This is a genomic window from Sulfitobacter sp. M13 (genome assembly GCF_053474885.1).
On record NZ_CM130281.1, the window covers coordinates 666,325 to 776,315 of the forward strand.

114 protein-coding genes, 1 tRNA gene and 2 pseudogenes (2 of these 117 only partly in view) are annotated in these 109,991 nt (G+C 60.4%); 63 read left to right on the forward strand and 54 right to left on the reverse strand.

Annotation, left to right across the window (positions count from 1 at the left end; translation table 11 throughout):
- The 4 genes in view from ACVBAU_RS03085 to ACVBAU_RS03100 are tightly spaced (at most 12 nt apart) and all read left to right on the forward strand, a layout consistent with a single transcriptional unit that may run on beyond the window.
- A protein-coding gene (locus tag ACVBAU_RS03085; RefSeq protein WP_448327837.1) for a competence/damage-inducible protein A crosses the window boundary here: on the forward strand, window positions 1-674 show its 3' portion. It extends 46 nt beyond the left edge of the window; 674 of the gene's 720 nt are visible here — the last part of the coding sequence; its start codon lies off the left edge, out of view; the stop codon is at window positions 672-674.
- A complete protein-coding gene (locus ACVBAU_RS03090; protein ID WP_335744897.1) occupies window positions 671-1,381 on the forward strand; it encodes a GNAT family N-acetyltransferase in 711 nt (236 codons plus the stop codon). Before ACVBAU_RS03085 ends, ACVBAU_RS03090 begins: the two co-directional genes overlap by 4 nt.
- A gap of 12 nt (window positions 1,382-1,393) precedes the next feature.
- Window positions 1,394-1,963 (forward strand): peroxidase-related enzyme, encoded by a 570-nt coding sequence (locus ACVBAU_RS03095; RefSeq protein ID WP_448327839.1) that lies wholly within the window; start codon window positions 1,394-1,396, stop codon window positions 1,961-1,963.
- Window positions 1,960-2,913: an OmpA family protein gene (locus ACVBAU_RS03100; RefSeq protein ID WP_448327841.1), complete on the forward strand. Its 954-nt coding sequence runs from the start codon at window positions 1,960-1,962 to the stop codon at window positions 2,911-2,913. Before ACVBAU_RS03095 ends, ACVBAU_RS03100 begins: the two co-directional genes overlap by 4 nt.
- A gap of 94 nt (window positions 2,914-3,007) precedes the next feature.
- Here the strand turns inward: ACVBAU_RS03100 and ACVBAU_RS03105 are convergent, their stop codons facing one another.
- The 3 genes from ACVBAU_RS03105 to ACVBAU_RS03115 all read right to left on the reverse strand — a co-directional run bounded on the left by ACVBAU_RS03105 (window position 3,008) and on the right by ACVBAU_RS03115 (window position 7,144).
- Window positions 3,008-3,913, reverse strand: a complete 906-nt coding sequence (locus ACVBAU_RS03105; RefSeq protein WP_093731537.1) for a LysR family transcriptional regulator — start codon at window positions 3,911-3,913, stop codon at window positions 3,008-3,010.
- 126 nt (window positions 3,914-4,039) lie between these two features.
- Entirely contained in the window at window positions 4,040-4,981 is a 942-nt protein-coding gene (locus ACVBAU_RS03110; protein WP_448327843.1) for a zinc transporter ZntB, read from the reverse strand.
- Window positions 4,982-5,116: 135 nt separating this feature from the next.
- Window positions 5,117-7,144 carry an oxidoreductase gene (locus ACVBAU_RS03115; RefSeq protein WP_448327845.1) on the reverse strand — a complete coding sequence of 676 codons (2,028 nt, stop codon included), beginning with the start codon at window positions 7,142-7,144 and terminating at the stop codon, window positions 5,117-5,119.
- A gap of 167 nt (window positions 7,145-7,311) precedes the next feature.
- Here ACVBAU_RS03115 and ACVBAU_RS03120 point away from each other — a divergent pair, with 167 nt between their 5' ends.
- Window positions 7,312-7,803: an RNA pyrophosphohydrolase gene (locus tag ACVBAU_RS03120; protein ID WP_138924484.1), complete on the forward strand. Its 492-nt coding sequence runs from the start codon at window positions 7,312-7,314 to the stop codon at window positions 7,801-7,803.
- 210 nt (window positions 7,804-8,013) lie between these two features.
- Window positions 8,014-8,898, forward strand: coding sequence for a formyltetrahydrofolate deformylase (gene purU / locus ACVBAU_RS03125; RefSeq protein WP_138924483.1), 885 nt, complete (start codon window positions 8,014-8,016; stop codon window positions 8,896-8,898).
- Between the two features lie 15 nt (window positions 8,899-8,913).
- On the opposite strand, the gene ACVBAU_RS03130 is transcribed toward purU, so the two are convergent.
- Genes ACVBAU_RS03130 through nth form a run of 3 tightly spaced genes read right to left on the reverse strand, consistent with a single transcriptional unit; the run spans window position 8,914 to window position 11,134 of the window.
- Window positions 8,914-9,504, reverse strand: a complete 591-nt coding sequence (locus ACVBAU_RS03130) for a GNAT family N-acetyltransferase (RefSeq protein ID WP_448327848.1) — start codon at window positions 9,502-9,504, stop codon at window positions 8,914-8,916.
- Entirely contained in the window at window positions 9,504-10,493 is a 990-nt protein-coding gene (locus ACVBAU_RS03135) for an adenosine kinase (RefSeq protein WP_335744893.1), read from the reverse strand. The genes ACVBAU_RS03130 and ACVBAU_RS03135 overlap by 1 nt, the downstream gene beginning before the upstream one ends.
- Entirely contained in the window at window positions 10,490-11,134 is a 645-nt protein-coding gene (gene nth / locus ACVBAU_RS03140) for an endonuclease III (RefSeq protein ID WP_448327850.1), read from the reverse strand. Before nth ends, ACVBAU_RS03135 begins: the two co-directional genes overlap by 4 nt.
- Before the next feature lie 139 nt (window positions 11,135-11,273).
- On the opposite strand from nth, the gene ACVBAU_RS03145 reads away from it, so the two are divergent.
- Both ACVBAU_RS03145 and ACVBAU_RS03150 read left to right on the forward strand, forming a co-directional pair.
- Window positions 11,274-12,167 (forward strand): methylated-DNA--[protein]-cysteine S-methyltransferase, encoded by an 894-nt coding sequence (locus ACVBAU_RS03145; RefSeq protein ID WP_138924479.1) that lies wholly within the window; start codon window positions 11,274-11,276, stop codon window positions 12,165-12,167.
- A 128-nt stretch (window positions 12,168-12,295) separates the two neighbouring features.
- Window positions 12,296-12,964 (forward strand): OmpA family protein, encoded by a 669-nt coding sequence (locus tag ACVBAU_RS03150; RefSeq protein WP_138924478.1) that lies wholly within the window; start codon window positions 12,296-12,298, stop codon window positions 12,962-12,964.
- A gap of 94 nt (window positions 12,965-13,058) precedes the next feature.
- Here the strand turns inward: ACVBAU_RS03150 and ACVBAU_RS03155 are convergent, their stop codons facing one another.
- Window positions 13,059-14,090: an NAD(P)/FAD-dependent oxidoreductase gene (locus ACVBAU_RS03155; protein ID WP_448327853.1), complete on the reverse strand. Its 1,032-nt coding sequence runs from the start codon at window positions 14,088-14,090 to the stop codon at window positions 13,059-13,061.
- Window positions 14,091-14,149: 59 nt separating this feature from the next.
- On the opposite strand from ACVBAU_RS03155, the gene mnmD reads away from it, so the two are divergent.
- Window positions 14,150-14,821 carry a tRNA (5-methylaminomethyl-2-thiouridine)(34)-methyltransferase MnmD gene (mnmD, locus tag ACVBAU_RS03160; RefSeq protein WP_448327855.1) on the forward strand — a complete coding sequence of 224 codons (672 nt, stop codon included), beginning with the start codon at window positions 14,150-14,152 and terminating at the stop codon, window positions 14,819-14,821.
- Window positions 14,818-15,726, forward strand: coding sequence for a DMT family transporter (locus ACVBAU_RS03165; RefSeq protein WP_138924475.1), 909 nt, complete (start codon window positions 14,818-14,820; stop codon window positions 15,724-15,726). Before mnmD ends, ACVBAU_RS03165 begins: the two co-directional genes overlap by 4 nt.
- Here the strand turns inward: ACVBAU_RS03165 and ACVBAU_RS03170 are convergent.
- The gene (locus ACVBAU_RS03170) at window positions 15,682-17,646 is read right to left on the reverse strand and encodes a lytic transglycosylase domain-containing protein (RefSeq protein WP_448327857.1); all 1,965 of its coding nucleotides are present in this window, start codon (window positions 17,644-17,646) and stop codon (window positions 15,682-15,684) included. The two genes, ACVBAU_RS03165 and ACVBAU_RS03170, sit on opposite strands and share 45 nt — an antisense overlap.
- Before the next feature lie 128 nt (window positions 17,647-17,774).
- Between ACVBAU_RS03170 and dapA the strand changes: the two genes are divergently transcribed.
- Window positions 17,775-18,650 (forward strand): 4-hydroxy-tetrahydrodipicolinate synthase, encoded by an 876-nt coding sequence (gene dapA, locus ACVBAU_RS03175; protein WP_138924473.1) that lies wholly within the window; start codon window positions 17,775-17,777, stop codon window positions 18,648-18,650.
- Between the two features lie 161 nt (window positions 18,651-18,811).
- Here the strand turns inward: dapA and ACVBAU_RS03180 are convergent, their stop codons facing one another.
- The 17 genes from ACVBAU_RS03180 to ACVBAU_RS03260 all read right to left on the reverse strand — a co-directional run bounded on the left by ACVBAU_RS03180 (window position 18,812) and on the right by ACVBAU_RS03260 (window position 34,968).
- Window positions 18,812-19,069 (reverse strand): glycine zipper 2TM domain-containing protein, encoded by a 258-nt coding sequence (locus tag ACVBAU_RS03180; RefSeq protein WP_171048944.1) that lies wholly within the window; start codon window positions 19,067-19,069, stop codon window positions 18,812-18,814.
- A gap of 96 nt (window positions 19,070-19,165) precedes the next feature.
- On the reverse strand, window positions 19,166-20,563 hold the full coding sequence (locus ACVBAU_RS03185; RefSeq protein ID WP_138924472.1) for an aminotransferase family protein: 1,398 nt from the start codon (window positions 20,561-20,563) through the stop codon (window positions 19,166-19,168).
- A 270-nt stretch (window positions 20,564-20,833) separates the two neighbouring features.
- Entirely contained in the window at window positions 20,834-23,008 is a 2,175-nt protein-coding gene (locus ACVBAU_RS03190) for a DEAD/DEAH box helicase (RefSeq protein ID WP_448327861.1), read from the reverse strand.
- A gap of 164 nt (window positions 23,009-23,172) precedes the next feature.
- Entirely contained in the window at window positions 23,173-24,741 is a 1,569-nt protein-coding gene (locus ACVBAU_RS03195; protein ID WP_448327863.1) for a gamma-glutamyltransferase, read from the reverse strand.
- Window positions 24,742-24,826: 85 nt separating this feature from the next.
- Window positions 24,827-25,447: a CHAP domain-containing protein gene (locus ACVBAU_RS03200; protein WP_093731520.1), complete on the reverse strand. Its 621-nt coding sequence runs from the start codon at window positions 25,445-25,447 to the stop codon at window positions 24,827-24,829.
- Between the two features lie 132 nt (window positions 25,448-25,579).
- On the reverse strand, window positions 25,580-26,209 hold the full coding sequence (gene ureG / locus ACVBAU_RS03205) for an urease accessory protein UreG (protein WP_138924469.1): 630 nt from the start codon (window positions 26,207-26,209) through the stop codon (window positions 25,580-25,582).
- A complete protein-coding gene (locus ACVBAU_RS03210) occupies window positions 26,206-26,841 on the reverse strand; it encodes an urease accessory protein UreF (RefSeq protein WP_448328899.1) in 636 nt (211 codons plus the stop codon). The genes ureG and ACVBAU_RS03210 overlap by 4 nt, the downstream gene beginning before the upstream one ends.
- Window positions 26,842-26,853: 12 nt before the next feature.
- Entirely contained in the window at window positions 26,854-27,306 is a 453-nt protein-coding gene (locus ACVBAU_RS03215; RefSeq protein WP_323803310.1) for an urease accessory protein UreE, read from the reverse strand.
- Between the two features lie 9 nt (window positions 27,307-27,315).
- Window positions 27,316-29,025 carry an urease subunit alpha gene (ureC, locus tag ACVBAU_RS03220; protein WP_448327866.1) on the reverse strand — a complete coding sequence of 570 codons (1,710 nt, stop codon included), beginning with the start codon at window positions 29,023-29,025 and terminating at the stop codon, window positions 27,316-27,318.
- 24 nt (window positions 29,026-29,049) lie between these two features.
- A complete protein-coding gene (locus tag ACVBAU_RS03225) occupies window positions 29,050-29,355 on the reverse strand; it encodes an urease subunit beta (RefSeq protein ID WP_335744884.1) in 306 nt (101 codons plus the stop codon).
- Entirely contained in the window at window positions 29,352-29,537 is a 186-nt protein-coding gene (locus tag ACVBAU_RS03230; protein WP_138924464.1) for a DUF6732 family protein, read from the reverse strand. Before ACVBAU_RS03230 ends, ACVBAU_RS03225 begins: the two co-directional genes overlap by 4 nt.
- 27 nt (window positions 29,538-29,564) lie before the next feature.
- Window positions 29,565-29,867, reverse strand: coding sequence for an urease subunit gamma (locus tag ACVBAU_RS03235; protein WP_005851167.1), 303 nt, complete (start codon window positions 29,865-29,867; stop codon window positions 29,565-29,567).
- A 1-nt stretch (window position 29,868) separates the two neighbouring features.
- The gene (locus ACVBAU_RS03240) at window positions 29,869-30,741 is read right to left on the reverse strand and encodes an urease accessory protein UreD (protein WP_448327869.1); all 873 of its coding nucleotides are present in this window, start codon (window positions 30,739-30,741) and stop codon (window positions 29,869-29,871) included.
- 154 nt (window positions 30,742-30,895) lie between these two features.
- Entirely contained in the window at window positions 30,896-32,209 is a 1,314-nt protein-coding gene (locus ACVBAU_RS03245; protein WP_138924462.1) for a TRAP transporter large permease, read from the reverse strand.
- Window positions 32,206-32,772 carry a TRAP transporter small permease subunit gene (locus ACVBAU_RS03250; RefSeq protein WP_138924461.1) on the reverse strand — a complete coding sequence of 189 codons (567 nt, stop codon included), beginning with the start codon at window positions 32,770-32,772 and terminating at the stop codon, window positions 32,206-32,208. Before ACVBAU_RS03250 ends, ACVBAU_RS03245 begins: the two co-directional genes overlap by 4 nt.
- 112 nt (window positions 32,773-32,884) lie before the next feature.
- Window positions 32,885-33,922 carry a TRAP transporter substrate-binding protein gene (locus ACVBAU_RS03255; protein ID WP_138924460.1) on the reverse strand — a complete coding sequence of 346 codons (1,038 nt, stop codon included), beginning with the start codon at window positions 33,920-33,922 and terminating at the stop codon, window positions 32,885-32,887.
- Window positions 33,923-34,116: 194 nt separating this feature from the next.
- Window positions 34,117-34,968 (reverse strand): helix-turn-helix domain-containing protein, encoded by an 852-nt coding sequence (locus tag ACVBAU_RS03260; protein WP_448327872.1) that lies wholly within the window; start codon window positions 34,966-34,968, stop codon window positions 34,117-34,119.
- Window positions 34,969-35,061: 93 nt separating this feature from the next.
- Between ACVBAU_RS03260 and pobA the strand changes: the two genes are divergently transcribed.
- Window positions 35,062-36,231 (forward strand): 4-hydroxybenzoate 3-monooxygenase, encoded by a 1,170-nt coding sequence (pobA, locus tag ACVBAU_RS03265; RefSeq protein WP_448327874.1) that lies wholly within the window; start codon window positions 35,062-35,064, stop codon window positions 36,229-36,231.
- A gap of 98 nt (window positions 36,232-36,329) precedes the next feature.
- On the opposite strand, the gene ACVBAU_RS03270 is transcribed toward pobA, so the two are convergent.
- The 4 genes from ACVBAU_RS03270 to ACVBAU_RS03285 form a co-directional block, all read right to left on the reverse strand.
- Window positions 36,330-37,310, reverse strand: a complete 981-nt coding sequence (locus ACVBAU_RS03270) for a zinc-binding dehydrogenase (RefSeq protein WP_138924457.1) — start codon at window positions 37,308-37,310, stop codon at window positions 36,330-36,332.
- A gap of 21 nt (window positions 37,311-37,331) precedes the next feature.
- On the reverse strand, window positions 37,332-37,925 hold the full coding sequence (locus ACVBAU_RS03275; protein ID WP_448327876.1) for a TetR/AcrR family transcriptional regulator: 594 nt from the start codon (window positions 37,923-37,925) through the stop codon (window positions 37,332-37,334).
- A gap of 167 nt (window positions 37,926-38,092) precedes the next feature.
- Window positions 38,093-38,168, reverse strand: a tRNA-Ala gene (locus ACVBAU_RS03280).
- A gap of 116 nt (window positions 38,169-38,284) precedes the next feature.
- Window positions 38,285-38,611, reverse strand: a complete 327-nt coding sequence (locus ACVBAU_RS03285; protein WP_138924444.1) for a TIGR02300 family protein — start codon at window positions 38,609-38,611, stop codon at window positions 38,285-38,287.
- Window positions 38,612-38,723: 112 nt separating this feature from the next.
- Between ACVBAU_RS03285 and ACVBAU_RS03290 the strand changes: the two genes are divergently transcribed.
- A complete protein-coding gene (locus ACVBAU_RS03290) occupies window positions 38,724-39,416 on the forward strand; it encodes a M48 family metallopeptidase (RefSeq protein WP_448327878.1) in 693 nt (230 codons plus the stop codon).
- A 61-nt stretch (window positions 39,417-39,477) separates the two neighbouring features.
- The gene (locus ACVBAU_RS03295) at window positions 39,478-40,128 is read left to right on the forward strand and encodes a GntR family transcriptional regulator (RefSeq protein ID WP_138924442.1); all 651 of its coding nucleotides are present in this window, start codon (window positions 39,478-39,480) and stop codon (window positions 40,126-40,128) included.
- Window positions 40,129-40,150: 22 nt separating this feature from the next.
- Here the strand turns inward: ACVBAU_RS03295 and ACVBAU_RS03300 are convergent, their stop codons facing one another.
- The 3 genes from ACVBAU_RS03300 to ACVBAU_RS03310 all read right to left on the reverse strand — a co-directional run bounded on the left by ACVBAU_RS03300 (window position 40,151) and on the right by ACVBAU_RS03310 (window position 42,842).
- Window positions 40,151-41,113 carry an acetyl-CoA carboxylase carboxyltransferase subunit alpha gene (locus ACVBAU_RS03300; RefSeq protein ID WP_448327880.1) on the reverse strand — a complete coding sequence of 321 codons (963 nt, stop codon included), beginning with the start codon at window positions 41,111-41,113 and terminating at the stop codon, window positions 40,151-40,153.
- A 64-nt stretch (window positions 41,114-41,177) separates the two neighbouring features.
- On the reverse strand, window positions 41,178-41,777 hold the full coding sequence (locus tag ACVBAU_RS03305; RefSeq protein WP_448327882.1) for a LysE family translocator: 600 nt from the start codon (window positions 41,775-41,777) through the stop codon (window positions 41,178-41,180).
- A gap of 105 nt (window positions 41,778-41,882) precedes the next feature.
- Window positions 41,883-42,842, reverse strand: coding sequence for an L-malyl-CoA/beta-methylmalyl-CoA lyase (locus tag ACVBAU_RS03310; RefSeq protein ID WP_448327883.1), 960 nt, complete (start codon window positions 42,840-42,842; stop codon window positions 41,883-41,885).
- A gap of 249 nt (window positions 42,843-43,091) precedes the next feature.
- On the opposite strand from ACVBAU_RS03310, the gene dgcN reads away from it, so the two are divergent.
- The 3 genes from dgcN to ACVBAU_RS03325 are packed head-to-tail and all read left to right on the forward strand — an operon-like array spanning window position 43,092 to window position 45,968.
- Entirely contained in the window at window positions 43,092-44,093 is a 1,002-nt protein-coding gene (gene dgcN, locus ACVBAU_RS03315) for an N-acetyltransferase DgcN (protein ID WP_335744874.1), read from the forward strand.
- 45 nt (window positions 44,094-44,138) lie between these two features.
- The gene (dgcA, locus tag ACVBAU_RS03320) at window positions 44,139-45,104 is read left to right on the forward strand and encodes an N-acetyl-D-Glu racemase DgcA (RefSeq protein WP_448327885.1); all 966 of its coding nucleotides are present in this window, start codon (window positions 44,139-44,141) and stop codon (window positions 45,102-45,104) included.
- Between the two features lie 3 nt (window positions 45,105-45,107).
- The gene (locus ACVBAU_RS03325) at window positions 45,108-45,968 is read left to right on the forward strand and encodes a D-amino-acid transaminase (protein ID WP_448327887.1); all 861 of its coding nucleotides are present in this window, start codon (window positions 45,108-45,110) and stop codon (window positions 45,966-45,968) included.
- Between the two features lie 31 nt (window positions 45,969-45,999).
- Here ACVBAU_RS03325 and ACVBAU_RS03330 read toward each other — a convergent pair whose 3' ends face one another.
- On the reverse strand, window positions 46,000-46,311 hold the full coding sequence (locus ACVBAU_RS03330; protein WP_448327888.1) for a DUF1244 domain-containing protein: 312 nt from the start codon (window positions 46,309-46,311) through the stop codon (window positions 46,000-46,002).
- A 263-nt stretch (window positions 46,312-46,574) separates the two neighbouring features.
- On the opposite strand from ACVBAU_RS03330, the pseudogene pyk reads away from it, so the two are divergent.
- The 4 genes and pseudogenes from pyk (at window position 46,575) to rplT (ending at window position 49,004) form a co-directional block, all read left to right on the forward strand.
- Window positions 46,575-48,019 (forward strand): annotated as a pseudogene (gene pyk, locus ACVBAU_RS03335) (pyruvate kinase).
- Between the two features lie 44 nt (window positions 48,020-48,063).
- On the forward strand, window positions 48,064-48,291 hold the full coding sequence (locus ACVBAU_RS03340; RefSeq protein ID WP_138924433.1) for a hypothetical protein: 228 nt from the start codon (window positions 48,064-48,066) through the stop codon (window positions 48,289-48,291).
- Window positions 48,292-48,422: 131 nt separating this feature from the next.
- The gene (gene rpmI / locus ACVBAU_RS03345) at window positions 48,423-48,623 is read left to right on the forward strand and encodes a 50S ribosomal protein L35 (RefSeq protein WP_093731493.1); all 201 of its coding nucleotides are present in this window, start codon (window positions 48,423-48,425) and stop codon (window positions 48,621-48,623) included.
- Between the two features lie 15 nt (window positions 48,624-48,638).
- Window positions 48,639-49,004 (forward strand): 50S ribosomal protein L20, encoded by a 366-nt coding sequence (rplT, locus tag ACVBAU_RS03350; protein WP_093731492.1) that lies wholly within the window; start codon window positions 48,639-48,641, stop codon window positions 49,002-49,004.
- A gap of 61 nt (window positions 49,005-49,065) precedes the next feature.
- Here rplT and ACVBAU_RS03355 read toward each other — a convergent pair whose 3' ends face one another.
- Window positions 49,066-50,289: a YbfB/YjiJ family MFS transporter gene (locus tag ACVBAU_RS03355; RefSeq protein WP_138924432.1), complete on the reverse strand. Its 1,224-nt coding sequence runs from the start codon at window positions 50,287-50,289 to the stop codon at window positions 49,066-49,068.
- 138 nt (window positions 50,290-50,427) lie between these two features.
- On the opposite strand from ACVBAU_RS03355, the pseudogene pheS reads away from it, so the two are divergent.
- The 6 genes and pseudogenes from pheS (at window position 50,428) to mscL (ending at window position 56,565) form a co-directional block, all read left to right on the forward strand.
- Window positions 50,428-51,500, forward strand: a pseudogene (pheS, locus tag ACVBAU_RS03360) (phenylalanine--tRNA ligase subunit alpha).
- Window positions 51,501-52,034: a hypothetical protein gene (locus ACVBAU_RS03365; RefSeq protein WP_448327891.1), complete on the forward strand. Its 534-nt coding sequence runs from the start codon at window positions 51,501-51,503 to the stop codon at window positions 52,032-52,034.
- 187 nt (window positions 52,035-52,221) lie between these two features.
- Window positions 52,222-53,025 (forward strand): alpha/beta hydrolase family esterase, encoded by an 804-nt coding sequence (locus ACVBAU_RS03370; protein ID WP_448327893.1) that lies wholly within the window; start codon window positions 52,222-52,224, stop codon window positions 53,023-53,025.
- An 83-nt stretch (window positions 53,026-53,108) separates the two neighbouring features.
- Window positions 53,109-55,508: a phenylalanine--tRNA ligase subunit beta gene (gene pheT / locus ACVBAU_RS03375; protein ID WP_138924428.1), complete on the forward strand. Its 2,400-nt coding sequence runs from the start codon at window positions 53,109-53,111 to the stop codon at window positions 55,506-55,508.
- A gap of 16 nt (window positions 55,509-55,524) precedes the next feature.
- The gene (locus ACVBAU_RS03380) at window positions 55,525-55,974 is read left to right on the forward strand and encodes a YtoQ family protein (RefSeq protein ID WP_138924427.1); all 450 of its coding nucleotides are present in this window, start codon (window positions 55,525-55,527) and stop codon (window positions 55,972-55,974) included.
- A gap of 159 nt (window positions 55,975-56,133) precedes the next feature.
- Window positions 56,134-56,565, forward strand: coding sequence for a large conductance mechanosensitive channel protein MscL (gene mscL / locus ACVBAU_RS03385; protein WP_138924426.1), 432 nt, complete (start codon window positions 56,134-56,136; stop codon window positions 56,563-56,565).
- 71 nt (window positions 56,566-56,636) lie between these two features.
- Here the strand turns inward: mscL and ald are convergent, their stop codons facing one another.
- Window positions 56,637-57,755, reverse strand: coding sequence for an alanine dehydrogenase (gene ald / locus ACVBAU_RS03390; RefSeq protein ID WP_448327896.1), 1,119 nt, complete (start codon window positions 57,753-57,755; stop codon window positions 56,637-56,639).
- Between the two features lie 144 nt (window positions 57,756-57,899).
- On the opposite strand from ald, the gene ACVBAU_RS03395 reads away from it, so the two are divergent.
- Complete coding sequence (locus ACVBAU_RS03395) at window positions 57,900-58,361, forward strand: Lrp/AsnC family transcriptional regulator (protein WP_448327897.1); 462 nt, start codon at window positions 57,900-57,902, stop codon at window positions 58,359-58,361.
- Here the strand turns inward: ACVBAU_RS03395 and trhA are convergent.
- Window positions 58,358-59,008: a PAQR family membrane homeostasis protein TrhA gene (gene trhA, locus ACVBAU_RS03400; RefSeq protein ID WP_138924423.1), complete on the reverse strand. Its 651-nt coding sequence runs from the start codon at window positions 59,006-59,008 to the stop codon at window positions 58,358-58,360. The genes ACVBAU_RS03395 and trhA overlap by 4 nt on opposite strands.
- A gap of 156 nt (window positions 59,009-59,164) precedes the next feature.
- Window positions 59,165-59,371 carry a 30S ribosomal protein S21 gene (gene rpsU / locus ACVBAU_RS03405; RefSeq protein ID WP_005851231.1) on the reverse strand — a complete coding sequence of 69 codons (207 nt, stop codon included), beginning with the start codon at window positions 59,369-59,371 and terminating at the stop codon, window positions 59,165-59,167.
- Between the two features lie 113 nt (window positions 59,372-59,484).
- Between rpsU and ACVBAU_RS03410 the strand changes: the two genes are divergently transcribed.
- From ACVBAU_RS03410 to ACVBAU_RS03425, 4 genes are all read left to right on the forward strand, one after another.
- Complete coding sequence (locus tag ACVBAU_RS03410) at window positions 59,485-60,183, forward strand: COQ9 family protein (protein ID WP_448327901.1); 699 nt, start codon at window positions 59,485-59,487, stop codon at window positions 60,181-60,183.
- Window positions 60,184-60,266: 83 nt separating this feature from the next.
- Complete coding sequence (locus ACVBAU_RS03415) at window positions 60,267-60,992, forward strand: energy-coupling factor ABC transporter ATP-binding protein (protein ID WP_335744865.1); 726 nt, start codon at window positions 60,267-60,269, stop codon at window positions 60,990-60,992.
- A complete protein-coding gene (locus ACVBAU_RS03420; protein ID WP_448327903.1) occupies window positions 60,967-61,563 on the forward strand; it encodes a CbiQ family ECF transporter T component in 597 nt (198 codons plus the stop codon). The genes ACVBAU_RS03415 and ACVBAU_RS03420 overlap by 26 nt, the downstream gene beginning before the upstream one ends.
- 102 nt (window positions 61,564-61,665) lie before the next feature.
- The gene (locus ACVBAU_RS03425; protein ID WP_448327905.1) at window positions 61,666-62,658 is read left to right on the forward strand and encodes an NAD(P)H-quinone oxidoreductase; all 993 of its coding nucleotides are present in this window, start codon (window positions 61,666-61,668) and stop codon (window positions 62,656-62,658) included.
- Between the two features lie 67 nt (window positions 62,659-62,725).
- On the opposite strand, the gene ACVBAU_RS03430 is transcribed toward ACVBAU_RS03425, so the two are convergent.
- Window positions 62,726-65,275 (reverse strand): ATP-binding protein, encoded by a 2,550-nt coding sequence (locus ACVBAU_RS03430; RefSeq protein WP_448327907.1) that lies wholly within the window; start codon window positions 65,273-65,275, stop codon window positions 62,726-62,728.
- An 18-nt stretch (window positions 65,276-65,293) separates the two neighbouring features.
- On the reverse strand, window positions 65,294-65,773 hold the full coding sequence (locus ACVBAU_RS03435) for a molybdopterin-dependent oxidoreductase (protein ID WP_448327909.1): 480 nt from the start codon (window positions 65,771-65,773) through the stop codon (window positions 65,294-65,296).
- Between the two features lie 213 nt (window positions 65,774-65,986).
- On the opposite strand from ACVBAU_RS03435, the gene ACVBAU_RS03440 reads away from it, so the two are divergent.
- The gene (locus ACVBAU_RS03440) at window positions 65,987-66,607 is read left to right on the forward strand and encodes a response regulator transcription factor (protein WP_138924416.1); all 621 of its coding nucleotides are present in this window, start codon (window positions 65,987-65,989) and stop codon (window positions 66,605-66,607) included.
- Here ACVBAU_RS03440 and ACVBAU_RS03445 read toward each other — a convergent pair.
- On the reverse strand, window positions 66,600-67,244 hold the full coding sequence (locus ACVBAU_RS03445; protein ID WP_335744862.1) for a ribonuclease T2: 645 nt from the start codon (window positions 67,242-67,244) through the stop codon (window positions 66,600-66,602). The two genes, ACVBAU_RS03440 and ACVBAU_RS03445, sit on opposite strands and share 8 nt — an antisense overlap.
- 127 nt (window positions 67,245-67,371) lie before the next feature.
- Here ACVBAU_RS03445 and ACVBAU_RS03450 point away from each other — a divergent pair, with 127 nt between their 5' ends.
- From ACVBAU_RS03450 to aspS, 4 genes are all read left to right on the forward strand, one after another.
- A complete protein-coding gene (locus tag ACVBAU_RS03450; protein ID WP_138924414.1) occupies window positions 67,372-68,133 on the forward strand; it encodes a DUF1013 domain-containing protein in 762 nt (253 codons plus the stop codon).
- Between the two features lie 109 nt (window positions 68,134-68,242).
- Complete coding sequence (locus tag ACVBAU_RS03455; RefSeq protein ID WP_138924413.1) at window positions 68,243-69,346, forward strand: endonuclease/exonuclease/phosphatase family protein; 1,104 nt, start codon at window positions 68,243-68,245, stop codon at window positions 69,344-69,346.
- Window positions 69,347-69,592: 246 nt separating this feature from the next.
- Complete coding sequence (locus tag ACVBAU_RS03460) at window positions 69,593-70,771, forward strand: type III PLP-dependent enzyme (RefSeq protein WP_335744860.1); 1,179 nt, start codon at window positions 69,593-69,595, stop codon at window positions 70,769-70,771.
- A 194-nt stretch (window positions 70,772-70,965) separates the two neighbouring features.
- Entirely contained in the window at window positions 70,966-72,816 is a 1,851-nt protein-coding gene (gene aspS / locus ACVBAU_RS03465; RefSeq protein ID WP_138924411.1) for an aspartate--tRNA ligase, read from the forward strand.
- Window positions 72,817-72,890: 74 nt separating this feature from the next.
- On the opposite strand, the gene ACVBAU_RS03470 is transcribed toward aspS, so the two are convergent.
- Both ACVBAU_RS03470 and ACVBAU_RS03475 read right to left on the reverse strand, forming a co-directional pair.
- Entirely contained in the window at window positions 72,891-73,367 is a 477-nt protein-coding gene (locus ACVBAU_RS03470; protein WP_138924410.1) for a hemerythrin domain-containing protein, read from the reverse strand.
- 78 nt (window positions 73,368-73,445) lie between these two features.
- Window positions 73,446-73,607 carry a hypothetical protein gene (locus tag ACVBAU_RS03475; RefSeq protein WP_448327913.1) on the reverse strand — a complete coding sequence of 54 codons (162 nt, stop codon included), beginning with the start codon at window positions 73,605-73,607 and terminating at the stop codon, window positions 73,446-73,448.
- Window positions 73,608-73,772: 165 nt separating this feature from the next.
- On the opposite strand from ACVBAU_RS03475, the gene ACVBAU_RS03480 reads away from it, so the two are divergent.
- Entirely contained in the window at window positions 73,773-74,498 is a 726-nt protein-coding gene (locus ACVBAU_RS03480) for a GNAT family N-acetyltransferase (RefSeq protein WP_448327915.1), read from the forward strand.
- A 10-nt stretch (window positions 74,499-74,508) separates the two neighbouring features.
- On the opposite strand, the gene ACVBAU_RS03485 is transcribed toward ACVBAU_RS03480, so the two are convergent.
- Window positions 74,509-75,228: a response regulator gene (locus tag ACVBAU_RS03485; RefSeq protein WP_138924408.1), complete on the reverse strand. Its 720-nt coding sequence runs from the start codon at window positions 75,226-75,228 to the stop codon at window positions 74,509-74,511.
- Between the two features lie 135 nt (window positions 75,229-75,363).
- On the opposite strand from ACVBAU_RS03485, the gene mce reads away from it, so the two are divergent.
- A complete protein-coding gene (gene mce / locus ACVBAU_RS03490; protein ID WP_138925195.1) occupies window positions 75,364-75,768 on the forward strand; it encodes a methylmalonyl-CoA epimerase in 405 nt (134 codons plus the stop codon).
- 2 nt (window positions 75,769-75,770) lie between these two features.
- A complete protein-coding gene (locus tag ACVBAU_RS03495) occupies window positions 75,771-76,064 on the forward strand; it encodes a DUF1467 family protein (RefSeq protein WP_138924407.1) in 294 nt (97 codons plus the stop codon).
- On the opposite strand, the gene ACVBAU_RS03500 is transcribed toward ACVBAU_RS03495, so the two are convergent.
- The 4 genes from ACVBAU_RS03500 to trpS all read right to left on the reverse strand — a co-directional run bounded on the left by ACVBAU_RS03500 (window position 75,997) and on the right by trpS (window position 79,617).
- Complete coding sequence (locus tag ACVBAU_RS03500) at window positions 75,997-76,731, reverse strand: EI24 domain-containing protein (protein ID WP_138924406.1); 735 nt, start codon at window positions 76,729-76,731, stop codon at window positions 75,997-75,999. The two genes, ACVBAU_RS03495 and ACVBAU_RS03500, sit on opposite strands and share 68 nt — an antisense overlap.
- Window positions 76,722-77,294: a nitroreductase family protein gene (locus ACVBAU_RS03505; protein ID WP_448327918.1), complete on the reverse strand. Its 573-nt coding sequence runs from the start codon at window positions 77,292-77,294 to the stop codon at window positions 76,722-76,724. Before ACVBAU_RS03505 ends, ACVBAU_RS03500 begins: the two co-directional genes overlap by 10 nt.
- Window positions 77,295-77,305: 11 nt before the next feature.
- Window positions 77,306-78,412 (reverse strand): class II histone deacetylase, encoded by a 1,107-nt coding sequence (locus ACVBAU_RS03510; protein WP_448327920.1) that lies wholly within the window; start codon window positions 78,410-78,412, stop codon window positions 77,306-77,308.
- Between the two features lie 188 nt (window positions 78,413-78,600).
- On the reverse strand, window positions 78,601-79,617 hold the full coding sequence (gene trpS, locus ACVBAU_RS03515) for a tryptophan--tRNA ligase (RefSeq protein ID WP_138924403.1): 1,017 nt from the start codon (window positions 79,615-79,617) through the stop codon (window positions 78,601-78,603).
- Between the two features lie 75 nt (window positions 79,618-79,692).
- Between trpS and ACVBAU_RS03520 the strand changes: the two genes are divergently transcribed.
- The gene (locus tag ACVBAU_RS03520; RefSeq protein ID WP_448327922.1) at window positions 79,693-80,379 is read left to right on the forward strand and encodes a rhomboid family intramembrane serine protease; all 687 of its coding nucleotides are present in this window, start codon (window positions 79,693-79,695) and stop codon (window positions 80,377-80,379) included.
- 74 nt (window positions 80,380-80,453) lie between these two features.
- On the opposite strand, the gene murJ is transcribed toward ACVBAU_RS03520, so the two are convergent.
- The 3 genes from murJ to ACVBAU_RS03535 form a co-directional block, all read right to left on the reverse strand.
- On the reverse strand, window positions 80,454-82,046 hold the full coding sequence (murJ, locus tag ACVBAU_RS03525) for a murein biosynthesis integral membrane protein MurJ (protein WP_448327924.1): 1,593 nt from the start codon (window positions 82,044-82,046) through the stop codon (window positions 80,454-80,456).
- A gap of 107 nt (window positions 82,047-82,153) precedes the next feature.
- Window positions 82,154-84,937: a [protein-PII] uridylyltransferase gene (locus ACVBAU_RS03530; protein WP_448327925.1), complete on the reverse strand. Its 2,784-nt coding sequence runs from the start codon at window positions 84,935-84,937 to the stop codon at window positions 82,154-82,156.
- A 13-nt stretch (window positions 84,938-84,950) separates the two neighbouring features.
- The gene (locus ACVBAU_RS03535; protein ID WP_138924399.1) at window positions 84,951-86,135 is read right to left on the reverse strand and encodes a penicillin-binding protein activator; all 1,185 of its coding nucleotides are present in this window, start codon (window positions 86,133-86,135) and stop codon (window positions 84,951-84,953) included.
- An 89-nt stretch (window positions 86,136-86,224) separates the two neighbouring features.
- Between ACVBAU_RS03535 and rsmI the strand changes: the two genes are divergently transcribed.
- Genes rsmI through ACVBAU_RS03555 form a run of 4 tightly spaced genes read left to right on the forward strand, consistent with a single transcriptional unit; the run spans window position 86,225 to window position 89,384 of the window.
- The gene (rsmI, locus tag ACVBAU_RS03540) at window positions 86,225-87,085 is read left to right on the forward strand and encodes a 16S rRNA (cytidine(1402)-2'-O)-methyltransferase (protein WP_335744851.1); all 861 of its coding nucleotides are present in this window, start codon (window positions 86,225-86,227) and stop codon (window positions 87,083-87,085) included.
- A gap of 1 nt (window position 87,086) precedes the next feature.
- Window positions 87,087-87,476, forward strand: a complete 390-nt coding sequence (locus ACVBAU_RS03545) for a YraN family protein (protein WP_138924397.1) — start codon at window positions 87,087-87,089, stop codon at window positions 87,474-87,476.
- 58 nt (window positions 87,477-87,534) lie between these two features.
- Window positions 87,535-88,470: a glutathione synthase gene (gene gshB, locus ACVBAU_RS03550; RefSeq protein WP_138924396.1), complete on the forward strand. Its 936-nt coding sequence runs from the start codon at window positions 87,535-87,537 to the stop codon at window positions 88,468-88,470.
- A complete protein-coding gene (locus ACVBAU_RS03555; protein WP_448327928.1) occupies window positions 88,467-89,384 on the forward strand; it encodes an alpha/beta hydrolase in 918 nt (305 codons plus the stop codon). Before gshB ends, ACVBAU_RS03555 begins: the two co-directional genes overlap by 4 nt.
- Here ACVBAU_RS03555 and ACVBAU_RS03560 read toward each other — a convergent pair.
- Window positions 89,350-90,864 carry a YifB family Mg chelatase-like AAA ATPase gene (locus ACVBAU_RS03560; protein ID WP_448327930.1) on the reverse strand — a complete coding sequence of 505 codons (1,515 nt, stop codon included), beginning with the start codon at window positions 90,862-90,864 and terminating at the stop codon, window positions 89,350-89,352. The two genes, ACVBAU_RS03555 and ACVBAU_RS03560, sit on opposite strands and share 35 nt — an antisense overlap.
- A 123-nt stretch (window positions 90,865-90,987) precedes the next feature.
- Window positions 90,988-91,569, reverse strand: a complete 582-nt coding sequence (locus tag ACVBAU_RS03565; protein WP_138924393.1) for a histidine phosphatase family protein — start codon at window positions 91,567-91,569, stop codon at window positions 90,988-90,990.
- Between the two features lie 171 nt (window positions 91,570-91,740).
- Between ACVBAU_RS03565 and ACVBAU_RS03570 the strand changes: the two genes are divergently transcribed.
- The 8 genes from ACVBAU_RS03570 (at window position 91,741) to ACVBAU_RS03605 (ending at window position 99,219) form a co-directional block, all read left to right on the forward strand.
- Complete coding sequence (locus ACVBAU_RS03570) at window positions 91,741-92,628, forward strand: RNA polymerase factor sigma-32 (RefSeq protein WP_410468930.1); 888 nt, start codon at window positions 91,741-91,743, stop codon at window positions 92,626-92,628.
- Between the two features lie 119 nt (window positions 92,629-92,747).
- Entirely contained in the window at window positions 92,748-93,941 is a 1,194-nt protein-coding gene (coaBC, locus tag ACVBAU_RS03575) for a bifunctional phosphopantothenoylcysteine decarboxylase/phosphopantothenate--cysteine ligase CoaBC (RefSeq protein WP_448327932.1), read from the forward strand.
- A gap of 70 nt (window positions 93,942-94,011) precedes the next feature.
- Window positions 94,012-94,461 carry a dUTP diphosphatase gene (dut, locus tag ACVBAU_RS03580; protein WP_171048942.1) on the forward strand — a complete coding sequence of 150 codons (450 nt, stop codon included), beginning with the start codon at window positions 94,012-94,014 and terminating at the stop codon, window positions 94,459-94,461.
- Between the two features lie 99 nt (window positions 94,462-94,560).
- Window positions 94,561-95,370, forward strand: coding sequence for a phosphonate ABC transporter ATP-binding protein (phnC, locus tag ACVBAU_RS03585; RefSeq protein WP_323803260.1), 810 nt, complete (start codon window positions 94,561-94,563; stop codon window positions 95,368-95,370).
- A gap of 72 nt (window positions 95,371-95,442) precedes the next feature.
- A complete protein-coding gene (gene phnD, locus ACVBAU_RS03590) occupies window positions 95,443-96,354 on the forward strand; it encodes a phosphonate ABC transporter substrate-binding protein (protein WP_138924390.1) in 912 nt (303 codons plus the stop codon).
- Between the two features lie 71 nt (window positions 96,355-96,425).
- Complete coding sequence (gene phnE / locus ACVBAU_RS03595) at window positions 96,426-97,310, forward strand: phosphonate ABC transporter, permease protein PhnE (RefSeq protein ID WP_138924389.1); 885 nt, start codon at window positions 96,426-96,428, stop codon at window positions 97,308-97,310.
- Window positions 97,307-98,605 (forward strand): phosphonate ABC transporter, permease protein PhnE, encoded by a 1,299-nt coding sequence (phnE, locus tag ACVBAU_RS03600; RefSeq protein ID WP_448327936.1) that lies wholly within the window; start codon window positions 97,307-97,309, stop codon window positions 98,603-98,605. The genes phnE (ACVBAU_RS03595) and phnE (ACVBAU_RS03600) overlap by 4 nt, the downstream gene beginning before the upstream one ends.
- The gene (locus ACVBAU_RS03605; protein ID WP_448327937.1) at window positions 98,605-99,219 is read left to right on the forward strand and encodes a chloramphenicol acetyltransferase; all 615 of its coding nucleotides are present in this window, start codon (window positions 98,605-98,607) and stop codon (window positions 99,217-99,219) included. The genes phnE (ACVBAU_RS03600) and ACVBAU_RS03605 overlap by 1 nt, the downstream gene beginning before the upstream one ends.
- 11 nt (window positions 99,220-99,230) lie before the next feature.
- On the opposite strand, the gene phnF is transcribed toward ACVBAU_RS03605, so the two are convergent.
- Window positions 99,231-99,944 (reverse strand): phosphonate metabolism transcriptional regulator PhnF, encoded by a 714-nt coding sequence (gene phnF / locus ACVBAU_RS03610; protein ID WP_138924386.1) that lies wholly within the window; start codon window positions 99,942-99,944, stop codon window positions 99,231-99,233.
- A 102-nt stretch (window positions 99,945-100,046) separates the two neighbouring features.
- On the opposite strand from phnF, the gene phnG reads away from it, so the two are divergent.
- The 10 genes from phnG (at window position 100,047) to ACVBAU_RS03660 (ending at window position 109,578) form a co-directional block, all read left to right on the forward strand.
- On the forward strand, window positions 100,047-100,502 hold the full coding sequence (gene phnG / locus ACVBAU_RS03615) for a phosphonate C-P lyase system protein PhnG (RefSeq protein WP_441351447.1): 456 nt from the start codon (window positions 100,047-100,049) through the stop codon (window positions 100,500-100,502).
- Window positions 100,502-101,062, forward strand: coding sequence for a phosphonate C-P lyase system protein PhnH (gene phnH, locus ACVBAU_RS03620; protein WP_448327939.1), 561 nt, complete (start codon window positions 100,502-100,504; stop codon window positions 101,060-101,062). Before phnG ends, phnH begins: the two co-directional genes overlap by 1 nt.
- On the forward strand, window positions 101,062-102,210 hold the full coding sequence (locus ACVBAU_RS03625; protein WP_448327941.1) for a carbon-phosphorus lyase complex subunit PhnI: 1,149 nt from the start codon (window positions 101,062-101,064) through the stop codon (window positions 102,208-102,210). The genes phnH and ACVBAU_RS03625 overlap by 1 nt, the downstream gene beginning before the upstream one ends.
- Window positions 102,207-103,076: an alpha-D-ribose 1-methylphosphonate 5-phosphate C-P-lyase PhnJ gene (locus ACVBAU_RS03630; protein WP_138924382.1), complete on the forward strand. Its 870-nt coding sequence runs from the start codon at window positions 102,207-102,209 to the stop codon at window positions 103,074-103,076. The genes ACVBAU_RS03625 and ACVBAU_RS03630 overlap by 4 nt, the downstream gene beginning before the upstream one ends.
- Window positions 103,073-103,843 (forward strand): phosphonate C-P lyase system protein PhnK, encoded by a 771-nt coding sequence (phnK, locus tag ACVBAU_RS03635; protein WP_093731442.1) that lies wholly within the window; start codon window positions 103,073-103,075, stop codon window positions 103,841-103,843. The genes ACVBAU_RS03630 and phnK overlap by 4 nt, the downstream gene beginning before the upstream one ends.
- 5 nt (window positions 103,844-103,848) lie before the next feature.
- Window positions 103,849-104,532, forward strand: coding sequence for a phosphonate C-P lyase system protein PhnL (phnL, locus tag ACVBAU_RS03640; RefSeq protein ID WP_448327943.1), 684 nt, complete (start codon window positions 103,849-103,851; stop codon window positions 104,530-104,532).
- Window positions 104,529-105,104, forward strand: coding sequence for a phosphonate metabolism protein/1,5-bisphosphokinase (PRPP-forming) PhnN (gene phnN, locus ACVBAU_RS03645; RefSeq protein ID WP_448327944.1), 576 nt, complete (start codon window positions 104,529-104,531; stop codon window positions 105,102-105,104). Before phnL ends, phnN begins: the two co-directional genes overlap by 4 nt.
- Window positions 105,101-106,243, forward strand: a complete 1,143-nt coding sequence (locus ACVBAU_RS03650; protein WP_448327946.1) for an alpha-D-ribose 1-methylphosphonate 5-triphosphate diphosphatase — start codon at window positions 105,101-105,103, stop codon at window positions 106,241-106,243. The genes phnN and ACVBAU_RS03650 overlap by 4 nt, the downstream gene beginning before the upstream one ends.
- A 182-nt stretch (window positions 106,244-106,425) precedes the next feature.
- Window positions 106,426-107,475 (forward strand): HesA/MoeB/ThiF family protein, encoded by a 1,050-nt coding sequence (locus ACVBAU_RS03655; protein WP_448327948.1) that lies wholly within the window; start codon window positions 106,426-106,428, stop codon window positions 107,473-107,475.
- 87 nt (window positions 107,476-107,562) lie between these two features.
- Entirely contained in the window at window positions 107,563-109,578 is a 2,016-nt protein-coding gene (locus ACVBAU_RS03660; protein ID WP_448327950.1) for a M3 family metallopeptidase, read from the forward strand.
- A gap of 113 nt (window positions 109,579-109,691) precedes the next feature.
- Here ACVBAU_RS03660 and ACVBAU_RS03665 read toward each other — a convergent pair whose 3' ends face one another.
- On the reverse strand, window positions 109,692-109,991 hold the end of the coding sequence (locus ACVBAU_RS03665; RefSeq protein WP_448327952.1) for a 2-hydroxyacid dehydrogenase. Its footprint extends 633 nt past the window's final position; the window shows 300 of its 933 coding nt (coding positions 634-933); the start codon falls outside the window, past its right edge; the stop codon is at window positions 109,692-109,694.

Here is a 109,991-nt window from a genome sequence, read left to right on the forward strand (position 1 = left end):
TGTCGGGGCGCACCCGCGATTCAAACATGCACCATCTGGCGGGGCAACTGACCAGCGTCGGGATCGACCTAAAGGAAGTCCGCGTGGTGGGCGACGAGAACGGCACCATCATCGCCGCGGTGCAGGAACTGTCGCGGGTCTATGACAGCGTGTTCACCAGTGGCGGCATCGGGCCGACCCATGATGACATCACCGCCGATTGCATTGCCGCTGCGTTCAACAAGAATATCGATGTGCGCGAGGATGCCCGCGCTATTCTGGCCGAACACTATGCCAAAAGCGCAACCGAGCTGAACACCGCCCGCCTGCGCATGGCGCGGATCCCTGATGATGCCACGCTGATCGATAACCCTGTGTCCGCCGCGCCGGGGTTCAAGCTGGAGAACGTCTATGTCATGGCTGGTGTGCCCGCGGTGTTCGAAGCGATGGTTGTCAGCGTTTTACCGACGCTGACCGGTGGTGCGCCGCTGATCAGCGCCACCCATCGGATCGAACGGGGCGAGGGCGATATTGCTGGCCCATTGGGGGAACTGGCAACGGCCTATCCGACCCTCGCCATCGGGTCCTATCCGTTCCAGAAAGACGGCAAATACGGCGCGCATATCGTGATCCGTGGCAATGATCAGGCCGAGATCGACGCGGCCATTGCCGAACTTGCAAAGGTGTTCCCATGACCGATCTGGCGCAGCTCTATCACGTCATCGACCACACGTGGCCCGCTGCAAAAATCTGGACTGAAACAGGCTGGACCCTGCGTGACGGGCAGGGCGGCGGCAAGCGCGTCTCAGCCGCTACGATGGCCGGGCCCAATGCCGATGTCGGTCAGGCCGAGGCCGCGATGCGGGCGATGGACCAGCGGCCCATTTTCATGATCCGCGACGGCGACGATACGCTGGACGCAGAGCTTGCCGCGCGTAGGTATGACATTGTCGATCCGGTCAACCTCTATGTGGCACCTGTGGGCAAGCTGACCGATGTGCCAATGCCGCGTGTGACCGCCTTCCAGATATGGGAACCGCTGGCCATCATGACCGAGATTTGGGCCAAGGGCGGCGTCGGTCCCGAACGGATCAACGTGATGCACCGCGCCGCGACCAAAACCGCAATCCTGACCCGCTGGAACGAGATGCCCGGTGGCGTGGCCTTTGCCGCGCTGCATGACGGGGTGTGCATGGTCCATGCGGTCGAGGTGCTGGAACACCAGCGCGGGCAGGGCGTCGCCAAATGGCTGATGCGCAGCGCCGGTTTCTGGGCACAGGCGCAGGGGGCGACGCAGATGGCGGTTCTTTGCACACAGACGAACGCGGGCGCGAACCGCCTGTATCAGGGTCTGGGCTTTGATCTGGTGGGGCACTATCATTACCGTCAATTCCCTGACTAAAGGAGCCGCCCCATGGCGCATGATACCCCCACTGCCCTGAACCTGCCGATGGTTGATCCGCTGCCCGAGGACACGCAGAAATACTTTGATGTCTGTCAGGAAAAGCTGGGGATGGTGCCGAATGTGCTGCAGGCCTATGCCTTTGACATGGACAAGCTGAACGCGTTTACCGCGATGTATAACGACCTGATGCTGGGCGCGTCGAACCTGTCTAAGCTCGAGCGCGAGATGATCGCGGTCGTCGTGTCGTCGGTGAACAAATGCTACTATTGTCTGACGGCCCATGGCGCGGCCGTGCGGCAGTTGTCGGGCAACCCGATCCTTGGCGAACAGATGGTGATGAACTGGCGCGTCGCTGATCTGGACGCACGCCAAACCGCGATGCTGGCGTTCGCCGAACATCTGACCGTTGCCAGCGCCAAAACAACCGAGGCGGACCGTCAGGCGCTGCGGGATGTGGGCTTTTCGGACCGCGACATCTTTGACATCGCATCGGTCACGGGGTTCTTCAACATGACCAACCGCGTCGCCAGCGCCACCGAGATGAAGCCGAACGACGGCTATCACGCGCAATTCAGATGATCAGCTGGCGTGCCGGGCTGATCTGGCTTTTGCTGGCGGGCGGGGCAAATGCGTTGGAATTGTCCTTGCCCGCAGCGGCGCGGCAAACCGTGGCACGCGATACCGGTCCCGACAGCTACCTTGCGCCGACCTCTGCCTATGAGGACGGCGGCTTTGCCAGCGTCACAATCGAAGGGGCCATCGCGCGATCGGCTTGGCGGCTGGAAGCGCCCGGCCTGACCCCCTTGCAGGTCATGCGGCCCTTGCGCACGCAGCTTGAAGCCGCGGACTACAGGATCGTGCTCGATTGCAGTGCTGCGGTTTGCGGGGGCTTTGATTTCCGCTTTGCGATTGAAACACTGCCCGCGCCGAACATGTATGTCGACCTGCGTCAGTACCAGTTTGTCACCGCCGTCAAAGGATCGCTGCAAGCGCCAGACGCGGTTGTGACGCTGTTGATCAGCACCACCGATACCTCTGCCTATCTTCAAATCGTGCAAGCCGATACCCAAGGGGGCGCAGCCGGTCCTGTGGCCTCGATTGTGACCCAAGATCCCCAACCCGCAGCCCCCAACGCTCCGGCGCAAAGCCCGTCCAAGATGGCATCTGCGTTGGAGAAATTCGGCCATGTCGTGCTCGCGGCGCTGGATTTCGATACCGGCACTGCGGCCTTGGGACAGGGGGAGTTCGACGCGCTGGTCAATCTTGCGGCGGTGCTGAAGGATCAACCCGATCTGCGGATTGCTCTGGTGGGGCACACGGACAGCGTAGGGGGGCTACAGGGCAATATCACGCTGTCGAAAAACCGCGCGGCAGCGGTCCGGCAGCGGTTGATCGCAGCGCATGGAATCGCGGCCGACCGGATCGACGCGCAGGGCATGGGGTATCTGTCGCCGATTGCATCTAATCAAACGGAAGCGGGGCGGGATGCCAACCGCCGTGTCGAAGCCGTCCTGTTGCCCGCCAGCTGAATACCGCACACAGAAAAATCCCCGCTGCCCTGAAAAGGGAGCGGGGTCGGCCACATGCGGGCCAAGTTCACCGAGGGCAGTTGGTGATCTCGTGTTACCAGTCCGTAGGACCTTTTTCGGCAAAGGTATGGGCTAGAAAATCAATGAAAGCGCGCACCTTGGGCTGGGTGAACCGACCCGGAGGATAGACGGCATAGATGCCTTGGGTTTCGGGCGGCAGATCGGGGATCGCATCTTCGACCAGCCCTTTTTCCATCGCGTCAGCGTAAAGAAAGCTGGGCAGATAGGCTATGCCAAGACCCGAGATGGCGGCATTCAGCAGCGATTGCCCATCATTGACCGATAGCCAGCCCGCCGTGCGCACCTGACGCTTTTCGCCCGAGGGGGAGGTCAGCTTCCACATATTGCCGCTGGATTGGTTCGAATAATGCAGCAGCTTGTGATCGTTCAGATCGTCGATCTTTTCGGGGCGGCCGTATTTCTCGAAATAACCGGGCGACGCGATCATGCGTTTGGTCGTCTCGGTCAGTTTGCGGGCGCGTAGGGTGCTGTCTTCCAGCTCTCCGATACGGACAGCCATGTCGAAGCCTTCGCTGATCAGTTCAACATAGCGGTTGTTCAGCACCATGTTGACGGTGATATCGGGGAAATCGGCCAGAAAGTCGGACAGGGCAGGCGACAGGTGATTGACGCCAAAATCGGTCGCAACAGAGATGCGCAGCAGCCCTGAAGGGGCCGATTGCATCGACGTCACCAGCGCATCGGCTTCGCCCGCATCATTCAACACACGGCGGGCGCGGTCATAATAGGCAAGGCCGATCTCTGTCGGGCTGACACGGCGGGTCGTCCGGTTCAGCAACCGCGCCCCAAGCCGCGCCTCTAGCGATGAGACATGTTTGGATACAGCGGATTTGGAGATACCCATCTTTTTGGCAGCATCGGTAAAGCCACCTTGGTCCACGACCGTGGCGAATGCTTCCATCTCTGTCAGGCGGTCCATACCCGTCCCCTTTCATCATCTGCGTCTGAAAATGGTATGGCGGCCAAATCAGGCAGGATCACGGCAGTGGTGAGACAGTGGAGAGGTATTTGTAGGGATCGTTCGCGGCGGGGAAACAGGCGGGGACTAGATCCAGCGCACCAGTTTCAGGGCCAGAAACATCAGCAGCGCCAGTCCGACCATGCCCAGACACAAAATGGCAAAGGCCCATGGATGATCCACACCCGGCATCCCGCCGACGTTGACCCCGAACAGACCGGTCAGAAACCCCAGCGGCAGAAAGATCGCGGCAGCCACCGAAAGCACATACCCATGCCGCGCCTGCCGTTGCGCCGTATTGGCGTCATGCTCTTCCTGAACCGACACCAGACGGTCGCGCAATTCGTCCAACTCTTCGACGGCAATCAGCGCGCTGTTGGCTTGTTCGCGCAGTTCCAGCTGGCTGTCGTCAGGGATCAACGGAATCTCAAAGGCTGCAAGCTTGGTCAGGGCCACCCGTTGCGGATCAAGATAGCGCCGCAGCCGGATCACGCTGCGCCGGATTTCGGGCAGTTCGTGCGGCATCGGGGTGTTCTTGTCTTCTAGATCGTCCTCAAAGAACTCCGCCTGTTCATCCAGCCCCGCGACGTGTTCTTGCACCCGTTGGGTCAGACGGCCCACCAATTCCTCAAGGAACTCGGCAGGGCTGGGAGGGGCCTTTTGCGCTTCGGCGTCGCGGCGGATCGCGTCGATGGCAAAGACTTTCTTGCGGCGCACGGTGATCAGCAGGTCGGAATCCACATACATCCGCACCGATACCATTTCATCGGCGTCCTGCCCCTCGTTCATGTTAATGCCACGCAGGTTCAGGATCAGCCCGCCTTCAAAGCGGTCACAGCGCGGGCGGGTCTGTTTCTGGATCAGCGATCCGGCGGGGATTTCATGCAGATGTTCGCGCACCCAAGGGTCGAGCATCGGGTCAGCCAGATCAAAGTGCCACCAGCGATAAATGCCCGGCCCAGTCAGCTTTGTATTGGCGGGCACCTGGGTCGTGCCGTCGGCAAAGATATCGAAAACGCAAATCGGCATGGCCACACCCTGAAACAACTATCTATTCCGCGCATTTTGACAGACCGGAGCCGAGGCGCAAGCCGTGCTGCTTGGGTAAGGCAGGCAAAGGGCAGGGCAGGCCGCCACAGCCTGCCCTAATGTCGGAACGATAGCTTACAGCGCGGCGGCCAGACGGGTGCCTTGGTCAATCGCACGTTTCGCATCAAGCTCAGCCGCGACATCCGCGCCACCGATAACGTGACAAGGGATGCCTTTGGCTTCAAGCGCATCGGCAAGCGACCGGTCCGACAGCTGGCCCGCGCAAAGCACAATAGTATCGGCCGCGATCACCTGCGGCTTTTCGCGCGCTTCGCCAAAGCTGATGTGCAGCCCCGCTGCGTCGATCTTTTCGTAGTTCACGCCCGCAATCATCTGCACGTTTTTCATGGTCAGGGATGCGCGGTGGATCCATCCGGTCGTTTTTCCCAGGCCTTTGCCGACCTTGGTGGTCTTGCGCTGCAACATGGTGACTTCGCGGGCAGGGGCGTGGGGTTGCGGCCCTTCGGGCGCGAGGCCAGAGCGGTGTACGGCAGGGTCCGTGACGCCCCATTCCTTCATCCATTCGGGTAGGTTGGTCGTGGTGCTTTCACCATCGTGGACCAGATGTTCAGACACATCGAACCCGATGCCGCCCGCACCGATCACGGCGACCTTTTGGCCCGCCGTAACGGTGCCGTTCAGGATATCGATATAGCTGACGACATTGCCTGCGTCCTGACCGGGGATTTGCGGATCACGTGGGACAACACCGGTGGCGATGATCACCTCGTCATAATCGCCCAGATCGTTGGCCGAGACTTCGGTGTTCAACTGGACCGCGACGCCATGCTCTTTGATCATCGCGCGGTACCAGTCGACGAGGCCCCAGAATTCCTCTTTGCCGGCGACCTGCTTGGCAAGGTTCAACTGGCCGCCAATCTTTGATGCGCGGTCAAAGATCGTGACCTTGTGGCCGCGCTCTGCCGCGGTGATGGCCGCTGACAGACCCGCAGGGCCGGCCCCCACCACAGCGATGGATTTGACCGCATCGGCGGGATCGACGCGCAGTTCGGTTTCATAGCAGGCGCGCGGGTTGACCAGACAGGTAGAAATTTTGCCGCCAAAGGTATGGTCCAGACAGGCCTGATTGCAGGCGATACATGGTGCGATCTGGTCGGACTTCCCTGCCGCTGCCTTGGCGACGAAATCGGCATCGGCCAGCATGGGACGCGCCATCGACACCATATCAGCGCAGCCGTCCACCAGAACCTCTTCGGCGACTTCGGGGGTGTTGATCCGGTTGGAGGTGATGAGCGGGATGCCCACCTGACCCATCAGCTTTTTCGTGACCCATGCAAAGGCCGCCCGCGGCACAGAGGTCTGGATCGTCGGGATGCGCGCCTCGTGCCAGCCGATGCCGGTATTGATGATCGTGGCCCCTGCGGCCTCAACCGCCTTGGCAAGCTGGACGACCTCATCGAATGTCGATCCGTTAGGGATCAGGTCGATCATCGACAGACGGTATATGAGGATGAAGTCAGGGCCCACGGCCTCGCGCACGCGGCGCACGACCTCGACGGGCAGCTTCATGCGGTTCTCGTATGACCCGCCCCATTCGTCCTCGCGCTTGTTGGTGTGGGTGACAAGAAACTGGTTCAGGAAATACCCTTCGGACCCCATCACCTCTACCCCGTCATAGCCCGCTTGTTTGGCACGCAGGGCGCAGGCGGCGATATCGCTGATCTGCTTTTCAATGCCGTCGGCGTCCAGCTCTTTCGGGGCGAACATCGAGATCGGGGATTTGATCGCCGAAGGGGCCACGCAGTCGGGGCTAAAGGCATAGCGACCCGCGTGCAGGATTTGCATCGCGATCTTGCCGCCGGCCTCGTGGACGCGATCGGTGACGATGCTGTGGTTGTCCACGTCCTTTTGCGAGACCATCATTGCCGCACCATGGGCGACCGACCCTTCGGGGTTCGGGCCAATGCCACCCGTGACCATCAACCCCACATCCCCGCGTGCACGGGTGGCATAGAATTCGGCAACGCGGTTCCAATCCTGCGTTTCCTCAAGCCCGGTATGCATAGACCCCATCAGCACGCGGTTTTTCAACGTCGTGAACCCCAGATCAAGCGGGGCAAGAAGGTGCGGATAGTCGGACATTTGGCAAACCTTTCGAGGGCTGAATGTATGGTACTGGGCAGTTCTGTGCTGCAGTTCACCCCAAGCCTGCGGTCCTGTCACGCACAACGCTGCGTAAGCCAATATACATGGCTGCGGGATTCGTGCTAACGCCCGTGGGACTTCTCTTGCCGCGAAAGGCCCCTGACATGACGCCAGACGAAATCGCCCAACTGCCCTATCGCCCCTGTGTCGGGGTCATGCTGGTCAATGCCGACGGGCACGTGTTTGTCGGGCAGCGTCGGGACCGCGATCAGGACGCATGGCAGATGCCACAAGGTGGCGTCGAAAAGGGTGAACACGCCGAAGTCGCCGCCCTGCGCGAGCTGGAGGAAGAAACCGGCATCCCCCCAAGCTCTGTCACAGTGGTGGCACAGACCGAGGGATGGCTGCCGTATGACCTGCCGGTCGATCTGGTGCCCAACATCTGGAAAGGCCAGTTCCGCGGGCAAGAGCAGAAATGGTTCCTGCTACGCTTTCACGGGTCGGACGACGAGATCAACCTTGATACCGAACATCCCGAATTTTCTGACTGGCGCTGGCTGCCGGTGCACGATCTGGTCGACAACATCGTACCCTTCAAGCGCGAGGTCTATACCGCCGTGGTCAACGCTTTTGCAGACCATTTCGCGAACGCCTGACACACGGGCGCGCGACGTTCGACTTTTGCCCGATTGCGTAGCGGATATGGTCCAATGTGCATGATCGGAAACCGATTGCGTTGATTTGGCGGGTACCACTGTCGGTCGTTCCCTTTTTTGCGCATCGCGAACTTGACGGGGCAGGGACAGATAGGAAACAGGTGGCTATCGGCGCGCGACGTCGGACCGTCTAGCCACAGGATACACCCGATGAAGACATATGCCCTGACCGTGAAATGCCCCTCTGCGCGTGGGGTCGTCGCGGCGATCGCGAATTATCTGGCCGATCAAGACTGCAACATCTCTGACAGCTCTCAGTTCGACGACAAGGAAACCGGCGGTTTCTTCATGCGCGTCAGCTTTGAAAGCGAGGCCGACGTTGATCTGGCGACGCTCTCGGACGGCTTTGCCGATGCGGCGCGGCCCTTTGACATGGCCTATGAGTTCCACGACGAGGCGGTAAAGATGAAAGTCGTCATCATGGTCTCGCGCTTTGGGCATTGCCTGAATGACCTGCTGTACCGCTGGCGCATCGGCGCGCTGCCGATTGATATCGTCGCGGTGGTGTCCAACCATATGGAGTATCAAAAGGTCGTCGTGAACAACGACATCCCGTTCCACTGCATCAAGGTCACGCCAGAAAACAAGGCCGACGCCGAAGCGCGGATCATGGCGGTGGTCGAAGACGCGGGGGCCGAGCTGATTGTGCTGGCGCGTTACATGCAAATCCTGTCGGACGAGATGTGCCAAAAGATGTCGGGGCGGATCATCAATATCCACCACTCGTTCCTGCCCAGTTTCAAGGGGGCGAACCCCTATAAGCAGGCGTTCCAACGCGGGGTAAAGCTGATCGGGGCGACGTCGCATTACGTGACCGCCGATCTCGACGAAGGGCCGATCATCGAGCAGGACATCGTGCGCGTCACCCATGCGCAATCTGCCGAAGACTATGTTTCGCTCGGGCGAGATGTCGAAAGTCAGGTGTTGGCGCGGGCAATCCACGCGCATATCCACCGGCGCGTGTTTGTGAATGGCAACAAGACGGTGGTCTTTCCTGCCTCGCCGGGGTCCTACGCCTCTGAACGGATGGGGTGATCGGCGCGGGGGGCGCTAGCCGATAGTCGGCACATGCGCCCCTGCATCCTTGTCCAGCAGATCGATCAAGCGCGGATCATCCGCGACCTCGACCTGCCGTTTGAACGGGGCAAACCCGCTGCGGATATAAAAGGACAGTGCCTGCGGACTGTCGAGCGTGCAGGTATGCAGATGAAACCGCGAGATCGGCCGCGCCCAGGCGGTACGGATCGCGTGGTTCATCAGATAGCGCCCTGCACCCGACCCGATCAGCGCGGGCGTTAGGCCAAAATAAGCCAGCTCGCAGGTGCCGTCGGCGGTGAACTTGAGCTCGAGCAGCGCCTCGTCACGACCGTCTTTCGTCAGCGTGAAAAACTGCGTGTCCGCGTCCGACAAAAGCGCCTGCAATTCGGCGTCGGTTTTTGTGAGACGTCCGAACCACAGCCAGTCCTTACCGACACGGCGAAAGATATCACGGTACCAGTCCAGCGTTGGTGTCAGCGCGCGCAAGGTCAGGCCCTCGGGGGCGGGGACATCGCGCAAGGGCGCGGCCTCGCGCATCTCAAGATGCGTGACGACCATCGCCAGCTTGCCAAGCGGTACGTCGTGGTATCCGTCCGTCAGCATCAGACCAGCCCTTGCTCTTTGAACAGGGCCATCATCGAGGTTTGCGGGCGCGGGCCAATGTGGCTGATGACCTCGGCCGCGCAGATGTTGCCCATCTTGCCGCATGTCTCGAGGTCACGACCCGTGGCCATGCCATAGAGGAATCCTGCCGCGAATTGATCGCCCGCGCCGGTGGCATCGACTGGCACGACCTTTTCGACGGGCACATCAACGCGTTCCTCGCCGCGCATCAGCGTGACCCCGTCGCCCGAGCGGGTGCAGACCACCAGCGGGCAAATCGCGGCCGTTTTGGCCAGAGCGACTTCGGTATCGTCGGTTTCCCACAGGGCGCGGAGTTCGGCTTCGTTGCCGATGACATAGCCCAAATCGTTTTCGATCAGCGCAAGAAAGTCATCCCGGTGGCGTTCCACGCAGAAGGGGTCGGAAATAGCGATCCCCGCCATGCCGCCCCCCGCCGTCGCCGCCCGCGCCGCTTCGCGGAATGCGGTTTTGCCGGCGTCGTGGTCAAAAAGGTAGCCCTCGAGGAACATCAGCTTGGCCTTGGACGTCACCGCCTGCGGTACGTCGTCCGGGGTAAGCCCCGTCGAGATGCCAAGATAGGTGTTCAACGAGCGTTCCCCATCCGGGGTCACAAAGATCATGCAGCGCGAGGTTGGGTTCTCGCCCTCGGCCACAGGGGCGTTGACAAAATCGATGCCGATGTCGGTCATCGCTTTGGCATAGAACTGGCCCAGTTCATCATCGCGGACCCGCCCGATAAAGGCCGTGGACAGGCCAAGCGCACCGATGCCCGCGATGGTATTGGCGACCGACCCGCCTGGGGTCTGCAGTCGGTCCTGCATCGTGGCATAAAGGCTTTCGGCGCGGTCACGCTCTACCAGTTGCATGATGCCTTTTTCGATGCCGTTGTCGTTCAGAAACGTGTCATCCGCATGCGAGATCACATCGACAACGGCGTTGCCGATGCCAACCACTTCGTATTGGGTCATTCGGTTTTTTCCTCATAGGGGCAAAGGTCACGGATGATGCAGGTTCTGCACAAAGGTTTGCGTGCTTTGCAATGGTATCGCCCGTGCAGGATCATCCAGTGGTGGGCATGGTGTTGGAAATCAACGGGAATATTGTCTTCGATGGCGCGCTCTACCGCGTCCACGGTTTTGCCGGGCGCGATCAGGGTGCGGTTGCCAACGCGAAAGATATGCGTGTCGACCGCTTGGGCCGGATACTGCCACCACATGTTCAGCACGACATTCGCCGTCTTGCGGCCCACACCCGGCAGCGATTGTAGCGCCGCACGGCTGTTGGGCACGACCCCGTCATAGTCATCCACCAGAAGCTGGCTGAGCTTCATGACGTTTTTGGCTTTTTGGCGGAACAGGCCGATAGATTTGATATGTTCGGTCAACCCGTCCAGCCCGAGGTCCAGCATCTGCTGTGGATGCTCGACGATCTCGAACAGGGATTTCGTGGCCTTGTTCACCCCCGCATCCGTCGCCTGCGCGCTCAGCGCGACAGCGACCAGCAACGTATAGACGTTGGTGTGATCCAGCTCGCCTTTTGGCTCCGCCTCGGCGTTCTGAAAGCGGGTGAAAATCTCGCGGATCGTGTGATAATCAAGGGTTTTGGCCATGCGCCAAGGTATGCGTGGTTTCGCCCCCTAGGGCAAGCCGCGCAGGGCGATTTTCGCGCGGTCGCTGCGGTAGATGGTGCCGGCCATTAGGCGCATGTTTCGGGTCGCGCGCGCGCGGGCCCTGCCGTAGTCTGCGTGCATGACACATACGCAACCCCAGCCCCAGACACCCGCCCCCGATGAAGCCGCCACCGCAGGCGACAGCGCCTACCATTACGGCGTAATGCGGCGGGCGATTGATCTGATAGACGCCGCCGCCGATCCGCTGGCGTTGGACCAGATTGCTGGCGAAATGGGGATGAGCCCGGCCCATTTTCAGCGGCTTTTTTCGCAGTGGGTGGGCGTGTCGCCCAAACGCTATCAGCAATACCTGATGCTGGATCACGCCAAATCACTGCTGCGCGATCGCTTTACCACGCTGGACACGGCGCATGAGCTGGGGCTGTCCGGTTCGGGTCGCTTGCACGATATGTTCCTGCGATGGGAGGCGATGAGCCCCGGTGATTTTGCCCGTAAGGGTGAGGGGCTTGTGATATCGTGGGGGTGGTTCGACAGCCCCTTTGGCCCTGCGCTGGTCATGGGCACGCCACGGGGAATATGCGGGCTCGCCTTTTCGGCAGAAATGGGCACCGACGCCGCGATGGAGGATTTGTGCCGCCGCTGGCCGGGGGCGCGTTTTTGCGAAGATCCGGCACTGCTTCAGGACTGGGTGCAGATTGCATTCGGCGTGCAGGGGGGCGGGGCAGAGAAGGCTCCGATGTATCTGATCGGCGCGCCGTTCCAGATCAAAGTGTGGGAGGCGCTGCTGGCGATCCCGTCGGGCCATGTCACCACCTATTCCGAGATCGCCCAAACAATTGGCACGCCCAAAGCGGTGCGGGCCGTGGGCACAGCGGTGGGGCGCAACCCGATCAGCTGGCTGATCCCCTGCCACCGCGCCTTGCGCAAATCCGGCGGCTTGGGAGGCTATCACTGGGGATTGCCGGTCAAGCGTGTCATGCTGGCGTTTGAATCTGCCCGCGCTGATGCCTGACAGGCCGTCGGCGGGTTGCTGCCTATGCACATAATCCTGCCGGTTCAACGGGAACAAAGGCTGGTGTAAGGCGTTATGTGAAGATTGCCTCGCCCGAACGGGGCCACAACTTAAAGGCAGAATAAGATATGACATTTTCGAAAACCTCCATTGCTGTAGCTCTGACAAGCGTTCTGGCGCTGGCTGCTTGTGAACCCGGTCCGATTGGTGGCAACCCCAACGACCCGAACGCCAACACACGTAACGGTGCGCTGATCGGTGCAGGTACCGGTGCCGTGATCGGCGCGCTGTCCAAAGGTGACGGCAACCGCGCACAAGGCGCGTTGGCCGGTGCGGTTGCGGGCGGTGCATTGGGCGCTGGCTATGGCTATTCGCTGGACAAGCAAGAGGCCGACCTGCGCCGTCAGCTGGATTCCGACGTCATCATCACCAACACTGGTGACCGCCTGATTGTGACCCTGCCACAGGACATTCTGTTCGCGACAGACAGCACGCAGGTTCAGTCCGGCATGCAGAACGACTTGGCCGCCTTGGCACGCAACGTGAACGTGTACAGCAACTCCACGCTGCAAGTCATCGGTCACACCGACAGCGATGGCCAAGCGTCCTATAATCAGCAACTGTCCGAAGGCCGTGCGCGCGCCGTCGCAAACGTGCTGGTGTCGAATGGCGTCCCAGGCAGCCGTATCCGGTCTGTGGGCCGCGGTGAAAGCCAGCCGGTTGCAAGCAACTTGAACGCAGCCGGCAAATCACAAAACCGCCGCGTTGAGATCGTGATCCTGCCAAACGCTGGCTAAGCTTTGGCGTCACTCATCTGAAAGGGCCTCGGCATATGCCGGGGCCCTTTTGCGTTTCAGCTGCGGTGAAAAATGGTGGGACACTGCGTCAGGGTCAAAGATTGTCTTCGACGCGAAACCCGTCAGGGATGATATCGCGCCCTTCCAGCATCAGATCAGCCATGACGTGAGCCACCTTAGGGGCCATGCCGAACCCGATCTTGAACCCGCCATTGGCTACGAAATGGCCGGGTTTGTCGGGCAAGCCGCCCAACATCGGGGCACGACTACGGCTGCGCGGGCGCACACCGGCCCAGCGGGTGATGACCGGCGCATCGCGTAAGACGGGCACCGCAGCACGCGCCGCCGCAATCACATCATCAAGCTGTGCATCGGTCTGATCGGGCGTGGTATAGTTCCGCTCGGTGGTCGACCCTATGGCGACAGTGCCGTCGCTATGCGGGATCATATGCACGCCCCCTGCAAAAAGCTGCGGCAGGCCGCCTGCGTCATACCGCAACAGCGCTGCCTGACCTTTGACACCAGCGCCCACAAGGCGCGTGTGATTGGCGGTCATCTGCTCTAGCCCGACGACGCCTGTTGCCCACAGCACCTGTCCGCGATCCGCACCCTCGGCCTGTACAGTCACGCCCTTGGCCGCCAGTGCCCGCACCAGCGCGTCACAGGCGCGGCGGGGGTGGATCAGGCCGCTGAGCGTGTCGTAGATCAACCAGCCGGTCGGGCTGTCGGGCTGCCATTCTGTATCAGTCGCGCGGATCACGGACCATGTGGCCTGACCTTGCCACAGCGCCTTGGCCGTTTCGGTCCGCTGCTGCGCCAGTGCCAGTGCTGCGTCATCCGCGACGGGTTGTAGTCGCCCCTTGCGGGCATAACCCGCGATGCCACCGCCCTCTTGTTCAACCTCTTGCCAGAAGCCTTCAGCCATCAGCAAACTGTCGCGTTGAAAGGCTTTCTTGGCGTTCCAGTTCTCGGGCACATGCGGGGCCAGCGCGCCGACGATGCCGCCGCTGCTGCCTGCAGCTGGCCCGTTAGGGTCAACGATCTGCACCGTAGCCCCGCGTTGCACGCAGGCCCATGCCACCGACAGGCCGAATATCCCCGCGCCGCGTATCGTGATTTCGGCCATTGCCAATCCTTGCCCTTTTTGCGCAGTGTTCGGCAAAGCCCATAGCACAAGGCCATCCCATGGAGAACCAGACAGCTGAGATTGAATGGAAAGACAGCGGCGTTCCGGTGTCCTCGAAATTCGATGATCCGTACTTCAGTCTTGATAACGGGGTAGAGGAAACTCAGCATGTCTTTATCGAGGGCAACGATCTGGCCAACCGCTTCCGCGACGGGTTCCGCATCGCAGAGTTGGGGTTCGGGACAGGGCTGAATTTTCTCGTGGCCTGGGACGCATGGGTGCGCAACGGCGCGAAAGGCGCGCTGCATTTCACCTCGTTCGAAGCCTTCCCGCTGTCGTCCGAAGATATGGCGCAAGCGCATCAGTCTTTTCCCGATTTCGACGGCAAGCGTGACGCGTTGCTTGCCGCGTGGTCACCCAAGGGCGGAGAGATGCGCTTTGGCGATGTGGTGCTGACTGTGGTTATTGGCGATGCGCGACGCGCGGTGCCGGCATGGGGCGGTCTGGCGGATGCATGGTTCCTTGACGGGTTCTCCCCCGCCAAAAACCCCGAGCTGTGGGAGCCGGACCTGCTGCATGATGTGGCGCGTCACACGGCACCATTCGGGACCGCTGCGACCTATACTGCCGCCGGTGCGGTACGCCGAGCACTGGAAAGCGCGGGCTTCGCGGTGGAACGCACGACCGGCTATGGCCGCAAACGGCATATGACCCGCGCCGTGCGCGTATGAGCATGGCAACCAACCGCGCGGCTGCGTCGGCGCAGTCGAACAACATCCCGCTTGGCATCACCCTGATGGTGATCACGACCTTTGTCTTTGCAGTGCAGGACGGGCTGTCGCGGCATCTTGCGTCTGAATACAATGTGATGATGGTCGTGATGATCCGCTACTGGTTCTTTGCGGCCTTTGTGATTGCGCTGGCCAAACGCCATGCGGGTGGGCTGCGTGCTGCCGCACGGACCAGCCAGCCGGTGCTCCAGATCTTTCGCGGATTGCTGCTGGCGGCAGAGATTTGCGTGATGATTGTTGCCTTCACCATCCTTGGCCTTGTAGAAAGCCACGCGGTCTTTACCTGCTATCCGCTGCTGGTGGCCGCATTGTCCGGCCCCGTCTTGGGCGAGAGCGTCGGCTGGCGCAGGTGGGCGGCGATCGGGGTCGGCTTTATCGGGGTGCTGATCATTTTGCAGCCGGGGATGAACGTCTTTGACCCTGCCGCCGTGATCCCGCTGTTGGCCGCTGCGATGTTCGCGGTCTACGGGCTGCTGACGCGCTATGTCGGGCGTAAGGACAAAACCGCAACGAGCTTTTTCTGGACCGGCGTGACCGGTTCGGTGGCGATGACGGCCACCGGCATCTGGTATTGGGAGCCGATGATCGCCAGCGACTGGTTGATCATGGCCTGCCTGTGCATCACCGGCGTCACCGGGCACTGGCTGCTGATCCGCTGCTATGAAGTGGCTGAGGCCAGCGCCGTCCAGCCCTTTGCCTATTTGCAGCTGGTGTTTGCCGCGATCATCGGAATTTCGATCTTTGGCGAAACGGTACGCACCAATGTCGCCATCGGTGCGGCCTTGATCGTCGCAGCGGGGCTATTCACCTTTTGGCGCGAACGGCAAAAGGGTCGTGCCCGTTAGCTCCTCGGTAAAGGGTTGGGGCAGGGGGTCTTTGCCCATGCGTGCGCGGTAGACGGGGAGGCTTTCCGTCACCCGCATCACATAGTTCTGGGTTTCGCGGAACGGAATCATCTCGATCCAGTCGACGATATCAATGTCGCCTTCGCGCGGGTCGCCATAGGCGTCCATCCAGCGCGTCGGGCGCGAGGGGCCAGCGTTATACGCGGCAGAGACCATCACGACATTCCCGTTAAACCGCCCCGCCATCTGCGACAGATATTCGGACCCGAGCAAAGCGTTGTATTCCGGGTCGGCGGTCAGCCGGTCAGTGGTGTGTAAGGCGCTGATATCCAGATCGCGTGCGACATCCTTAGCCGTGGCGGGCATCAGCTGCATCAGGCCACGTGCGCCCACATGGCTTTGCACCACGGGGTCGAATTCACTTTCGCGGCGGGCAATGGCCAGTACCATTTCAGGTGCCATATTCAGGTCGAGCTTGATCGCGTCATGCAGCGCGTAATAGGGCCCTGCGATGGTGATGCCCCGCTGTGCCACGCGTTTGCCGATCATGACCGCCAAATGCGGCTGGCCCACATCCATTGCGGCCTGACCCAACAGCGTGGCGTCTTCAGTGATCAGCTGTTCTGCCAGATGGGTCCAGAACCGTTCCGCTGTCGACAGCTCGCCAGAGGCTTGCAGCAGCAATCCGGCCTGAAACAGCGGAGCCTGAGCGAGCGCGGATGAACGCCAGTCCTGTTCGGGGCGCGGTCCTGCAAGGCTGGTATCAAACGGCAGGTTGCCGCGTTCTGCGGCAAGCAAGCCATAGAACGACGATTGGAATTTGGCCCCTTGCGCATAGGCTTTGGCGGCACCTTCGGCATCGCCCATGGCCTCAAGCGCGCGGCCTTGCCAATAGCCTGCACGCCCTTGGCTGATGGGCGATTCAACCGCGCCATCATGGGCCTGAAAATGACCAAGTGCCAGCTTTGGATCCTTAAGGAAGCGCAGGGCGATATAGCCAGACAGCCATTCCAGATCAGCAAAGTGCGATCCTTCCGTCAGGAAGTGTTTCGATGCCATCTGATAGGCGCGGGCGGGATCACCAGTGCGCATTTCATTGCGGGCAAGGGCGCGGCGGCGGTTGGCCCATGCCGCGGGCTGGCCTAGGGCCGCGGCGCTGGTGGACTGCGACAGCATCAAATCCTTGGCGCTGTCGCTAAATCCTTTGCGGATGCGCCACTCGAACCGGTCGGCTTGCAGACCCGGATCGCTTTTTTTGCTGGCGGGCAGGGCTTCGATCAACGCGTTCACGTCGCCTTCGCGGTTCTGCAACGCAATACGAGTTTCAGCCAATGCCTTGCCGCCGTCGCTGACCAGATCGAACATCTGGCGGGCCTCGGCGTGTTCGCGCTGCCACAGCATCTCTTCCAGTCTGGCGGCGTGATGGTCCTTGAGCAGGGCGCCATGCGCCTCGATGAATTTTGCCTGTTCGTTCCCACTCATGGGGAGGGTACGCCAGGCGAGTACCAGCCGCGCCTGCGCCTCGCCCGAACGATCAGCGCGGACCAGTGCGGCCGCATGGGCCAGCACCGCATCGGGGGTCTGGGGGCCTTGTGACGTAAAGAAATCCAGCACCGCTTTGTCGCCTTCGCGTAGGACGGCGTCTTCGGATTGTCTGCGCAAATAAGCCTCGCCCGGCCAATCGGGGCGGCGCTTGAGAAAGTCGGTCACTTCGGCATAGGTGCCGCGTCCCGACCTCAGACGATGCCATTCGATAATATCTACCGCCACGGCCCCGTCGCGCCGCGCGATCAGCGCCGCGTTGTCCCAACTGCCCGAACGCATTGCATCCATCGCCCAGCCAAGCGGGCGGGGCCGTTCCGCATATGCCGGAACGGAGAGGGCAAAAACCATCGTCAGCGTCGCCAAGGCGCGTCTCATCACTTGCAATTCCTACTGGTCAAAGGCTACAGCCTTGCAACATACGTCACGGCGCGAGGGTTTCAACTCACCTTGCCGCTATCAGCAATTGGGCGCTTGCCCAGCAACGCAAGAATAGGAGCGTGCATATGCTACAAGGTTCACTACCTGCACTCGTCACGCCGTTCACGGACGGCGCGCTGGATCTGGACACGCTCAAGAAGCTGGTTGAGTGGCACATCGCCGAAGGATCGAACGGGCTGGTGCCTGTCGGAACCACAGGTGAATCGCCCACCCTGACCCATGCCGAGCATGAAACTGTCGTCGCAGAAGTTGTTAAAGCCGCCGCAGGGCGTATCCCTGTCGTTGCAGGTGCCGGTTCGAACAATACCACCGAGAGCATCCGTCTGGCCAAGCACGCTGAAAGCGTTGGCGCGGATGCGGTTCTGGTTGTCACACCCTATTACAACAAGCCGACCCAAGCCGGACTGATTGCGCATTTCACCGCGATCCACGAAGCCTGCGGTCTGCCGATCATCATCTACAACATCCCCGGCCGGTCAGTCGTTGATATGCTGCCCGAAACCATGGCCGAGCTTTCCAAGCTGCCGCGCATCATCGGTGTCAAGGATGCCACCGGCGATCTGGCGCGGGTCTGTGACCAGCGGATGCTGTGCGGGCCGGATTTTGTCCAGCTCTCGGGCGAGGACGCCACGGCGCACGGGTTCAACGCCCAAGGCGGCGTCGGCTGTATCTCGGTCACAGCGAATGTGGCACCCAAACTGCTGAGCCAGATGCAGGCGTTCTGCCTTGCGGGGGATTATGCGTCGGCGCTGAAAATTCAAGACCAGCTGATGCCATTGCACACCGCGATCTTTACAGAGCCGGGGCTGGTCGGCGTGAAATACGCCATGGCACGTCTTGGCTTGTGCTCGGACGAGGTCCGCTTGCCATTGGTACCGCTGACGGATGCGACCAAAGCGCTGGTGGATCGCGGACTAAAGCATGCTGGCCTCATCGACTAGAGCACGTGACATTTTAAGACATGACCCATGACGGGGCGGCATCGAGCCGCCCTTTTTAATTGGACGTTAGCGTTCTGCATTCCGCCCGCGAGACATAAAAAAAGGCCCCGGCAAATTGCCGAGGCCTAATTTGAATATCTGCCTTCGGGAGCAGAAAAGGCTTATGGGCAAGCAGCCGTGTAACGCTGACCTGCAGAGTTCTGATACACACACTGGCCGTTTTTGCCGCGACCAAGGTATGCACCTGCAGCAGCACCAGCGAGGCCACCGATAATGGCGCCTTTGGTTTTGTCATCTCCGCCGGAAACGGAAGCACCCAGTGCAGCACCAGCGGCAGCGCCGGTGATAGAAGTTTGGGTCTGCGTTTCGCACGCGGCGAGTGCGCCAACCATAGGCAGGACCAAAAGTAGCTTTTTCATATTATACTCCATACTAGCTTCGGTACTTAACGTCATGGAACGGGTATGGTTCCAGCAAGAATAAATTAATCGGCGACAAAGTGCCTAGGCAGTTGATTATTTGCTGCCAAACACACGTCCCATTGCACCATCCACTGCCGCAATGATCTGATCGATGTCGTCTTTTTGCGCGATCAACGCAGGGCTGAAGCAAAGGGTGTTGTTCTTGCCGGGTACCGACCGGTTGGTCGCCCCAATAATCACACCTTGGGCCATACAATCGGCCACCACGGCTTGTATCTGCGCTTCGACCACTGGCACGCGGGTGCTGCGGTCCTGCACCAGCTCTGCACCAAGGAACAGACCCTTGCCGCGCACCTGCCCGATGGCATCGTATTTGTCCGACAGCTCTTCGAGCTCTTCGAGCATATATTGCCCCATGTCGCAGGTGTTTTGCAGCAGGTTTTCGCGCTCTATGATGGCCATGTTTTCAATCGCGGCGGTGGGGCCTGCGGTACAGCCGCCAAACGTCGAGATGTCGCGGAAATAGTTCATCGGATCGCTGGCGTCGTCCTTGAACAGGTTGAACACCTCTTCGGTTGTCACAAGGCAGGCGATCGCCGCATAGCCCGACGCGACGCCTTTGGCCATTGTGACCATATCCGGCTGGACGCCAAAGTGCTGATAGCCGAACCATTCGCCGGTACGCCCGATACCACAGACGACTTCGTCGATGTGCAGCAGAACGTCATATTTGCGGCAGATTTCCTGCACGCGTTCCCAATAGCCGTCCGGAGGCGTGATAACACCGCCGCCCGCTGTAACGGGTTCAAGGCAGAGCCCGCCCACGGTATCGGGGCCTTCGGCAAGGATGATTTTCTCGATCTGGTCGGCTGCCCAAATGCCGTAGTTATCCTCGGGGGCGCCGTCCTGTTCGAACTTGCGATACTCAAGACAATGGGGCACGCGGACGAAGCCGTCGGTAAACGGGCCGTATTGCGCGTTCCGTTCGTCCTGACCGCCTGCAGACAGGCAAGCGATGGTCGTGCCGTGGTAATCACGGTCGCGATAGAGAATCTTGTGCTTCTTGCCGCCATAGCGTTTGTGGGCGATCTGGCGGATCATCTTAAAGGCTTTCTCGTTCGCCTCAGAGCCGGAGTTGCAGTAGTAGAGACGGCTCATGCCCGGCATCTTAGCGATCAGCTTTTCCGCAAAGATCGATCCCGGAATGGACCCGGCAGAGCCCGCGAAATAGTTCAGCTTGATCAGCTGGTCGCGTACCGCATTGGCGATGCTTTCGCGGCCATAGCCGACGTTGACCGTCCAGACGCCACCGGACACAGCGTCCAGATGCTCTTTGCCCTTTTGATCCCAGACACGCATGCCCTTGCCTTCAACGATGATGCGCGGGTCGGTGGTTTCATAGGCTTTATGCTGGCTGAGGTGATGCCAGATGTGCGCGCGATCTGCCTCGACCACACGGGAGATATCGTTTTCGCTAAATGTACCATCCATGTGCGTGACCTTTCCGAGGTTGGGATTGGGACGGGTGGCAAAGCACCCTGTTTCTAACGGCCCGTACGCAGGCGTCCTGCGCCAGTTTCGGTCCCTATGCAGTGATTGTTAGGAGCAACGTCCCCCTCTGAAAAGCAAAAACCTGCCCCGCAGGGGAGCTTTGGGGGGGTGACGCTCGCAAAAGGGGCTGGAATTGATTAAAATTCCAGCCTCTAAGCATTTGATTGATCTATATTTCCCCGGTTCTAAGCGGGGCGTGCGCTTATGCGCTTATTTCGGGCGAAAGCTCGACTTGCCGCGCTTGGGGGATGCGTCGCCACCGGCGGGTTTGCCCGCAGGCTTTCCACCCTTGGGCTTGGCACCCACTTTGCCCGGAGGGACAAAGCGTTTCGACGGGTCAGCGGCACGCGCCTTGAACGGCTTGTCGCCCGCAGGTTTGCTGTCGCCAGCCGCGCGATCCGCCGGCTTGTCTTTTTTCCAGACAGCTTTGGCCTTGGGCTTGTCAAAGCTGTCGGGCTTGCCCGCAGACTTTGGTTTCGGTGCGGCACCGGGCTTCATTGGTGTCCGTTCGGTCTTGTGCGACTTGGGCGGGCGTTCACCTTTGGGGGCCTTTGGCTTGTCAAACTTGGGCTTGTCGCCGCGCGGTTTGTCGAACCCTTTGTCGGGGCGTGGCCCGCGTGGCTTGTCATAAGAGACCGAGGCCTCTTCGGTGCCCGCCGCACGCGGTTTGCGCGGTGCGCTTGGCGCGTCGGGATCGAAAGGTGCACGGTCCGGACGCGGGCCGCGATCCGGGCGCGCGTTGTCATCAAAGCGGGAACCGCCACGCTGGGGTTTCGGGCCGCGGCCGCCGGGCTTGGGCCCGCGCGACAGATCAGGAGCCTTGTCGAGCTTGGTCACAACAGCGCCGTCTTCGACTTTCATGTCGGGGCCAAGTGCGTTGGTGAATTTATCGGCTGACGTCGCGAGGATTTCGACAAAGGTATGGCTTGGCTGCACACGGATCGCGCCCACGTCATCCTTGGTAAGATCGCCCATGCGGCAGATCATCGGCAAGATCGTACGCGGTTCGGCTTCGTCGTTGCGCCCGATCGAGATCGAGAACCAGACCGACGGGCCAAAGTCGCCACGGGGGCGTTCATCGGCGGGGGTGCCGGGCTCTGCCAATTGCTCGGGCGCGGACTGGCGCGCACGATAAAGGTTCACAAAAGCGGTCGCGAGTTGCTCGGGGCTGAACTGCTCCACGAGGTTCGCAACAAAGCCCGTTGCATCATCGGGGATCGGGTTCGACCAAGCGGAGTCGGCCAGCAAGCGCTTTTCGTCTTCGGCGTTCACGTCTTCGGCGGAGGGCGGGTTGGCCCATTCGACTTTCAGCTTGGCACCACCAATCAGGCGGTTGGCTTTGCTGCGCAGCTTGGCAGGGACGATCAGTGCGGACACACCTTTGCGACCCGCACGGCCGGTACGGCCCGACCGGTGCAGCAATGTGTCAGAGTTTGACGGCAGATCAGCATGCACAACCAGTTCAAGGTTGGGCAAGTCGATGCCACGTGCGGCCACATCTGTCGCGATACAAACGCGGGCCCGTCCGTCGCGCAGCGCTTGCAGCGCGTTGGTCCGTTCAGACTGCGACAGCTCGCCCGACAGCGCCACGACCGAAAAGCCGCGGTTGGTAAAGCGGGTGGTCAGGCGCGCAACGGCGGCGCGGGTGTTGCAGAATACGATGGCGTTCTTTGCCTCGTAGTACCGCAGCACGTTGATGATGGCGTTTTCGGTATCACGCGGGTGCACGTTCAGCGCACGGTATTCGATATCGGAGTGCTGCTTTTGCTCGCCAACGGTTTCAACGCGCTGTGCGTCACGCTGGTAAGATTTCGCCAGCTTGGCAATCGCCGCGGGGACGGTGGCCGAGAACAACAGGGTGCGGCGCTCTTCCGGCGCTTCCGAGAGGATGTATTCCAGTTCCTCGCGGAAACCCAGATCCAGCATCTCGTCTGCTTCGTCCAGCACCACGGCGCGGATGTCGGACAGGTTAATGTTGTTGCGTTTGATGTGGTCGCACAGGCGGCCCGGTGTGGCGACGACGATATGCGCGCCACGGTCCAGTGCACGGCGTTCGGTGCGTGTGTCCATACCGCCAACGCAGGTGGTCACAACGGCACCGGCCTTGCCATAAAGCCATGTCAGTTCGCGGCTGACCTGCATGGCCAGTTCGCGTGTCGGTGCGATAACAAGCGCCAACGGCGCGCCCGCGTGGCCGAATTTTTCAGCGTCACCCAAAAGGGTTGGCGCGATGGCCAGGCCAAAGGCGACTGTTTTGCCCGACCCGGTTTGGGCCGATACCAAAAGGTCGGCTTCGACCAGATCGGGATTGGTGACCGCCTCTTGGACGGGAGTTAGCGAATCATAGCCTTGGGTGGCAAGCGCGTCTGCGATGGTTTGGATCAAGGGATTGTCCTGTCTGAGAAAATGTCGCGCTACAAATACGCGCGTCGCGGCAAAAGCGGATACGCCAGCCACGTGTTGCGCCCGTCCCTAGTCGGTTATGACGCGAATGTACATCTCTTTGTCAGGCGCACAGGTCAGAGCGGCTATGCTCCGCCGCCTTTCTTTCAGGCGCTGATCGCATCCCCCCACGCCGACATCACCTCTGTCGCGCCGGTGTTTTCATCACCCTTTCGGCCGACAGCAGAGGGGCAGGCGAAGTGATAGGGGAAGATCGTGCGCGGTGCAGTCACGACGTTTTCCAGCGTCTCTTTCAACGTCGCGATCACCTGAGGCGGGAGCGCCTGATCCGCGATGGTGATGTCGGCAAGGCTCATATCCGTGCGCGGTGCGTGAAAGGCGGTTTCCAGATCCATCCCGTAATCGAGCAGGAGCGACGTCAGCTCGACCACCGCGGGCATGATCTTGCGCCCGCCCGATGCGCCAAGCGCGAATTGCGATCCATCAGCGCGGTGCAGCAGGGTGGGGCACATATTGGCAAGGCAACGCTTGTTTGGCCCGAGCGAGTTAGGCTTGCCCTGTTCGGGGTCGAACCACATGATACCGTTGTTCATCAGGATGCCGGATTGCGGCAGCATCATCCGCGAGCCAAAGATCGACAGCAGCGTTTGCGTGACGGCGACCATATTGCCCGCTTCGTCCACGACGCTAAAGTGTGTGGTGCAGGACGGATCAGGTTCATGTTCGGTATCGCCCATCGTGTCATAACGTTCCTGATTGGCCTGCCGGATGGCGCGGTCATAGGCGATGAACGCATCGGCGTCGGGGGTGTCAGTGCCGGGCTGCCAAGCCGTCATAAGATCAAGTGCGCGGCGCATGGTGGGGCCTGCGGTCAGCGTCGGCGTGGCGATCACCTCGTGGTCGCGGTAGGTATAGTGCATCGCATCGACCAGTGTCGCCTGATATTGCGCCAGATCCTCGGCCGCATGGTGTCCGCCCGCCGCTTGCAAATCCGCGACAATCGACTGCGCCAGCGGCCCTTCGTAAAATGCACGCGGCCCGTCTGTCGCCACGGTGCGCAGCGATGCCGCAAGACGGCTCAGGTCGCATGTCGTCTCGCCCAAGGCGGTCCACCCCGAGGATTTCGGAAAGCCGTCTTCATCAAGGAAGGTCTCAGCCGAAGCAGGGAAGGGGGCGAGGTCTTTGGCCGATCCGCCCAGGATCAGCTGCGTGTACCAATCGACGGGCAGCCCCGCATCGGCAAGCTTGATCGCAGGGGCGAGCAGATCGGCCCAAGGTTTCGTGGCAAAGTGTTCATGCGCCAGCCCCATGCCCGCGACCTGACCGGGAATGGCAATCGCCTTGGCCCCGAAAACGTTGCGGTCGTCCAGCACGGAAGGCCACGGAAACAGATCGCTCGCCTTGCCACCGACGATTGGATAGTCGGCAACATCCAGCCCGATGGGGGATTTCATTCCGAACTCAATGACTTTGGCTGTCTTCTCGCCGGCCATACGCACGACCATAAAGCCGCCGCCACCCATACCGCTCATCCACGGCTCAGCCGCCCCAAGCGCAAAGGAGGTGGCAATGGCGGCATCCACCGCATTGCCGCCCTGCGCCATGACATCCGCCCCGACCTGAGCCGCCACACGGCTTTGCGACGCGACGATGCCTTTGCGGCTGCGGGTCGCGGGTTTGGTGATCTGCCAAGAGGCGTTTTGCTGCTGGGTCATTGGGGGCATCCTGTTATCTAGGTGTGCCTACCCAACGCCAGTGTCAGCAGATTTGCAACCATGAGGAGCGTTGCCGCCCCGCTGATTAGTTGCTTTGTGTCGGTGTCGCTGAAAATGCGAACACGGGGGCCTGGGCCATCTCGTTGGACGGGCCCTTTTTCGTGTTGGGATAGATAAACCCGTTGATAGGATAAACGCTGCCAAATGATCCAGCCTGGCTTTCCAACCGCACATCAGACCAGTCGTTGCGGGGCGACACGTCTTTGACGGTCATGGCCAGCGAGATCTTGTTGCGCTTCCAGTTGGCGTGATCAACCTTGATCTCGCGGGGGGAAACAACTTCGGAGACCACGGCGACATGGCCCATCGGGTTCCGGCGGGTGCCTTTGAACGCCATCACTGCGCCGACAGCGGGTTTTGTGCCGCGCTCGTAAAGGCCGTTGGCTTTGGCCCACCAAGTGTTGGCGTTGCCGCGGATTTGAACACCGCTGGCGTTGCGCGCGAAGGGTACGCACCAAACGCGCTGGCCTTTGGATTGCAGAACGCGAACTTCGCGGATCGCCATGGCGTGTAGGTCGGGGTTGATGCCCGCTTGGCTGATGGTTTGAACCTCAACCGGGCCGCGGGCACAGGCCGCTGTCAGCAGCAGGGCTGCGGACAGAATTGAAATACCGATTTTCGACGTCCACTGGCGTTTCACGCTCATTTATCTGTCCTGCTGCTCGTTTCACTCACCTTACTGTCCCAGTAAAGTCCGGCAGACATTCCGCGATTCTTGCCGAAAAACATAGTGCCGGGATTTTTTTGGGCAAAATTCCGCCACTATTATTGCAAATTGTTAATTTTCGGGAACCGGGCGGAGGCCACCAATCTTAACAATCAGGTCCAGCAGCGCTGCCACGCCCTTATCGTGTTTCATCTCTGCAAAGAGATAGGGCAGATCGCCGCGCATCCGTTTTGCATCACGATCCATCACCTCGAGCGACGCCCCCACATGCGGCGCGAGGTCTGTTTTATTGATGATCAGGATGTCTGACTTTGTAATCGCGGGCCCGCCTTTGCGCGGAATCTCTTCGCCTGCGGCTACATCGATCACGTAAAGCGTCACATCTGCCAGCTCGGGGCTGAAGGTCGCAGACAGGTTATCGCCGCCGGATTCGATCAGCACACAGTCCAGATCGGGATGGCGATCACGCATCCGCGCGATGGCGGCAAGATTGATCGAGGCATCTTCGCGAATGGCAGTATGTGGGCAGCCGCCGGTTTCGACACCGATGATCCGGTCTTGCGGCAGGACTTGAAGCCGCATGAGCGCTTCGGCGTCTTCTTGGGTGTAGATGTCGTTGGTGATGACGCCGATTGACCAATGGTCGCGCATGGCGCGGCACAGCGCGGCGGTCGTCGTGGTCTTGCCCGCGCCAACGGGGCCACCAATTCCAATGCGAAGCGGTCCATGGGGAGAGGTCATGTCTGGAACATCCTAGAGTAAAGCGTTTCATGTTGCATCGATGCGATATCAGCCAGAAAACAGGCGCTGCCGATATCGTCGACGGTTTGTGACAGGGCCAGTGTCACTGTTTGGTGGCACAAAGGGGCGAGCGCGGTGATCACCCGCTGCCCGTCCGTTTGCCCCAAAGGCACCGCACGGATCGCGGCCGAGACCAGCGCGCTGACAAAGGCATGCAGGAACAGGTTCGCGCCTTGCTCTACGGGCAAGCCCTGTGCTGTGCAGGCCGCACCAAAGGCAATGGGTAGGGTCAGGTCGGGCAAGTCATGCCGCCAGACGTCATTAACCACCCGTACGAAAGCCGCGCCCTGCTGGGTCATCTCGGTCAGTCGTTCCGACGATGGTGCCAGCGCGCGCGCCAGCGCATCCACCTCGTGCACCCCGTCGCCCGCAAAGCCAGCGTTCAGCAGGATCGCATCGGTCCGGCCTGCACCGTGGGCGATGATCTCTGCCAGCCAAGCCTGAAGGCTGGCCGCATCGTGAATAGTGCCATCCTGCACCGCCATCTCAAGCCCGTGGCTATAGCTGAATGCGCCGATGGGAAAGCTGGGCGACAGCCACTGGGCCAATGTGATCAGCGCTTGGGTCTGCATCGTCAAAGCGGCCTAATGCGCGTGGCTGTGGGTGCGCCCGTGGCCATAGGCACCGCCTTCGGGAATGAACGGTTCGGACACATCGCGCAGCGTCGCGCCGAGCTTGGTCAGCATGTCGCGGATCACGTGGTCGTTCTGGATCAACAGCCGACCCGGTTCAAGCTGGCAGGGGCAGTGCCGGTTGCCGATATGCCACGCCAGACGCACCAGATCGGCGCCGGTGATCTCGAGCAGGGCTTCGCGTGCGGCGATGACTTCGATGATCTGGCCGCCTTCGAGTTCGAACGCATCCCCGTGGTTCAGCGATTCCGTATGCGCCAGATCCACCAGAAAGCCGCGATTGTGACTGGTGAGCAACCGCTTGCGGCGTAAAAAGCGGTCGTCGTAGGTCAACACGCAGCTGTCATCCGCGTGGTCCCACTGGCCGTGGCGTTTGATCGTATGGGCGGGGGGGAGATCGGTCATCTTGGGGCCTCAGAACATGAAATAGCGTTGCGCCATGGGGACGGTTTCAGCGGGCGCGCAGGTTAGCAGCTCGCCATCTGCGCGAACTTCGTAGGTTTCGGGGTTTACCTCTACCTTGGGGGTGGCCGAGTTATGGATCAGATCGGATTTGCCGATGTTGCGGGTGTTTTGCACCGCGATGGTCTGTTTGCGCAGGCCAAGTCTGTCGCGCAGACCGTTCGATTGCGCGGCTTCCGAGATAAAGGTCACCGCACAATGCTGGAGCGCACTGCCATAGGCCCCGAACATCGGGCGGGTATAGACTGGTTGCGGCGTGGGGATCGACGCATTCGGGTCGCCCATCTGGGCCACGACGATCATGCCCGACATCAACACCATCTCAGGCTTCACCCCAAAGAAGGCGGGATTCCACAGCACCAGATCGGCTTTTTTGCCGACCTCTATCGAGCCGACCTCGCGGCTGACACCATGGGCGATTGCCGGATTGATCGTGTATTTCGCGATATATCGTTTGACGCGGAAATTGTCGTTGTCGCCGGTTTCTTCGGGCAAGCGCCCGCGCTGCTTGCGCATCTTGTCTGCGGTTTGCCACGTGCGGATCAGCACCTCGCCCACACGTCCCATGGCCTGGCTGTCGCTAGCGATGATCGAGAACGCGCCGATGTCATGCAGGATATCCTCGGCGGCAATCGTCTCGCGTCTAATCCGGCTTTCGGCAAAGGCGACGTCTTCGGGGATGGATTTATCGAGGTGGTGACAGACCATCAGCATGTCCAGATGCTCTTCGAGCGTGTTCACCGTAAACGGGCGCGTGGGGTTGGTCGATGACGGCAGCACGTGTTCTTCGCCGCAAATCTTGATGATGTCGGGGGCGTGGCCGCCGCCTGCGCCCTCGGTGTGGAAGGCATGGATCGTCCGGCCCTTAATCGCGCCGAGCGTATGTTCGACAAAGCCGGATTCATTCAACGTATCGGTGTGGATCATCACCTGCACGTCCATGTCGTCCGCGACCGACAGGCAGCAATCAATCGCGGCGGGGGTGGTGCCCCAATCTTCGTGCAGCTTCAGCGCACAGGCCCCGCCGTTCACCATTTCGATCAGGGCACCGGGCTGGCTTGCGTTGCCCTTGCCCGCGAGGCCGATATTCATCACCACGCCGTCCATCGCCTGCAACATGCGCCCGATATGCCATGGGCCGGGGGTGCAGGTGGTGGCGAGCGTGCCATGCGCAGGACCGGTGCCGCCGCCAAAGCAGGTGGTCACACCGGAATGGAGCGCGTCCTCCATTTGCTGGGGCGCGATAAAGTGGATGTGGCTGTCGAAACCGCCGGCGGTCAGGATGCGCCCTTCGCCGGCGATGATCTCGGTTCCTGGTCCGATGATGATGTCGACGTTGGGCTGGGTGTCGGGGTTGCCCGCCTTGCCAATCGCCGCGATGCGCCCGTCCTTCAGCGCCACATCCGCCTTGTAGATACCGGAGTGGTCGACGATCAGCGCGTTGGTAATCACGGTATCCACCGCACCATTCGCCCGCGTGACCTGCGACTGGCCCATGCCGTCACGGATCACCTTGCCGCCGCCGAACTTCACCTCTTCGCCATAGGTCGTCAGATCGCGTTCGACCTCGATGATCAGATCGGTGTCAGCCAGCCGTAGCCGGTCGCCCGTGGTGGGGCCGTACATCGCTGCATATTCAGAGCGGGGGAGTGTGGTGGTCATCGGTGTCTCTTTCCTCGAAGCGCCTTAGAGCGCGCCCATCACTTCAGCGTTGAACCCGTACACCTTGCGGTCACCGGCAAGCGCGATCAGATGCACCTCTCGGCGTTGACCGGGTTCAAAGCGCACGGCGGTGCCTGCGGCGATGTCCAGACGGTGGCCGCGTGCAGCGGTGCGGTCAAAATCAAGCGCGGGGTTGGTTTCGGCGAAATGATAATGGCTGCCGACCTGCACCGGACGGTCGCCGGTATTGGCGACCATCAGGGTGATGGCCGTGCGATCCGCGTTCAGGGTGATGTCCCCCGCGGCACAGAGCACTTCGCCGGGGATCATTGGCGCGCCTTGCGGGGGGCCTTGGTCCGCCCGCGCAGGGCGACGATCGCGGCGGTGGCGATGACGGCAAGGCCCATAAAGACAGGCATCCATTCAGCACCATGGGGGGCGATGTGCGCACCGGGGTGGGCAAGGGCCGGGCCGGCCAAAAGGGCGGCGGGCAGGATCATCAGATATTTCATAACGGGGGCCTTTCTTGCGAATGGGGTCTAGCGGATGGGGTTGTGCACGGTGACCAGCTTGGTCCCGTCGGGGAAAGTGGCTTCGACCTGCACGTCGTGGATCATCTCGGCGATGCCTTCCATACAGTCGTCGCGGGTGATGACTTGGGCACCGGCCTGCATCATCTCGGCCACGCTGCGGCCATCGCGTGCGCCTTCGACGACGGTATCGGTGATCAGGGCAATCGCTTCGGGGTGGTTCAGCTTGACGCCGCGGGCCAAGCGCTTGCGCGCGACTTCGGCCGCCATGGCGATCAGCAGTTTATCTTTTTCACGGGGGGTCAGCTGCATGTCAAAGCATCCATGTTTTGGGAGGGGCCGCGCCATACAGGCGGGCGATGACCGGCACCAGCGACTGGCGCAGGATGTAACTGTCAGGCGCGAGGATGCGGGCATAAAGAATGCCCTCGCGGATCAGGCTGGCACCGGCGCTGGCGGGCAGCAGGGCGCGCAGGGGGGCAAGCAGCGCCTCGGCATCGGGGGCGGCATAGATCACGCTGGCCATAGCGCAGTTTCCGCCCGCCGTGGCGGTGCCCGCCAGCTGCGCGTGGATATCGCCAGACAGGCGCACGGCGTCGGCAAAGACAGGACGCCCGTCGCGGCGGATCGTGATGTTATCGGCAAAGCGCGCGTCAGTTAGCGTCTCGCCCATGGACACGCGGCCAAAGACCAGCGGTTCGACGCCAAAGAAACAGGCATCGTCAGCTAAATCTACGTCCAGCTTGCGACGCAGGGCAGAGCCGTTGAACAGGATCGTTTCCTGTGGCAACCAATCGACCCGAGCCCCGCCTTTTGCGACCAGCCGCGTCGTCATCTGTGCCATCGGGCCGGGTTGCGCCAGATAGACACGTTCGGCAGCCTGACTGGTTAGGGTCAGGCGGCTGTCCGCACCGGCAGTGGCGTGGATCGACAGCTCGTCGCCGCCCGTCATCCCGCCCGAAGTGTTGAGGAAGACCCCCGTCAGACCACCCGCCGCCGCCCGCGGAAAGAGCGCCTTGAAGCAGCCCTGCTGGTACAGATCGTCGATCACCGACGTCTCGCCATAGGTCTTGCTGCTGATGCGCAACGCCCCGCGGGCGCGGGGTTGCATCGGCACGGCGAAAGCCTGATCGGTATGGGCGGCGATGTTGATGGGGGGCCTCGTCCAGTTGAAAATAACTCCCATCTGGATAGCGTGATTCCCGTCGGGTGCGATCCGAAACGGGCATTTTTGGCGCAATTTGAGGCTGCTTCGCGACGGATGCCTATAATTTGGGCATATCCCGTCAGTGGCTTTGACCCGCAGCTTGGGCGCGGGTCAAAGCAGTTTTGCGGTCGGCCTACCCGTAGAAGTACTTGGGCAGATAGGTCGCGATCTCGGGGATCAGGATGATCAGCAAGACCCCGATCAGCGTGACGATCACATAGGGCGTCACAGAGGCATAGATGTCGCCCATCGTCACATCCGGCGGGGCCACCCCTTTGAGGTAAAAGAGGTTAAAGCCGAAGGGCGGGGTCATATACCCGACCTCCATCATGATGATGAACAGAATGCCGAACCAGATCGGATCAAAGCCATAGCTCTGCACCACAGGCAAGAACACGGGCAGGGTGATCAACATGATCCCCACCGGATCCAGCACCATGCCAAGGATGAACAGAACCGCGAGCATAAAGATCAGCGACCCCCAACGCCCACCGGGCACAAGGTTCATCATGTCCTGGATCAGGCTTTGTGCCCCAAGCGCCGTATAGGCCGTGCTAAAGGCGTGCGCCGCAAACAGGATCCACATGATTAGCGCCGTCAGCTTAAGCGTCGCAACCGATGCGTCGCGGATCACGACCCACGACAATTGCCGGTTGATGCCGGTTGCGACCATCGCCCCAAAAACACCGATTGCAGCGGCTTCGGTCGGTGTGGCGAAACCGCCAAAGATGGCACCAAGTACGATAACCACGATCAGGATTGGCAAAATTACCGCTTTGAGAGAGCGGAACTTCTGGCCCCAACTTGCGCGTTCTTCCTTTGGCAGGGCAGGACCGAGTTCGGGCTGCATCCAGCAGCGCCCGCCGATATAGACGGACACGAGGAAAAACAGCAGCAGCCCCGGCCCGATGCCCGCTGCGAACAGCCGACCGACAGACACCTCGGTGAGCAGCGAATAGAGCACCATGAGGATCGAGGGCGGGATCAGGATGCCCCAGCCGCCGCCCGCGTTGATCGCCCCGAGTGCGAGCTTTTTGTCATAGCCCCGTTCCAGCATCTTGGGCAGCGCGATGGTCCCCATTGTCACAACCGCCGCACCCGAGATGCCCGACATGGCGGCAAAGATCACGCAGATCAGCACCGTGCCGATGGCCAGACCGCCACGCAGGCCGCCCCACCATTCGTGCATCATATCGTAAAGGTCATTCGCGACCCCCGATTTCTCGAGCAGGATCGCCATGAAGACAAACAGCGGGATCGCCATCAGGGTGGGTGATTGCATCGTCTCCCACATTTTAGAGGCGAGCAGATAGAACCCTAGATCGCCCATTTCGGCGTACAGGAAGATGACCGAAATCCCCCCAAGGGCAAAGGCAAGCGGCGTGCCGAGCATCACAAACAGCAGCAGCGCGCCAAAGAATAGCATGGTCAGAATTTCGACGCTCATGAGTGGCCTCCAGCGGCTTGGGCGGCTTCGGTGTCACCGGTAGCGGGTTGACCAAAAATTGCGGGATCATTGGGCAGTCCCATCAGGGTGCGCACATCGGCCCAAAGGCGTACGAACCCCTGCAACAGCAGCAGCAGCGCCGCGACGGGGATCAGGGATTTGGTCGGCCACAGCGGGGCCTTCCAGACGGAATTCGACCGCTCCATATCGGCGATGGCTTCTGACGCGATGTCATAGCCCTGCCACAGCAGCACACCGACAAAGATCACGAACAGCGGCCATGTTACGATGTCGACCAGCGCTTTGCGCTTGGGTGAAAACTGGCCATAAATAATATCGACGTTCACGTGACCGCGTTCGGTCAGCAGGTACCCGCCCCCGATGATCGCATAGACTCCAAAGATCAGCGTTGCCAGTTCGGCAGTCCAGATCGCGGGCTGTCCGATCAGATAGCGCATGACCACATCGGCCAAGAGCAGGGCAAAGATAATCAGCACGCAAAAGCTGATCCAATAGCCGATAATGCGGTTCAATTGCGTGATGAAGCGCGCAAGTTTAAACAAAACGTTTCTCCCTCAGGACAAAAACGAGCCGCCAGAAATGCAAGGACATATCAGGCGGCTACAATGATTTTCAGCGCGGCCTTACCGGGGGGTATCCCCCCGGATCAGACGCTTAAAGATAGCCGAGGTCGGTCATCAAGGTTTTGTAGATGTCTGCCGCCTTCGCCGCGCGTTCGCCTTTCTGCGCCTCTGTATCGAGGATCTTGGACGACGCATCCGCAAGGATTGCCAGCACATCGTCGGGCAGTTGCAACACCTCTACGCCATTCTCGGCAACGCCCTCGGAAATCGCGATGGCTTCGGCGTGTTGATATTCGGCCGAGCGTTGGAAGAAACGCGTCTCCATCGTGTCGAGCAGGGCGGTACGCAGATCGTCTTCCAGCCCGTCGACGGCATCCATGTTAAGGATGAAGGCGTCAGTGGTTTGACCAAGCGCGGGTTTGTAGTGGTATTTGCAGACCTCCCACAGGGACATGGATTGCGCCCCCACGGCGGCCCCCCAGTGTGCGCCATCCACAACGCCCGAGCTGAGCGATTGATAAAGCTCGGACCCCGGAATGTATTGCGGTGCGGCACCGGCGGACTGCAGGTAATCCAGCATCGTCCCCGACGACCGCAGCTTGAGCCCTTTGAAGTCTTCGGCGGATTCGATCTTTTTCGAGACGACGATTTCGACGGGCAGTACTTTTTCCGTCTTCATCATCACGCCGTCGGCGTTCAGGTCTTCGTTCACCAGCGCCTCAAGGCCAAGGTTCTTGATCGCGTGTTCCATTTCCCACGCCTGACGGAAGGTGCCGGGGATGCCGAACAGGAAGGACGCGGCCTGCGCCTGATCCTGCACATAGGACGGGCTGACCGTCCCCATGGGCACAACGCCTTTGCGCACGATGTTGTAGATGTCGGGGCCTTTGGCGAATTCGCCCGCACCCAGCAAATCCATCTTGAACGCGCCTTCGGTGCGCGCCTCAAGCACTTCTGCCAGTTTACCAAGGCTGTCGTTGAAAGAGCTGGACGCCTTGGGCCAATGCGCCTGCACGCGCCAGTTTACCTTACCTTGTGCGATACCCTTGCCAACCAGCGCCGGTGTTGCCAGCGCGCCAAGAGCGGCCCCACGCAGCATGGTGCGGCGGTTCATATTGCCTTTAGTCATTCTATTTCCTCCCAGAAACTTTGGTTTCTTTATTCTGCGCAACACGATTTGCGCAGGCTCCCTGACGTCACCTTCACGCATCGTCAGGGGGAGGTCAAACGGCTGTTAGCGATAACGGTTAATAAATCTGACGTTTGTCAGTTTTGGGGCGCGGAATTGCCGACTCTTCAACCTGTGGTGCAGGGAAACAGCGGTCAGGTTGCGAACTGATGGCGGTATTGCGACGGGGTGACGCCTTGAACGGTACGAAATCGCCGCGAGAAATAGGACGGGTCGGCAAAGCCCAGACGGTAGCCTACCTCGGCCACTGAAAGGCGCGTGAATGCCAACATGCGGCAGGCTTCTTCGACGTGGCGGGCTTCGATATAGGCGGTGGCGGACTGGCCCTTGGCTGCGCGGCACAGGCGCGACAGATGTCCGGTGCTGACGCCAATGCTGCCGGCAAAATCCTTGGCCGTCCAGCCCGCGCTGGCCGGATCACTGATCAACTGGTCCAGTCGCGACAGCCGGTCGTCGAGCGGGGCGCTGCCGCCCTTTTGCGTCGTCCCCCATGCCGCGATGCTGGACAGAACCGCTTGCCCTAGCCCCACAGCGATCTGCGCCCGAAACGGGGCGCCGGTCTGGGCGGTCACGGTTTCAAGCTGTGTCATCAGCGCAACCAAGGTGCCGGCCGCCCGCCCGACCGTGGGTTTGGACAGCGCTTTGCCCAGTTCTGCATTTAGCGGCCCTATGCTGTGCAGGATCGCGATGGGAAAGGACTGCACCATGCCTTGGGTGTTGGGGGTAAAGTCGAAGCTATGCACCATGCGCGGTGGAATAAACACGACCGAACCCTGTGTCAGGGCAAAGCGGTCACCCTCGATATTTGCGGTGCCACCGCCCGACAGAATATACAACACCTGCGCGAGCCGAGCGTGGCGATGCGGCGCGATATGCCAAGCGTGATCCGGTGCGCGGTCCTTGATCCGTTCGCAATGCAGCACATCGGGAAACCCTTTCGTTTCACCAAAAAGCGCATAGCTGGGGATCGGGGAAAGCTTTGTCATGCACGAATAGTACCAGCAAATGCAGTCGCGATCCATTCATCCTGCACGTTTCGTACAATAGGTTAATTCGACAGTCGGGCAGGGAAACCTAAAATGAAAACTCAAGTCGTCATTATCGGTGGTGGACCATCTGGTCTGTTGTTGTCGCAACTGCTGAATAATGCAGGTGTCAGCACTGTCGTTCTTGAACGGACCACCCGCGACCATGTTCTGTCTCGAATCCGCGCCGGTGTGTTGGAAGACGGCACGACGAACCTGCTGCGCCACGCCGGTGTGGGCGCGCGGATGGACCAGCAGGGCTTGGCGCATCAGGGCTGCTATCTGACCGACAACGATCTGATGGTGCATATCGATTTCCAAAAGCTGATCGGGAAACAGGTCATGGTCTATGGCCAGACCGAAGTCACCCGCGATCTATACGAGGCTCAGGACAGAATGGGTGCGACGATCATCCACGAGATCGAGGACGTGGTCATTGCCGGCGCAGACACCAACGCGCCCACGGTGTCCTTTCTCAAGGATGGTCAACACCAAGAGATTACCTGCACCTACGTCGCAGGCTGTGACGGATTCCACGGTGTCAGCCGCAAGACGATCCCTGCCGCCAAACGCAAGGAATTCGAACGGGTCTACCCCTTTGGCTGGCTGGGGGTTCTGTCGCGTACGAAACCGGTGAATGACGAATTGATCTATGCCAGCTCCGAACACGGCTTCGCCCTTGCCTCTATGCGCAGCGAAAGTCTGAGCCGGTATTACATTCAGGTGTCCTCCTCAGAGAACGTCGCAGACTGGAGCGATGACCGTTTTTGGAAGGCGCTGAAGCAACGGCTGCCTCAGTCCGTGGCCAGCGCATTGATCACCGGTCCGTCGATCGAAAAATCCATCGCGCCGCTGCGGTCGTTTGTGAGCGAGCCGTTGCGGTGGGGCAATCTGTTTCTGGTGGGCGACGCTGCGCATATCGTCCCCCCGACCGGCGCCAAGGGGCTGAACCTTGCGGTGTCGGATGTGTTCTATTTGCACGACGCGTTGATCGCCGCGCTCAAGCGAGGGGATAAGCGCGGTATTGATGGCTATTCGGCACATGCGCTGGCGCGGATATGGAAGGCGATGCGGTTCAGCTGGCAGATGACGACCATGCTGCACCAGTTCGAGGGCGAAGACAGCTTTGCACCACAGATGCGTCGGGCGTCGCTTGCCCATCTGGCACAAAGCGAAACGGCGCGGCGGGATCTGGCCGAGAATTATACAGGGCTGCCGTTCTAAAAATCGCGGCCTAAGATCGACCTGCGATACGAAAACGGCCCGCCCTCTGACGCATGATCAGGGGGCGGGCCGCGTCTTTGTTTTCGGTGCAGCTGCGTTTAGCCGCGGATCATCACTTTACCAGAGCGACCCGGTGTCAGCGACGCTTTCAGTGCGCCAGACAGATCGTCCAACCCGAACTGCCCGCCATCTTCCAGCACCAGCTCGCCTTTGGCGACCAGCGTCACCAGCTCTGTGATCAGGCGCTTGCGCTCTTCGGGGTCCATCTCACCGCTCACGCGGGAACCCCAGAAGCCTTTTACCGTGATGTGCTTCATGATCAGCGCACCCGAATTCAGCGGCATCGGCGCACCGGTGGCTGTCCCGAAAACGACAAGCTCGCCGTCCAGTCCCAGCAAATCGACCAGAACGGCAGAGATGTCACCACCGACAGAGTCGATTGCAGATGCGGCCCCCTTTTCACCGATGATCGCGCGGGCTTTGTCCTGCCAGCCGTCTTCGGAGGTCGACAGTACATTGTCGATGCCCAGATCGGTGAGCTCTTTCACCGCCTCTTCGCGGCGAACGAGGTTCAGCAGGTTGATGCCGCGGCTTTTGGCGAGTGTGGTCATGATCTTGCCCACGGCTCCGTTCGCAGCGGTCTGGACGATCCAGTCGCCCTTCTTTGCCTTCAGCGTTTCCAGCAAGGAAATCGCGCTGAACGGCATGGCGATCAACTGCGCACCGGCGACATCAGAGATCGCGTCGGGCAGGGGAAGAACGCCAGTGGCGGGGGCAACAAAGTAGTCAGCCCATGTGCCATGCACGCCCGCAATCGACACGCGCTGGCCGATCATTGCCTCATCCACGCCCTCGCCAACGGCCTCTACCGTGCCAAGCGCTTCGCTCCCGCCAATCGCACCGGGAAGCTCGGGTTTGTAGCCGTAGTTGCCGCGGATCGTCCACAGATCGTGGTTGTGGATCGGGGACAGGGTCATCTTGACCAGAACCTCGCCCGCGCCTGCGGTGGGGGTGTCGACTTGGGTGCTTTCAATGACGTCGATGGGTTCGCCAAAGCTGTTGTGGACTGCTGCTTTCATAGGGGTCTCGCTTTCTTGTGTTTATCGTATGGCTAGAAAATCGGTGGTTTCTGACAAAGCCTGCTGTAGCGGGATTTGATCCTGCGAGAGTTTTGACAGGATCGCGGCCCCTAGGAATTTGGCATAAAGCATCTGCGCGGTCGCACGCGGATCACTGATCGGCGGGACGGAGCCGTCTTTCGCTCCGGCAACCAACAGGTCCGCAATACGGGTCACAAGTTCTGCCACGCCGTCATTCAGAATACGGCGCATGTCATCTGACAAATCGGCGACCTCGGCACCCAATTTGACCACAAGGCACTGGTTGGCGATCCCTTCGAAGTGCGCATGCGCCAGCCATGCTGACCAAAAGGCCGTAAGCTTGTCATGCGCAGACCCCGCCCCGCAGCACAGCGTATCGATGCGCGCCAGATAGTCGGCGACATAATCATGCAATAGCGCCTGACCAAAGCCGTCCTTGGACGGAAAGTAGTAATAGAACGACCCCTTGGGAACGTCGCTTTCCTTGAGGATGCGCGCCAGCCCGACGGCGCCGAACCCGTGCTTGCTGATGAGCGATCGTCCGGCGGTCAGGATCTTCTGCCGCGTTTGATCTGATTTCTTTTGCTCTGTCATAGTAGGGAGATAGGTGCTATTAGACCGGTCGTCTAGTGCAGGGGGAAAATATCTTTGTCAGCGTCGAACCGCGCTAAAGATGCGCAGCACATGTAACGCCTCGCGGACGCGCGTCAGTCAGCCCCGAAGGGTGCGAAACGTTTATGCTGGATATTTGGTAGGTGTAATGGTGGAGCCTAGCGGGATCGAACCGCTGACCTCCTGCATGCCATGCAGGCGCTCTCCCAGCTGAGCTAAGGCCCCATCGTGGATCAGGGATCCGGGAAGTGTATCAACCGTGTAAGGCCGATGCGCCGCTGAATAGGCGGTCGCGAGGGCGGGATCAAGAGGAAAATCTATCCCGCCATCGCAAAATTCAATTAATCTTCGTCTTCGGAGGCAACGTCCGCGATTTCTTCGAGAGGAACAGTATCCTCATCGTCGTCATCATCGTCCAGAATGTCGTCGTCCAGATCTACGTCTACGTCGTCATCATCCACCAGCGACTCTTCATCATCAGAGTTGCCTTTCTTGGATTTGGCTGTGACGGCGTCTTCTCTATCGGCGGCGATCATGCGGGATTTGGAGTTATCTACCTCGACCACTTCGCCGGAGTATGGGCTGATGATCGGATCTTTGTTCAGGTCGTAGAACCGTTTGCCCGTTGTGGGGCACAGGCGCTTGGTTCCCCATTCTTCATTGGGCATCGAAGACCCCTTTTTGAAAGTGTTGTTGCGTATAGATGATTCAGGCCAAGTGCCATATGAGATAGGCACTGTCAAAGGCAATCGCCACCCCATCGCGACCCGGAACCCTGAAATGCCTGATCCTGTCCTGCCCGGAAACCCACCTATCCCGCTGATCCTGCGCCGCTCTGCGCGGGCGCGGCGCATATCGCTGCGGATATCGCAGCTGGACGGGCGGGTGACCCTGACCATGCCAAAACGTCTGAAAGAGGCCGAGGGAATCGCCTTTGCACGCGAGAAAGAGGCGTGGATTCGGCAGCATCTCGACGCGCGCAGCGAGGATGTGGTGGTGGGCATCGGGGCAGAATTTCCTTTGGGCGGGCGGATGCTTCGAGTCGAGGCAGGGCAGGGCAGGCGGGTGGTTCTGGGGAGCGATACGATCTGTGTCCCCGGTCCGGCGGATCGCGTGCCCGTGCGGCTGGCTGCCCATCTAAAGGAGCTTGCGCGCGACCGGCTGACGGGGGCCTGTGACGACTATAGCGCGTTGCTGGGGCGTCCTTATGCCAAGCTGACGCTGCGCGATACGCGGTCGCGGTGGGGGTCCTGCACCTCTGACGGGGGGCTGATGTTTTCGTGGCGGTTGATCCTGACCCCGCCCGACGTGCTGGACTATGTCGCCGCCCACGAGGTCGCACATCTGGCGCAGATGAACCACTCTCCGGCCTTCTGGGCCGAGGTCGAACGGATTTACGGACCCTATCAAGAGGCGCGTGGCTGGTTGCGCAGGCATGGCAGCGACCTGCACCGGTTCAAGTTTACCGCGTAGCGCAGCGCCTCGGTGTGTTTACCACATTGACGCACCGGCGATTTGTGATCACAACGGCGATATGAACCTGAACCCTCGTCCTCTTGATGCGCATCCATTGGCGCATGACCGCGTGTACCGGCAGTTGCGGACCCGTATCATGTACGGGGATCTGCCACCGGGACAGGCTTTGACCCTGCGGGGAATCGGCAAGGAATACGAGGTGTCGATGACCCCTGCGCGCGAAGCCGTCCGGCGGCTGGCGGCAGAGGGGGCGCTGACCATGTCCGCGTCGGGCCGGATTTCCACACCCGAGCTGAGCAACGAACGCATCGAGGAACTGGCCGCGCTACGTGCGCTGATCGAGGTAGAGCTCGCCAGTCGTGCCTTGCCCCGTGCCCACCTTGCGTTGATTGACCGGATGCAGGCGATCAACAATGCTATTTCCGACGCGGTGAACAATCGCGACGCCGTGAATTATATCCGTATGAACCTCGAATTTCACCGCACGTTGTATCTGCGGGCGCAGGCACCCGCGATGCTCGCGATGGCAGAGACCGTCTGGTTGCAGATGGGCCCGACGATGCGCGCGCTCTATGGCCGGCTGCGACGGACAGAGCCGCCGCATTTTCACAAGCTGATTATCGCAGCCCTGCGCGCCGGGGATGAACCCGGTTTGCGTCTGGCGGTGCGTACGGATGTGACGCAAGGCTTGCGGATGCTGGTGTCGTAAGGCCCTGCGGGGCGGCGTAGAGTTACGCCGCCAGTCCCTTGGCCCCGAGGCCGAGGAACTTTTGGCGGCGATCCGCGACCAGTGCCTTGGCGTCTTTGCCTGACAGGTCATCCAGCATCGCGGTAATCGCGCTGCGTACCGATGCGATGGCGGCTTCGGGGTCACGATGCGCGCCGCCACGGGGTTCGGGGATGATGCGATCGTTCACGCCGAGCTGTTTCAAATCTTGCGCTGTCAGGCGCAACGCTTCGGCGGCTTCGCGCATCTTTTCGGCGTCTTTCCAAAGGATCGACGCGCAGCCCTCGGGCGAGATCACGGAATAGACGGAATGTTCCAGCATGGCGACACGGTTCGCCGTGGCAAAGGCCACAGCCCCGCCCGATCCGCCTTCGCCGATAATGACCGACACGAGCGGCACGCCGACTTGCAAACATTTTTCGGTCGCACGGGCGATGGCTTCGGACTGGCCGCGCTCTTCGGCACCTTTGCCGGGATAGGCACCGGGGGTGTCGACCAGCGTGATCACGGGCAGGCCGAATTTATCCGCCAGCTCCATCAGGCGCACGGCCTTGCGGTAGCCTTCGGGGCGGGCCATGCCGAAATTGCGTTCGATGCGGGATTTGGTGTCGTTGCCCTTTTCGTGGCCGATCACAACGACAGGTGTATCATTGAACCGCGCCAGACCGCCCATGACAGCCAGATCATCGGCAAAGTTCCGGTCGCCCGCCAGCGGCGTGAATTCGGTGAACAGGGCTTCGATGTAGTCTTTGCAGTGGGGGCGGTCGGGGTGACGTGCCACCTGACATTTGCGCCACGGCGTCAACGACTTGTACAGATCGTCCAGCATTTGATGGGCTTTTTCGTCCAACGTCTTGGCTTCGGCGCTGACGTCCATCCCTTCAGAGGTCCGCGCCAGTGCGCGCAGCTCTTCCGCTTTGCCTTCAACTTCGGCCAGTGGTTTTTCGAAATCCAGATACTGTGTCATCACCTGCTCCGCGCTTTGTTCAGGGCTATATGGCGTTGATTTGCGGTCTTTGCAACGTGACCTGTCAGCTGGCCGGCGAAAGGGCAGGCAACAGCGATGCCACAAGCAGCGCGGCCATGGTCACGTTAAACACCCGCAAACGTCGGGGATTCGTCAGAAAACGGGCCATCTGCCCGCCAAGAAGGGTCCAAAGCGTTACCGAAGGCAGCGCCATCACCGCCACGACAAGCGCCGTGATCACCAGCGGCAAAAAGCCGGCGGAAGGCACATAGATCGTGATGACGCTCAGCCCGAAAGCCCAGGCCTTGGGATTGACCCACTGGAACCCAGCGGCTTGTAGAAAGCTGAGCGGCTTGGCGTTCGGGTCGGCGGTTTGTACCGGCGCAGCGGTGGCGATCTTGAAGGCGAGGAAAGCCAGATAGATCAGGCTCAGCAGCTTGAGCACAGTATAAATGACGGGGAATGCGTCGAACACGCGGATCAACCCAAAGCCGACAAGCAGCAGCATGACCATAAAGCCAAGAGTGATCCCCAGCATATGCGGCACCGTGCGCGCAAAGCCGAAATTCGCCCCGGACGCCATCAGCATCAGGTTGTTCGGCCCCGGCGTGATAGAGGTGATGAGGGCGAAAAGCGCGAGTGCGGAAAGGACATCAATGGACATGCCGCCTTGATGCCCCAAGCCGCAGGGTATGCCAAGCCCGCTTCGCTACCGGGGGGCAACAGCGGCGCAGGAACAAGGCCCGCGCTGCTGTGTCGTATTGCGGGGTTAGCGCGAGGCGATCATCTCGGACTGGCGCACGATGACCTCGGCCTGTTTGATGCTGGCGATATCGACCAGACGACCTTTGTAGACGGTCGCACCTTCGCCGTTGGCCTTGGCTGTTTCCATCGCAGCCAGAATTTCACGGGCTTCGGCGACGGCTTCGTCCGAGGGGGTAAAAACCTCGTTGGCGACGGCGATTTGTTTGGGGTGGATGGCCCATTTGCCGACCATGCCCAAAGTTGCCGACCGGCGTGCCTGCGCGCGGTAGCCTTCGTCGTCCGAGAAATCACCGAATGGACCGTCGACCGGCAGCACACCGTGGGTCCGGCAGGCAGCGACAATGGCGGTCTGCGCCCAATGCCACGGATCGGACCAATGCTTTGTCCCGTCGTGCAGCATGTAATAGTTCTCTTGTGTGCCGCCGATGCCGGTCGTCTGCATCCCCATAGAGGCAGCAAAGTCGGCCGCGCCAAGGCTCATCGCTTGCAAGCGCGGGCTGGCAGCCGCAATTTCTTCGACATGGGCGATGCCCGCCGCCGATTCGATGATGACCTCGAACGAGATCTTCTTGCTTCGGCCCTTGGCGGCTTCAATCGCAGTAACCAGCGCGTCAACGGTATAGACGTCTGCCGCGCAACCCACTTTGGGGATCATGATCTGGTCCAGACGCTCGCCTGCTTGCTCCAGCAGGTCGACGACATCACGGTACCAGTAAGGTGTGTCGAGGCCGTTGATCCGTACGGACAACGTCTTGTCGCCCCAGTCTACGTCGCTGATCGCTTTGATGATATTGGCGCGGGCGCTGTCTTTGTCCGAGGGGGCAACGCTGTCTTCCAAATCCAGGTTGATGACATCTGCGTCAGAGCTTGCCATTTTCTCGAAGATTGCCGGGCGCGAACCCGGGCCGAACAATTGGCAGCGGTTGGGGCGTGCAGGGGCTGTGGGCTGGATGCGAAAGCTCATATGCGAACTCCTTGAGTAATAAAGTTACGACTTGATTGCCTTGGGTGGTATTAAATTGCGCTGCGCCCTGCAAGAGTGATCTCGCAGCTGCAGCATCGGACGCTAAATTTCTATGCACAATTCTTGCGCTGATGGGCGAATCTTTGCAAATATTCCGCGGTTTCTCTTGCGTCGGCCATTCATTTGCAACCTTATCGCGCCGAAAGGCTGCGAAACTGAGCCAAAGCCAAATTACAGGAGCATGTGATCATGATCAAAACACCATACCTTCTTTTCCTGGGCGACGCGCCAGATCATCTTGCTGCTAAAGTAGCGCAAGGCATCAAGGACTGGCGTCCCGATAATGCCGTCGGCCAATTGCGGCTGGACGGGTGTAAGGCGGATCTGGGCCTGACCGATATGACCCTAGCGCAGGCGAAAGAAGCGGGCGCAAAGACGTTAGTCATCGGTGTCGCAAACCGCGGTGGCACCATCAGCGCCACATGGCGCGCCGTGCTGGTCGAAGCGCTGGAGGCCGGCTTTGACCTGGCGTCCGGCCTGCACAACCTGCTGCGCAACGAACCAGAACTGGTTGCCGCCGCCGAGAAACACGGCCGCACCTTGCACGATGTGCGTATCCCGTCGGTGCAATATCCCATCGCGAACGGTGTCAAACGCAGCGGCAAGCGGGTGCTGGCGGTCGGCACCGATTGTTCTGTCGGCAAGATGTATACCGCGCTGGCATTGGACACGGCGATGAAGGAAAAGGGGCTGAAAAGCAGCTTCCGCGCCACAGGCCAGACCGGTATCCTGATCACCGGCGAAGGCGTGCCCTTGGACGCCGTGATCGCGGATTTCATGGCTGGTTCGATCGAGTATCTGACGCCTGACAATGATGACGACCACTGGGATATCATCGAAGGGCAGGGCAGCCTGTTCCACGTGTCCTATTCCGGCGTCACCATGGCGCTGATCCACGGCGGCCAACCCGATGCGCTGATCCTGTGCCACGAGCCAACCCGCAAGACCATGCGCGGTCTGCCCGACTATACGCTGCCCACGCTAGAAGAAGTGCGCGACGTGGCGCTGACGCTTGCACGGGTCGCCAATGCCGGATGTCAGGTGGTCGGCATCTCGATCAATACGCAGCATCTGTCGGAAGCAGAGGCAGACGCATATCTTGCCGAGGTTGAGCAACGCTTGGGCTTGCCAGCCGTGGACCCGTTCCGCCAAGGTGCCGCGAAACTGGCGGATGCTTTGGCAGCCCTCTGATCGGCCCTTCGGGGAGAGTTTAAGTGGCAAAATGAAGGAGCGGATATGCGTATCGAGGTAAGCCGGGATGTGTTCCGGCTGGCGCAGGTCTTTACGATTTCGCGCGGGTCGCGGACCGAGGCGCAGGTGCTAACGGTTCGGATTACCGAAGGCGGCGTGACGGGGTGGGGCGAGTGTGTGCCCTACGCCCGTTATGGAGAGACGTTGGAATCGGTCACGGCAGAGATTGAAGCGTTAAGCGGGTCCCTGACCCGCGAGGCGCTGTACGATCTGCTGCCCGCCGGGGCCGCGCGCAATGCGGTGGACTGTGCCTTGTGGGATTTACAGGCCAAGCAGGCAGGCAAACGTGTGTGGGAACTGGCGGGTTTGGCCCAGCCGGGGCCCGAGGTCACGGCCTTTACCCTGTCGTTGGATAGCCCCGAAAAAATGCGCGAACAGGCTGCATTGCATGCGCATCGTCCGTTGTTGAAGATCAAGCTTGGTACGCCGGACGATATGCCTCGCCTTGAGGCCGTGCGCGCCGGTGCCCCCGATGCGCAGATCATCATCGATGCGAATGAGGGCTGGTCGGCAGAGGTTTATGCGGATCTGGCGCCGCATCTGGTACGGCTTGGAGTGTCATTGGTGGAGCAGCCTTTGCCTGCAGGCGATGATGATGCGCTGGTCGGGATGGATCGTCCTGTGCCGGTCTGTGCGGATGAAAGCTGTCATGACCGTGCGAGCCTCGCTGCGCTCAAGGGTAAATACGATGTGGTCAATATCAAGCTGGACAAGACCGGCGGCCTGACAGAGGCGCTGGCGCTGCGCGATGCCGCTGTCGCGCAGGGCTTTGAGGTGATGGTTGGCTGCATGGTCGGGTCTTCGCTGGCAATGGCACCGGCGACCTTGGTGGCGCAGGGGGCCAAGGTGGTGGACCTTGACGGCCCGCTGCTTCTGGCCGAAGACCGCGAGGACGCTTTGACATTTGACGCCGCCGGGGTGCATCCGCCTGCGGCCAAGCTTTGGGGATAAGACATGCGGACTGTATATGTGAACGGCGAATACCTGCCCGAGACCGAAGCCAAGGTTTCGATCTTTGATCGCGGGTTTCTGATGGCGGACGGGGTCTATGAGGTCACCAGCGTGCTGGACGGCAAGCTGATCGACTTTGACGGCCACGCCATCCGGCTGAGCCGGTCGCTGAATGAATTGCAGATGCGCAACACGATCTCGAAAGAGGATCTGTTGGAGGTGCATCGCGAGCTGGTCCGTGTGAACGAGATCGACGAGGGGCTGATCTATTTGCAGATCACGCGCGGGTCGGACGGGGACCGCGACTTTGCCTTCCCCGATCCCGACACAACCGAGCCTACGATCGTGTTGTTCACCCAATCCAAGCCCGGTATGGCCGACAGCCCCGCCGCCAAGAAGGGGGCCAAGGTCATCAGCATCGAGGACATCCGCTGGGGCCGCCGCGACATCAAGACGGTGCAACTTTTGTACCCGTCGATGGGCAAAATGATGGCCAAGAAAGCGGGCTGTGACGATGCGTGGATGGTCGAGGACGGGTTTGTCACCGAAGGCACCAGCAACAACGCCTATATCGTCATGGGCAACAAGATCATCACCCGCGCGCTGAGCAACGAGATTTTGCACGGCATCACCCGCGCCGCAGTCCTGCGGTTCGCAAAAGAAGCGCAGATGGTGGTGGAAGAACGTAACTTTACCATCCACGAAGCGCAGCAGGCGGATGAGGCGTTCACCACATCAGCCAGCGCCTTTGTCATGCCCGTGGTCGAGATCGACGGCGTGGCTTTAGGTGATGGTACACCGGGCCGGGTCGCGCCGCGTCTACGCGAAATCTATCTGGAAGAAATGCGCAAGGCGGCGGTGTAACCCGCCTTGCCAAGGGGCTGGCCGCGTGCGGTCAGCCCTTTTCCACGTTCTGTTCAAACGCAACTTTGAACGCTTCTTTCTGCGTGTCTTTCGCGTCGGTCTGATAGCCGGCTTTCCATGCGTCCATGGTCATGCCGTAGAACAATTCACGCGCTTCTTCTTTGCCCATGTCGATGCCGCGTTCGTTCGCGGCCTCTTGGTACCAGCGCGACAGGCAATTGCGGCAAAATCCGGCCAAATTCATTATGTCGATATTCTGAACATCCGTGCGGTCCTGCATCAGATGTTGTTGCAGCCGGCGGAACGCCGCAGCCTGCAGTTCGATTTCCTGTTGTGTAGGCATTATGCTCTCCTCGGTGTGGGTGCCGTAAAGCTATGGGTTGGTCGGGGCGGGTTCAAGGCGGGTGCCTGTCTGCGTGTCTTGCGGTGTGCTTGCAATCGTCATGGTGCTGTCACATTGACGTGCGCATAGACGGAATGGGCGAGCTTCGCTAAATGTTAACGCTAACTTATTTGCTATCCACTCTGATCGCTGCGCGTGTTAAACCAAGGTAATCAGAGCGCGGGGGCTGCCAAAGCCCACAGATGAAAAGGGACGTCACCAGTATGAAACGCACGCGAAATGTCAAAATAGTTGCCACCTTGGGTCCGGCTTCGGATACCCACGAGACGATCTCGGCGTTGTTTCAAGCGGGCGCGGATGTGTTCCGGTTGAACATGAGCCACGGCAGCCATGATGAGATCAGGATCAAGCACAAGATCATCCGCCAGATCGAAGAGGAAACGGGTTCCACGATCGGTATCCTTGCGGATCTTCAGGGGCCGAAGTTGCGTGTGGGTGTCTTCGCTGGTGACAGCGAACTGCTGGTCGAGGGTGCGTCGTTCCGGCTTGATCTGGACGAGGCAGAGGGCAACGCCCGCCGCGTGTGCCTGCCGCACCCAGAGATTTTTCAAGCGCTCGAACCGGGTGCGTCGCTGTTGGTCAATGATGGTAAGATCCGTTTGAAGGTTAAGGAATGCGGGCCCGATTTCGCGGAGTGCGAAGTGATGATCGGCGGCGTGATCTCTAACCGCAAGGGCGTGAACGTGCCTGACGTGGTTCTGCCGCTTGCCGCCCTGTCTGAAAAGGACCGTGCGGATCTGGAATTTGTTTGCGATCTGGGGGTCGACTGGCTGGCGTTGAGCTTTGTGCAGCGTCCCGAAGATGTGACCGAGGCGCGCGAACTGGCCAAGGGCCGTGCCGCACTGCTGAGCAAGATTGAAAAGCCGTCGGCGGTGGACCGGTTCGAGGATATCCTTGCTGTCAGTGACGGGATCATGGTGGCGCGCGGTGATCTGGGGGTTGAGCTGCCGGTGCAGAATGTGCCGCCGATCCAGAAACGACTGGTGCGCAAGTGCCGCGCGGCGGCCAAGCCGGTGATCGTGGCGACGCAGATGCTGGAATCGATGATCGAAAGCCCGGTCCCCACACGGGCCGAGGTGTCGGACGTGGCGACCGCGATCTATGAAGGCGCGGATGCCGTGATGTTGTCGGCGGAATCTGCTGCCGGTGCCTATCCGGTCGAGGCAGTGCGCACGATGGACAACGTCGCCACCGAGGTAGAGCAGGACCCGACCTATACCCAGATCATCGAATCGTCACGCAAGGTAGACCGCATGACGGTGGCGGACGGTATCGTTGCCGCTGCCCGCGAGATTGCGGAAACCGCGAACATCAAGGCGATCTGCTGCTTCACGCAAAGCGGCACCACGGCGTTGCTGACAGCGCGCGAACGGCCACGGGTGCCGATCATTGCGCTGACGCCATTGGTCAGGACCGCACGTCGTCTGGCGCTAACCTGGGGCGTCAACTGCGTGCAGACCGGCACGCTGGAGCGGTTCAAGATGGCTGTGGTCAGCGCTGCACGGGTCGCCCGTGACGAAGGCTATGCCGGACCGAAGACATGATCGTGGTCACTGCAGGCGTACCCTTTAACGTCGAGGGCAGCACCAATATCCTGCGCGTCGCTCCTTGCGACGAACGATTGATTTTTAATACCGATCCGGAATAACCTCTGATCAGCTAATAAAAATATATCGAGCAGGGGCAAAGACTATGGATACTGATCTGATTTTGGTGATTGGTCTTGCCCTTGCAGTTCTATCGATCCCGTCTGTGGTGTCGGCCTTTTCCGATAGCCGTGCGCCGCGGGCGTCGGCGTTGACGGTTCTGATCGCGGGCGGGATGATCGTCTATGCGATTAACACCCATCCGGGTGGCTATGCGCTGGAAGATATCCCCAACTCCGTCCTGCATGTCGTTGCGCGCTATAAGTTCTGGTAACCTCCCGCGTTTCGCGCTTTTGCCCTTGCTTTGAGGGGCGGTCCCTCCTATACGCCAGCTTCGTTCCGCGCGTCCGGCCTTCGTGGCATGCCGAGTCGCGCACTTACCGAACTCAAGTTAAGGAGACGGAAATGCCCAAGATGAAGACGAAATCGAGTGCAAAAAAGCGCTTTAAGATCTCGGCGACCGGCAAGGTCATCGGCGGTCAGGCTGGCAAACAGCATGGTATGATCAAACGGTCTAAGAAATTTATCCGTGACGCGCGTGGGACAACAGCTTTGTCTGCTCCCGACGCCAAGATCATCAAGGGCTTTATGCCCTACGACCGCTAAGATAGGAGAGCCGATATGTCCCGTACAAAAGGTGGTGTGGTCACCCACGCCCGTCACAAAAAGGTAATCAAGGCAGCCAAAGGTTACTACGGCCGTCGCAAGAACACCTTTAAGGTCGCCCGTCAGGCGGTCGACAAAGCCAACCAATACGCCACGCGCGACCGTAAGAACCGCAAGCGGAACTTCCGCGCATTGTGGATCCAGCGGATCAACGCCGCTGTGCGCAGCCACGACGAAGCACTGACATACAGCCGCTTCATCAACGGTCTGTCCTTGGCTGGTATCGAAGTGGACCGGAAGGTTCTGTCCGACCTGGCAGTCAACGAGCCCGAAGCATTCGGTGCCATCGTAAAGCAAGCACAAGACGCACTGGCCGCATAAGCGCCCTTTGACGATCCAGAGTTTTAGAATGCCGCCCTGACACCGGGGCGGCGTTTTTCGTTTAAGCGGGGTCTTGCGCCGTCAGGGGCTTTTGAAAGGCAACGACAGCCGCCCCCATCAGCAGGATCGCAGCTGCGACCAGCAGGCTCGATCCGATGTTGCCGGTCAGATCCCCCAAGGCACCGGCGGCAAAAGGGCCTGCGGTCTGCGCAACGGCAAAGACAACGGTGAACAGGCTCATGGCGGCGGCCCAGCTTTCTGCGGGCAGGTTCTGGCGGATAAAGCTGGTGATCGCGCTTGGGGCCATGAAAACGCACAGCCCGAAGACGATAGCCGAAATCACAACGGCCCCGCCTGCGGGCAAGACCAGCGGCAGCGCCGACCCGATTGCGATACCGGTCAGGATCATCGCCAAGGGCTTGCCGGAGGCGTGCTGCGCCAACACTCCGCGCCACACAAAAGGCGAGGCGATCAGGGCCACCCCCATGATGATCCACACAGCCGAGATCAGCAGCGCTGGCGCCTGCTGGTCGGTCATCCATGCCGACAGGAATGTCAGATACACGATATACCCCATAGCAAAGCCGATATAGCCTGCCAGCTCTTTCCAGATCAGGCGTAGCTTGATGCCGCCCGCTGCCGTGTTGCGTTGCGCAGGGACCGACAGCCGCGCCGCGGCCCATAGGGACAGGGGCAGGCAGGCCACGCTGATTGCGCCGATGATATACCAGCCATAGCGCCATGATCCGGTGCCCCAGACTTCTATCATCAGGGGCAGGGACGCCCCCGCCAGCATGATCCCGATGCCGCCCCCCGCGCCGAACAGGATCGCAATCGCCAGCGCATTGCGCCGGGCATCGCCGGGAAACAGCCGCGCGGTCAGCACGCCAGCGGTAGAGAATGACATCGCCCCGAACACGCCTGCCGCGAACCGCCAGAAGGTTTGCCAGCCCATTGTCGCCTCGTATCCCGTGGCCAGCAGGGTCAGCGTGGTCGCGACCATACCAAAACTGAACAGCCGCGCCGGCGCGATGCGCCCGATCAGCAGCAACGTCAGCACCGCGCCAATGATATAGCCAAGCGCATTCGCCGTGTTCAGCCAGCCCGCTTGCGCATAGGTCCAGTCCAGCTCGGTCTTCATCGCGGGCAGGATTAGCCCGTAGGCAAAGCGTGCAAACCCGTTGGTGACGGTCACCCCGAGCGTCAGTCCCAGAAGCGCCAGCCAAGGCCGTGTGACGGGTCGGGGAAGCGTCAGGTTACCTATGGGGGGTGAAGTCTCTGCCACGCTCTGCTCCCTTTTGGTGGTTTGCCGCACTATGTGCCCGCAGTTTCGGCATCACAAGACCCGCATCAGATAGCCCTGCCGCTTGTATTCGGGCCCAATTCTGCTAGCACCAGCCCGAGCAAAAGACATGAGGCCGATATGGACGACCTGAAAGCGAAATATCTGGGCCAGATCGCTGGTGCCGCCGACGAAGCCGCGTTGGAGGACATCCGTCTGACCGCGGTGGGTAAAAAGGGCGAAGTCGCCCTGAAGATGCGCGAGTTGGGCCGCATGACGCCCGAAGAACGCCAGACGGTCGGGCCAGCGCTAAATGCGCTCAAGGACGAGATCACATCGGCCATCGCCGCCAAGAAAGCCGCTTTGGGCGATGCCGCACTTGATGAACGCCTGCGCAGTGAATGGCTGGACGTCACACTGCCCACGCGCGCGACGCGGCAGGGCACGATTCACCCCGTCAGCCAAGTGACCGAAGAAGTGACCGCGATCTTTGCCGAGCTGGGTTTTTCCGTCGCCGAAGGGCCGCGCATCGACACCGATTGGTATAACTTCGACGCGTTGAACATCCCCGGCCACCACCCTGCGCGTGCCGAGATGGATACGTTTTATATGGCGCGTGCGAGGGCGACGACCGTCCGCCCCACGTGCTGCGCACCCACACCAGCCCCGTGCAAATCCGCACGATGGAAGCCGAAGGCGCGCCCTTGCGCATCATCTGCCCCGGTGGCGTGTACCGTGCCGACTATGACCAGACCCACACACCGATGTTCCATCAGGTCGAAGGTCTGGCGATCGACAAAGACATCTCTATGGCGAACCTGAAATGGACGCTCGAGGAATTCTTTAGCGCGTTCTTCGAGGTCGAGGGTATCAAAACCCGCTTCCGCGCCTCGCACTTCCCCTTCACCGAACCTTCGGCAGAGGTCGACATCCAGTGTTCCTGGGTCGACGGCCAGCTGCGCATCGGCGAAGGCGACGGCTGGATGGAGGTGCTGGGCTCCGGCATGGTCCACCCCAAGGTGCTGCAAGCGGGCGGGATCGACCCGAACGAATGGCAGGGCTTTGCCTTTGGCATGGGCATCGACCGCATCGCGATGCTGAAATACGGCATCCCCGATCTGCGCGCGTTCTTTGATTCAGACCTGCGCTGGCTGCGGCATTACGGGTTTGCGAGCTTGGACCAGCCGACGCTGCATGGTGGTTTGAGTAGGTAGATGTGGTGGACGTTGGCAGCGGCATTGGTTGCCGCAGGAACTGCTTTACTAATCGCCTTTGTTGCATACCCTTATCAAAAGAAGAAAGACCGGAAGCTCAAAGAGCATAGTGAAAAGCTAGCTGCATATCAGCGCTTTGTTTTTGCTGTCACCTCCCACCACTCTTTGCTTGCAAGTAGTCTATATGAGGGGGAAGACCGCGGAATAATTGCGGCTTATCCAAACGTGGTTGCTGCAAGCTATGAGGTAATTTTTTACGGACCGCCGGGTGTTATCTCCGCATGCCAAAAATACCTCGAAACCTTGTTGGAATACCAAAACTACGTGTTGGGTGCGCTGGGGTCTGAGAAACATGCTCGTGCTAGCAAAGAGCATCCGAAGGGGCGCGAAGCATTCATACCATCATCACAAAGAGCAAGAAGATTCGCCATTTTGGCTATCCGAAAAGACATTGCTGATGAAACTGATGAGGCGGCTCAAGTTGCAATAAATGCTTTTTTCACAATGACACCCGTGGAAGAAGAAACAGCATAAAATGCTACGGGTTTTATTCGAGGAGAGTTTGAAAGCCGTCGCTTACTTAGCAGAAGTAATTATGCATAGCTATCAACGCCCACAGATCAATTAAGGCATAGCTTTAGTTGGCCCAATAATACAATCCATCTCGGTTTTTGCGGGATACAGAACTAAATAAGATTAAAATTCGCTGTAAGGTACGCCGGTGAAATACCTCTCGCTTCTGCTCTGTTTGTGTCTGCTCCTCGCCTCGCCCACCACCGCCCAGTCCCTCCCGCCCTGCGGCGGCGATACGGTCTGCAAGGTCGGTGACCGCAGCTACAGCATCCTGATGCCCGACGACTGGGACGGCGTGACGCCTTTGCCTGTTATGATGCATTTCCACGCTTTCCTGCGGCGTGGGCGTACCGTGATCAACCATCCGCGTATCGGGTCTGAAACAAAGCCGCGTGGCGTGATGCTGGTCGCCCCTTCGGCGCAGCATCGGGCGTGGCGGTTCTGGCAGGAAGATCCGGCGGATATCGACTTTGCCGACGCGGTGCTGGCGGATGTGGCCAAGCGCTTTCCGGTGGATCAAAGCCAGATTTACATCTCGGGGTTCAGTTTCGGGGCGGCGATGGCGTGGCGCTATGCCTGCGCGCGCGGCGACAGGATCGCGGGGCTGATGACCATGTCGGGGACCATCAAGCAGGCCAGCACCTGCGCCAACCCGCCGCGTCAGGTGCGCCATGTGCACGGGCTGAACGATCTGTGGATGAGCCTGCCACGCGGACCGGACCATGATGCCACCAACGTCGTCGCGCTGTGGCGCAAGGCGCTGCGCTGTGGCGCAGGGCGGCTGGACGGTGCGCTGACGCTGGCGCCGGGGGTCGAGTTCGCGCATTTCACGTGGGACACCTGCGCAGGCAATCGTAGCGTCACACTGGACATCCACACAGGCGGGCATTTCATCCCGACAGGATGGCTTGGCTACCAGCTGGACGGGTTGATGTCCAAAACACCGGGCTAGGCGCAAAACGCACCCGCACCGCATTGAAACCGCGCCGATTAAACGCTACGCCCTAGCGCAAGCATTGCATGAGGATCACCGCCATGAAATTCACACTGTCCTGGCTGAAGGAACATCTCGACACGACCGCGTCGATTGATGAAATCACCTATGCGTTGACCGATCTGGGTCTCGAGGTCGAAGGCGTCGAGGATCGCGGCGCAAAGCTGGCGGATTTTACGCTGGGCTACGTGCAGTCGGCTGAAAAGCACCCTGACGCGGATCGCTTGCAGATCTGTCAGGTGGATACCGACGAAGGCGTCCAGCAGATCATCTGCGGTGCACCGAACGCGCGTCAGGGCATCACCGTGGTCGTGGCGAAACCGGGCGTTTATGTGCCGGGCATCGATACAACAATTGGCGTTGGCAAAATCCGTGGCGTCGAAAGCTTTGGCATGATGGCCTCCGAGCGCGAGCTTGAACTGTCCGAAGAACATGACGGTATCATAGAGCTTCCCTCGGGCAACGTCGGCGACCGTTTCATCGACTGGCTGGCGGAAAATGACCCCGCCAAGGTCGACCCCGTGATCGAGATCGCGATTACCCCCAACCGCCCCGATGCTCTGGGAGTGCGCGGGATTGCCCGCGATCTGGCGGCCCGTGGTTTGGGCAAGCTGAAACAGCGCGATGTGGCCGCAGTAGAGGGGCAGTTCCCGTGCCCGATCACCGTGTCGATTGACGATGACACGCTGGATCAGTGTCCGGTGTTCTACGGCCGCGTGATCCGTGGCGTCAAAAACGGCCCGTCGCCCGTCTGGTTGCAGGACAAGCTGCGCGCCATCGGGCTGCGGCCGATCTCGTTCCTTGTCGATGTGACGAACTTCTTCACCTATGACCGCAACCGCCCGCTGCACGTGTTTGACGCCGATAAGGTCGCGGGCAACAGCCTGCGCATCCACCGCGCCAAGGGCGGCGAGACGCTGATGGGGCTGGACGACAAGGAATACACCTTCAGCGAAGGCATGACCTTGATTTCGGACGCCGAAAAGGTCGAAAGCATCGCGGGTGTAATGGGCGGCGCGGAAAGCGGCTGTTCCATGGACACGGTGAATGTGTTTGTCGAGGCGGCCTATTTTGATCCGGTCCGCACCGCCTACACAGGGCGCGCGCTCAAGATCAATTCCGATGCGCGCTACCGGTTCGAACGGGGCATCGACCCCGAATGGACGCCCTATGCCATCGAACATGCCACGCAGATGATTTTGGACATCGCGGGCGGCGAAGCGTCCGAGGTCGTGGTGGCCGGTAAGGTGCCAGACTTTTCCCGCGCCTATAAGCTGGACGCCGCCCGCGTGCAGTCGCTGGTGGGGATGACCATCTCGGAGAGCGAACAGCGCAAGACACTGACAGCGCTTGGCTTCCGGCTGGAAGGCGATATGGCCCATGTGCCAAGCTGGCGCCCCGATGTGCAAGGCGAAGCCGATCTGGTCGAGGAAGTCGCGCGGATTGCCTCGCTGACCAAGCTCGAAGGACGCCCCTTGCCGCGTTTGACCGCCGGCGTGCCCAAGCCTGTCCTGTCGCCCATGCAGCGCCGCGAGGCCATCGCGCGCCGTTCTTGCGCCGCGTTGGGCTATAACGAATGTGTGTCCTACAGCTTTATCGATCAGCCATCCGCCGCGCTGTTTGGTGGCGGCACCGATGACACCCGTCTGGAGAACCCGATCAGCACCGACATGAGCCACATGCGCCCGTCGCTGTTGCCCGCGTTGTTGCAAGCCGCTGCCCGCAATCAGGCGCGTGGCTTCCCCGATATGGCCCTGTTCGAGGTCGGCCCTGTGTTCACCGGCGGAGAACCGGGCGACCAGCATTTGCAAATCAGCGGTCTTTTGATCGGTCGTACGGGCCCCAAAGACGTGCATGGGGCATCGCGCCCTGTCGATGTGTTCGACGTAAAGTCGGATATCGAGGCGGTGCTTGCCTCTATCGGTGCCCCGACCAAAGTGCAGATCAACCGCAACGGGTCCGACTGGTTCCATCCGGGCCGTCACGGTCAAATCTGCCTTGGCCCGAAAAAGGTGCTTGGTGTCTTTGGTGAAATTCACCCGCGGGTGCTGGCGGCGATGGATGTGAAAGGGCCTGCAATGGGCTTTACCATCTGGCCCGCCGAAGTGCCTTTGCCGCGCAAAGCGGGATCCACCCGTCCGGCGCTGAACGTCAGCGCGCTGCAAGCGGTTGAACGCGACTTTGCCTTTGTGGTGGACGCGGAGGTGGATGGGCTGACCTTGGTCAATGCGGCGATGGGGGCGGACAAGGCCCTGATCGACGATGTGCGCGTGTTTGATGAATTTATCGGCGGGACTTTGGGCGAGGGCAAAAAATCGCTCGCGCTGACCGTGCGGATGCAACCCAGCGACAAGACACTGAAAGACGCGGATATCGAAGCTGTGAGTGCCAAGGTGATCGACAAAGTCACCAAAGCCAGCGGCGGCGTGCTGCGCGGTTAAAGCGAACGGAGGCGGTATGACGTTGCATGTTTATCTATCGGGTGAAATCCACACCGACTGGCGCGATCAGATCATTGATGGCGCGGCGGAGCTGGATGTCGTGTTCACCGGCCCTGTCACCGACCACGCGGCCAGCGATGATTGCGGTGTGGCTATTCTGGGTGCCGAGGCGGACAAGTTCTGGCACGACCGCAAGGGTGCTCAGCTGAACGCGATCCGCACCCGCAAGGGCATCGAAGAGGCGGATGTCGTCGTCGTCCGCTTTGGCGATCAGTACAAACAGTGGAACGCGGCGTTTGATGCGGGTTATGCGGCGGCTCTGGGGAAATCTTTGGTCATTCTGCATGGCGCTGATCATGCGCACGCGTTGAAGGAAGTCGACGCTGCAGCGATGGCAGTTGCCGACGACCCCGCGCAAGTCGTTCAAATCTTGCGCTATGTCCTGACGGGCAACCTACCCGTATAGCCAGACGCTGGCGCGGATTGCGCGGTTTTCGCCTCCATGCAGGGGAAAACTGTGCTTAGTCGACAAAAAGACCTCGCTCGTTTGAAAACCTGTGCTAACGCATCTGCAGTATGTCGTGCGACGTAACAGGCACGGCTTTTAATCTTGCGAGGGACGAATATGCTTCAAGAATTCAAGGATTTCATTGCCAAGGGCAATGTGATGGATCTGGCGGTGGGTATCATCATCGGTGCCGCATTCACGGCGATCGTGAGCTCGCTGGTCAGCGACCTTATCAACCCTGTCATCGGTCTGGTGCTTGGGGGCGTTGATTTCACCAGCATGTATGTCGTGCTGTCCGGCGATGTGCCCGCAGACTCCGGGCTGGATGCCGCCCGCGAAACCGGTGCTGCGATCTTTGCCTATGGCGCGTTCATCACCGCCTGCATCAACTTCCTGATTATCGCCTTTGTGGTCTTTATGCTGGTTAAATTTGTCAACCGGATCAAATCGTTGGCAGAACGCCCCGATGATGTGGCACCAGAGGTGGCAACCGGCCCGAGCCAGTTGGACGTGCTGCTGCAAATCCGCGACGAGCTTGCCAAAAAGTAAGTCCGGCTCAACTGTCGAAATCTAAAAGGCCCGCAGGTTCACTGCGGGCCTTTCCTTGTTGTCGCGATCGCTTAACCGGCGATGGCTTGATCGGCAGTGATCGCCTCTAGTCCAAGCGCTTCGGCCACGGCGGCATAGGTCAGCTGGCCCGCATGGACATTCAGCCCCGCCTTGAGGTGGGGATCGTCGGCGCAGGCTTGCTTCCAGCCTTTATCCGCAAGCGTCAGCATGAAGGGCATCGTGGCATTGCCAAGCGCGATGGTAGAGGTCCGCGCGACCGCGCCGGGCATGTTGGCAACGCAGTAATGCATGATGCCGTCGACCTCGTACACCGGATCTTGGTGCGTGGTCGCCTTTGATGTTTCAAAGCAGCCGCCTTGGTCAATGGCCACGTCCACCAGCGCTGCGCCGGGCTTAAGCTCGGACAGTTGCGCGCGGCTGATCAGTTTCGGTGCTGTGGCTCCGGGGATCAGGACGGCGCCGATGATCATGTCGGCCTCGCGCGCCAATTCGATGGTATTCCCCGCCGAGGCATAAGACGTGCTGAAAACGCCGCCATAGATATCATCCAGATAGCGCAGGCGCGGCAGGGACCGGTCAAGCACGGTCACATCCGCGCCCATGCCCGCTGCGATACGGGCCGCATGGGTGCCAACAACGCCACCGCCGATCACGACCACGCGGGCGGGGCCAACACCGGGCACGCCGCCCAGCAAGACGCCGCGCCCTCCATTGGCTTTTTGCAGCGTCCATGCCCCCACCTGCGGGGCCAGACGGCCCGCGACTTCGGACATCGGTGCCAGCAGGGGCAATCCGCCATTGCGGTCGGTAACGGTTTCATAGGCGATACACGTCGCACCAGAAGCCAGCAGATCTTTTGTCTGTTCGGGGTCAGGGGCGAGGTGTAGATAGGTGAACAGGATCTGCCCCTCGCGCAGCATCTTGCGTTCTGCCGCTTGGGGTTCCTTGACCTTGACGATCATGTCGGCGCTGGCGAATACCTCTTGTGCAGTGGCAAGGATTGTCGCGCCGGCATCGGTATATGCTGCGTCATCAAAGCCCGCGCCAACGCCGGCACCGGTTTCTATAACGACCTCATGTCCCTTGGTCACCGCCTCGTAGGCGGCGTTCGGCGTCATGCCGACGCGAAATTCCTGTGGTTTGATTTCTTTCGGGCAACCGATTTTCATACTGTTTGGCCTATTAAAAGGGTGAATGTGGTTTACGGTACGCCTCTGATTGCGCAATTAAGCACGGTTTACGCTGCGCTCTCCCTTGCTCTGTTCGAATAAAACGTTGTATTTGTGCCATTCCACGCGAAAGTATTGTGTAGCATGAACCTTGACGACATTGATCGCCGCATCCTGACCGCCTTGCAACGCAACGGGCGTATGTCAAATTCCGACCTGTCGGAAAAGGTACACCTGTCGGCCTCGGCCTGTCACAGGCGCGTGCAGCGGCTGGAAACCGACGGCTACATCCGCGATTATGTCGCCCTGCTGAATCCACGCAAAATGGGGGTGCCGACAACGGTGTTTGTCGAGATTACGCTACAGGGGCAGGCGGATGAGGTGCTGGACGCCTTTGAAAAAGCGGTCGCGCGTATTCCCGATGTGCTGGAATGTCATCTGATGGCAGGGGCGGCGGATTATCTGCTCAAGGTCGTGGCCGAGAACACCGAAGACTTCGCCCGTATCCATCGTCAACATTTGGCGCGGTTGCCGGGCGTCGGGCAGATGCAATCAAGCTTTGCGTTGCGCACCGTGTGCAACACCACGGCGCTGCCGGTCGGTTAACCCGCAGGCGGAAACAGCGCCATCCAGATGCCCACAAACATCGCGATTCCGCCGATGTTCACCCACGCGTGCCAGATCGCATAGCGAAAACGCATGGCACGGCGCACATAAAATCCGACACCGATGACGTAAGCCAAGGCACCCACTATGATGCTCCAGAGCGTCGCCAGCGGTACGCCTGTCAGGTCCGGCAAGGCGCCTAGGCCAACGGCACCAAGACCCAGGTATGACGCGGTAGACCATTTGCCCTGCACCTGCGGGTCGGTGATTTTTTTATACATCGCGATCAGGGCCAGCCCCCATGACACACAAAGCAATGTGATCGTCCATGTGGTGCCCGCCTGCACGAAGAACGGGGTAAAGGTACCTGCAATACTGGGGTAGATCGCGGCGTGGTCAATCCGGCGCATCAGCTTGCGGGCGTCATGCCACGGCGCGAAGTGATAGGCGCAGGACGCGAGGTTCGACACCAGCGCACACAGGACATAGACCGTCACTGCGACGGTCACGCCCGTGGTCAGTGACGTGGCGGTTTTCACCACCAGCGCGCCGCCCGCGCCCAGAATCAGTGCCAAGCCGACAAGGTGAACGATCAGATCAGCCCGCCGGTGTGTCGGGGCAACGCTGGGGTAGGTTGGCTGGGTCATGGTCTGTCCTGTGTCGTGGCCGTTCCGCGATAGGCGCAGTCGCGGGGCACTGTCCACCGTACCGGTACGTCACCACAAAGGCGAAGGCGGACAAAAGAAAACCCCCGGCACCTAAAGGTAACGGGGGTTCATATCCTTATGCGTCGCTTGGATGATTTACATCATGCCTTCGCGCTGCAATTTTTTCCGTGCCAATTTGCGGCTACGGCGGATCGCTTCGGCTTTCTCGCGTGCTTTTTTCTCGGAAGGCTTCTCGAAATGTTGCTTGAGCTTCATTTCACGAAACACACCCTCGCGCTGAAGTTTCTTCTTCAGGGCGCGCAGCGCTTGATCGACGTTATTATCGCGAACACTTACCTGCATGTGGTTTTCACCACCTTTCTAGTTTGAAGTTGCAAGGATTTGCAGGAGCTGGCCATATAGCAACTGAAACCTATATTGTCTAGAGCAAAGCCAATCACCTTGAGGAGGCCGCTATGACGAACACGTCCCAGACACCGAAAGAGCAACTGCTGGATGCTGCACTGATCCATGTCGCGTTTGACGGCTGGTCAGAGACAACGTTCAAGGCCGCTGTCCGCGACACAGGCATGGACCCGACCGTCGCCCGCGCCGTTTGTCCGCGTGGTGCCGTTGATCTGGCCGTTGCCTATCACAAACGCGGCGATCAGCAGATGATTGACCGCATGAAGTCCGAAGACATGAGCCAGATGAAGTTCTCGGCCAAGGTCGCCGCCATGGTCCGCTTCCGGCTTGAAGCTGCGACAGACAAGGAAGCGGTACGTCGTGGGACAACTCTGTTTGCCCTACCGCAATATGCACCCGAGGGGGCCAAATTGGTTTGGGGTACTGCCGACGCCATATGGAACGCATTGGGCGACACGTCCGAAGACGTGAACTGGTACACCAAACGCGCCACGCTGAGCGCGGTCTATTCCTCGACCGTGCTGTTCTGGCTGGGTGACACTAGCGAAGGCCATGCAGAGACATGGGCCTTCCTTGATCGCCGGATAGAAAACGTGATGCAGATCGAAAAGGTCAAGGCGCAGGTCAACAGTAGCCCCACGCTGAGCATGCTGATGGCGGGGCCCAACTGGTTGCTTTCCCACGTAAAAGCGCCCTCGCGCACGGCGCGCAGCGACCTGCCCGGCAGCTGGGGTGGGCCGCGCTCTTAGGCTGGCTTCACTCGTCAGGTCAGACCTGCTAGGTGCTGCGCGTCCGCACCCGGCGCGGGCGCGGCTAGTTGGTATTCACACACATGCAACCGTTTCTGATTGATCTCGATGACGTCACCTACACGCCTGACGGCGTCAATGTGCTGTGTGATGTGACACTGCGAGCCTCCGAGCGGCGGATAGGTATCGTGGGGCGCAACGGGTCGGGTAAGACATCTCTTGCGCGGGTGTTGGCGGGGCTGGTGGCACCGTCGTCGGGCAAGCTGCGGATCAACGGGGTGGATGTGGTCAAGGATCGCAAGGCCGCGCTGCGTCAGGTCGGTATCCTGTTCCAGAACCCCGATCACCAGATTATTTTTCCCACAGTCGAGGAAGAGATCAGCTTTGGTCTGACGCAGCTTAAGCAATCACCGAAAGAGGCGGCGCAGAAAACGGCAGATATCCTCGCCCGCTTTAACCGTAGCCATTGGGCCAAGGCGGCGATTCATCAGCTATCGCAGGGGCAGCGGCAACTTGTTTGTCTGATGTCGATCCTCGCCATGGAGCCGCGTTTGATCATCCTCGACGAACCGTTTGCGGGGCTCGATATCCCGACGATGCTGCATCTGACGCGGGTATTGCACGCGGTAGAGGCGCATCTGATTCACATCACCCATGATCCCGCGCATCTTGCCACCTATGACCGGATGGTCTGGATTGATCAGGGGCGGATTGTGCAGGACGGGACGGTGCCGGACGTGACCGACACCTTTGTGGCAAAGATGCATGATATCGGGGAAAGCGATGATTTCACTCACCTCACCGGTTGAGACTCGCGCCCACGGTTGGCCCGCGGGGGCCAAGCTGGCGGCGCTTTGTATCGCAACGATGGGGCTGTTCAGCCTGACCTATCCTGCGCTTCAGGCGGCGGCACTGGCGCTGACCCTGCTGCTTTACGCGTTGCCGGGGTGGCGCTTTTTCAAGGTCGGACTGTCGCGGCTGCGGGTGTTGTTGCCGTTCGTCGTGCTGATCATGGTATGGCACATCATCACCAACGACGTCATGGCGGGCGCGACAATTACCCTGCGGATGATGACGGCGGTGGCGCTGGCCAATCTGGTGACGATGACGACAAAGCTGGCGGAGATGGTGGCGGTGGTGACATGGTTGACCACACCGCTGCGCCGCCTGGGCATCCAAACCCGCGCCATCGAACTGGGCATCGCTCTGGTGATCCGCTTTACACCCGTGCTGGCACAAAAAGGTCAGTTGCTGGCGCAGTCTTGGCGCGCGCGGTCGACCAAACGGGTCGGCTGGCGGATGATCATTCCGTTTGCTGTGCTGGCAATTGATGACGCTGAACATGTGGCCGAGGCGCTGCGCGCCCGCGGTGGGTTGTGACGCGGAACACCGTGCCGGCCTGACGTCTGTCAGTTCGCATTGTATGCCGCGAAATCCGTGCCTATGGTGCGGCAACGCAGATTTACGGAGGAGACGTAGACAATGACAGACACAATGCGCGCGATAGAAATCACCAAAGCGGGTGGTCCCGAAGTGCTTCAGCCGACAGACCGGCCGATGCCGCAGCCAGCCCACGGGCAGGTTGTGATCAAGGTGGCGTATGCCGGTGTGAACCGCCCCGATGCGCTACAACGCGCTGGCATGTACGCACCGCCCCCCACCGCCAGCGATCTGCCGGGCCTTGAAGCGTCGGGCGAGGTGTTCGCGGTAGGCGAAGGCGTTAGCGGTCTGGCCGTGGGCGACAAGGTTTGCGCATTGCTGCCCGGTGGTGGCTATGCGGAATATGTCGCAACGCCCGCCGCCCATTGTCTGCCCGTGCCCAAAGGCATGAGCATGAAAGAAGCCGCCTGCCTGCCCGAAACCTTCTTTACGGTCTGGTCCAACGTGTTCATGCGCGGCGGTCTGAAAGCGGGCGAGCGTTTCTTGGTGCACGGCGGGTCGTCGGGCATCGGGACGACAGCGATCCAGCTGGCACGCGAATTCGGCGCACGGGTCTTCGCCACGGCGGGCACAGACAGCAAGTGTGACGCCTGTGCGAAACTGGGGGCCGAGGCCGCGATCAACTACCGCGACACGGATTTCGTTGACGTGCTGAAAGCCGAAGGCGGCGCGGATCTGATTCTCGATATGGTCGGTGGCGATTACATCCCGCGCAACCTTCAGGCGCTGGCCGAGGACGGTCGCCTTGTGCAGATCGCTTTCCTTAGCGGACCGAAGGTAGAGGTGAACTTTGCCACGCTGATGACACGCCGTCTGACGATGACAGGCAGCACCCTGCGTCCGCAAAGCGATTTGGCCAAGGCCAAGATCGCCGAAGAACTGCGCGAAAAGGTCTGGCCGCTGCTGGACGCGGGCAAGATATCTCCGGTGATGGACAGCGAATATGCCTTCGAGAACGCAAGCGAGGCCCACGCCCGCATGGAAACGAGCGGCCATATCGGCAAGATCGTGTTGAAAGTTGACGCCCACGCGTAACCGGCAAGCAATGAGATATAGCAAAGGGCGTTCTGATATCAGGGCGCCCTTTGTCGTTCAGGGGGCGTTACGCCGACAGGCGCGCTTCCCAAGCATCAAGGGTTTCGGCCCAGGCGGCAGGGACTTTGGTAACCTGGTCGCGGGCTTTCTGGACGTCGCCCAGTTTGCAGTCATTCTCTATTGTGGCAAGAAGGGCGTGCAGACGTTCTGCCCCGAACATCCCGCAAAGCCCGGCAAGGTCGTGGGTCTTGCGTTGCAATTCGTCACCGTCTTGGGCAGAGGCGAGCGGGGGCAACTGCCCCTCAATCCGTTGGCGCAGGTCGCCGATCCGGTCGGCAAGTTTCTCAGGTCCCAGAAGCTCGAATAATTCGTCAACCTGATGGCTGTTCAGCACCGGACGCAGCGGCGGGGTCTGTGCGTCATTCGGCGTTGATAGCGCCAAAGCGGCGGGCTGTACCAGTTCGCTAAGCGCGGTTTTCAGGGTCTGGGTGTTGATGGGCTTTTGCAAAAAGCCGGTCATGCCGCCGGCCGTAAAGGCGGCGCGTTCATTGGGCAGGGCATGGGCGGTGACGGCCATGATCGGGGTGTTGGCATTGGGGCCTTCGCCTTGCAAAATCACCTGTGTTGCCTGAATCCCGCTGATCCCCGGCATGGAAATATCCATCAAGATCGCGTCGAAACGGTGTTCTGCCGCGCGGTCGATCCCCTCTTGGCCGCTGTCGGCAAGCATGACCGTGTGACCCAGACGGGCCAGCATTGCCTTAAGCAGGTCGCGGTTGATTTCATTGTCATCGACAACAAGCAGGGTCATCGCTGGCATGTCTTCGCACTCAAGCGGCAGGGGGGCCACGGACAGCGGTGTTTCCGTTGCAGTGAATTTCGCCGGCAGCCGCACAATAAAACGCGCCCCTTTACCAACTTCCGAGACGCAGGTGATGGTGCCGCCCAGCCGGTGCACTAGGCGCCGCACGATGCCCAAGCCCAGCCCGGTGCCCCCTGTGCGCCGCTCGTACCGGCTGTCGAGCGATACGTAATCTTCAAAGATGCGTTTTAGGTCGTGGGGTGGGATACCGGGGCCATTATCGGCCACTTCGATGTGCAAAATCGGTGCTTCGGCCTCTTCCATGTCATAGGACGCGCTCAGCACAATGTCGTCGTCGGGGCTGAATTTGATCGCGTTGCTGATCAGGTTGGCCAGAATTTGCTGCACGGCACGCAGGTCGGTCAGGATCGGCGTATCCGTCAGCCCGTCTTGATCCAGATGCAGCCGCGTGTCCGAAGTTCGCGCCAGGGGCGTCATGGTGTTGATCATACCCGAGGTCAGCGCGACCATATCGCTGGCTTGCAATTCATGCGCGTTGGTCTCGGCTTCGCTGCGTTCGATCGCCAGCACGTCGTCGATATGGCCGAGCAGGATGTCACCGGATTTCAGCGCGGCCTCCACGTAGTTGCGCTGCTCTGCGTCCAGCCGGTCGTCATGCAGCAGGTGGATTGCAGACAGGATTCCGTTCAGCGGCGTGCGCATCTCGTGGCTCATCATCGCGAAAAAGCGGGATTTTTCCTGATAGGCATCCAGCGCTTCGTCGCGGGCGCGGATGATTTCCTGCTCTTTTTGGAGCTTGTCGGTGATGTCGCGGATGTAGGTCACAAAAACCGGTGCGTCGTTCGACCGTGCCAAGGACACGGACAGTTCGACAGGAAAAATCCGACCCTTGCCGTCGACCATCTTTGTTTCGTGACGGCCTGTTTCTGCCAGTCGCGTTTTACCCGTGGCGTTGAAATGCGCGATGTTGTCGCGCTGGCGGTTGCGCAATTCGGGCGGGACCAGCAGTTCGATATAGCTGCGCCCCAGCGCGTGATCGCGCGAGATGCTAAAGACTTCTTCGGCGGAGCCGTTGAAATCGATGATCTCGCCATCGACAGACAGAACCATCACCGCGTCAAGCGACGCCCGCAGCATGGTTTCAAGTTGCGAGTGATTGCGTTCGACCTCGCGCGAGGCGCGGTTCAGGGTGATGGTCTGGCGCGACAGCCGGAGGATCGCCCCCAGCAGCGCGATGGTCACTGTCACCACGATCACCAGAAGGATTTCGATGAGCTGGGCGATCTCCTTGCGCTCGGCCTCTGCGGCTTTGGCGGCAAAGGTGATAGAGGCGAGGCCGATATTGCGGGGCAGATTTTCTATGCTGCGCAGCGCGTCGGAGAGAGCCGAAAGGCCGGAAAAGAGCGTCGCGTCATCACCGTCAATCAGGGGTATCTGCGTATCCAGAACCGCCTGAATTTCCCGAATTTCGCGGGTCAGGTCGCCGCTTTGCTGCACGCGTTCAGCGACCTCGGTCCGGCTGTAGAAGATATCAAAACGTTTGCGCAGGTTGGCCAGATCGCTTTCGTCGCCCGAGCGCGCCGGTTCGACCGCGCCATTCAGTTTGAGGAAATCGATTTCAAGCTGCGAGAACACCCATTCGGCATGGTCCTGCTGCGCGCCGTCAAGCGCACGCACACGGTCCCAAACGTTGAACGCAAGATAGCCAGCCAGCAAGATGCCAACCATCAGCGCCAGGGCGAGAACGTATCTTACCCTGCTGCGCTGCGGGCCGTGGTGCATCAAATCGGCCATGGTGATCTTGCCTTGCGTTTATTTGATCGCCAGCCGGTTCAACTGCCAGATAGAGCGGCTATAGATCGTCTCTGTCTGGTACTTTACGTCGCTGTCATAGGGATAGACAATCCACAGCGGGCCTTTGCCACGGCGCGACATTTCCTTGTCGTTGTTGGCGTAGGCAATGATCGGGCCATCCAACACGGCATCCTCAATCGGGATTTCAATGGCATAGTCATTGATCGCGGTCGCCTCGATCATGCCATCGCTCACCTCTAGTGTATCAAGCAAATCTTTGAGCGAGACACCCTGAAAGGTCTGGGCGCCCTCGGTCCAGATGGTTTCGGTCGTAAAGCTGGAAGAGGGCAGCTCTTTCAACTGCTCCATCGTGTAGCTTTGTTCCACGTCGCCAGCTGTGACCGTCAAAACGGCTTCTTCTTGGGCGCTAACAGCAGTGGCCAATGCGATGCCGCACAATGCGGTGGTGATCGTTTTGGTAAAAACGTGAAATGTCATAACTCGGTATCCTTCCCCTGTGTTGTACCATCAACCTTAGGTTAACGTGCTTAGTGGCGCGACGAAGATTAAGGGTATTTTAACTATACGAAGGTATAGTCGCAAAAAATTTGACACAGTTTTCATATCCTCATGTTTCCTATTCTTCGCCTTAAAGTTGGTCTACAAATACTTAAGCAGCACTGAGGTGGTGATGAGGGAAGGGACGAATAGATGGCATTACGGATACTGATAGCAGACGATCACGATATGGTTCGGGAAACGATTGCAATGTTTCTGGACGCAGATGGCGAGACAGAGACAGTTGCTGCATGCGATTTGCCCGAAGCAATGGCCAAGATCGAAGCGGATGGGCCATTCGATTTGGTCCTGCTTGATTATACCATGCCGGGCATGAAGGGGCTTGAGGCGCTGCCGAAGGTGATGAAAGCCAATGAAGACAAGCCGGTCGGGCTCATTTCGGGCACAGCGACGCGGCTGATTGCAGAACAGGCGCTGGCGATGGGGGCGATCGGGTTCCTGCCCAAGACGTTGCCTGCGAAGTCACTGGTCAACGCGGTTCGCTTTATGGCCGCGGGCGAGATTTACGCACCGGTGAACTTTATGTCCGGCAAGGATGACCCCGAAGAAACAGACTTTGAAAAAGCCCTGTCAGAGCGGGAGCGTCAGGTTTTGCGTGGTTTGATGGAGGCGAAATCGAACAAGGAAATCGCCCGCGATCTCGAGCTGCAAGAGGTCACGATCAAGCTGCACGTCAAGACCCTGTGCCGCAAGCTGGACGCCCGCAACCGTACCGACGCCGCAATGATTGCCCGCAACGCGGGCTTTATCTGATCGGGGTAAACAGCGCGTCATCCAGCGTGCAATCCTTGATCACGTCACGTCCGCAGGGCACGGGCTTTAGCGTTTTGGAGAGGCACAGACGGACCTCTTGAATGTAGCCGCTTTTGCAGGTGACGGTGACGCCATCAGGCTCCATCGTCGGATTGGCTTTCAGGAATGCCTCTTCCACGACAGAGGCAGGTAGGCGGATGTCGCCCGTGATCTTGCGAAAGACGGCGGGGCGGGTCACGGCCTCGTAGGCCTTTCGGGACAGATCGAAATATCCGGCGGCGGGCAGGCCGGTACAGCTGCCGTGTTTCTTCCATTGATGCCATGCCAGACCGGGCGTTCCCATGATGTCAGCCATCGCAGCGGTCATGCTGCGGGCAGGTGGGCGTTCAGCGGTGCGGCAATAGGATGGAAACCCCCGATGTAACTGCGGCCAGAGACCGTGCATGATCCAGCCGTGATCGTGGCGCGCGTCGCATTGCGCGGAATTGCGCGCATCGCCTTCCAGCGCACACCAGTTCGGCGACCAGCTGAGCGCGAGCACGTAATAGTCGAATTCCCCCGCGATTTCGCCCTTTGCCACCGCAGGGCGGGGCATCGGGGCCAGCAGGAGGAGGAGGCATAGGATCAGCAATCGCATTCAGGTCTTCCCTTATTTTGCTTGGCTGAGTATAAGGCGTTCAAGTTCCCCCACAATGGAAACCGTTCTGCCCCGCAGGACAGCCTATTTCAGGCGACGGGGAAGGTGCGTTTAAGGAGAGACCGAGATGGCAAAACCGATTATGGCCCGCGCCACTGCCGTATGGCTGGTGGATAACACAACCTTGAGCTTCAAGCAGATCGCGGATTTCGTCGAGATGCACGAGCTTGAAGTGCAGGGCATCGCGGATGGTGACGTGGCACAAGGTGTGAAGGGCTTTGACCCGATTGCCAATAACCAGCTGACCGAAGAAGAGATCGAAAAGGGTCAGGCAAGCCCAATGCACAAGCTCAAGCTCAAGTTCAACGCTTCGGCTCAGGGCGAAGAGAAACGTCGCGGCCCGCGCTACACGCCGCTGTCCAAACGCCAAGACCGTCCGGCGTCGATCTACTGGTTGGTTAAATTCCACCCTGAACTGTCCGACGGACAGATCAGCAAGCTGGTCGGCACCACCAAGCCGACGATCCAAGCGATCCGCGAGCGGACCCACTGGAACATTGCAAACATCCAGCCGATTGATCCCGTGGCGCTGGGGCTGTGCAAGCAGTCCGAACTGGATGCCGCCGTCCAGAAAGCCGCTGCCAAGAAAGCTGCCGAAGGCGGCCTGATGAGCGATGACGAACGCCGTCGTCTGGTCAGCACCGAGCAATCGCTTGGCATGGAAACCGACCCTAAGATGCCATCGGCCATCGAAGGTCTGGAAACATTCACGCTGTCCGGCAATCCTGCGGATGACGACGATAAAGATCACGGCGACTACTCTGACGCCGACAGTTTCTTCAAGCTGCCCGAGGGTGGCAATGACGAAGATGAAGACGAAGACAAGTAATTCGGTTCCGCCATCGCGGCGTATTCGGAACAATTCCGCCTAATCTCGTGTTGGGCTAGGGACGTAGGGCAATCGCTCTGCGTCCCTTTTCTTGATTTAGGGGGCATGGATGCTGGCAACGATATTACTCAGTCTGTTTTGGGGCGTTGTTGCGATCATTGCCGTGGTCAGCGTTCTTCCTTTCAGCAAGATACCCCATGGTGCCATCCGGGGCATGGCGTTCCCGCGTGAACAGCTGTTTATCCTCACCGCCGTTTTGGCTGTCGGGGCGCTTTTCTGGCTTGCGCCCGAGCCGCGCAATTATGCCCTGGCGATCCTTGCGATAATCGCCGCGATCCACACCGGATACATCCTGAAATTCACGCCGCTTTGGCCGCGCCAGTCGGTTGATGCTACCCCTGAACAGGCTGCGGATGAACGCAATCGCGTGACGATCCTGGCGTCAAACGTGAAGCAATCAAACCGGCAGTATCATCGGCTCGTTGATCTGATCCGTAAGGAAGACCCCGATGTCGCCACGGCGCTTGAGGTCGATCCGGAATGGGTTGATGCCCTGTATGACGGGTTGCACGATCAGTATCCCCATTGGGTGAAGGTGCCCAAAGACAATTCCTATGGCGTGGTGCTGATGTCCAAGATGGTGTTGTCAGAGACGCAGGTCCGCGACTTGCTGGTCGATGATGTGCCGTCCATCCGTACGAAAGTCGCGATGCCGTCTGGTCGGGTCTGGCGCTTGTATATCGTCCACCCCGAGCCACCTGTGCCCAACCACGATACAAAGGGGCGCGACGGTGAGATTGCACTAGTCGGGATCGAGGCCAGCAAGGATGACGTGCCCGCCATCGTGACCGGCGATCTTAATGACGTCGCCTGGTCCACCACCACCCGTCGCTTTCAGCGCTTGTCGGGCCTGCTGGACCCGCGTGTAGGGCGGGGGTTCTACAACACCTTCCACGCCGGTATCGTCATCATGCGCTGGCCACTTGACCATCTGTTCCACGATGCAGAGTTTCGCCTGATCCGCATGTCGCGCCTGCCCAACATCGGGTCCGACCACTTTCCGATCCTGTTCTCGCTTGCGTTGACGGATGTTCCGGAGGCGAATTCCACACCCGAGCAAAGCGATGCAGAAGAACGCGCCGAGGTGCGGGAAATGGCGGACGAGGAGCGCGAAAAGGACCGCGAAGCCATCGGCACGGACTGGGAAAAGTAACCCCGATCCGTCCCGACCTTTGGGCACGCAGCGCCTTGCGTGCCCACCTGAATAATCAATTGTCGTATCAAGAATTTTACCACTTGCGCGAATCTGAAAACAGCGTAAATGCGCGTTTACAGACGCCAACGCACGCGCCTCTGGCCGGTTCGTCTGTCTGCGGATCGACCCCGCGCCTATGCAGCGACGGTAACGTCTCTTGAAACGACATGTTAGGGTACTCCCGCCCTTCCTTGCTCTTTGGAGATGACCATGAACGCCACAGCTACCGCCACCGTGAACACATCCGCAGCATCGACCCATGACGAAGCGGCTGATTACATCTGGAACAACAGCTTCGACAAACCGACCCTCGTCATCAGCCGCGCCCGCGTGGGTGTGCAATATGACGCGCTTCAGGCGGGCTTGGGCGATGCCCGCATCCATTATGCGGTCAAGGCAAACCCTGCGCCGGAAGTGATCCGTATGCTGGTCGAACGGGGCTCGGGATTTGATGCGGCGTCGCGTCAGGAAATCGAACTGTGCCTGTCCCAAGGGGCGGACCCTGCAAAGATCTCTTTCGGGAATACGATTAAACGTGGCGTGGACATTGCGTTTGCCCATTCCATCGGTGTGACCATGTTCGCCGCCGACTGCGAGGCTGAGCTCGACAAAATCGCAGAGCACGCCCCCGGCGCACGGGTCTATATCCGTCTGATCGTCGAAAACTCGATGGCTGACTGGCCGCTGACCCGTAAATTCGGCTGCGCAGGCTCGTTGTTGCCAAGCCTGCTTGACTACAGCAAGGCTGTCGGCCTCGTGCCTTATGGCCTGTCCTTCCACGTTGGTTCGCAAACCCGTCGGGCGGAATACTGGCACCCTGTTCTGGATCAGGTTGCACCCCTTTGGCACGCGGCGAAAGAAGCGGGTCATGACCTGCAGTTGCTGAATATCGGTGGTGGTTTCCCTGCCTATCACGGTGACCCCGTTGATGCGCCTCGCGGCTATGCCGCTGCCGTTGTCGGTGCTGTCAACGAACGCTTTGGCGATATTCCGGTTCTTATGGCAGAACCGGGCCGGGGCATGGTGGCCGAAGCAGGGCATATTGCAGCCGAAGTGCTGCTGGTGTCGCGCAAATCGGCAGAGGCCGCGCGCCGCTGGGTCTATCTGGACATCGGGCGTTTTTCGGGTCTGGCCGAAACCGAAGGCGAGGCGATCCGCTATGAGTTCGTGACCCCGCATGACGGCAAACCCACAGGGCCTTGCGTGCTGGCCGGCCCCTCGTGCGACTCCGCCGATGTGCTTTATGAAAAGAATCCGGTTGACCTTCCACTTGACCTAAGGGACGGTGACAAAGTCATGATCAAGAACTGCGGCGCTTACACAAGCTCGTACAGTTCGGTCGGCTTTAACGGGTTTCCGCCGCTTGATGTACTGGTCCTGTAAGAGGATCATCACCGTCGCGCGGGAAGGGCCGTCTGCTTTGGGAGGAGCAGGCGGCCCATCTATTTTCCGCAGTGCCGTTTTTGAAGGGCTGTTTTGCCCCCGGTTTGTGCCGTTTTCACGGGAAACTCTTGACTTTCGCGGTCTCAAACGGTGTACCTGCCCCGAACAATTCTAGCCCTCGAAAGGGACCCGTCATGCACGCATATCGCAGCCATACATGCGCCGATCTGAGCAAGGAAAACGTTGGCGACAAGGTGCGCCTGTCCGGGTGGGTGCACCGTGTGCGCGACCACGGCGGTATCCTGTTTATCGATTTGCGCGACCACTACGGTATCACCCAAGTGCTGTGCGACCCCGATTCCCCCGTTTTTGCGGATGTGGAAAAGGTGCGTTCCGAATGGTGTATCCGCATTGATGGCGAAGTGAAGGCGCGGGCCGATGATCTGGTGAACGCCAAGATCCCGACCGGCGAAATCGAAGTGTTCGTGCGCGACATCGAAGTGCTTGGCCCGTCGAAAGAGCTGCCTTTGCAGGTGTTTGGCGATCAGGAATACCCCGAGGAAACGCGCCTGCGCTATCGCTACCTCGATCTGCGTCGTGAAAAGATGCAAAACAACATGGTGCTGCGGTCTGACGTTGTGTCGTCGATCCGCAAACGCATGTGGGACCGGAAATTCAAAGAATTCCAGACGCCGATCATCACTGCGTCGTCCCCCGAAGGCGCGCGCGACTTTCTTGTACCGTCGCGTCTGCACCCCGGTAAATTCTATGCGCTGCCACAGGCCCCGCAGCAGTTCAAACAGCTGTTGATGGTCTCGGGCTTTGACAAGTATTTCCAGATCGCGCCGTGCTTCCGTGACGAAGACCCGCGTGCCGACCGCAGCCCGACCGATTTCTACCAGCTCGACCTCGAGATGTCCTTTGTTGAACAGCAAGACGTGTTCGACACCATCCAGCCCGTGCTGACCGGCATTTTCGAAGAGTTCGGTGGCGGAAAAGTCGTGGATCAGGAATGGGCGCAGATCTCTTATAAAGACGCGGCGCTGTGGTATGGCTCTGACAAGCCCGACCTGCGGAACCCGATCAAGATGCAGATCGTCAGCGACCATTTCGCCGGTTCGGGCTTTGCCATCTTTGCCAAGCTGCTTGAGCAGGAAGGCACCGAAATCCGCGCCATCCCCGCGCCCAAAGGCGGCAGCCGCAAATTCTGTGATCGCATGAACGCGTTCGCGCAAAAAGAGGGTCTGCCCGGCATGGGCTATATCTTCTGGCGCGAGAAAACCGCCGATAGCGTCGCACAAGAGCTGGGCATCACTGTGAAAGAGGCCCAGGCCAAGCTGAAAGCCGGCGAAGTCGAAGGCGGCATGGAAGCGGCAGGCCCGCTGGCCAAGAACATTGGCCCCGAACGGACCGAAGCGATCCGCCAGCAGCTGGGTCTGACCGTCGGCGATGCCGCGTTCTTCCTTGGCGGCAAACCCAAGTCGTTCGAAGGGGTCGCAGGCCGCGCCCGTAACGTCATCGGTGCCGAGCTGGGTCTGACGGACGAAAACCGTTTTGCCTTTGCCTGGATCGTCGATTTTCCGATCTACGAAAAAGACGAAGAAACCGGCAAGATCGACTTTGAACACAACCCGTTCTCCATGCCGCAAGGCGGGATGGACGCGCTGATGGGCGACCCGCTTGAGGTGCTTGGCTATCAGTATGACCTTGCGTGTAACGGCTATGAATTGGTGTCTGGTGCCATCCGGAACCACAAGCCAGAGATCATGTTCAAAGCGTTCGAGATTGCGGGTTACGGCAAGGACGAAGTTGAAAAGCGGTTCGGCGGCATGGTTAACGCCTTCCAATACGGTGCCCCGCCCCACGGTGGTTGCGCGGCCGGGATCGACCGGATCGTCATGTTGCTGGCCGAAGAGGCGAACATCCGCGAGGTGATCCTGTTCCCGATGAACCAACGCGCCGAAGACCTGATGATGAACGCGCCAAGCGAGCCACAGTCGGATCAATTGATGGAACTGGGTCTGCGGGTCATTCCACAGGACTAAGCGCTTTAGAATATAGTTAAAAAGCCCGCCGTTGAGAGATCAACGGCGGGCTTTTTCGTTTGGACATGGTCGACCTAGTCTTCCAGACTGTCTTTGCGTTTCTGGGCGATCAGGCCACGTTCTTCCTTTTTGCGCTGTTCAAAACGTTGGCCGAAGGCGTCGTTATGCTCTTGGCCGATCACGTCTTTTGCGCGTTTGAACACGTCTTCCTCTTCCTCGTCCATGTGGTGCTCATAGTCGTGTTTGAGGGTCTTGAATTTGCTAAGCCAGCCCGACGACGACATATCCGTGTCGTTCAGCTCTTCCATCAGATCGTCCAGCTCTTTGTGTTCCGAGACCGAATGCCGCGCGGCGTCTTGGCCCCATGTTTCGTGGAGCAGCTTGGAATAGAACGTCTCTTCCTCGGCCGCGGCATGGGATTTTACATCCTCATAGAACTCTTTCCACGCGGTCTGCCGCTCTGTGCTGTCGCCCGATGTCTCAGCGATCTTGTTCAGCAGGTCGCGGTGCGTTTCGTGGTCGGCTTTGATTGCGTCATAGATGGATGTCATGGCTTAACCCCCTGGTGCGATTTGTATCGGGGATTAACGCGTGGTGTCCGGCAGGGGTTCCGCACGCGGCACCGCTGGTTAGAAACCGGCGTGGGCCATTTGCACGATCGCATCTGCGCCGCTCGCCCGTGCTTGGGTAAACGCCAAAACAACGATTGCCCCACCCACTACATTCGCCGCAAAGACGGTCCAGTCAAAGCGGGTCTCTTTGATATAGATGCGGCGTAGCTTGGCGAACATATCGTGCCCCCTTGGGATGGATGGCGTGGGTTGGTGCCCGTTGTGGTTGTCACCAAGTTTGCAGGCGTTTGTGGCGAAAGAAGGTCATTTTTGCGCGTCAGATTGGGTAATGTCGTATGACATTCGGGCCTTGGCGGTGGCGGTGCTTGGCCCTAACGTAAGTGTATGAAGCAAGATGACCACCCCCCTGGCCCACTTGGTGCCCCCGTCCCGAATTTCACTGTGCCGCCATGCCCGCCGCGGGCGGTGATGACGGGCCGGTATGCCCAGCTTGAACCGTTGAACGCAGAAGCCCACGCTGCATTGTTGTTTCGCGCCTTTGAGGGGCAGGACCAGCTGTGGCATTACATGTACGACGGGCCGTTTTCATCGTCTGCCCAGTTTCATCGCTGGGTCCGAGAGGTCGAAACCAAGGACGATCCGCTGTTCTACGCGATCAAAAACCTCGAGACAGGGCACATCGAAGGGGTGGCCAGCTATCTGCGCATCGCACCAGAGGCAGGGTCGGTAGAGGTCGGGTCAATCACCTATGGGCCGGCGTTGCAACGTACGCGGGCAGCGACGGATGCGATGTATCTGATGATGAAATGGGCGTTCGAGGCCGGATACCGTCGCTATGAATGGAAGTGTAACGCGTTGAACCTGCCGTCGCGCCGCGCGGCACAGCGGTTGGGGTTCAGCTACGAGGGCGTCTTCCGGCAGGCTGCCGTCGCCAAGGGGCGCAACCGTGACACTGCATGGTTTGCCGCGATCGATGCTGAATGGCCCGGCCTGCGCGAAGCGTTCGAAGCGTGGCTTTCCCCAGCCAATTTCGACGCAGAGTGCCAGCAGCGCGAACGTCTGGGCGACCTGACCAGCCTTGTGCGGGTATCAAGCGACCCGTTGACGTGACCCGCCGCAGCTAGATCGCGATCTGGCGTGTCAGCCGTTGGCGCAGCACCGACCGGATCACGCGTTTTTCGTCGGTGGCGGGCAACCCCATGGCACGCCGTTCCGCCAGTGCCGTCGCGGCCTGTTCCAGCGCCGTGTCCTGCGCACTGCGCGCCACGCCTGCCAGAAACTGCGCGACGTAATCCAGCGTCTCTGGCGTACAGGGGCCGGTGAGCACGTCATCCATATGTGCCATATCATCCTGCAGCGCGATATCGTCGGGTTGAACCGTGTCATCGCTCAGCGCAGCGAGGCCTGGTGGGCGGTGATGTGGGGGCAGGGCGGCCAACACGACTTGTTGAAACTGCGACAGCGATTGCAACGGTTTGCTCATGAACCGGTCCGCCCCAGCGGCCAGCGCATCCGCTGCAAGATGGGAGTCGCCCGAAATGGCCAGCAGGGCATCAACGCGGGGCTGCGCGCGGGCCAGTTCTGCAATTAGATCAATGCCGTTTCCGTCGGGCAGCCCCAGATCGGCAATCACGATAGACGGGCGATAGACCTGCAGATGCCGCCGCGCCGCGCGTAGACTGTCAGCCCGCCTGATCCGTGCGCCGGATCGCAAGCACAGCAGCCGCATCGCTTCGCAGGCAAAGCGGCTGTCCTCTATCACCAGCGCGGTAAGGCCCAAAAGCGGGCGGTCGGGCGTGGGGGCGGGCAAGCTTTGGGCCTGATGTTCAAGCGTATCCATGATTCCTCCGTTTATGCCTTATGGGTGATCTAAGGTTAGGCGCGCTTCGCTAATACGGTGTTAACGTGACGCATTGCTCTTGCGGCTTCAGCAGCCCATAAACCGGATCAAGTGTTGATTTGAGGGAGAAGAATGATGATCGGTCGCCTAAACCACGTAGCCATCGCCGTGCCGGACCTTGAGGCCGCGGCGGATCAGTACCGCAACGCTTTGGGCGCGAATGTCGGTCCCGCGCAGGACGAGCCCGACCACGGCGTCACGGTGATCTTTATCGAACTGCCCAATACCAAGATCGAATTGCTGTACCCGCTGGGCGAGGACAGCCCGATCAACGGGTTTTTGGAAAAGAACCCTGCCGGTGGTATCCACCACATCTGCTACGAGGTGGACGACATCATCGCCGCGCGGGACCGTCTGACAGAAAGCGGCGCACGCGTTCTGGGCAACGGAGAGCCCAAGATCGGTGCCCACGGCAAGCCGGTGATCTTCCTGCACCCCAAAGACTTTAACGGCGCGCTGGTCGAGCTGGAGCAGGTGTAACCATGGCCGTCATGTCAGGCATCGTTCTGTTCACCGTGATCTGGTCGATGGTCTTTATGATCCTGCTGCCGGTGCGGGTGCAAACCCAAGGGGATCTGGGGCAGATCGTCGAGGGCACCCATGCAGGGGCCCCCGAACATCACCACCTCAAGAAAAAGGCCCTGTGGACCACAGGTATCTCGGTCATTCTCTGGGCGATCATCGCAGGGATCATCCTGTCGGGTTGGTTCACCGTGGCCGATGTAGAACGTCTGTTGCACGGGGCCCCGACGCCAATTGGTGGAACAAATGGGTAAAGGTCGCAGCACCTAAGATCGGAATCACAAGGTTCAACAGCGGCACGGACAAGGGAATCGCCATCAGGAAACCGGCGGCCCAGATCGTAAGCCCATGTTTGCTGCGCAGACGCTTTGCCTCGGTCCGGCCCACCCGTCGGATCGCGGCAAGCGTGAAATATTCGCGCCCCAGCAGAAAGCCGTTCACGCTCCAGAAGATCAGGGGCGCGAAGGGGGCGAACATCAGGTAAAGCACCAGCGCCACGATGTTCACACCGATCAGCACCCCCATAAAGTTTACCGTATCGCGCAGCGCATCGCCAAAGGGCACATGCGTGGCGGGCGGCAGATGGGGGTAATGTTCGGCCTCGACGGCATCGGCCACATCATCCAGAAACATTGATGTGATCGCCGAGGCGACGGGCACCATCAGGAACACCGACAGCACCATCAGCAACAGCGCAGCACCCCAGCTGAACAAATCGTCCAGCCAGGACACCTCGCCCAGAACGGGCAGCCAATTGTCTTCTCCGGTCAGCCAGTCGATCAGCCAGACAAAGCCCGCAGACGCGCCGACCAGCAACAGTAGCGCCAATCCGACACCCAGCAGCAGGACGCGGCGAAAGCTTGGATCGCCGACTTGCCTAACCGCCAGCCCGAAGGCGCGAAAAATCTGTGCTATTGCCATGTGGTGATCGCCGCGATGTCGGGGCGCCCGCGTTCGGGTGGGGCGGAGGTTTCGGTGCCGATATGGATGATGCCCGCGATGCGTTCATGTTCCGCAAGGCCGAAAGCCTCGGTCATGAAGCCACGATCATGGCTGACCCAACCGCTCAGCCAGTTCGCGCCCCAGCCCGATGCGAGCGCGGCGTTGACCAGCGACAGACAGACCCCGCCCACGGCATAGGTCTGTTCCAGCGGCGGTATCTTGGGCGACGGCTTTTGCACCTCGACCACAACCACCGCCAGATTGCCCTGATCAAACTGGCCGCTACCTTTCTGGATCTGTTCCGCATCGAGCGCCAAGGCGGTGCCGCGCGCTTCGGCAATGTCGGCTAGACGCGCCATCGCGGGCTTTTCGATCACGATAAAACGCCATGGTTCCAGCATCCCGTGATCTGGCGCACGCGAGGCGACGGCCAGCAGCTCGGTCAGCGTGTCGCGGTCGGGAACTGGTGTGGTCAGCGTCTTTGCAGGGCGCGAACGGCGGGTTTGCAGGAAATGCAGCGCGTCGGGGTTTGGTGTCGGCATTGGGGTCTCTCTTATAGGTTCAGCTCTTGCGCCATCGCGTCAATGGACGCGCGCAGGAACGCGTCGAATTTGGGACTGGGCTGGCGGATGCGAAAGTTCTTCGCATGGGGATCTGGCGCTGTGATGTCACTGTCTGCGAGGGCTGCGATTGTGGCGTGGCCACAGAAGGGGACATAGGCCTCTGAATAGCCGCCTTCGTGGACGAGCACCAGCTTGCCGCCACAAAGTTTTTGCGCCGCAGCTTTGATACGATGGGTCATATCGGCAAACGTTTCGGCTGTGGCCTGCATCCGCGCCAGAGGATCGACGATAGAGGCGTCAAAGCCGCAGGCGACGATGATCATGTCGGGCGCGAATGCCTCGAGCGCGGGGATCACGACGCGGTCTAACGCATGCAGATAGGCGGTATGGCCCGACCCCGCATGCAGCGGAAGGTTGATGTTGTAACCCGTCCCGGCCCCGTCGCCCCGATCCGCTAACGCGCCCGTATCAAGCGGGTAGTTGCCTTCCTGATGCAGGGAGATCGTCAGCACATCGTCGCGGTCATAGAAAATCGCTTCCGTGCCGTTGCCGTGATGTACGTCCCAATCCAGAACGGCAACACGGCCCACCAGCCCCTTGGCTTTTGCCGCCTCGATCGCGATGGCGATATTGGCCAGCAAACAGAACCCGTTGGGGAAATCAGGCAGCGCATGGTGTCCGGGGGGACGGCTGAGCGCATAGGCATTGGCCAGATCGCCCTTGGCGACTGCCTCTACCGCGGCGACGGACAGACCTGCCGAGAGCGCCGCGATCTCGAACCCACCGGCGGCAAAAGGTGTGCGCAGGCCCAGCTCTCCGCCGCCCGCGTCGGATAGACGTTTGAAGTCGTCGAGATAGGCGGCAGGATGGACACGCAGCAGTTCTTCGCGGGTGGCAAGCGGCGCGCTACGCACGTCCAGCTCTGCTATCAGGCCCGTCACTTCCATCAGGTTGCGCAGGCGGCGTTTGGTTTCGGGGTTTTCGGGCAGGCCACCCGCGGCCAGAGGCTGCACCAAGCCGCCCACAGGCATGGTAAAGGCATAGTTGCCGCCCGCGTGCCAGAAGCACCGTTCATCCATGAAAAAGCCGGTCGTCATGATGTGTCCCCCGAGGTTTCGGGTCAAAGCTGGCCCAACGCCAAAGGATTGTCCATGGGGCAGGGGCCGCAGCCGTGGTGCGGTGCGCGGGGATGAGTATTTGGAAAAGGGTGAAGGGCAGGGGCGCAAGCCGGCTGCCCTAATCAGAGGGGCGATGGCTTAGGGGGTTAGGGTCCGCCCCCGCGTTTTCAGCCTACCATGCCCACGATCTCGTAGGTTTTCTTGAGGATCGGTGCAGTGATCTCGCGTGCTTGGGTCGCGCCGTGGGCGAGGATGCGGTCGATCTCGGCTGTGTCGGCCATCAGGCGCGACATTTCCTGGGTGATCGGGCCCATTTTCGATACGGCCAGTTCGGCCAGCGCGGGCTTGAATGTGCCAAATTGCTGGCCGCCCACATCGGCCAGAACCTGTTCAACGCTCTGGTCGTTCAGGGCGGCAAAGATGTTCACCAGATTGCGTGCCTCCGGGCGGTCCTTGAGGCCGTCGACTTCGGAAGGGAGTGCATCCGCATCGGTCTTGGCTTTGCGGATTTTCTTGGCAATCGTATCGGCGTCATCGGTCAGGTTGATGCGGCTGGCATCCGAGGGGTCGGATTTTGACATCTTTTTGGACCCGTCGCGCAGGGACATGACGCGGGTTGCGGCCCCTTCGATAACCGGTTCGGTCAGCGGGAAGAAATCGACCCCGTAGTCATGGTTGAACTTGGCTGCAATATCGCGCGTCAGTTCAAGGTGTTGCTTCTGATCCTCGCCAACAGGCACATGGGTCGCGTGATAGATCAGGATGTCGGCGGCCATCAGCGCTGGATAGGCGAGCAACCCCAGCGAGGCGGCCTCGGCGTTCTTGCCGGCCTTGTCTTTCCACTGGGTCATGCGCCCCATCCAGCCCATGCGCGCCACGCAGTTAAAGATCCACGCCAACTGCGCGTGCTCTGGCACCTGGCTTTGGTTGATCAGGATGGATTTATTGGGGTCGATGCCCGACGCGATGAAACCGGCGCAAAGCTCGCGGGTGCTCTTTTTGAGGTCCGCCGGATTCTGCCAGACGGTGATCGCATGCATATCGACCATGCAGTAGATCGACTGAACCCCCTGGGTCTGCGCATCGGCGAAACGTTTTAGCGCGCCCAGGTAGTTTCCAAGATGCAAATCGCCCGACGGCTGGATGCCGGAAAACACACGCGGGGTGAAAGTGGTGTCGGTCATTGGATGCTCCGATAAGGCTGGAAACTACGGCCAGATGGGCTTACCCATGCGCACCATGCCCGTCAAGGAGGCCCTATGGAAGACCCAGATTTTCACCCCCCCGTGAACCCGATGCCTGCAACCGTAACGCTGCTTTTTCTGGCGCTGGCGGGGATAGAGATCGTGCTGTCGTTGGCCGAGGCCGGGATCGTCGGCGGCCCTGCGGCGGTGGGCTGGCGTCTGGCGTTGATCCGCGACTACGGGTTCTCGGGCGATGTGTTCGACTGGATGGTTGCGAATGTGCAATTCCCCCTGCGCGAACTGTCGCGCGTGGCCAGCTACAGTTTCATCCATCTGGGGTTCACCCATGCGATCTTTGCCTGCGTGCTGCTGCTGGCGCTTGGCAAGATGGTGGCCGAGGCAATGGGGCAGGTGGCGTTTCTGGCGATTTTCTTTGTCTCGGGCATCTTTGGCGCGGTGGTTTATGCGCTGGTGCTTGATGATCCGGTCTGGTTGGTCGGGGCCTACCCGTCGGTCTATGGGCTGATTGGTGGCTATTCCTTTGTCATGTGGCGCAAGCTGGCGGGGCAAGGGGAACAGCAATATCGCGCGTTTTCACTGATTGCCGTGCTGATGGGGCTGCAGCTGATCTGGGGCGTGTTCTTTGACGCGGGCACGCAGTGGCTGGCAGAGCTTTTGGGCTTTGTCTGCGGCTTTGCACTTTGCTTTGTTTTTGCGCCGGGCGAATGGGGCAAGCTGCGGGACCGTATCCGGCACCGTTAAGGCATGTCGAAGGGGCGGAAAGGGGGCCAGCCCCCTGACCCCCGGGATTTACGTCCATTTGGAAGTAGGCTGGGTCAGCCGCGTTTGAGGGCGCGTTTGAATTCGCCGAGCTTGAATGCGCCGATCAGTTGGCCTGTGCCGAAATAGCTGATGGCGGCGAGGGCGATCAGTATCAATAGGGCAATACCGCGCCACCAGGGTTCGGCGATCATGGGCTGCAGCGCCAGATTGCCGATCCACAGTGTGCCGCCCATGACTGCCGAAGCTGCCATGATCCGCCAGATACGTCTATGGAACCGCGCGTCGAATTTTGCGGCCAGCCCGAAGCCGCGTGCGCCATAGGCCAGCAGGCCAAACATCGCCCACCCTGCCAGTGTCGTCGCGATGGCAGGGGCGATCCAGCCGATGACGGGGCTGAGACCGACGGCCACCACCACGTTCACCACCATCGCCACCACAGCAAAGTAGAACGGGCGGCGGGTGTCTTCGCGGGCATAATACAGTGGTTGCAGAATTTTTTGCAGAACGAAGGCAGGCAGGCCAAGGCCATAGATCGCCACGGCAATGGCAATCGCAGCCGCGTCATCCGTGGTTGTTGCCCCGCGTTGGAACAGCACCGTTGCCAGCGTGAACGGCATCACCATCAGCGCAACGGCAGAGGGGATGGTCAACGCCAGTGACACTTCGGCAGCGCGGCTGATCTGCGTGTGCGATCCCTGTTCGTCCCCCGCCTTGAGCCGGCGCGACAAGTCGGGCAGCAATACCACGCCAATCGCAATCCCAACCACGCCCAAGGGCAGCTGGTAGAGCCGGTCTGCATAGTTGAGCCACGCCACAGCGCCTTCGTAGAAGCTGGCGACCTGACGGCCCACCAGCAGGTTGATCTGCATGACCCCGCCCGCCAAGGCTGCGGGTGCGGCGATGATGGCGAGCCGTTTGAGTTCGGGTGTCAGGCGCGGGCGGCGGCTGAAGCCCAGCGTGAAACCTGCGCGTTTCGCCGCCCACCAGACCAGCGCCAGCTGCGCGATCCCCGCGAGCGGGACAGACAGCGCCAGCGTATCGCCGATTTGCAGCCCAAGCGCCTTGTCGATGCCCATGCCGATCGCCTCTGATCCGTCGCGGCCAAGGGCGGCCCCGATCAGCACAGCAAGGATGAAAACGATGTTCAGTACCACAGGGGCCGCTGCCGCTGCCATAAATCGCCCAGTTGCGTTCAGCACGCCCGACACGAGGGCGGCAAGGGAGATGAACAAGATGTAGGGGAAGGCCAGACGCCCGTATTCGACCGCCAGATCAAACCGTTCGTCGCCCGCAAAGCCCGAGGCCATCAACAACACCAGCCCCGGCATCGCGACGATCCCGATGATGGTGAACAGGGTCAGAATGAACGCCATCCCGACAAAGGCGTCCTGCGCGAACTTTTCGGGGTCGTCACCGCTTTCGAGCTTTTTCGAGAACATCGGCACAAACGCCATGTTGAACGCGCCTTCGGCGAAGAAGCGGCGGAACATGTTGGGGAGGGAAAAGGCGACCAGAAACGCCTCGGCTGCGGGGCCGGACCCAAGATAGCCGGCAATCATCACATCGCGCACGAACCCCATAACGCGGCTGAGAAGGGTCCAGATCCCGACGGTAAAGAAGCCGGACATAAGGCGGATAGGTTTCATGGTGATGTTGCCCCGTAACTGCGGTGCAAATGGCCTAGCGGTTGGCGAAGCGCGGCGCAATCAGGGAAATGCGGACAGCCCTCGCGTGCTGCATGAAAGCGCCGATGTCAGTCTTGCGCCCGTGCCACGCCGTCAATGATCGCCGCGCGCAAGCGTTTCTCGAGCGTCTTTTGCTTGCTTTCGCTATAGTATTTCAGGCCGAACATATCCTTTACGTAGAAGGTATCGACCACCTGTTCGCCATAGGTCGCGATCACTGCATTGGCGATATAGACGTTGGATTCAGATAGCGACCGGGTGAGATCATAGAGCAGGCCGGGACGGTCGCGGGTGTCGACCTCGATGATCGTGTAGATTTCCGACCCGTCGTTATCAAAGGTGATATGCGTCGGGACCTTGAACACCTTTTCGCGTTTTTTCACCTTGTCGCGGGATTTCAGCGCATCGCGGGCCAGAATTTCACCCTTGAGCGTCTTGGAGATCATCTGCCGCAGGCGCGGCAGGCGCGAGACGTCATAGGGGTTGCCGTCGGCGTCCTGTATCCAGAATGCATCGGTCACCCAGCCGTCTTTGGTGGTGTAGCTGCGGGCATCGACGACATTGGCCCCGACAAGCGCCAGCGCACCCGCAAGCCGTGCAAAAATGCCCGGATGGTCCGCCATGACAAAGCAGGCGCGGGTGGCGTCGCGGTCGTCATCAGGGTGCAGGTCGATACGGATTTCACCATCCTGAATGTCGCGCAGCTGTTCGGCGAACACGACCTGCGATGCTGTATGAAGCCCCTGCCAATAGGGCGGGTAGTGGCGCGCGGTTTCAGCCTGAATGTCTTTGCGTGGCCAATGGGCGAGCGCGGCACGCAGCGCCTTTTTAGCTCCTGCGCCACGGTTCTCGCGATTCAGGTCTTCGAGTCCGGTTTCAAGTGCCCGCTTGGTCTGGCGGTACAATCCACGGATCAACACGGCTTTCCAGTTGTTCCACGTGTTCGGTCCCACGCCCCGGATATCGCAGACGGTGAGCACACACAGCAGATCAAGCCGCTTGACGGTTTGCACGGCCTTGGCAAAGTCCCGCACCGTACGTGGGTCAGAGATATCGCGTTTCTGCGCCATATCCGACATCAGCAAATGATAGCGCACCAGCCATTCCACGGTGTCGACCTCTGCCTTGTTGAGGCCAAGACGGGGGGCAATCTTGCGGGCCAATTGGGCACCAAGAATCGAATGGTCCTCGGGGCGGCCCTTGGCAATATCATGGAGCAGCAGCGCGACGTAGATCACCTTGCGGTTCACACCATGCTTGAGGATCGACGAGGCGACGGGCAAGTCTTCTTCCAGCTCGCCCTTTTCAATCAGGGCAAGGTTGGTGATGCATTGGATCGTGTGTTCGTCGACGGTGTAGCTGTGGTACATGTTGAACTGCATCATCGCCACGATGGGTTCGAATTCGGGGATAAAGGCCGACAGCACCCCCAGTTCGTTCATCCGGCGCAGTCCGCGTTCGGGATTGCCGTGTTTCAGCATCAGATCCAGAAAGATCCGCCGCGCCTCTGGTGTGTTGCGCATGTCTTCGTCGATCAGCGCCAAGTTCGATTTGACCAGACGCATGGCGTCGGGGTGGATCAGCATACCGGTGCGCAGCGCTTCTTCGAAGATGCGCAGCAGGTTCAGCTTGTCGCTGATGAACGCTTGGCCATCGGTGACAGCCAGACGCCCGCCCACGACCTCGTAACCATCGCGCAGCTTGGGACGGCGGCGAAAGATACGCTCCAGCAAGGGTTCGGCCTTAACATGCAGGGCTTCGAGCTTGGTCAGGAAGATGCGCGTCAGCTCGCCAACTTCAGTGGCGTGGCGGAAATAGGCTTGCATGAACACTTCGACGCCGCGGCGACCGCGGGTGTCGCGGTATCCCATGGCCTCGGCCACGGCGACCTGCATGTCAAAGGTCAACTGCTCTGTCGCGCGTCCCGAGAGCAGGTGCAAATGCCCCCGTACCGCCCAAAGAAAATTCTCGGCGGCGACGAATGTTTTGAACTCTTCTTCCAGAAATACGCCGCGGTCGACGAGATCGGCGGCGTTTTCGACGCTATAGATGTGTTTCGCGATCCAGAACAGCGATTGCAGATCGCGCAAGCCCCCCTTGGCCTCTTTGACGTTGGGTTCGACGACATAGCGCAGACCCTGCTTGCGGTGCCGCGCGTCGCGCTCTTCCAGCTTGGCCTCGATAAAGCTGCGGCCGGTGCCTGCAAACAGATCGGTCTTGAGCGTTTCGTCAAGATTCTGTGCCAGCGCGGTATCTGCAGCGATAAACCGGTGTTCCAGCAAAGCGGTCTGAATGGTGAAATCTTCGCGCCCAAGGGTCACGCAATCGCGGATGGTGCGCGTTGAATGCCCGACCTTTAGCTTCAGATCCCACAGCATATAGAGCATGGATTCGATCAGCTTTTCAGTGCGCTGACTGGGGGTTTGAGGGATGAGGAACAGCAGGTCCACATCGGAAAAAGGTGCCATCTCACCGCGGCCATAGCCGCCGACGCCGATCACCGCGAGCCTGTCGTTGGGTCCAGGCGCCTCTAGCGGGTGCAGCCGCTGGCCGGCGATCTGCAGGGTGGTGCGAACAAGCTGATCGGTCAGATAGCAATAGGCCGAGGTCATTGGCCGCGCATTGAACGGCGATGCTGCAAAGGCGCGCGCGATTTCCGCGCGCCCGTTTTTCTGCGCGTCCTGAAGCACTGCAACAGCAGCCGCCTGGAACTCTGTCGGGTCGCTCAGCCCGTCCAGGGCTGCGCTCAGCGCGGCAGAGACGGCAGCTTCGTCAAAGATACGTGTCGGGGTGCTGATCAGGTGACGCGCGGTGGCCTCACCTGATTGTGCTGGTGCAACAAGGGGTTTCACGTACGGAGGTCCCTTAGAAACCGGCCCCGCCAAAGGCCTGGGGCGCGGGGCTGACGATAACGACGCGCTTGTCGCGGATCGTGGCGACGGCGAGACCGCGTTCAGCCGTGCCATCGGACATCAGACGGAACACGCCGTTGGCCCCACGGAAGCCCGCGCCCTGCGTCAGACGCCGCGCGGACAGCGCATCGGATTTACCGGATTTCGCCAAGGCCCCTACGGCTGCGATCCCGTCAAAGGCAAGCCCTGCAACCGGGCTAGGCGTGTTGCCGTAGGCCGCTTTGTAGCGTTGCGTAAAGGCGCTTGTGGCACCAGGGTCAGGCATTGCGAACCAGCCGCCTTGAACACCCGGCAACGCCAGTGTTTGCGGAGGGATGTCCCAGCGTGTCAGACCGATGTACTGTGTGGTGGCGCCGTTGATGCCGGCTTCTGGCAGCAGTTCGGCAAACAGTGGCAGCGCGCTGGCCGAGGACGTCGTGAGGAAGATCGCATTGGCACCGTTGGTATCAATGGCAGCTTTTACACGGGGTATGGCAGCGGTTACAGCGGTTTGGCTAAGGGCGTAATCGACGGTACCGGCAGAGGTGGCTCCATTTGCGGCGATCGCCCTGAGGATCGCATCACGGCCCAGCTGGCCCGCAAGATCCTGGCCATGCAGCACGAGGATCCGGTCCTTGCCGTTGGTCTTGGCATAACGCACCAGCCGGTTCGACGTATCGTTAAAGTTTTGGCCCAGTACAAAGACGTTACCGCCCGCGATGCTGGGGTTGTTCGAGAACGACAGGACATTCACACCCTGTGCCGCAACCGCGTTGCCTGCGGCATTTGCAGCCTCACCGTAAAGCGGGCCCAGAATGATCTGCGCACCATCCGTCACGGCCTGCGCCGCCGTGGTGCCTGCCGTGGCAGCATTACCGCCGGTACCATAGACCCGAAGATCGATTTGCACGCCGGCCAAATCGCGGATCGCCAGACGCGCGGCGTTCTCAAGCTCTTGCGCCAGCAGATTATCTGCCGCCGATCCGCCCCGCGGGATCAGCAAGGCCACCGGAATAGGTTTGGTAGTATCCACTTTGGGGCCTTTGGCCCCGTTTACATTGGACATCCCCACAGGCTCGCACGCGGCGAGCGCTAAAGCGATAAGGGGCAGAATCAAAAGCCTCAGTGGCTTGCGAAGGATGTTGAAAACAGCGATCATAACAGTGTCACTCCATTGGTGGCAGGTCGGCGGCAATGGCCCTGGGCACATATGCACCGATCATAGAGAGTGCGAAAGGCGGGTCCAGCTTGAATTACCAAAAGATTCCCCTTGCGGCGGGGCTTTATTTTGTCGGGGTGCCCATTGGCACTGCCCGCGACATCACCTTGCGGGCGCTGGACGTATTGGCCTCGGCCGATGTGCTGGCCGCCGAGGACACGCGCAGCCTGCGTAAGTTGATGGATATCCACGGAGTCCCATTGAACGGGCGCAGAATCATTGCGTTGCACGACCACTCTGGCAGCGGCGTGCAGGACAAGCTCGTGGCCGCGATACGCGATGGGCAATCTGTCGCCTATGCGTCTGAAGCAGGGATGCCGCTGATTGCTGATCCGGGGTTCGAACTGTCGCGTGCCGCAGGCGAGGCGGGCGTGATGCTGACCTGTGCGCCGGGCCCTTCGGCGGTGCTCACGGCGCTCGCATTGGCAGGTTTGCCGACCGATGCGTTCTTTTTCGCAGGCTTCCTGCCGAATGCGAAAGGGGCACGGCTGACGGCACTGCAAAAGTTGAAAGAGGTGCAAGGCACGCTGGTATTTTACGAATCACCCAAACGCGTCGGGGCTATGCTGCGGGACGCGGCACAGGCGCTTGGCGGGGAACGCCCCGCTGCTGTATGCCGCGAGCTGACCAAGAAATTCGAGGAAATTCAGCGCGGTACCCTTGATGAGCTGACCGAGCGCTACAGCGGCAAATCCCCCAAAGGTGAAATCGTGGTGCTGATTGATCGCGGGCGTTTACCGTCTGTTAGTGAAATTGATTTAACCTCTGACCTTGCGAACGCATTGGAAACAAATTCGATGCGCGATGCCGTCGATATGGTGGCGCAGGCATACGACGTGCCGCGCCGTCAGGTGTATCAGGCGGCGTTGGAATTGGGGAAAGATACGTAAGATGACCAAAACATTGGCGACACTGGCGAAATCTGTTCAAGGGGCGGTGTCCTATCACGCGGGCCGCGCGGCCGAGCTTCAGGTCGCGCAGGATTATCGTCGGCGCGGTTTTGCACTGGCCCACGAACGCTGGCGCGGTAAGGCGGGTGAAATTGATCTGATCCTGCGCGACGGCGACGGGATCATCTTTGTCGAGGTCAAGAAAAGTAAAAGCCACGACAGCGCCCTGCAGCGTTTGAACCGGAAACAGATGCGCCGTATCTATCGCTCTGCCGAAGAATTCATCGGCGGCGAACCCAAAGGCGCGCTGACGGACGTACGGTTCGACGTGGCTTTGGTCGATCAAACCGGTGACCTGCGCATCCTTGAAAACGCCTTCGGGCACGACTGACCCATTGCACCCCACGCCCTGCTGCGCCATCTAAAGAGGAACAACAGGGAGACCCCTTATGAAAATCGCCTTTCAGATGGACCCGATCGGGGACGTGAACATTAACGCGGACAGCAGCTTTCGTCTCGCAGAGGAGGCGCAGGCCCGCGGGCATACGCTTTTCTACTACACCCCCGACCATCTCGCCTATCAAGAGGGGCGCATCACGGCGCGGGGCCATGACCTGACCGTACAGCGTGTGCAAGGTGACCATGCCACGCTGGGTCCCGAGCGCGAAGTCGATCTGGCAGATTTCGACGTGGTCTGGCTGCGCCAAGACCCGCCCTTCGACATGCACTACATCACCTCTACGCATTTGCTGGACCGTCTCAAAGACACAACGCTGGTGGTGAATGACCCGTTCTGGGTGCGCAACTATCCCGAAAAACTAATGGTGCTGGATTTCCCGCAGCTCACCCCGCCCACGACCATTGCCCGCGATCTGGACACGATCAAAGCGTTCAAAGCCAAGCACAAAGACGTCATCCTCAAGCCGCTGTATGGCAATGGCGGTGCGGGTGTCTTCCGTTTGGATGCGAATGACCGAAATCTGAGCTCACTGCATGAACTGTTCAGCGGTTTCTCGCGCGAGCCGTTGATTGTGCAGAAATTCCTGCCCGCCGTGTCCAAGGGCGATAAACGTGTGATCCTCGTCGATGGTGAACCCGTCGGTGCGATCAACCGTGTCCCGGCAGAGGGTGAAACACGGTCGAACATGCATGTTGGGGGCCGTCCTGAAAAGGTGGGCCTGACAGAGCGCGACCTGGAAATCTGTGCCGCAATCGGGCCGTTGCTGCGTGAAAAGGGTCAGATTTTTGTCGGCATCGATGTGATCGGTGACTATCTGACAGAGATCAACGTGACCTCCCCCACCGGTATCCAAGAGCTTGAACGGTTCGACGGCACCAACATCGCCGGTAAAATCTGGGAAGCAATTGAGCGCAAACGCGCATGAGCCTGCTGCGCCCTCTGCTGAACAGCTATTTGCGTTTGGTAGAGAAGCGCAAGCTGGCGCGGACGCGCGACGTTCACAAGATCCGGCGTGATTTCGCCAGAACCGCGCGGCTGCTGTTTCGGGCGCCGCGCGGCACGCAGATCACGCGCAGCCGTTTGACCGGCGCGGGCGAGGTTCTGCGGGTATCCCCAGCACAGACGCGATCAGATCTGGTCCTCTTTTACATCCATGGCGGTGGTTTTGTCTTCGGCAGCCCCGATACCCACAGTGCCATGCTGGGCGCATTGGCGCAGCGACTTGGCGCGGCGGCGGTGCTGCCCTATTATCGTCTTGCCCCCGAAGCACCATTCCCCGCCGCGATCGAAGATGTCGCCGCGGCCTATCAGGCGGTGCTGGACAGCGGCGTGGCTGCGCACAACATCATCCTCGGTGGCGACAGCGCGGGGGGCGCGCTGGCGTTCAATCTGCTGAGCCGTTTGTGCGCTTACGCAGGTCCATTGCCGCGTGCGCTTTTTGCGTTTTCACCACTGACGGATTTCCTGCACGAGGGGGCCAGCTTTCGCGAGAACGCGGCCCGCGAGGCCGTTTTGCCGGCGGCGCAGGCCGGTCTTATGGCAGAGATGTATTTGGCGGGGGCAAGCCCGAGCGACCCTGCCGTCAGCCCGCTGCGCGCCGATTATCGCGGTGCGCCGCCAGTCTGGATCACAGTCGGCTCGACCGAAATCCTGCGTGATGACGCGCGACGCATGTCGACGTATCTACAGGATCAATCGGTTCACGTGACGTTGGTTGAAGAACATGATCTTCCCCATGTCTGGCCGATTTTTCACAACGCTCTGCCAGAGGCGCGGGCCACGCTGGATGCGCTGGCACAGTGGATCAAGAAAGTGCCATCGACGGCAGACGAAAACTGAGCGCTTCGGCAAGATGCGGTTTGCGCACATCGGTAGCACCTTCCAGGTCCGCGATAGTGCGCGCGACGCGCAAGACCCTGTGATACCCTCGGGCGGAGAGGTGAAACCGCTCTGCCGCGCGCGACAGCAGGGCGCGGGCCTCTGTGTCAGGTGTGGCAATCTGTTCGAGCAGACCCCCTTCGGCATCGGCGTTTAATGTCGCGGTGGGATGTCCGGCAAACCGGTCGTGCTGGCGACAACGCGCGGCAAGTACACGCTGGGCCACGTCGGCCGATCCTTCGGCGCTGGGGGGCAGTTCCAGATCCGTATACCCCACGGGTGGTACATCAATCCGCAGATCAAACCTGTCGCGTAGGGGGCCGGACACGCGGCTCATATAATCCTCGCCACAGGCAGGTGCTTTGCTGCAGGCGCGGGCCGGATCGCTGAGGTAGCCGCATTTGCAGGGGTTGGCTGCGGCCACGAGCATGAATTTGCACGGGTATTTCACATGCGCATTGGCGCGGGCGATCATCACCTCGCCCGTCTCAACCGGTTGGCGCAGGGTTTCAAGTACGGTGCGGGGGAATTCAGGGAATTCGTCCATAAACAACACGCCATTATGCGCCAGACTGACCTCTCCGGGTTTGGCGAGACGGCCACCGCCGATGATCGCCGCCATAGACGCTGTGTGATGCGGTTCGCGAAAGGGCCGCACGCGCGAGATGCCACCATCGTCCATCAGCCCCGCCAGCGAATGGATCATAGAGGTGCTAAGCGCCTCTTGTGGGGTGAGCGGGGGCAGGATCGAGGGCAACCGTGCCGCCAGCATGGATTTGCCCGATCCGGGGGTGCCGACGAACATCAGATGATGTCGCCCCGCCGCCGCGATTTCAAGCGCACGTTTGGCGCGTTCCTGCCCTTTGACATCGCGCAGGTCGTGACGGCTGGGGCTTTGTGTCACCTCGCCCGGCGTGGCCGCGGGGAGGGGGGACTGTCCGGTAAAGTGACGCACGACCGCGCCGAGGCTCGGAGCAGCGATCACCTGTGCATTGCCCACCCAAGCGGCTTCGGCCCCGGAGGCGGCGGGGCAGAGCAGGCTGCGCCCGTTTTCTGCAGCTGCCATCGCAGCGGGCAGCGCGCCGATCACAGGGATCAGGCTGCCGTCCAGTGCCAGTTCGCCTAAAGCCACGGTGCTTTGGATCGCATCCTGCGGGAGGATATCGATCGCCCCCAACAACGCCAGCGCGATGGGCAGGTCAAAATGGCTGCCCTCTTTGGGGAGGTCGGCAGGGCTGAGGTTGATTGTGATCCGTTTGCTGGGCAAGGCAATCGCCATCGCGCCAAGGGCGGCGCGCACCCTTTCACGTGCTTCTGACACCGCTTTGTCGGGCAGGCCCACGATCGAAAATGCAGGCATTCCAGCGGACAGCGCGCATTGCACCTCGACGATGCGCGCGTCGATGCCTTGGAATGCGACCGTATATGCCCGTGCGACCATTGTTCCCCTGCTGTCCTTTAATGCCTTCAGGGGTAGGGCGGGGGTGTTTAAGAAACGTTAACGGATGCGGAAACCGGAGGATTTGAGTTTATTTGGCAAAATGAAGCAGGGCGCGGGTGACCGTCAGACCTGATGGTTGATGGTGCCAATGTCCCAGCCGCGTGGCGTGATGTGAATATCAGTGACAGAGAGGTTGTCGATCTTATGCGCCATTGCGGCATGGGCATCGACGCCAAGCGCGCGTTGGACTTGGGTCAATATCACGCCGAAATGCGCCACGGCGATGATGTGCGTGTTCGGGTGGGCTTGGGTGATCCGGTCAACGGCTGCGTTGATGCGGCGGGCCGCGTCGTTCCAGCTTTCGCCTTCGGGGGCCGCAATATCGCCGGGGGTGGTCCAGTAGGCGCGGCTGAGCTCCGGATGGCTTTGTGACACATCGCGGGCGTGCATGCCGTCCCACAGCCCGAAATCAAGCTCGCGTAGGTCAGGGTCGTGCGGCAGGCGCATTCGGCTGTCCGAGGCGAGCGTATCGGCCGTGGCAGAGGCGCGGATCAGATCGGAAGAGATCAAAACCGAGGACTGTGGCAGATGTGCGTTCAGCCGTGCGATCAACGCGTGATCGGACAGATCGGCAGGGACATCGCGCCAGCCGACAAAGTTTTTCTCGTGAGTCGGGCCGTGGCGCACCCAATGCCAAATTGTCATGATCAAAGCGCCTTTTGCCGAAGGTGGTTTGCGATTTATTTAGCGTTGCTGCGCCAAAGTCAAAGCGGGCGGCGTGTGAAAAACCAATTCTTTTTCGAATCCGCGTGAACCAACTGGCGGTTTTCCGCGTTTACATGAAAAGGCGCAAGGACATGTGCCTAGTTTGTAGGGATGGACATCATGACGCTGGCGCAATCACGTGACTTTTCTTTGACCCGCACCGCAATGAAAGCAGAGCTTTTGGATGCGGAGACGGAACTGAGGCTCGCATATGCTTGGCGCGACCAGCGCGACGAGCAAGCGCTGCACCGGCTCATCACGGCCTACATGCGCTTAGCTATTTCGATGGCGGGTAAATTCAAGCGCTATGGCGCATCAATGAATGATCTTGTTCAAGAGGCCGGATTGGGCCTGATGAAAGCCGCCGACAAGTTTGATCCTGATCGCGGGGTGCGCTTTTCCACCTATGCTGTTTGGTGGATCAAGGCGAGCATTCAAGACCACGTCATGCGCAATTGGTCGATGGTCCGTACCGGGTCGACGTCCTCGCAAAAATCCCTGTTTTTCAACATGCGCCGTGTCCAAGCGCGATTGGAGCGTGAAGCTCAGGCCGCGGGCGAGACATTGGATCGCCACCAGCTGCGGCAGATGATCTCTACCGAGATTGGCGTGCCGATGCATGACGTCGAGATGATGGAAGGCCGCCTGTCGGGATCAGACTTTTCCTTGAACGCGACGCAATCTGCCGAGGACGAGGGTCGCGAATGGATCGATGCGCTGGTCGATGACAGCGCGCAAGCCGCCGAACGGGTTGAGGATAGTCACGACACTTTGACGCTGCGCAATTGGTTGTTCTCGGCGATGCAGGCGCTGAACGAGCGCGAGCAATTTATCGTGCGCGAACGCAAATTGCGTGACCAGCCCCGCACATTGGAAAGCCTTGGCGCAGAGCTGAGCCTGTCAAAAGAGCGTGTGCGCCAGCTTGAGGCCGCTGCCTTTGGCAAGATGCGCAAGACGCTTGAGACGCAGTCGTCCGAGGTGCGCCATTTCCTGATGTGATCCGGCGGTCTGCACCGGTTGCACTGGCCTGTCTTCTGTGCCGCATTGCGCAGGAACGGGCTGGCGCAAAATGACCCGCCCCCCTATTGTCTGGCCAAACACCGACGATGGGGGCGATCATGCTGGCTGGAAAACATATTCTGCTGATAATCGGGGGCGGTATTGCTGCCTTTAAATCCCTTGATCTGATCCGCCGTCTGCGTGAACGCGGTGCTGTTGTCACACCTGTGCTGACCCGCGCGGGCGAAGAGTTCGTGACGCCTTTGTCGGTCTCTGCGCTGGCGGGGCAAAAGCTGTATCGTGACCTATTCGATTTGGGTGACGAGGCAGAGATGGGGCATATCCAACTGAGCCGCGTCGCTGATCTGGTTGTTGTCGCCCCTGCCACTGCTGATCTGATGGCCAAGATGGCGACGGGTGCAGCGAACGATCTGGCCTCTACCTTACTGTTGGCGACGGATACGCCGGTGCTGATTGCGCCAGCGATGAATGTGCGCATGTGGGATCACCCTGCAACGCAGCGCAACCTCGCGGTATTGCGCGGTGACGGCATCAGCGTAGTCGGACCCAACGACGGTGATATGGCCTGCGGGGAATTCGGCCCGGGCCGTATGTCCGAACCGCTCGAGATCGTTGCGGCGATAGAGGCGAAGCTGGCGGATGGCCCGCTGACGGGCCGGCGTATTCTGGTGACCTCTGGCCCGACGCATGAACCGATTGATCCTGTGCGCTATATCGCGAACCGGTCGTCGGGGGCGCAGGGCACGGCGATTGCCCGCGCGCTGGCTGCTTTGGGGGCACATGTGATCTTTGTCACCGGTCCCGCCGATGTGCCCCCCCCCGACGGGGTAGAGGTGATCCGGGTGCAAACGGCACAGCAGATGCAAGAGGCGGTAGAGGCGGCATTGCCCGTGGACGCAGGCGTGTTTGCGGCAGCTGTGGCCGATTGGCGTATGGCCAATGCTAGCGACCGAAAGTTAAAAAAGTCGAAAGACGGCTTGCCGGTGCTGAGCTTTGCGGAAAACCCCGACATTCTGAAGGCTGTCAGCGCAGTAGGCGCACGGCGTCCGCAACTGGTCGTGGGCTTTGCCGCCGAGACCAATGATGTGGTGGAAAATGCCACCGCGAAACGTTTGCGCAAAGGCTGTGATTGGATTGTTGCCAATGATGTGTCGCCAGCGACGGGGATTATGGGCGGGGCAGAAAACGCCGTGACCCTGATTTCGGACGCGGGCGCCGAAAGCTGGCCGCGCATGGGCAAGGATCAGGTGGCGCAGCAGTTGGCCGCACGGATCGCGCAGGCCTTGGGCTAGGCGTTTCTTGCCTTCGGCGAGGATTTTGAACCATTTGGAAAACGCCCGAGCGGGCGTAGCGGAGCGAGTGATGGCCGAGATCAAGTTCAAACGTGTCAGCGGAAATGATGACCTGCCGCTTCCGGCTTATGCCACGGCGGGGGCGGCGGGGATGGACCTGCGTGCATTCCTGCCGGATGGGCCATTAACTTTTGTCAAATGGCAGATCAGTCTGATTTCGATCGGGTTCTCGGTGGAGCTGCCCCGCGGGACCGAGATGCAGATCAGGCCGCGGTCCGGTCTTGCATTGAAGCACGGGTTTTTAATCCCCAACGCGCCAGGGACCGTGGACGAGGACTATCGCGGCGTGGTGATGGTCGGGCTGTACTATGTGGGGGATGCGCCTTTCGTCATGCGACACGGCGACCGCATTGCCCAGGCTGTTATTGCGCAAGTCCAGCAATACGACTGTGTCGAGGTGGACGCCTTGTCGGATACGACACGAGGCGGTGGCGGATTCGGCTCTACGGGGCTGAAATAGGGTCTGATCGCAAAGGGTTGCGCTGTCGCGAAACTTTAACATAGCTGAAATGAATGTGACTTAATGCAGTCGTAGGTTTCCCGAAAAAAGGGGAACCGAATGCTTCAGCTTCAAGCCGTTACGAAAACATTTGGCGCGAATACAGCCGTTCACGCAGCGAGCTTTTCCGTCGACCGCCCGATGATGATCGGGATCATCGGCAGTTCCGGTGCCGGTAAATCGACGCTGCTGCGGATGATGAACTGTCTGACCCCCGCCAGCTCGGGCGAGATACTGGTGAACGGGCGTGATATCACCAAGCTGCGCGGATCAGAGAAGCGTGACTGGCAATCCCACTGCGCAATGATCTTTCAGCAGTTCAATCTGGTGCCGCGGCTGGATGTGGTGTCGAACGTGCTGCACGGCACGTTGAACCGCCGGTCTACACTGTCGACGATGTTCAACATCTTTCCCCAAGACGACATTGTCCGCGCCATTGATATCCTTGATCGTCTGGGCATCGCTGAACACGCGCCCAAACGTGCCGAGGCCCTATCGGGCGGGCAGCAGCAACGTGTCGCCATTGCGCGCGCGCTTATGCAGGACCCGACGATTATCCTCGCGGATGAACCCATCGCCTCGCTTGATCCGATGAATGCGCAGCTGGTTATGCAGGCGCTGCGCGACATCCACGAACAAGACGGGCGCATGGTCATCGCGAACCTGCACACGCTGGATACAGCCCGCCGCTATTGCGACCGCGTCATCGGCATGCGGCAGGGACGGATCGTGTTTGACGGCACGCCTGCGCAGCTGACCACCGGTGTGGCACGCGACATTTACGGTGCCGATGCCAGTTTTTCCGAGGCAACGACATCGACCCAGATCGAAACGCTTGAGCCCCGCCCCAAGGTAGTGGCGGCGCTATAGCCCCCCCCGTTTTTTCTATCACCCCTGCCTCCGATCTTTGGGGGCCTATCTACAAAAGAAGAGAGACGACCGATGAACAAATTACTTGCTGCTGCTCTGGCGACGACAACCCTTGCGACGGGTGCGGCTGCACAGGCCGAAGCCATCTCCGAGTTCCGCATCGGTATTCTGGGCGGCGAGAACGCTCAGGACCGGATGAATTCTAACGAATGTATGCGCGTCATGACCGAAGATGCTTTGGGTGTGCCGACCAAGATTTTCGCCCCTGCCGACTATAACGGCGTTATTCAGGGTCTGCTGGGCGGCACGCTGGACATGGCGTGGCTGGGTGCCTCGGGCTATGCGGCGGTTTATCTGCAAGACCCCGAAGCGGTCGAGCCTGTACTGGTTAAAATGAACGTGGACGGGTCTTATGGCTACCACTCCATCGGGTTTGCCCGCGCCGACAGCGGCATCACCAAGCTCGAAGACGTCAAGGGCAAAGTTTTTGGCTTTGGCGATCCGAACTCGACCTCAGGCTATCTGATCCCGTCGATCGAGATCCCGCAGATGGGCGAAGGGATCACCATGGAGTCCGGTGACTACTTTGGTGAGGTCAAATTCACCGGCGGTCACGAGCAGACAATCGTTGCGGTCAACAATGGCGACATCGACGCAGGGGTGACCTGGGCCGACGGTCAGGGCAACTGGGAAGACGGCTATAACTCGGGGGCGCTGCGCAAAGCGGTGGATTCGGGGCTGGTTGATATGAACGATCTGGTGGAAATCTGGCGCTCCAAGCCGATCCCTGAAGGCCCCGTCGTTTTGCGCAGTGATCTGCCGCAGGACGTCAAAGACAAGATGACCACGCTGGTGGACACCCTGTATGAAATCGACCCCGACTGTACCTATGGCGTTGCCGCAGGGGACAGCCTTGGTTTCGATCCGATCACCCATGACGCCTATGTGTCGATCATCGAGGCACGCAAGGCAAAATCGAATTGATTAAAGTAATTTAAGCACTGTCGCTGGCTCCGATCCTCATCGGGGTCAGCATTTTTACGTAAAGGCTTCCCATGACTGCGACATCGCATACCAACCCCGACCGAGCAGGGATTCAGGACAGCTATCTGGCGCTGGCCAGATCGAAGCGCTGGATGAATCTGGTGCTGTTGATCCTTTTTGTGGCGCTGCTGGTGGGCGGCTTTAATACCGCGGGCGACCGCAATGCAGGCGGGTTCTGGGACGGGCTGCCGAACGTTCTCGATTTCCCCGCTGACGTGATCGGCGAAGCGATTGAACGCGGGCACCTTTTGCCCGGATATATGGCGAAATACCTGCCTTCGTTAATCGAGACGGTGAATATTGCCGCGGCGTCGACCCTGCTGGGCGCAATGATCGGTCTGTTTCTGTCGCTGATGGTCACGCGCGGGCTTGCCCCTGTGCCGTGGCTGGTCGGTCCCTTGCGCCGCGTGCTGGACCTGTTGCGCGCCGTCCCCGAGATCGTCATCGCGCTGGTGTTGATCTTTATGCTGGGCGGCGGGCCGGTGCCCGCGATGATTGCCATTGCGCTGCATACCATCGGTGCGTTGGGTAAACTCTTTTCCGAGGTGAATGAAAACGCCTCTCTCAAACCGGTAGAAGGTCTTGCCTCTGTCGGGGCCAGCTGGAGCCAGCGCATGTGGCTGGGGGTGATCCCGCAAGTGGCCCCGAACTACGTCAGCTATGCCCTGCTGCGCTTTGAGATCAACATCCGCGCCTCTGCGATCCTTGGCTTCGTCGGGGCCGGTGGCATCGGCTATGACTTGCGCAACACCATGAGCTGGGGGCAGGGCAAATTCGACGAGGCTGCCGCCATCTTCCTTTTGCTGTTCCTGACGATTGTTATCGTCGATCAGCTTTCTTCCGTTTTTCGTAACCGTCTGACCCACGGACTGCCGAGTGCAAAGGTGACCCTATGACCGCGACCGCCCTTCATGCCCAGACGATGGTGCACTTCTCGCGCAAGCGGATGACCGCTTTGGCGCTGCCCCTGATCGCGCTGGCCTATTTCGTCTATATCTTCTTTGCCTTTGATATTGCGGGGCTGGGGGACCGGATCAACGTCGGCAACGCCCGCACGCTGGTGTCTGATACCTATAGCTACAAAACCCATGTCACGCAGGACAACCGCGACGGCGCATTTTCCATCGCAATCGAAGGCGAGCGGAAAGGCGCATATGAAACCGGTACGGCCCCCGATTGGGTCACGCTGGGGGATCACCCCGTTGCTGATCTGGGGGGCGGGCATATCGTGACCTTCGGCCCGCAGGTGACCTATGATATCCCGGGCTACGGCACCGTGGTGGCCGAACCGGGACAGCGCGGCGTTCAGGCGACATTCCCGCCCGGCGGTATCCCCGACTATATCAGCGCATCCAAGAACCGTGTGATGATTAACACGGATGCAGGGCGCCTGACGCTCACCCGCAACCGGACCGAGGTGTTCAAGTACAACTACGGCTGGGAGCTGTTCTTTTTCACGCTCGACAGCCCTTATCACGGGGTTGGCCCTGTTGCACTGCTGGGGCGCGCGGTCAGCGGCGAAGCCGGCGCGATCTTCCACGATTTCTGGACCAACCGCATGTGGCGTCATGGCGATGTGGCTTGGGCGTTGTACGAGACGTTGTTGATGGCATTCCTTGGCACGTTTGGCGCAGCGATCATCGCTTTGCCGCTGGGGTTTCTGGCCGCCAAGAACTTTACCCCGCTGCGGTCGCTCAGGTTTGCGGCGCGGCGCATGTTCGATTTTCTGCGCGGGGTTGACGGGCTGATCTGGACCATCGTGCTGTCGCGGGCCTTTGGGCCGGGGCCGCTGACGGGGGCCCTGGCGATCTTGCTGACCGACACGGGGTCCTTCGGCAAGATGTTCTCGGAAGCGCTTGAGAACGTCGACGGCAAACAGATCGAAGGCATCACCTCCACCGGGGCGAAACCGCTGCAACGCTATCGCTTTGGGGTCCTGCCGCAGATCGTGCCGGTGCTGCTTAGCCAGATCCTGTATTTCCTTGAATCCAACACGCGGTCCGCGACGATCATCGGGGCGATCACCGGTGGCGGCATCGGTTTGCTGTTGACCCAGGCGATTGCCACCCAGAAGGACTGGGAAGAGGTGACCTACTACATCGTGCTGATCGTGCTGATGGTCATGGCGATGGACAGCTTTTCGGGCTGGCTGCGCCGCAAGCTGATCAATGGCGACGAGGGCGGTCACTGATGCCGCGTCTCACTGCTGACACCCCCTTCATCCACCCCGACTGCGAGATCAAAGATGCCACATTCGGAGCCTACACAGAGGTTGGACGCGGGTCGCGTATCGCGCACAGCCAGTTTGGTGACTATAGCTACTGCGACCGCTACGCCGACATTGCCAACACCACCGTGGGCAAGTTTGCAAACATCGCGGCCTATGTGCGGATCGGGGCCACAGACCACCCGATGGAGAAAGCCAGCCTGCATCACTTTCACTACCGTGCAGGCGACTACTTTGACGATGCGACTGACGATGACGCTTGGTTCGCGCACCGCCGTGGGCGGCGCGTCACCCTTGGACACGATACGTGGCTGGGCAACGGCGCACAGGTCCGGCCAGAGGTAACGATCGGCCACGGGGCCGTTGTGGCGGGCGGGGCGATCGTGACCAAGGACGTCGCCCCTTATATGATCGTCGCGGGCATACCTGCAGTGCCGCTGCGCGCGCGGTTCAGCCCAAGTATCGCTGACCGCATGATGGCGCTGGCGTGGTGGGACTGGCCCCACGACGCGCTGCACCGCGCGATTGGGGACTTCCGATCGCTTTCAGCAGAGGCGTTTCTGGAACGATACGAATAACGCCGGCCGCCTCAGGAATCTGCCAGTGTTAGGGTCACTTTGTCCCCCGCAAACCACGTGCGCCCGTATTCCAGCGGCTGGCCTTGATCATCCACGTTCAGGTTGATCGTGCGCAAGATCGGCGCGCCTTCGGCCACGCGCAGATGCAAGGCTTGGGTGGCGCTGGCGAGCTTGGCATTGATGCGGGTCGAGGCGCGGGTATAATCTGTCACGCCCCCCAGCCGCAGCGCCGCCGTCACGGATTGCGCCTGCTCAAGATGCGCCAGCATGTCGGGGAAACGCGCGGCAGAGAAGACGCTGCGAAACAGCGCAATCACCTGATCATCAGCAAAGGACAGCCCCTCACAGACCTGCACCTGCGCGTTCTCGGCTAAGGCAAGCGCGCTGCTTTCCTCGGGCCGTGCGGTGCGGGTTTCCAGCGTCAGGAACTCCTTGCCCGGAATGCGCCCCTGTGCGGTGAGGTTCTGGTGAAAACGGACGCGGCGGCCAATGGGGTAATCGGTGGGGGTAGAGGTCACAAACACCCCCGCACCGCGCCGCGGCAGGACCAGCCCTTCGTCAGTCAGCGCCTTTATCGCATGGCGCACCGTATGCCGGTTCACCCCGAACCGCGCAGCAAGCGCGCTTTCGGTCGGTAGCTTGTCATCAGGGCCATAGACGCCAGAGCCAATATCACTGCGCAGACTATGGGCGATGGCGGTCCAGATCGGGGTGCGTTGGGGCATGTCACAAATATTTCGCAAAAGGAGGGCTTGGCGCTGGTACGCGCGGCGGCTAGTATTTGTCTAGTTGTGTAGACAACTCGAAAAGGTGTCTAGATGAATATGATGAACACACAAATCGACCCTAATGCGGAGCGTAAGGCGTGGTTAGGCCTGTTGGCCAAATCCCCCGCAGCCGAGATCGCACGCCTGTGGACCGCCTATGACACCCACCCCGATCACAGTATTTTGCGCGCGCCAGAGATTGGCGGCGTGATGGTGCGCGGGCGGGCAGGAGCCGTGGGGGCCGCGTTTAACCTTGGCGAAATGTCCGTCACCCGCGCCTCGGTGAAACTGGGCTGTGGCACGGTGGGGCACGGCTATGTGCAAGGGCGCAGCAAGGACCATGCGCTTCGGACCGCACTGATTGATGCGTTGATGCAAACCGACGCGGCGGGGCAAGTAGAGGCGGCCATTCTCACACCGCTGCGCAAGGCGCGCGACGCGGCCAAAACCACCCGCGCGGCCAAGGCTGCTGCAACGAAGGTTGATTTCTTTACAATGGTACGAGGGGAAGACTGATGCAGGCCCATGCTTTGGAGGGCGGCTTTACCAACGCCCCAATCGACGCCGCCCGCGCCTTTCGCGGGCTGATGACCGCCATGGCCCGCCCCGGCACGATTTGTGACGTATCAGGTGCCACCCCGCCCGCGCCGCTTAGCGTGGCAGCAGGTACCGCGATCCTGACGCTGTGTGATCCCGATACGCCGATCTATCTGGGGGCGGCCTGTGATACGCAAGATGTGCGCGACTGGATTACCTTTCAAACCGGCGCGCCTTTTGCGCCTGCCGATAAGGCGATGTTTGCCGTGGGGGGCTGGGACGATCTGCCTCTCGCAAAGTTCGCCATCGGCACCGCAGAATACCCCGACAGGTCAGCAACGCTGATCGTCGAGATGCCCGAACTTTCCCCCCATGGTGCGACCCTGAGCGGGCCGGGCATCAAAGACAGTACCGGCCTGTCGCTGCCGGACTGCGCCGCTTTTCAAGCGAATGCCACGCTGTTCCCACTGGGGCTGGATTTCATTCTCACCTGCGCAGACCGGCTTGCTGCGCTGCCACGCACGACGAGGGTTCGCTGATGTATGTTGCAGTCAAAGGGGGCGAACGCGCCATCGACAACGCCCATGCGTGGCTGGCCGAGGAACGGCGCGGTGATCGGGATGTGGCGGAACTGGGCGTAGATCAGATCCGCGAACAGATGACGCTGGCCGTCAATCGCGTGATGGCGGAGGGGTCGCTTTATGATCCCGACCTTGCCGCGCTGGCGATCAAACAATCGCGCGGCGATCTGATAGAGGCGACCTTCCTGATCCGGGCCTACCGCACCACGCTACCCCGTTTTGGCGGCTCTAATCCGGTGGATACCGCTGCGATGGCGTGTGACCGCCGTGTCTCGGCCACGTTCAAGGACGCACCGGGCGGGCAGGTCCTGGGGCCGACATTCGACTATACCCACCGTCTGCTGGACTTCAAACTCGCCGCCGATGGCGAGGTCGCAGAGACGCCGCAAACAGAGCCTAATGTAGGTGAAACGCCTCATATCATGAGCTTTCTTGACCGCGAGGACCTGATTCAAACGGAACCCGCAGGAGCAGAGAAACCTGACGATCTGACCCGCAGCCCGCTGGAGCTTCCGGCCAGCCGTGCCTTGCGATTGCAGGCTCTAACACGCGGGGATGAGGGGTTTATCCTTGGCATGGCTTACTCCACCCAACGGGGCTACGCACGCAACCACGCTTTTGTGGCAGAGCTGCGCATCGGTGCCGTGGCCGTAGAGATGGACATACCCGAATTGGGTTTTGCCATCGACATCGGTGAAATCACCCTGACCGAATGCGAGACGGTCAATCAGTTCACCGGCTCGAAGACGGAGCCGCCGCAGTTCACGCGGGGCTATGGGCTGGTTTTTGGCATGACCGAGCGCAAGGCGATCTCTATGGCGCTGGTTGACCGCGCGCTGCGCTGGAAGGAGTTGGGCGAGGATAATCTGGGCGCACCCGCGCAGGACGAGGAATTCGTGCTGTACCACGCCGACAATATTCAGGCGACGGGGTTTCTGGAGCATATCAAACTGCCCCACTACGTCGATTTCCAATCCGAACTGGAGCTGATCCGCAAGCTACGCCGTGACGCGCAGGCAGGGTCGCAGGCGGGGGGACAAGCCGAAGGGGAGGGCCCCTCCGGGGGGAGTTTAAAAGGCAAAATGAAGGAAGGGGTGGCGTCATGAGCGACTATAACTTCGCCTATCTGGACGAGCAGACCAAACGCATGATCCGCCGCGCGATCCTGAAAGGGTTGGCGATCCCGGGCTACCAAGTGCCTTTTGCCAGCCGCGAGATGCCGATGCCTTATGGCTGGGGCACGGGCGGTGTGCAGGTGTCGGCGGCGGTATTGACGCCCGAAGACCGGTTCAAGGTGATCGATCAGGGGGCCGATGACACCACCAATGCAGTCTCTATCAGGCGGTTTTTCGAGAAAACGGCGGGTGTCGCCGTTACCGAAGCCACCACCGAGGCCAGCGTGATCCAGACCCGTCACCGCATCCCCGAAGCGCCCCTGCGCGAGGACCAGATCCTTGTCTATCAGGTGCCGATCCCCGAACCGCTGCGGTTTCTCGAGCCGTCAGAGGTAGAGACCCGCAAGATGCACAGCCTTGAGGAATACGGATTGATGCACGTGAAACTTTACGAGGACATCAGCCAGCATGGTGCGATTGCCACCGCCTATGCTTATCCGGTGAAGGTAGAGGGGCGCTATGTCATGGACCCGTCGCCGATCCCGAAGTTCGACAACCCAAAGCTGGAGATGGCAGGTATCCAGCTGTTCGGCGCGGGCCGTGAACAGCGCATCTATGCGGTGCCGCCCTATACCAAGGTCGTCAGTCTGGATTTTGATGACTACCCGTTCGAGCCGACCAAAGCAGATCACGCCTGTGATCTGTGCGGCGCGACAGACAGCTATCTAGACGAGCTGATCATGGATGATGCCGGCGGTCGGATGTTCATGTGTTCGGATACGGATTACTGCGGCTCGCGTCGCGCTGCAGGGCATTGTGGCGCCCAGGGCACCCCTTTGGCGGAGGACGCGGCATGACCCCGTTGTTGCAAGTGGAAGGCATCGCCAAGATGTACGGCGCGCGGATCGGGTGCACGGATGTGTCCTTTGATCTTTATCCGGGCGAGGTAATGGGCATCGTCGGGGAAAGCGGGTCGGGGAAGTCGACCTTGCTGAACTGTATGGCGGGGCATTTGCAGCCCGACGCAGGTGCGGTGCGCTTTGACACCCGCACTGAGGGCTTGCGCGATACTGTCACGATGAGCGAGCCCGAACGTCGCATGCTGTCGCGCACTGACTGGGCATTCGTTCATCAACATGCCCGCGACGGGTTGCGCATGAACGTCAGTGCGGGCGGCAATGTCGGCGAACGGCTGATGGCCGTGAACGCGCGCCATTACGGAGACATCCGCGACAAGGCAATCGATTGGCTGGGCCGGGTCGAGATCAGCGCCGACCGGATTGACGACCGCCCCACGGCCTTTTCCGGCGGGATGCAGCAACGGCTGCAGATCGCGCGCAATCTGGTGACGGGCCCTCGTTTGGTCTTTATGGATGAGCCGACTGGCGGTCTGGATGTCAGCGTACAGGCGCGATTGCTGGACCTGCTGCGCGGGCTGGTCCGCGAAATGGGGCTGAGCGCCATCATCGTGACGCACGATCTGGCTGTGGTGCGATTGCTCGCCGACCGGCTGATGGTGATGAAAGACGGCCATGTCATAGAGAGCGGCCTGACCGATCAGGTGCTCGACGATCCGCAGCATGCGTATACGCAGCTTCTTGTTTCCTCTGTCCTACAGGTATGAGCCCGATGATTACTGTCGAAAACGTGTCGAAATCCTTTGTGCTGCACAATCAGGGGGCTGCTGAAATCTCTGTCATGGCGGGGGCCTCTTTAGCAGTCGCAAAGGGGGAATGTATTGCCTTGGTGGGCGCGTCGGGGGCCGGTAAATCGACCCTGATGCGGATGATTTACGGCAATTATCTGACCCAGTCGGGCCGGATTATGGTAGGCGATCTGGATGTCGTAACCGCGGCACCACGCCAGGTGATCCAGCTGCGCCGCACGACGATGGGCTATGTCAGCCAGTTCCTGCGGGTCGTGCCGCGTGTATCGACACTGGAAGTAGTGGCCGAGCCGCTGATGGCGACCGGATCGGACCGGGCGACGGCCGAGGCGCAGGCAAAAACCCTGTTACACAGACTGAACATCCCCGAACGCCTGTGGCAGCTGAGCCCCACGACCTTCTCTGGCGGGGAGCAGCAGCGCGTGAATATCGCGCGCGGTTTTGCCTATCCCTATCCGGCGCTTTTGCTAGATGAACCTACCGCCAGTCTTGATCCGACAAACCGTGCCACCGTGCTTGCGATGATTGCCGAGGCGAAGGCGCGGGGCGCTGCAATCATTGGTATCTTCCATGACCACGCCGCCCGCGATGAGATATGTGACCGCCAGTTCGATGTGACGCAGTACACGCCGGGGCGCGCCGCATGACGGGACGGTTTATTGCTGTCGTCGGCCCCTCGGGCGTTGGCAAAGACAGCGTGATGGAAGGTTTGGCTGCGGCAGACCCGTCGCTCTTGCTCGCCCGACGCGTGATCTCGCGTCCCACCGCGCTGGGCGGCGAGGATTTTGACGGCGTGTCAGAACGTGCCTTTAGGAAGGCCGAGGATGACGGCGCGTTTATTCTCAGCTGGCATGCGCACGGGTGGCACTACGGTATCCCGCAGTCTGTGGCACTGGAGGTGGCGCAGGGGCGTGACGTGCTGGTGAACCTGTCGCGTGCCGTCTTGCCACAGGCGCAGGCTTTGTTCGCGCGGTTCTGTGTCATCCTGCTGTGCGCGGATCGCGATGTGCTTGCATCCCGTCTGACCGCGCGAAACCGCGAGGACGCAGACGAGATCGAGCGTCGCTTGGCGCGGGCGGATTTCGCGATGCCGACGGGTATTCGCCACCATGTAATCTGCAACAACGGCCCGCTGGCGCAGACCGTTACCACTATACGCCAGCATCTTTCCCAAACAGCCTGTACGGCTGGCCAATCCAGTCAGAAGATAAAGCCATGACCCAAGAGACGATTTTTGCCAATGCCCGTCTGATCCTGCGCGATAGGGTCGAAACCGGCGCGATCCGCATTGCAGATGGGGTGATCACCGATATTGATACCGGGGCCGCCGTGCCAAAGCGCGCGCGGGACATGCAGGGGGATTACATCGCGCCCGGTCTGGTGGAACTGCATACCGATAACCTTGAACGGCACATGTCGCCGCGCCCCAAGGTCGACTGGCCGCACCGCGCCGCGATCCTCGCCCATGACCGAGAGCTCGCCGGGACCGGGATCACCACGGTGTTTGATGCGATTCGCGTGGGGTCGATGATTTCGGCCGAGCATCAGTATCAGAAATACGCGCGCGGCATGGTTGATACCATTCTGGCCATGCGCGATGCCCGCGCCTTGCGGATCAGCCACCACATCCACCTGCGCGCCGAGATTTGTTCGGAAACGCTGGCCGAAGAGCTGGCAGAGTTCGGCCCCGAGGATCGCGTGGGCATTGTGTCGATGATGGACCACACCCCTGGTCAGCGCCAGTTTCGGGACCTGTCGAAATTCGAGGCCTACGTGCGCGGCAAACACAGCTTTGACGCAGCCGCGTTCCAGCGCCATGTCGCGTATCTTTACGACGTGCAAAAGCAGTACGGCAAAGCCCATGAGGCCGCGACGGTTGCGGCTGCCGCCCGCTATGGCGCGGCACTGGCCAGTCACGACGACACCACGGCAGAGCAGGTCGATACCAGTCACGACTACGGGGTACGGCTGGCCGAATTTCCCACCACCGTAGAGGCCGCCAACCGCTGCCACGCCAACGGGATCGCGACGATTATGGGCGCGCCGAATGTCATTCGCGGGGGGTCCCATTCCGGCAATGTCGCAGCGCTTGATCTGGCCAAGGCAGACCGGCTTGATATTCTGTCATCGGATTATGTGCCCGCGGGGCTGTTGATCGCGGCGCTACAATTGGGAGATCTTTGGGGCGATCTGTCGCGTGGTCTGTCGACGGTGACCCGCGCTCCGGCGCATCGTGCGGGTCTGACGGATCGCGGGACGCTTGAAGTCGGGGCACGTGGTGATGTGATCCGGTTCGCGCGGCTCGACGGGTTGCCGATCCTGCACGAAACATGGGTCGAGGGGGCGCGTGTCTTTTAACCTGATGCAGCGGAGCGACGCTTGCCGCTCTGTGGGCCTGTCCGTTTACGTTTTGGGTTGGTGTCGGCGGAAAAATGCTTAGGTTGCCGCTTTAGGGTCTGAATACCTGAAAAACAAAGCGGGGGCCTTATGCGCCAATCACACACGCAACCAAAACTGCGCGCCACAGGCGGGGCCGCCTGATGCTGCTGGTTTTGGGACTGGCCGCGCTGATCTGGGGCGCGGGGGCCGCATTTGGCCAGCCACGCGAACGACGGGTCGTGATGTTGGGCATGGTGTTTGGTCTGGTGATCGGCTTGAACCTGTTGCTGCCGGCGACGCATCCCTTGCGTGTCGCGACGGGGGGTACGGCGGCGCCTTGGCTGCTGCTGACCGGATTTTTGCTGCTAATCTTTGGCTATAGCTGGGGGCTGAACCGATTGCGTGCGCGGGCCGAACCCGCAAGCGACACCAAACCCGCCGCGCAAACCGGCACGTTTTCAGAGACCGAGCTAAACCGCTATGCCCGTCATATCGTGCTGCGCGAAGTCGGCGGGACGGGTCAAAAGGCGCTCAAGCAAGCGCGGGTACTGGTCATCGGGGCAGGTGGGCTTGGGGCACCGGTGCTGCAATATCTGACGGCTGCCGGTGCCGGGACCATTGGCGTGATCGACGACGACATCGTTGAAAACGCCAACCTTCAACGGCAGGTGATCCATAAGGACAGCGCCATCGGCACGCCCAAAGTCTTCTCTGCACAGGCCGAGATGGAGGCACAGAACCCCTTTGTCACCGTGCGTCCTTACCATCGCCGCCTGACCGACGACATCGCGGCAGAGCTTTTCGCCGACTACGATCTGGTGCTGGACGGCACCGATAATTTCGACACCCGCTATCTGGTGAACCGCACCTGCGTCGCCGCAGGGCTGCCGCTGATTTCGGGCGCACTGTCGCAATGGGAAGGGCAGCTCAGCATCTTTGACCCTTCAAAGGGTGCGCCCTGCTACCAATGCATCTTCCCGCAGGCCCCTGCGGCACATCTGGCCCCCAGCTGCGCGCAGGCCGGTGTGATCGGCCCGCTGCCCGGTGTGATTGGTGCGATGATGGCGTCCGAGGCAATCAAGCTTATCACCGGTGCCGGTGCCCCCTTGCGTGGGCAAATGCTGATGTATGACGCGCTTTACGGCGAGAACCGAGTGATCGGCGTATCCAAGCGCGACGACTGCCCGATCTGTGGCGACGCGGGCGAATAGACGACCCGTCATGGGGGTTCCGCGCGCGGGTATTGCGATTGTATTGCCCTGCTGCAGTGCATAGCTTGACCCGTAAAGGAGACCGCCATGACAAACCCGTTGCTACAGGATTGGGACACCCCGTTCGAGATTGCCCCCTTCGACCAGATCTCCGACGATGATTTCGCCCCCGCGCTGGACGAGGCACTGCAGACGCACCGCATGGAAATCGAAGCCATCGCCGAGTGCGAATACGAGCCGACATTCTCAAACACGATCGAGGCGCTCGAGGAAGCAGGCAGCCAGCTTGACCGCGTGTTGGGCGTGTTTTTCACCGTCGCAGGGGCAGATAGCAACCCCGTGCGCGAAGACCTGCAACGCAAATTTTCGCCGCTGCTGTCGGCGCATTTCTCTGAAATCTCAAGCAACAAGGCGCTGTTCGCGCGGGTCGCATCGGTCTGGGAAAACCGCGACAGCTTTGACCTGACGCCAGAGCAGGCACGGGTGCTGATGCTGACCCACCGCGGCTTTGTCCGCGCAGGCGCGGCGCTGGACGGGGCGGCCGATGCGCGGATGAAAGAGATCAAGAACCGGCTCGCCGTGCTGGGGACACAGTTCACCCAGAACCTGTTGGCCGATGAACGCAGTTGGTTCATGCCGCTGGAAGAATCCGATCTGGAAGGGCTGCCCGACTTCGTCATCGATGCCGCCCGCGCTGCTGGCGAAGAAAAAGAGGCAGGCACGCCGGTGATCACCCTTTCGCGGTCGCTGATCACGCCGTTCCTGCAATCCTCTCCCCGCCGCGATCTGCGCGAAAAAGCGTTTCTGGCGTGGCAGTCGCGTGGGGCCAACGGCGGCGATACCGACAACCGCGGCATCGCTGCTGAAACCCTTGCGCTGCGCGAGGAACGGGCCAAGCTTCTGGGCTATGACAACTTTGCCGCCTACAAGCTGGAAACAGAGATGGCGAAAACACCAAAGGCCGTGCGTCACTTGCTTATGGATGTCTGGGCACCTGCCAAAGCACAGGCAGAGGCAGACGCCGGGGTGCTGACCCGCATGATGCACGACGATGGCGTAAACGGCGATCTGGCCCCGTGGGACTGGCGCTACTATGCGCAAAAACGGCGGGTGGCGGAACATGATCTCGATGAAGCCGCGTTGAAACCGTATTTCCAGTTGGACCGGATGATCGACGCGGCCTTTGACTGCGCCACACGGCTCTTCTCTCTCGAATTCAAACCCCTCGATGTCGCGCTTTATCACCCCGATTGCCGCGCGTGGGAGGTCACACGAGACGGCGCACATGTGGCTGTGTTCATCGGTGACTATTTTGCGCGCGGGTCAAAACGGTCGGGCGCGTGGTGCAGCGCCATGCGGTCGCAGGCGAAATTTCCCGATGTGCAGTCGCCGGTGGTGATGAACGTGTGCAACTTTGCCAAAGCATCGCCCGCGCTGCTGTCCTACGACGACGCGCGCACGCTCTTTCATGAATTCGGCCATGCGCTGCACCAGATGCTGTCGGACGTGACCTATGAATCCGTTAGCGGTACATCGGTCGCCCGTGATTTCGTCGAACTGCCGAGCCAGCTGTTCGAGCATTGGCTGGAGGTGCCCGAGGTCCTGAGTCAGTACGCCACCCACGCCAGGACAGGCGAACCGATGCCGGCAGAAATGCTTGAAAAGGTTTTAGGGGCTGCAAACTTTGATATGGGGTTTTCCACGGTCGAATATGTCGCCTCTGCGCTGGTGGATCTTGAATTCCACGATGGCGCGGCACCCGTTGACCCCATGGCGAAACAGGCACAGGTGCTGGCCGATCTTGGTATGCCCGACGCGATCACCATGCGCCACGCCACGCCGCAGTTTGCCCATGTCTTTTCAGGCGATGGCTATTCCAGCGGCTACTACAGCTATATGTGGTCCGAAGTGATGGACGCAGACGCCTTTGCCGCCTTTGAAGAAGCCGGCAGCGCCTTTGATCCCGACCGCGCGGCGGCGCTAGAGCAGCACATCCTGTCGACCGGCGGCAGTCAGGACGCAGCAGAACTCTATAAGGCGTTCCGCGGCAGATTGCCGGGGGTAGAGGCCTTGTTAAAGGGGCGGGGTCTTACCGCGGCCTGAGCGCGCGTGGCAAAGATGCCTTCGGCGAGAGTTTAAAAGGCAAAATGAAGGGGCGACGCTCGCTGCTTCATTTTGCCAAATAAACTCAAATCCTGCGGCAGCGGCCGGGCGGCTTAGTAGCCTTTGGCGCGGTCCACCAGATGTAAAAAAGGCTCTTGGGCTTCGCCGCGGCGGATGTTTTCCACGACGGCCTGTGCTGCTGTGATGGCGCGGGTTTCAGCGGCGATATGGGGGGTAACAGTGACCTTGGGGTGCGCCCAATAGGGGTGCTCGGAAGGCAGCGGTTCGACGCGGAACACATCCAGCGTGGCATGGGCGATCTGGTCGGTATCCAACGCAGCCAGCAACGCGTCGTCATCGATCAACGCCCCGCGGCCTGGGTTTATAATAAACGCGCCCTTAGGCATCTGTGC

Excerpts from the sequence above, each read along its gene's own strand:
- ACVBAU_RS03090 (WP_335744897.1), top strand. The coding sequence starts at position 671 with ATGACCGATCTGGCGCAGCTCTATCACGTCATCGACCACACGTGGCCC.
- ACVBAU_RS03095 (WP_448327839.1), top strand. The coding sequence starts at position 1,394 with ATGGCGCATGATACCCCCACTGCCCTGAACCTGCCGATGGTTGATCCG.
- ACVBAU_RS03100 (WP_448327841.1), top strand. The coding sequence starts at position 1,960 with ATGATCAGCTGGCGTGCCGGGCTGATCTGGCTTTTGCTGGCGGGCGGG.
- ACVBAU_RS03105 (WP_093731537.1), bottom strand. The coding sequence starts at position 3,913 with ATGGACCGCCTGACAGAGATGGAAGCATTCGCCACGGTCGTGGACCAA.
- ACVBAU_RS03110 (WP_448327843.1), bottom strand. The coding sequence starts at position 4,981 with ATGCCGATTTGCGTTTTCGATATCTTTGCCGACGGCACGACCCAGGTG.
- ACVBAU_RS03115 (WP_448327845.1), bottom strand. The coding sequence starts at position 7,144 with ATGTCCGACTATCCGCACCTTCTTGCCCCGCTTGATCTGGGGTTCACG.
- ACVBAU_RS03120 (WP_138924484.1), top strand. The coding sequence starts at position 7,312 with ATGACGCCAGACGAAATCGCCCAACTGCCCTATCGCCCCTGTGTCGGG.
- purU (WP_138924483.1), top strand. The coding sequence starts at position 8,014 with ATGAAGACATATGCCCTGACCGTGAAATGCCCCTCTGCGCGTGGGGTC.
- ACVBAU_RS03130 (WP_448327848.1), bottom strand. The coding sequence starts at position 9,504 with ATGCTGACGGACGGATACCACGACGTACCGCTTGGCAAGCTGGCGATG.
- ACVBAU_RS03135 (WP_335744893.1), bottom strand. The coding sequence starts at position 10,493 with ATGACCCAATACGAAGTGGTTGGCATCGGCAACGCCGTTGTCGATGTG.
- nth (WP_448327850.1), bottom strand. The coding sequence starts at position 11,134 with ATGGCCAAAACCCTTGATTATCACACGATCCGCGAGATTTTCACCCGC.
- ACVBAU_RS03145 (WP_138924479.1), top strand. The coding sequence starts at position 11,274 with ATGACACATACGCAACCCCAGCCCCAGACACCCGCCCCCGATGAAGCC.
- ACVBAU_RS03150 (WP_138924478.1), top strand. The coding sequence starts at position 12,296 with ATGACATTTTCGAAAACCTCCATTGCTGTAGCTCTGACAAGCGTTCTG.
- ACVBAU_RS03155 (WP_448327853.1), bottom strand. The coding sequence starts at position 14,090 with ATGGCCGAAATCACGATACGCGGCGCGGGGATATTCGGCCTGTCGGTG.
- mnmD (WP_448327855.1), top strand. The coding sequence starts at position 14,150 with ATGGAGAACCAGACAGCTGAGATTGAATGGAAAGACAGCGGCGTTCCG.
- ACVBAU_RS03165 (WP_138924475.1), top strand. The coding sequence starts at position 14,818 with ATGAGCATGGCAACCAACCGCGCGGCTGCGTCGGCGCAGTCGAACAAC.
- ACVBAU_RS03170 (WP_448327857.1), bottom strand. The coding sequence starts at position 17,646 with ATGAGACGCGCCTTGGCGACGCTGACGATGGTTTTTGCCCTCTCCGTT.
- dapA (WP_138924473.1), top strand. The coding sequence starts at position 17,775 with ATGCTACAAGGTTCACTACCTGCACTCGTCACGCCGTTCACGGACGGC.
- ACVBAU_RS03180 (WP_171048944.1), bottom strand. The coding sequence starts at position 19,069 with ATGAAAAAGCTACTTTTGGTCCTGCCTATGGTTGGCGCACTCGCCGCG.
- ACVBAU_RS03185 (WP_138924472.1), bottom strand. The coding sequence starts at position 20,563 with ATGGATGGTACATTTAGCGAAAACGATATCTCCCGTGTGGTCGAGGCA.
- ACVBAU_RS03195 (WP_448327863.1), bottom strand. The coding sequence starts at position 24,741 with ATGACCCAGCAGCAAAACGCCTCTTGGCAGATCACCAAACCCGCGACC.
- ACVBAU_RS03200 (WP_093731520.1), bottom strand. The coding sequence starts at position 25,447 with ATGAGCGTGAAACGCCAGTGGACGTCGAAAATCGGTATTTCAATTCTG.
- ureG (WP_138924469.1), bottom strand. The coding sequence starts at position 26,209 with ATGACCTCTCCCCATGGACCGCTTCGCATTGGAATTGGTGGCCCCGTT.
- ACVBAU_RS03210 (WP_448328899.1), bottom strand. The coding sequence starts at position 26,841 with ATGCAGACCCAAGCGCTGATCACATTGGCCCAGTGGCTGTCGCCCAGC.
- ACVBAU_RS03215 (WP_323803310.1), bottom strand. The coding sequence starts at position 27,306 with ATGACCGATCTCCCCCCCGCCCATACGATCAAACGCCACGGCCAGTGG.
- ureC (WP_448327866.1), bottom strand. The coding sequence starts at position 29,025 with ATGACCACCACACTCCCCCGCTCTGAATATGCAGCGATGTACGGCCCC.
- ACVBAU_RS03225 (WP_335744884.1), bottom strand. The coding sequence starts at position 29,355 with ATGATCCCCGGCGAAGTGCTCTGTGCCGCGGGGGACATCACCCTGAAC.
- ACVBAU_RS03230 (WP_138924464.1), bottom strand. The coding sequence starts at position 29,537 with ATGAAATATCTGATGATCCTGCCCGCCGCCCTTTTGGCCGGCCCGGCC.
- ACVBAU_RS03235 (WP_005851167.1), bottom strand. The coding sequence starts at position 29,867 with ATGCAGCTGACCCCCCGTGAAAAAGATAAACTGCTGATCGCCATGGCG.
- ACVBAU_RS03240 (WP_448327869.1), bottom strand. The coding sequence starts at position 30,741 with ATGGGAGTTATTTTCAACTGGACGAGGCCCCCCATCAACATCGCCGCC.
- ACVBAU_RS03245 (WP_138924462.1), bottom strand. The coding sequence starts at position 32,209 with ATGAGCGTCGAAATTCTGACCATGCTATTCTTTGGCGCGCTGCTGCTG.
- ACVBAU_RS03255 (WP_138924460.1), bottom strand. The coding sequence starts at position 33,922 with ATGACTAAAGGCAATATGAACCGCCGCACCATGCTGCGTGGGGCCGCT.
- ACVBAU_RS03260 (WP_448327872.1), bottom strand. The coding sequence starts at position 34,968 with ATGACAAAGCTTTCCCCGATCCCCAGCTATGCGCTTTTTGGTGAAACG.
- pobA (WP_448327874.1), top strand. The coding sequence starts at position 35,062 with ATGAAAACTCAAGTCGTCATTATCGGTGGTGGACCATCTGGTCTGTTG.
- ACVBAU_RS03270 (WP_138924457.1), bottom strand. The coding sequence starts at position 37,310 with ATGAAAGCAGCAGTCCACAACAGCTTTGGCGAACCCATCGACGTCATT.
- ACVBAU_RS03275 (WP_448327876.1), bottom strand. The coding sequence starts at position 37,925 with ATGACAGAGCAAAAGAAATCAGATCAAACGCGGCAGAAGATCCTGACC.
- ACVBAU_RS03285 (WP_138924444.1), bottom strand. The coding sequence starts at position 38,611 with ATGCCCAATGAAGAATGGGGAACCAAGCGCCTGTGCCCCACAACGGGC.
- ACVBAU_RS03290 (WP_448327878.1), top strand. The coding sequence starts at position 38,724 with ATGCCTGATCCTGTCCTGCCCGGAAACCCACCTATCCCGCTGATCCTG.
- ACVBAU_RS03295 (WP_138924442.1), top strand. The coding sequence starts at position 39,478 with ATGAACCTGAACCCTCGTCCTCTTGATGCGCATCCATTGGCGCATGAC.
- ACVBAU_RS03300 (WP_448327880.1), bottom strand. The coding sequence starts at position 41,113 with ATGACACAGTATCTGGATTTCGAAAAACCACTGGCCGAAGTTGAAGGC.
- ACVBAU_RS03305 (WP_448327882.1), bottom strand. The coding sequence starts at position 41,777 with ATGTCCATTGATGTCCTTTCCGCACTCGCGCTTTTCGCCCTCATCACC.
- ACVBAU_RS03310 (WP_448327883.1), bottom strand. The coding sequence starts at position 42,842 with ATGAGCTTTCGCATCCAGCCCACAGCCCCTGCACGCCCCAACCGCTGC.
- dgcN (WP_335744874.1), top strand. The coding sequence starts at position 43,092 with ATGATCAAAACACCATACCTTCTTTTCCTGGGCGACGCGCCAGATCAT.
- dgcA (WP_448327885.1), top strand. The coding sequence starts at position 44,139 with ATGCGTATCGAGGTAAGCCGGGATGTGTTCCGGCTGGCGCAGGTCTTT.
- ACVBAU_RS03325 (WP_448327887.1), top strand. The coding sequence starts at position 45,108 with ATGCGGACTGTATATGTGAACGGCGAATACCTGCCCGAGACCGAAGCC.
- ACVBAU_RS03330 (WP_448327888.1), bottom strand. The coding sequence starts at position 46,311 with ATGCCTACACAACAGGAAATCGAACTGCAGGCTGCGGCGTTCCGCCGG.
- ACVBAU_RS03340 (WP_138924433.1), top strand. The coding sequence starts at position 48,064 with ATGGATACTGATCTGATTTTGGTGATTGGTCTTGCCCTTGCAGTTCTA.
- rpmI (WP_093731493.1), top strand. The coding sequence starts at position 48,423 with ATGCCCAAGATGAAGACGAAATCGAGTGCAAAAAAGCGCTTTAAGATC.
- rplT (WP_093731492.1), top strand. The coding sequence starts at position 48,639 with ATGTCCCGTACAAAAGGTGGTGTGGTCACCCACGCCCGTCACAAAAAG.
- ACVBAU_RS03365 (WP_448327891.1), top strand. The coding sequence starts at position 51,501 with ATGTGGTGGACGTTGGCAGCGGCATTGGTTGCCGCAGGAACTGCTTTA.
- pheT (WP_138924428.1), top strand. The coding sequence starts at position 53,109 with ATGAAATTCACACTGTCCTGGCTGAAGGAACATCTCGACACGACCGCG.
- ACVBAU_RS03380 (WP_138924427.1), top strand. The coding sequence starts at position 55,525 with ATGACGTTGCATGTTTATCTATCGGGTGAAATCCACACCGACTGGCGC.
- mscL (WP_138924426.1), top strand. The coding sequence starts at position 56,134 with ATGCTTCAAGAATTCAAGGATTTCATTGCCAAGGGCAATGTGATGGAT.
- ald (WP_448327896.1), bottom strand. The coding sequence starts at position 57,755 with ATGAAAATCGGTTGCCCGAAAGAAATCAAACCACAGGAATTTCGCGTC.
- ACVBAU_RS03395 (WP_448327897.1), top strand. The coding sequence starts at position 57,900 with ATGAACCTTGACGACATTGATCGCCGCATCCTGACCGCCTTGCAACGC.
- trhA (WP_138924423.1), bottom strand. The coding sequence starts at position 59,008 with ATGACCCAGCCAACCTACCCCAGCGTTGCCCCGACACACCGGCGGGCT.
- rpsU (WP_005851231.1), bottom strand. The coding sequence starts at position 59,371 with ATGCAGGTAAGTGTTCGCGATAATAACGTCGATCAAGCGCTGCGCGCC.
- ACVBAU_RS03410 (WP_448327901.1), top strand. The coding sequence starts at position 59,485 with ATGACGAACACGTCCCAGACACCGAAAGAGCAACTGCTGGATGCTGCA.
- ACVBAU_RS03415 (WP_335744865.1), top strand. The coding sequence starts at position 60,267 with ATGCAACCGTTTCTGATTGATCTCGATGACGTCACCTACACGCCTGAC.
- ACVBAU_RS03420 (WP_448327903.1), top strand. The coding sequence starts at position 60,967 with ATGATTTCACTCACCTCACCGGTTGAGACTCGCGCCCACGGTTGGCCC.
- ACVBAU_RS03425 (WP_448327905.1), top strand. The coding sequence starts at position 61,666 with ATGACAGACACAATGCGCGCGATAGAAATCACCAAAGCGGGTGGTCCC.
- ACVBAU_RS03430 (WP_448327907.1), bottom strand. The coding sequence starts at position 65,275 with ATGGCCGATTTGATGCACCACGGCCCGCAGCGCAGCAGGGTAAGATAC.
- ACVBAU_RS03435 (WP_448327909.1), bottom strand. The coding sequence starts at position 65,773 with ATGACATTTCACGTTTTTACCAAAACGATCACCACCGCATTGTGCGGC.
- ACVBAU_RS03440 (WP_138924416.1), top strand. The coding sequence starts at position 65,987 with ATGGCATTACGGATACTGATAGCAGACGATCACGATATGGTTCGGGAA.
- ACVBAU_RS03445 (WP_335744862.1), bottom strand. The coding sequence starts at position 67,244 with ATGCGATTGCTGATCCTATGCCTCCTCCTCCTGCTGGCCCCGATGCCC.
- ACVBAU_RS03450 (WP_138924414.1), top strand. The coding sequence starts at position 67,372 with ATGGCAAAACCGATTATGGCCCGCGCCACTGCCGTATGGCTGGTGGAT.
- ACVBAU_RS03455 (WP_138924413.1), top strand. The coding sequence starts at position 68,243 with ATGCTGGCAACGATATTACTCAGTCTGTTTTGGGGCGTTGTTGCGATC.
- ACVBAU_RS03460 (WP_335744860.1), top strand. The coding sequence starts at position 69,593 with ATGACCATGAACGCCACAGCTACCGCCACCGTGAACACATCCGCAGCA.
- aspS (WP_138924411.1), top strand. The coding sequence starts at position 70,966 with ATGCACGCATATCGCAGCCATACATGCGCCGATCTGAGCAAGGAAAAC.
- ACVBAU_RS03470 (WP_138924410.1), bottom strand. The coding sequence starts at position 73,367 with ATGACATCCATCTATGACGCAATCAAAGCCGACCACGAAACGCACCGC.
- ACVBAU_RS03475 (WP_448327913.1), bottom strand. The coding sequence starts at position 73,607 with ATGTTCGCCAAGCTACGCCGCATCTATATCAAAGAGACCCGCTTTGAC.
- ACVBAU_RS03480 (WP_448327915.1), top strand. The coding sequence starts at position 73,773 with ATGAAGCAAGATGACCACCCCCCTGGCCCACTTGGTGCCCCCGTCCCG.
- ACVBAU_RS03485 (WP_138924408.1), bottom strand. The coding sequence starts at position 75,228 with ATGGATACGCTTGAACATCAGGCCCAAAGCTTGCCCGCCCCCACGCCC.
- mce (WP_138925195.1), top strand. The coding sequence starts at position 75,364 with ATGATCGGTCGCCTAAACCACGTAGCCATCGCCGTGCCGGACCTTGAG.
- ACVBAU_RS03495 (WP_138924407.1), top strand. The coding sequence starts at position 75,771 with ATGGCCGTCATGTCAGGCATCGTTCTGTTCACCGTGATCTGGTCGATG.
- ACVBAU_RS03500 (WP_138924406.1), bottom strand. The coding sequence starts at position 76,731 with ATGGCAATAGCACAGATTTTTCGCGCCTTCGGGCTGGCGGTTAGGCAA.
- ACVBAU_RS03505 (WP_448327918.1), bottom strand. The coding sequence starts at position 77,294 with ATGCCGACACCAAACCCCGACGCGCTGCATTTCCTGCAAACCCGCCGT.
- ACVBAU_RS03510 (WP_448327920.1), bottom strand. The coding sequence starts at position 78,412 with ATGACGACCGGCTTTTTCATGGATGAACGGTGCTTCTGGCACGCGGGC.
- trpS (WP_138924403.1), bottom strand. The coding sequence starts at position 79,617 with ATGACCGACACCACTTTCACCCCGCGTGTGTTTTCCGGCATCCAGCCG.
- ACVBAU_RS03520 (WP_448327922.1), top strand. The coding sequence starts at position 79,693 with ATGGAAGACCCAGATTTTCACCCCCCCGTGAACCCGATGCCTGCAACC.
- murJ (WP_448327924.1), bottom strand. The coding sequence starts at position 82,046 with ATGAAACCTATCCGCCTTATGTCCGGCTTCTTTACCGTCGGGATCTGG.
- ACVBAU_RS03535 (WP_138924399.1), bottom strand. The coding sequence starts at position 86,135 with ATGATCGCTGTTTTCAACATCCTTCGCAAGCCACTGAGGCTTTTGATT.
- ACVBAU_RS03545 (WP_138924397.1), top strand. The coding sequence starts at position 87,087 with ATGACCAAAACATTGGCGACACTGGCGAAATCTGTTCAAGGGGCGGTG.
- gshB (WP_138924396.1), top strand. The coding sequence starts at position 87,535 with ATGAAAATCGCCTTTCAGATGGACCCGATCGGGGACGTGAACATTAAC.
- ACVBAU_RS03555 (WP_448327928.1), top strand. The coding sequence starts at position 88,467 with ATGAGCCTGCTGCGCCCTCTGCTGAACAGCTATTTGCGTTTGGTAGAG.
- ACVBAU_RS03560 (WP_448327930.1), bottom strand. The coding sequence starts at position 90,864 with ATGGTCGCACGGGCATATACGGTCGCATTCCAAGGCATCGACGCGCGC.
- ACVBAU_RS03565 (WP_138924393.1), bottom strand. The coding sequence starts at position 91,569 with ATGACAATTTGGCATTGGGTGCGCCACGGCCCGACTCACGAGAAAAAC.
- ACVBAU_RS03570 (WP_410468930.1), top strand. The coding sequence starts at position 91,741 with ATGGACATCATGACGCTGGCGCAATCACGTGACTTTTCTTTGACCCGC.
- coaBC (WP_448327932.1), top strand. The coding sequence starts at position 92,748 with ATGCTGGCTGGAAAACATATTCTGCTGATAATCGGGGGCGGTATTGCT.
- dut (WP_171048942.1), top strand. The coding sequence starts at position 94,012 with ATGGCCGAGATCAAGTTCAAACGTGTCAGCGGAAATGATGACCTGCCG.
- phnC (WP_323803260.1), top strand. The coding sequence starts at position 94,561 with ATGCTTCAGCTTCAAGCCGTTACGAAAACATTTGGCGCGAATACAGCC.
- phnD (WP_138924390.1), top strand. The coding sequence starts at position 95,443 with ATGAACAAATTACTTGCTGCTGCTCTGGCGACGACAACCCTTGCGACG.
- phnE (WP_138924389.1), top strand. The coding sequence starts at position 96,426 with ATGACTGCGACATCGCATACCAACCCCGACCGAGCAGGGATTCAGGAC.
- phnE (WP_448327936.1), top strand. The coding sequence starts at position 97,307 with ATGACCGCGACCGCCCTTCATGCCCAGACGATGGTGCACTTCTCGCGC.
- ACVBAU_RS03605 (WP_448327937.1), top strand. The coding sequence starts at position 98,605 with ATGCCGCGTCTCACTGCTGACACCCCCTTCATCCACCCCGACTGCGAG.
- phnF (WP_138924386.1), bottom strand. The coding sequence starts at position 99,944 with ATGCCCCAACGCACCCCGATCTGGACCGCCATCGCCCATAGTCTGCGC.
- phnG (WP_441351447.1), top strand. The coding sequence starts at position 100,047 with ATGAACACACAAATCGACCCTAATGCGGAGCGTAAGGCGTGGTTAGGC.
- phnH (WP_448327939.1), top strand. The coding sequence starts at position 100,502 with ATGCAGGCCCATGCTTTGGAGGGCGGCTTTACCAACGCCCCAATCGAC.
- ACVBAU_RS03625 (WP_448327941.1), top strand. The coding sequence starts at position 101,062 with ATGTATGTTGCAGTCAAAGGGGGCGAACGCGCCATCGACAACGCCCAT.
- ACVBAU_RS03630 (WP_138924382.1), top strand. The coding sequence starts at position 102,207 with ATGAGCGACTATAACTTCGCCTATCTGGACGAGCAGACCAAACGCATG.
- phnK (WP_093731442.1), top strand. The coding sequence starts at position 103,073 with ATGACCCCGTTGTTGCAAGTGGAAGGCATCGCCAAGATGTACGGCGCG.
- phnL (WP_448327943.1), top strand. The coding sequence starts at position 103,849 with ATGATTACTGTCGAAAACGTGTCGAAATCCTTTGTGCTGCACAATCAG.
- phnN (WP_448327944.1), top strand. The coding sequence starts at position 104,529 with ATGACGGGACGGTTTATTGCTGTCGTCGGCCCCTCGGGCGTTGGCAAA.
- ACVBAU_RS03650 (WP_448327946.1), top strand. The coding sequence starts at position 105,101 with ATGACCCAAGAGACGATTTTTGCCAATGCCCGTCTGATCCTGCGCGAT.
- ACVBAU_RS03655 (WP_448327948.1), top strand. The coding sequence starts at position 106,426 with ATGCTGCTGGTTTTGGGACTGGCCGCGCTGATCTGGGGCGCGGGGGCC.
- ACVBAU_RS03660 (WP_448327950.1), top strand. The coding sequence starts at position 107,563 with ATGACAAACCCGTTGCTACAGGATTGGGACACCCCGTTCGAGATTGCC.